Source organism: Devosia sp. (genome assembly GCF_965229025.1).
Taxonomy (GTDB): domain Bacteria; phylum Pseudomonadota; class Alphaproteobacteria; order Rhizobiales; family Devosiaceae; genus Devosia_A.
In genome coordinates this window covers 1,469,046-1,582,077 of sequence record NZ_OZ245853.1, presented here as the reverse complement: position 1 = coordinate 1,582,077, position 113,032 = coordinate 1,469,046, and the positions used below count along the sequence as shown (strand labels likewise).

The following is a 113,032-nucleotide window of genomic DNA, read 5'->3' as shown; positions in this document are numbered from 1 at the left end:
ATGACGCCGTAGTCGGGCTGATGGGTGACGCTGATCCCCGCATTGCCGTTGTCGATCAGTCGGTTACCCACGACCTGCAGCCCGGCGCTGTCGCGGACCGCGAGGCCCGACTGGACATTCTTGAGCAACAGATTGCGACCGACACTGATGCAGTCGGCTGAGGCAATGCTGACTCCTGAGCGATGGCTGCCGGAAATCAGGTTGTTGCTGATCATCAGGTCCGACGCGCCGGAGTCGGCGAAGATACCGTTCAGCCCCGCGCCGACCACGATGTTGTCGATGATCTGGACGTCGCGGGCGCCCGCTGTGACCTTGATGCCGTGCGCTGTAGGTCCTGCGAGAATGACATTGCCGCTCATGGCGAGGCTCTTGCCGCCGCTGATCAGCACGGCCGGGCCGCTCGAATTCTGGAAGACGTTGCCGTCGACTGTTGCATTCTCCGCATCAACCAGCGCCAGCGAGCCGACATCGTCGAAGATGCTGTTGCTGATGTGGGATGGGGTGCCCTTGCGATAGAACCCGCCCTCGACGAGCGTTACGCCGGTCAGGGGCGCGAAGATGCCGTAGCCGAGATCGGAAAATCGCATCCGGTCGAACTGGGCCGAGCCGGAGAGCGCGACCACGACAAAGGGGTTGAAGTCCCTGAGGCGCGGGTTCTCGGCACCCGTGGCGCGGATGGCGGCATCGGTGCCCGCCAGCGTGCCTGCCGCAACAACGAACGCGCCGGTAGACCGGTCGATGAGCAAAGTCTCACCCGGCTGCAGCGACAGTGTCGCGTCATTCCAGACGGCGAGAGGCACGTGTAGGACGTAGCCGTCGTCAGTCTTGTCGAGCACCCCCGTCAGGCCCGCTGCCGTCACTGCCTCATAGAGAGCGGCGAGGCTGGTAACGCCCGCGTCGAGCAGCAGTACTTCGGGCCGGCTCTGCGCCTGACGCAGGGCCACGTGATAGTTGGCGCCGGCCTGCAGCGCGAGTTGCGACAGCACCAGGTCGATGGCGACAAGGCTCACATGCGCCTCGGTCAGTTGGGGCAGGGCTGGCGCTTCGCGTCGGGAACTCGCAAGCGTCAGCCCCAGCGGCGCGGCGGCCGCCTGGAGGTCGTGTGCGGAACCGCCAGCCACCACCATCGCCGTTATCCCGGCGACGGTTTGCTCGTAGGCGAGGGTCCGCGCATAGTCCGCCGCCACGGCGACCGCAGGGGCCGATATTGCCAATGCCAGCAGACTGACGCGGACCCAGGCCTTACGCATGTTCACGGCTCCCGTCACCAACCGAGGCCAGCTCAACCAGCGGGGTGAGGTGGGTCAGAGGTCCGTCGATGAGGCAGGCAACTTCGATCACCTGCATCGGGCCGGTGCCGTCATTGGTGACGCTGGCGGACTGCGCGGCGCCGATTTCGAAGGTCGCCCCAGTCTTCAGCTCGCGCTTGCGGTTGCCGATCTGCAGCGTGCCCGAGCCGGAAGCCACGACCATCAGGCGGCGAAAATCCGATCCACTCTCGACGGGCAGAGTGAGGCCGGGGTTCACCGTGAGGTGCCTGAGGGTATAGCCGGAGCCCGAGGCGAGCTTGCCCTGCTTGCCCCAATCGGTGGCGCCAAACGTATGGTCGACGGCCTCGCGGCGATTCTGTGCCTTCAACTGCTCGACGATCTTCTTGACGTCCTGCGACTGGTCCTTGGTGGTGACCAGCAGCGCATCGTGGGTGTCAACAACCACCAGGTTGCTGACGCCGACGATGGCGACGAGCCGGTCACTGCCGCGGACATAAGAGTCCGTGCTGTTGATCATCATCACGTCGCCCGACACGACATTGCCGTCGGCGGTCTTTTTGCCGATGGTGTGAAACGCCGCCCAGGCGCCCACGTCGTCCCATTCGACATCGGCGGGAGCGAGCGCCACGGATTTGGACTTCTCGAACACGGCGCGCTCGGTGGGGAGGCTCTCTGCGGTGCTGAAGCTCGCGTTTTCCAGCACCAGCGCGTTGTCGATCTGCTCGGCATTGGCGAGGGACGCGCTGACGGCACCGAAGGTCACCGGATCGTAGCGGCGATATTCTTCGATGACCGTGTCGGCGCGCATCAGAGAGATACCGGACGCCCAGTAAGCGAGGCCGGTTTCGATCAGTTGCTGCGCCACCTGGGCATTGGGCTTTTCGACGAAACGCTCAGCCCGGTGCACACCACGGTAGGTGGAGTATTCCCCGCCATCCATGATGTAGCCATAGCCGGTCTCGTTGTAGCGCGGCTTGATGCCGAAGGTGACGATCAGGCCGTCGCGGGCGGCGAGTTGCGATTCACGGATGCGAGAATTCAGGTCGCCGCTGATCACGTGATCGGACGGGCAGATCAGGATAACCGCGTCGGGATCGGTGCGGGTGATGAGGAGTGCTGCCGACAGCACAGCCGGTCCGGTATTGCGGGCCACAGGCTCAGCGATGATGCGGGCGTTGCGCTGCACTTCGCGCAACTGGCGGCGGACGGTGCCGAGGTGACCCTGGGCAACCGAGACCACGGGGTCATGAAAGAGTTCCCCGCCGTGACGCTGCACGGTGGTCTGGAAGAAGGTGATCGAGCTCTCCTGGTCGATCGGCTGGAACTGCTTTGGCTGTTCGGCGCGTGAGAGCGGCCAGAGCCGCGTGCCGACGCCACCGCAGAGGATCAGTGGATGGATAGCGTTCATTTCTGTGCCCCGTTCGATTGACCCTTGAAGGAGAAGAACCGGCCCACTGCTGAAAACGGGTCGGCGGTGATCAGCACCTCAACCGGCGTCCCGACGCTGGTCGCCGGGAGCGGCGTCTGCGGCACGAGGCTGACCGGGATGGCAACGCCATCGGTGTTGCCGCGCAGCAGCCCAGGCAGGTCGGCGGTGTTGAGAGTTGCGACGGTCGTGCTGCCATCCGGCAGGTGCACGTCGGCATGGGCGCCCGAGGCGAGCATCCGGAGCCCGTTGCCGTCGACCTTGGTGGAGATCACCACCGGAGCATCGGATGGCGCCACGGTCATCACCGTGTCGCCGGCAAGGACCGTGGAACCGCTCTGGGCCGAGCCCGGAGCGACCACGCAATCGCACGGCATCGAGACCGCGAGCACTTCGCCCGAGGTGGTGCGGATCGCAAAAGCGATGTCGCCCTTCTTGGCATCGGCGTTGACGAAATCGAGCTGGCCCGGGCTGATCGCCCTCAGGTCCATGCCGTCGAGGCTGACTGTCGAAAGGCCCGTGACCGGCGAAACGAACAGCCGTTCATAGAGCTTGACTCCGACAAAGCCGGCGAGCAGCAGGCCGACGGCAGCGATGGCGCCCCAGCGCAGGCCTTGTCCGATGGTGAACCCGCCGACTGCATGGCTTGGCGCGGCAGCGGAGGCCCTAGGGGCCTCGAAGTGATCGGCGCTGCGGATCAAACCATCGACGCCAGCAAGATCTCCGCCGACATAGGCATTGAGGATGTAGCGCAACTGCGGCAGGTGCGGGCCGGTCGGCTCGAGGAAGCGCAGCGACACCGTGCCGGCTTCCGGTGAACCGGCGCCGATCGCCGCATCAACAGGCAGGCTGATCGAGTAGCCCGGGAAGTTGAACACCAGCATCACGACCTGTACGCGGCCATGGAGCTGCGGATCGATCAGCCCGGTGGCATCGGCCCCAACGATCGACAGACCGTTGCCGACAAACGACCGGCCATTGATCACCACGTTGAACGGGATCCGGATCACCGGATGCTCGCCGTGGCCGGCGAGGTCGGCCGGAGAGGGGAGAGGCGCGCTTCTGCTAGCCGTGGCTTTGGGTTTTTCGAGTTCAGCAAGCACTTCGGTCATGGCGATAGCCCTCAATTGGCTTGGATCGGGAAGGGGCTGAGCAGCCCCGTGGCGAAGACGACGCCCACCACGAGCAGGCCAAGGGCCAGCAGGTGCATGTAGGACGAGGATAGGGAGCGGACCTGGCCGGCTTTGCCGACAGGGGTTCCGGAGCCGGCGGTCGACTGCCGGGTCCAGCGCTGGCGGTCGAGGCGGAACATGACCGAGGTCTTGATCGCGGCGCCGAACAGCTGGCTGAAATAGAGCAGGAACGGGTAGCTGATCGGGAACGGTCCGCCGAAGCTGGCCAGCAGCCAGCAGTAAATGTAGCGGGTGGCCATCACCCAGGCGACGTAGGCCAGGGCGACCAGCGGATCAACGAACAGCGAGAACAGGATGATGCCGACAGGAGCCGTAAGCGTGGTCCACATCGAGACCCGCTGATCGAGGATCGACCACCAAGTGTAGAAACCAATTTTCGTGGGGCTGAGCGCAAGCGCCCGGCCATTGGTGCGCAGCATGTTGCCGAACCAGCGACGCATCAGCGTGACGGCGCTCTCGATAAAGCCCGGCTTGGGCTGGGTCTCCATCGAAACGCACGCCACATCGGGCAGGTACGTCATCTGGTAGCCGTGCTTGAGCAGCCAGAACCAGGTCGACTTGTCATCGCCGGTGAGGAACTTCACCCGGCCCAGGCGCCAGTGATCGATATAGTCTTCCTCGATCGAGGCGATGAAATCGGGGCGCGTGGCGAGATCGGCGCGGAACACCGACATGCGGCCGGTGAGCGTCAGCACACGATTGCTGACCGCCATGGCCGACATCATCATCTGCCGCTGGGTGAAGCGCAGCTTGAACCAGTCGCGGAACAACGGCTGATCGATCTCGGCAGCTTCGTTCGTGGTCAGCGCCCCCACCTTGCCACTGGCAAAGAACGGTGCAGCGCGTTCGACGATATCGACGGGGATCTGCGTGTCGCCATCGACGAGCAGCACGACGTCATCGGCGGACGGGCAGCGGCGGGCGATGGAGCGGAGGGACGTCGCGAGTGCATCGCGCTTGCCGGTGCCGGCGATGCGGTCGATCACTACTTCGACGGTGTCGATGCCGGCCAGGACCTGGGTCGCGACGGAGCGGATCAGGCGTTCATCGGAGGCGTCAACCACCGACGCCACCACCGTTGCCCCACCGGGTGAGCGGCGGGCGGCGAGAAACAGCGAGCGATAGACGCGGGCCGTAATCTCGGCGTCGATCTTGTAGCTGGTGGCAAGGAAGAACGCGTGTGCCTGGCGCTTGCCCGAATAGAGCGCCTCGGCGGCAGCGCGCCGCCGAGGGTATGCGATGCGGAGGTAGTAGTGCGCCCGCAGGAAGTTGATCAACGCCCAGCTGTAACGCCACAGGCCGATAAAGCCGAGCGTCAGGAAGATGCCCGCGCCGCCGGAAAAGGCGCTCGAGGGGACTGCGGCAGCGATGGCTGCAGCGACGAGGATGTAGAGAGCGTGCGCAAGGATTTGCATGGCGGTTACCAGCAGATGCCTTCGTAGGTGCCGTTGGAGCGGAGCGACGTGTTGATGCGCGTCAGGTCCACCAGCGAGTGGGATTCGGACACCGCGTTGAGCGGCGCGATCGCCTCTTCGTAGCGGTTGCCCACGAGGATCACGTCGGCCCCTGCGATCAGGTCCTCGATGCGGCCAACCAGTCGCGAGGCAAGATCGGGCACCACGTCATTGCCGCGGCCCATGGCGCTGACGCCACCTTCCACCGCCTGGGTGACGAAGGGGTCGTAGACCTTGAGCTCCATACCCTTGGCGATCAGCCGCGAGGCCAGCTCGGCCAGCGGGCTTTCGCGCAGGTCATCAGTGCCCGGCTTGAAGGCGATGCCGACGAGGCCCACCGACTTGCCGCCGGAATCAGCGACCATCTGTTCAGCGCGGTCGATCTGCGCGGCATTGGCCTTTAGCACGGAGTCGAGGAGCGGGGAGGGGACGCCCTTCTTGTGCGCCAGGTGCTGCAGCGCGCGGACATCCTTGGGAAGGCATGAGCCGCCAAACGCGAAGCCGGGGCGCATGAAGTAGGGGGAGATGTTCACCTTCACATCCGAGCAGATGAGCTTCATCACCTGCTGGCCATCGACGCCTGAGGCCTTGGCGATGTTGCCGATCTCGTTGGCGAAGGTGACCTTTACGGCGCGCCAGGAATTGGACGCGTACTTGACCGCCTCGGCGGTCTTCAGCGTCACCACATTGGACGGAACGGGCATCTGGGCATTGATGTCCTTGAGGATGGCGGCGGTCTTGTCTTCAAGCGCGCCGAAGACGATGAGGCCCGGATCGTAGTAGTCGGCGATCGCTGTGCTTTCGCGCAGGAACTCGGGGTAGTAGCCGACGCCGAAATCCTGGCCGGCAAGCATGTTGCTGGCTTCCTCGAGGGTGGGGATGCACACCTCGTCCATGGTGCCGGGCACGATGGTCGAGCGGATGATCACCGAGTGAAAGCTCGCCTTGCACTTCAGGGCCTGGCCGATATCGACACAGACGCTGCGTACGTATTTGAGACCGACCGCGCCGGTGTCGTCGCTGGGCGTGCCGACGCAGACGAAGCTTGCGTCGGTGTCGAGCACCGCCTGCGCACCATCGGTGGTGGCGCGGAGCCGGCCGGATTTGACGGCGCGGGCGATGATCTCGTCGAGACCGTTTTCGACGATGGGGGAGATGCCGGCGTTGACGGCGGCGACCTTCGCGGGATCGACGTCGACAGCGATGACCTCGTGTCCATCATCTGCGAGGCATGCCGCGGACACGACCCCTACATACCCAATTCCGAAGACGCTGATTTTGGCCAAGATAGTCCCTCTTTCCAGTAGAGTGAGCGGTATCGCTCTCGCCCCCAGGGGCAAGTGTTTCAGGTCGACTAAGTACAAACACAGAGCCAGAAAGCCCCAGGCTCTAAATCCTATAAGTCTGTTTCCGTGTTCCTCTCAAAGAAGAGGACGTTGAGTACTAAGACTTAGTTCCGGTATGACTGCCGGTGTTCGACGAATGATTGGTTCGTCTGATGGGTTAAGCGTGTTCGTCAGGGGGAAGACTGAGAAGAAACCGGGGGCCATAGTTGCCATGCAAATAATGCATAGCTCTCGCCCCCAGGGGCGCGGTTGCCTGGGACCGAAAATTTCACGGAAATCGCAGCGTGACAGCGGGCCTCGGCAGCCGCTCGGGATGAAGCGGTCTGCGTCGCAGCTTGGCTGGATTACGGCAAAATCGTGCCGCCAACCCCTTCGTGACCGGCGCGTGATTAAATCTTGAGCATGTTTTGCAACGACCCGAGCCGGATGACGACGAGATGACAGGCCCGTGTCAGCCCCGCGCCACGGCGCTCACCGGGGCCAGGAAGTGCTGATGCAGCAAGGGTTTGGTTAATTTGTACGAGTCTTTAACGAAAGGCACGTAGCTGCCACCGGGATTCGTTAAGCGATTTCGGGCCACGTCGCGCACGGAATGGCGAGATGAGCCGGGACCGGCCGCTGTTTTGCCGTGCTTGGTGTTGAAGATCGCTATGGGCCGAGTCGAAGGGGCACTCCCTTTGTCTCGAATTGTGCGCTGCGGTCTGTGCAGCGCTGGGTGAAATGACGGGTCTTATCTTTGACAGCAACCGGAAGCAGCCGGCCACTCGCCCTCATCGTTGAGGACGAGCCCATGGTCATGTTGAGTGCCGTGCAAATGTTCGAAGCCGTAGGCTTTGACGCACTTGTGGCCTTTACTACTGATGAAGCCATCGCCCATCTCGAGGGGCGCTCCGGCATTGCGGTGGTGTTTGCCGAGTATGATGCGCCTGGGAGCCTCGATGGGCCCGCGCTGGCCCGGCTGGTGCGGGGCAGGTGGCCAACGATAGAGATTATCGCGGTATCCGGCCGTCGCGCAGCGGTCGAGCTGGACGACCTGCCACTGGGCGCGCGGTACTTCGAAAAGCCCTACGTGCTATCCCAGATTGAGCGCGCGCTCGAAGAACTCGGTCTGATCGGTGCCGTACCCCGGGCCAGGGTCAGCGTTCCGCCTCGTGGATGATAACGTTAACTACGTAGCAGCCGCCTTAGTGGCTGGCTACGATAGGGGGCGGGCGTGGCCTTTGCCGAAAGGGTTTTCGGCAGGGGGCAAGCGACTGGATCGGTTGCAACGAGGTCAGCGTGGATTGGCTCAGCTTCGAGACTGAAGTGATTTATTGGCGCGGACCGTCGCCGTTCTTCTACGCACCGCTTCCCGCCACGGTGGCGGCAGGGGTGGCGCAGGTGGCTCGGCAGGTGAGCTATGGCTGGGGCATGATCCCGGTCGAGGTGGAACTGAACGGCGTGCGCTTCACCACCGCGCTCTTTCCCAAAGACGGCACTTACTATCTGCCACTGAAGAACGCAGTGCGTCGCGAGGCGGGGGTGACGGCGGGCGACGTGATTAAAGTTGATATGAAAGTAGTGGCGTCGAGCTCGTAAGGACCGCGGGGCGCGGTGCCGATCCGCTGGCGTCGTGGTGCGTATAAGGAGGAGGCGTGCACAGCGCCCTCACATGCACTCTATCGCGAGAACATCCCGTTGCCCAACAAGCGCGTCGCTAAAGCCGATCTACCGACGAAGATCTGCGCCGTCTGCCAGCGGTCATTCTCCTGGCGGAAGAAGTGGAGCAAGGTCTGGGACGAGGTCCTGTACTGCTCCGACGCCTGCAGGCGGCAGCGGAATGGCAGGGGCAAGGCTGGTTAGGTGAGGGAGGAGAGTGGGGGAGCGCGGCAACTGGCCCGCTGGAACGGTTCAGGCGCGATGCCACCGGCACAGGAACTGCCTACGCCGCGAAGTCGTTCGAAAAGGGAAGTTTGGCTCCGCGACTTGGACTCGAACCAAGGACCATTCGATTAACAGTCGAATGCTCTACCAACTGAGCTATCGCGGAACACGTCGCCTCTTTGCAAAGGCAGCGCCCGTTTAGCGGGTTTGATTTCCTTTGCCAAGCCCGAATTTCCCCCTGTTGCGAAGATCACCGGCGGCTGGGGTTTTGTCGTGCGGCGCGGAGTTCGAGTTCGGCCAGATCCTCAAGCGTGTTGACGTTGGCGAACGGGTCGCCATCCGCGCTCAGGGGCCAGGCGATCTCCCGGCCACTGACCTCAAAGGCCAGCCGCTTCAGGCTGTGCGGTGCCGTGCCTGCGACGATTCGATCTGTGAGGTCGGCAAAGGCCGCGACCCGCCAGATGCTGTTGGTGGGGTAGATCTGGCCGCCATAGCTGGCGATGGCGGCATCCGCCTCGCCGATCCCTTCCAGCAGCCGCGACACGTAATCGGCGGGCAGCAGCGGGGAATCGACAGCCACTGCGACGAGATGCGCGGGCGGCTTGTCCCAACGCTTCAACGCGTCGATGGCGGCCGCAACGCCAGCCAGCGGCCCGGCATAGTCTCCCTGCAAATCAGCGATTGGCTCCACGCCTGGCGGAAGCGCGAGCAACCCAGGATCGAGCCGCCCATGCGCCACCAGAATCGGGCTGCACTGGGCGAGGACCGCAAGCGCCCGATCGAGCAGGCGTTCTCCGCCGACCCGTAGTTCTGATTTGATTGCCCCACCCAGCCGTTCGCCGCGCCCGCCTGCGAGAATGACCGCCGCAACCGGCCTCATGCCGCCCTCGGCCGGAGCAAAAACCACATTGCGATGCCGCCAACCAGCGCCCAGAACGCCGCGCCGATGCCAAGAAGCGTGATACCCGACGCGGCGGTAACGAAGGTGAGGATCGCCGGCAACCGGTCCGCTTCATCGGCCAGCGCCCGCGCAAGGGCGCCCGACAGGCTGGCAAAGAGTGCTAGGCCCGCCACAGTCTGGATCAGAACGGGAGGGGATGCCGCGACGAACGCCGCCGCGTAGCCCGCGAGCCCGGCCAGCACCAGATAGGTCCAGCCGGCGGCAAACGAGGCGATCCAGCGACGGGCCGGATTGGGATGCGCTTCGGGGCCGGCGCAAATCGCCGCCGTAATGGCGGCGAGGTTCACGGTGATACCCCCCAGCAAAGCGCTGATCGCACTGGCGGCGCCCGAGAGTAGAAACTGCGGGGCAGGGCTTACCTTGTAACCATTCACCTGCATCACGGCCAAGCCCGGCAGGTTTTGGGACGCCATCGTGATAATAAAGAGGGGCAGGGCAATGCGGATCGTCGCCTCCAGCGTGAACTGGGGGAGAACGAAGGCCGGCAGCGACAGGGCCATGTCGAAACTGCCCGGTGGGATGTGTGCAGTCACCGCGAGCACCACGATGGTGACAACCACCGCAGCCGGCACAGCGTAGCGCCGCGCCAGCTTGAGCATAATGGCCCACACACCGATGATCGGCAGCGCCAGCAGCGGTTCCTGCTGCAGCGCGTGAAGCGGCGCGAGGCAAAGTGTCAGCAGGATGCCCGCCAGCATGGCGCTGGCGATGGCCGGCGGGATGGCGGCGACCGCCCGGGCAAGATGCTTCGAAAGTCCGGCCAGAACGATCAGCGCCGCGGTGGTCAGCAGCGCCCCGCACAGCACAGGGTACCCGCCCGTAGGCGCCCCGACCGTAATCAGGAACGCGGCTCCGGGCGTCGACCAGGCAAAGCTCAGCGGCCGCCGCGTACGCCATGCCACCGCCAGATTGAGCAGCGCCACCGCAACCGTCGTGACCAGCAGCCCGGTCCCCGCCTGAACCGGCGTGGCGCCCCCTGCTGCCAACGCAGCAAGAACCAGCGGAAACGAACTGGCATAGCCAACCATCGCCGCAAGCATTCCGGCCAGAACCGGCTGCGCAATGCCGTGGTCTGCAGGAGGCAATGTATCGGTGGTGCTCAAGTCGGTGTCCGGGACAGCAGAAGCTTGGCGCTAGGAAGCCCGCGATTCCCTACTCCCGTCTACAGTCGTGTTCGTCGAGCAGGCCGTTGGAAGTGCCCCGCGCAAAAGCTCTCCGCCACGGCCACGCGTTCAGCTTGCGTAAACGGCTGCCCTGTCATAAGAACCCGCGCGGTGAGGCCACGTGGCGGAGTGGTTACGCAGCGGATTGCAAATCCGTGTATTCCGGTTCGATTCCGGACGTGGCCTCCAAGCTCCCTTCAGCCAAGCTCCCTTCAGCATTGATATTTCGGCATACCGGTTTTGCCGCGCTGCGGCGTTGCACGTGCTTGAACGTGGAGGCCGGCAGGGATACCAAGCTGGCCTGAACCCAATCCAAGGATCGGACATGGCTGACTTCGAGACTGCCCGTCGACGCATGGTCGACAATCAACTGCGCACCAGCAATGTCACGGACCGCCGCGTGCTCGCTGCCATGGGCGCAGTGCCGCGCGAGACGTTCCTGTCGGCCGAGCAGCAGGATCTGGCCTATGCCGACGCGGTGCATCCTATTGCCGCTGGTCGCGCTCTGGGCGCTCCGGCGCCGTTCGCAAAGCTGCTGCAACTGGCGGCGATCGAGCACTCTGATCGCGTTCTCGACGTGGCGATTGGCACCGGATACTCCACCGCAGTACTGGCGCAACTCGCCGCTGAAGTGACCGGCATTGAGAGCGACCCGGCACTCGCCGAGGCAGCGCGCCGCAACCTCGCCGCTGTCGGCGCCACCAATGCAAAGGTAGTGACCGCCGCGCTCGACGCCAGCATCGCAGCGTTGGGCCAGTTCGACGTCATTCTTGTTGAAGGGGCGCTGGAGACCGCACCGGCGCACTATTTTGCCGCGCTGCGTGACGGCGGCCGGCTGGTGGCTCTCATCCGCAAGGGAGCAACCGCCGAGGCACATGTCTACGTCCGCTCCGGCGCTGATGTGGCGGCGCGTACGGAGTTCAACGCCAGCCTGCCGCCTTTGGCACTGGCGCCGCGGTCCGAGGCTTTCGTCTTTTAAGTGTCGTGCCGTCCGCCTACTGACCGGCGGTTAACAGTGTTGCCGGCGAATCACTCCGCCGCGAAATCGAACGTTAATATTTGGTAGGACTTGCCCAATCCGGTTGTGCCCCCCATGTGGCGGGCATACAGTTCGGGCGCTGTCGGAGGTTTTGACTATGAATTCCCTAAGGGTCGTGCGGGCGGCCACCATTGCTGTTGCCTTGAGCATGTTGCCGGTTGCGGCGCACGCAGAGACGCTGCGTGAGGCGCTTGCAAGCGCCTACAAGAACAATCCGAACATCATGTCGGCGCTGTTGAGCGTCAAAGCGACAGCCGAAGGCATCGCCATTGCCAAATCGGGCAAATTGCCCACCATCGCGCTTTCGGGTGATGTGGGCGGCAGTTTCGCTGCTGGGCCGGGCTCCGAAGCTGCCTACGGCGATGGCTTCCACACCGACTACAATTACAGCGCTGGGGCGAGCTATAGCCAGACGCTGTTCGACAACTTCAAGACCGAGTCCCAGATCGAGCAAGCGCGGGCGCTGACCGAGGTCAGCAAGTACTCGCTGCGCAATGCCGAGCAGAACGTGCTGCTCTCGGTGGTGCAGGCCTATTTCGGTGTCATTCGCGACACGCAGCTGGTGCAGTTGCGCCAGGAGAATATCTCCTTCTTCGATGCTCAGGTGAACTCTGCGTCTGACCGTCTGCGGTTGGGCGAGGGCACCAAGATTGATGTGAGCCAGGCTCAGGCGCGCCAGGCGCAGGCGGTGGCTTCTTACAAGTCGGCGATTGCATCCTTGCAGACCAGCCAGGCGAGCTACCAGCGCTGGGTCGGTCACAAGCCCAAGGGCCTGACCGGCGAATTCACCTTCGGCAAGCTGCTCCCCACCTCAATCGACAGCGCCATTGCTTCGGCCGATGACCATCATCCGGCGCTGCTTTCGGCGCGCGCCTCAATTCGCGTGGCGCAGGCCGGTTCCGATGCGGCCGAGGCGGCCTTTGGGCCCACCCTCAACCTGATTGGCTCGCTTTGTGCCATCGGCTGTTTCAACGACAATTCCGTCACCGGCATGACCGGGTCGGTCAATCTGAAGCTCTCGATCCCGATCTATTCGGGTGGGGCACTGAGCGGCAGCCTTCGCAAGGCCAACCTCGAGCAGGTCAAGAGCGAGGTCGATGCACTCTCCACCCGTGACGAAATCCGCGAGTCGGTGATCTCGTCGTGGAGCACGCTGCAGAACGCCACCTCGCAGATCGAATCCGCGCAGTCGAGCGTTGCCTCCAACCAGTTGGTGGTCGACGGCACGATCCAGGAACGCGACGTCGGCCAGAAGACGACGCTCGATGTGCTGAACGCCCAGGCGGACCTGACCTCGGCCCGCGAGACGCTGATCACCGCCCGCGCCACCAAGATGATTGCCGCTTTCGCGCTGCTCGCTGCCTCCGGCCGCCTGTCGGCCGAAGACATGAAGCTCAATGTGGAAGTGAAGTCGGCGGATGGCTACATCTCAAGCGTCGAAAAAGTCTGGGCAGAGCTGCGCGTCATCAACGACTGACGCGCGCCGTCCGTGGACGGCACCTCGCCTGACCGTTAGTTTATCCGGGCCGTCATGCATCAGCGTGGCGGCCCGATTGTTTGGCGCCGGCGGTGCTCCTGCCGCTGGCATGAGGGGGAATAAATGAAAGCACTTCCATTCTGGTTCGTCGCGTTGGCCTCGCTGTTTGCGCTGGTCGGCATGGCCTGGGGCATTCAGATGTCGATGACGCAGAACTTCGATCTGGCGCCAGCCCATGCGCACAACAACCTCATCGGCTTTGTGTCGATGACCATCTACGGTTTTTACTACAAGCTGGTACCTGCGGCAGCGGTGACCCGGCTGGACCTTGTGCACTTCTGGCTCTCTGCACTGGGCGCCGCGACCTTCGGCGTAGGAATCGCGATGGCGATCAGCGGGCAGGGTGAGGTGCTGGCCATCATCGCCTCGCTGCTGACCATACTCGGAGCACTCGTCTTTGCGGTGACGGTGTTCCGCAATCGCGCCGGATTGACGGTCTGACGGGCAGCAGCCGCCGGCGGGGCCCGCCTCGCCGGCAAAACTCCTGTTGATGACGCTAGTGGTGGTGTACCGCCGATTCACAAAGCGCCACGGGTTGGACTACATTGGTCTGAGGCGATTCGGCGGCGGACCGAGTTCGTCCCGATCCTGCAGCCGTGTATCTGGCAGGCAATGTGAGGCAGTTATGAACAAGCCGGCGCCAAAAGAACCCTCGATGGACGAAATCCTGTCGTCCATCCGGCAGATCATTGCCGATGACGATGCAGGCGCCGCGCCGCGCAAGCCTCCGATTCCCGCTGCCGCTCCAGTTGCGCGCAGCTTTGCGCCGCCGCCGCCGCGCCCCGTGATGTCGCAGCCTGCGCCGATGATGGATCCCGATCCAGAGCCGCTGGCGCTTTCGTCGGAGCAAATTTTGCGCGATACCGCCGCCGAGGATGGTGCAGGGCCGGGTCTCAGCTTTGAACAGATGCTCGGCGACTCGTCGTCGTCGGCTTCGTTGATTGATCCTGACGATATTGCTTTTGACAGTGAGCCAGAGCCCGCGCCGGTTCCTGTGGCGCCGCGCCCGATGGAGCGGCCGACGCCGCGGCCGGCAGCGCCGGTATCGATGGCGGCTCCAATGCCCGACCCGGATCTGTCTTCCGATATGGCAGAGCAACTGCTCGAGCCGACCACCCAGTCAGCTGTGGCCAGCACCTTTGCCCGGCTTTCAAATCTCTCGACAATTGGTTCCGGTGTCACCATCGAGGCCATGATCCGTGAGATGATGCGCCCCATGCTCAAGGACTGGCTGGACGAGAACCTGCCTTCAATCGTCGAGCGGATGGTCGAGAGCGAAATCGCCAGGGTCTCGCGCGGCGGGCGTTAATTTGTAAGTCTGCGGCCCGGGGCGTGTGACGTTCCCCTGCCTCGCCTGGCGGGTCGCGCGCAACACGACGCTGCGCGATTGTGTTGACTTCCCCCATCCGCCTTTGCTTAAGACCTGTGCACTAAGTTTCAGGGCCCGCCAGCACCACCCCGTGCACGGTGGGCCGCTTCTGTTGGAATCCGACAATGCTTGAGAAGACTTACGAACCGGCCGCCGTCGAACAGCGCATCTATGAGGCCTGGGTCGCCACCGAAGCCTTCAAGGCCGGGGCAGGGGCCAAGCCCGGCGCTGAGACCTTCTCCATAGTCATCCCGCCACCCAACGTGACGGGCTCGCTCCATATCGGGCACGCGCTCAACAACACCATTCAAGACATCATGATCCGCTTCGAGCGGATGCGCGGCAAGGATGTGCTGTGGCAGCCGGGCACCGACCACGCCGGCATTGCGACGCAGATGATCGTCGAACGCCAGCTGATGGAGCGCCAGCAGCCCGGCCGTCGTGAGATGGGCCGTGAGAAATTCCTCGAGCGCGTGTGGGAATGGAAGGCCGAGTCGGGTGGCACAATTCTCAACCAGCTCAAGCGCCTGGGCGCCTCGGCTGATTGGTCGCGCGAACGCTTCACCATGGATGCGGGCCTCTCCGAGGCCGTGCAGAAGGTGTTTGTGGCCCTGTTCGAAAAGGGCCTGATCTACCGGGCCAAGCGGCTGGTGAACTGGCACCCCGGCCTCGAAACTGCGATCTCCGATCTGGAAGTCGAGAACATCGAGACCAACGGCAAGATGTGGCATCTGCGCTACCCCATCGAGGGCAGCACAGAGACCATTACGGTTGCCACCACCCGGCCCGAGACCATGCTGGGCGACGTCGCCGTGGCAGTGAACCCGGAAGACGAGCGCTACAAGCACCTGGTCGGCAAGCACGTCATCCTGCCGCTGGTGGGCCGCCGCATCCCGATCATTGCGGACGAATATGCAGACCCCGAACTCGGCTCGGGCGCGGTCAAGATCACCCCGGCGCACGACTTCAACGACTTTGAAGTCGGCCAGCGGCATGGCCTGAAGCCGATCAACATCTTCACCAGCACCGCGACGCTGAACAATACCGTGCCAGTGGCCTATCGTGGGCTCGATCGGTTCGTGGCACGCGACAAGATCGTGGCCGAACTCGAAGCCTCGGGCGTGCTCGTCTGGATCGACGAGAAGAAGATCATGGTGCCCTATGACGAAAAGACCAAGCTGGTCGTCATCGAGCCGTTCCTGACCGACCAGTGGTTCGTGAATGCCGAAGTACTCGCCCAGCCGGCGCTCGCTTCGGTGCGGGAGGGGCGGACGAGGTTCGTCCCCAAGAGCTACGAGAACACCTATTACGCGTGGATGGAGAACATCAAGCCGTGGTGCATTTCGCGCCAGCTCTGGTGGGGCCATCAGATCCCGGCCTGGTATGGCCCGCGGCTCAACACCGACCCCGATTTCAACAACGGCGCGGCTGGCCCGAAATTCTTTGTTGCCGGCAGCGAGGCAGAGGCGGTCAAGCAGGCGCAGGCCTATTACGGCCGGCAGATCGAAGTGTTCACCGCTGGGCTGAACTCGGTGGACTACATCAAGGCCTACAACGGCTTCGATACCACGCAGCGCGATCGGCTGAACGCGGAGACCTGGGCGGTGCGCAAGCAGAAGGACCCGTTTGCCGAGTATTCGGATTCCAAGGTGCCGTTGCACCGCGATGAGGACGTGCTCGACACCTGGTTCTCCTCGGCGCTGTGGCCGTTCTCGACCATGGGTTGGCCGCACGAGACGCCGGAACTCGCCAAATACTACCCCACCGACGTGCTGGTCACAGGGTTCGACATCATCTTTTTCTGGGTCGCCCGGATGATGATGATGGGTCTCGAATTCACCGGCACAGAGCCCTTCCACACAGTCTACATGCACGCCCTGGTCCGCGACGAAAAGGGCCAGAAGATGAGTAAGACCAAGGGCAACGTCATCGACCCGCTCAAGCTCATCGACGAATACGGCGCCGACGCCACGCGCTTCACCCTCGCTGCAATGGCGGCCCAGGGCCGCGATATGCGGCTCGCCATTTCGCGCGTCGAAGGCTACCGCAACTTCGTCACCAAGCTCTGGAACGCCGCGCGCTTCCTCGAAATGAACGGCTGCGGCCGCGTCGAGGGGTTTGACCCCAAGCTCAACACCCTGGCGCTCAATCGCTGGATCGTCGGCGCAACGGCGCGCGCCGTCGCTTCGGTGACCAAGGCGATCGAGGACTACAAGTTCAACGAAGCCGCCAACGCCGCCTATGACTTCGTCTGGGGCACGTTCTGCGACTGGTATGTGGAACTCGCCAAACCCGTCATGACCGGCGAGAACGCGGCCGAGAAGGCCGAGACGCAGGCGACGGCAGCGTTCGTCCTCGACCAGATCCTGAAGCTGCTGCACCCGTTCATGCCCTTCGTCACCGAAGAGCTGTGGGCCGAGACCGGCAAGACCGGCCCGGCGCGCGACCGGCTGCTCGTTATCTCGGAATGGCCGGACCTGGCGGGCCTCGAAGACGCCGAGGCGGATGCAGAACTGGACTGGCTGCTGAGCCTCGTCACCGGCATCCGTTCAGTGCGCCAGGAAATGAACGTGCCGGCAGGCGCCAAGATCCGGCTTGTGGTGGTCGGGGCAGGGGCCGAGACCGGTACCCGGCTCGAGGCGCAACTGGCTGCCCTGACCCGGTTGGCCCGGCTGGAAACGGTCGATTATGTCGACGACGTGCCGCCCGATTCTGCCCAGTTGGTGCTGGGCGAAGCGACCTTCGCCCTGCCGCTGGCCGGCGTGATTGATCTCGCCGCCGAACGGGCCCGTCTTACCAAAGACATCGCCAAGATCGATGATGAGGTCGACAAGATCGACAAGAAGCTCGGCAACGAGCAGTTTGTCAGCAAGGCCAAGCCCGAGGTGATCGAAGAGCAGCGGGCGCGTCGCGCCGAGGCGCTCGATCGCCGGGCCCGTCTCGCTGAGGCACTGGCACGGCTGAGCTAGGGAAAGGCACCACGACGATGGGCGAGGCAATCCGGGCGAGCAACCAGCGTGCCCCCGTCAAGGACTGGCTCACCATCGTCGAGTTCGACGGCCGCGGCGGCGTGCGCAAGCTCACCGAAGCCGAAGAGGTGGATTTCGTCACGCCTGCCAAAGGCTTCGCCCTGGTCTCAGGCAATTCGCGAGCGCCTGAATTCAAGGTCTGGCTCAAGCACCAACTGGGCGACTTCAACGCCGACCTGATCACCGTACCCTCGACCCGCAGCCGCTGCACGGTGTTCGAGGACAAGGCACTCGCCGTGTTGCGCGTGGCGCGGCCGGGAGCTGAGCCCGAGGATGTTGGCCGCCAGCTCATGAGCCTGTGGCTCGAAAAGGGCCGCGTCATCATCGCGTCGGAGCTCAACATCGTCGAGTTCCTCGGCATCTCGCAGTGGCAGCAGACGCACCACGCGCCGATTTCACCGGCTGACCTTGTGGCGCGGCTCGGGCTGCGCGCGGCGGACCGTATGGAACCGCTGATCGAACGGATGGGCGACAGTCTCGATGACATCGAGGAATCGCTAATGCTGGCGCGCAGTGGGGACATCGCCCACAAGCTCGCCCACCTCCGCCGCACTCTGATCAACCTCCGCCGACTGATCTGGCCGCAGCGCGACGTGCTCAACACGCTGGAAATCGAAGAGCTGTCGTTTCTCACCAACCGTGATCGCGTGCGATTGCGCGAGGCGGCGACCCGAACATCCCGACTGGGCGACGAACTGCAGGCGCTATCTGAACGGGCGGTGCTGGTTCATGAACAGATTCTGGATACCCGCGCTGAGCAGATGAACCGCACCATGCTGGTGCTGACGGCGGCCACCGTCATTGCCATGCCGATGACGGTTGTGTCGGGTCTGTTGGGGATGAACGTTGCTGGGATTCCGTTCGCCCAGAACCCCGACGCCTTCTGGTTCGTGGTGCTGGGGCTCGCCGCCCTAGGCAGCAGCATGGTCTGGTTCATGCGCAAGCGGAAGTGGCTCTAGGCCGGCTGCGTCGTGGTAAACCGACGCCAATCTGAACGCCGGATGAATCGTCCGTGACGTTTTTGCAACAGCAGTATTGAATCCCGATAGCCCCATCGGCGATCAACGATTTGCTGATGACCATTGCCACATTGTGACCCTAAACGAAGCCGAGGACGAACCCACGGGCAAAGCGCAGGACGGCCGGGCAAATATTGGCTCCGACAGTACCAATCACGCGCTCTCTGCCCTTGTGGCTTGTCGGGCTGCAGATCATAAACGGCGCCTTCGAGGGGCGCCGGAGTGCTCCGGCCAGACAAGCAGGACGAGGTCATGAATAGCAACTACGTCGATAAATCGCGTCTCCCCAGCCGGCATGTGACCGAGGGCCCCGAGCGTGCACCGCACCGCTCGTACCTCTACGCCATGGGCCTGACCAGCGAGCAGATTCACCAGCCGCTGATCGGCGTGGCCACCGCGTGGAACGAAGCCGCGCCGTGCAATATATCGCTGCAGCGCCAGGCGCAGGCCGTCAAGAAAGGCGTCGCCGCTGCCCGTGGTACGCCACGCGAATTCACCACCATTACCGTCACCGACGGCATCGCCATGGGCCACCAGGGCATGAAGTCGTCGCTCGCCAGCCGCGACGTGATCGCTGACTCGGTCGAGCTCACCATGCGCGGCCACTCCTATGACGCACTGGTCGCCATGGCTGGCTGCGACAAGTCGTTGCCCGGCATGATGATGGCGATGATCCGCCTCAACGTGCCGTCGATCTTCATCTACGGCGGCTCCATCCTCCCGGGCCGCTTCCGTGGCCGCGATGTGGTGGTGCAGGACCTCTTCGAGGCCGTGGGACTCCATTCCGTCGGTAAGATGGACGACGAAACGCTCGATGAGCTCGAGCGCGTCGCCTGCCCCTCTGCCGGCTCGTGCGGCGGCCAGTATACGGCCAACACCATGGCCATGGTTGCCGAAGCCATCGGCCTCGCGCTGCCTTATTCGTGCGGCGCCCCGGCACCCTACGAAATCCGCGATGCGCTCTGTGCGCAGGCGGGTGAACAGGTGATGGAACTGCTCAAGCAGAACCTTCGCCCGCGCGATATCGTGACCCGCAGGGCGTTCGAGAACGCTGCAATGGTGGTTGCCGCGACCGGCGGCTCGACCAACGCCGCGCTGCATCTGCCGGCTATGGCACATGAGGCCGGTATCGAGTTCGATCTGTTCGACGTCGGCGAGATCTTCAAGAAGACCCCCTATATCGGCGACCTGAAGCCGGGCGGAAAATACGTCGCCAAGGACATGTTCGAAGCCGGCGGTATCCCGCAGGTGATGAAGGCGCTGCTCGTCGGCGGTTTCCTCCACGGCGATTGTATGACTGTGACCGGCAAGACCATTGCCGAGAACCTCGAAAAGGTCCGCTGGAACGACCAGCAGGACGTCGTGCGTCCGACTTCGAACCCGATCTCGCCCACCGGCGGCGTCGTGTCGCTGCGCGGCAATCTCGCGCCCGATGGCGCCATCGTTAAGGTTGCTGGCCTCAAGAACTTGCGTTTTGTCGGCCCGGCGCGTGTGTTCGATACCGAAGAGAAGTGCTTCGAAGTCGTCAACGCCAAGACCTACAAGGAAGGCGAAGTGCTCGTCATCCGCTACGAAGGCCCCAAGGGCGGCCCCGGCATGCGCGAGATGCTGTCCACCACGGCGGCGCTCTACGGCCAGGGCATGGGCGACAAGGTTGCTCTGATCACCGATGGGCGCTTCTCCGGCGCTACCCGCGGCTTCTGTGTGGGTCACGTTGGCCCCGAAGCAGCCATCGGCGGCCCGATCGCCCACATCAAGGACGGCGACATCATCACCCTCGACGCCACGACCGGCGAGATCTCGGTCAACGTGTCGGACGAAGAATTTGCCAGGCGGAAGACCGACTGGAAGCCGCGCGAGACCGAATTCGGCTCTGGCGCTATCTGGAAGTATGCCCAGCTCGTGGGTCCGGCGCGTTACGGCGCGCTGACCAACCCGGGAGCCAAGGGCGAAAAGGAGCAGTATGCGGACATCTAGGGCCAATGCCCGGGCGTCGTCCATTGTAGCCGTTGCGTTCTGGGCTGTACTCGCTGTTGCGGGTACAGCCATCCCGGCCAACGCACAGGCAAGCGGCGTCCTGCCGTCTTTGCCGGCTGAACCGCAGACCGCGGCTGATGCCGCACTGCAGATGGCCAACTCGCTTGATGGCGCCGGTGGCGGCATCTCGAGCACTGATCTCGTTACGGCGCTCGAAGACGCCGCACTGGCCGGCCAGCCCATGGCGCTTTACCAGCTCGGCCTGATGTATGAGAGCGGCGAAGGCGTCGCCAAGGATCCGGTCAAGGCTTTTGGGTATTTCAGCCAGATCGCCGACGAGCATGCCGATGCCGCCCCCAAGGGCGTTGAAGCCGATATCGTGGCGCAGTCGTTCCTCAAGGTCGGCGAGTACTACCGCACGGGCCTGCCGGAAGCCGGCATCCAGAAGAATGAAGCCTATTCCAACAAGCTGATCATGCACGCCGCTTCGTATTTCGGCGACGCGGACGCGCAGTATAAGGTCGGCGAGCTCTATCTCGACGACAAGGAACTGGGCGACAACCCGCTGCAGAGCGCCCGCTGGCTCAACCTCGCCGCCCGCAAGGGGCATGCCGGCGCGCAGGCCAAGCTCGGCAGCATGCTGTTCAACGGCGAAGGGCTCGGCCCCGACCGCGTTGAAGGCCTGATGTGGCTCACTGTCGCGTCGCGCCGCGCCGTCGGCACTGCGGACGAGGCCTGGATCGATGAACTGCTGAACAGCGCCATGTCGCTCGCCACGGCAGACGATCGCCAGAAGGCGACGGCCTTGGCAGATTCTCTCGGCACCAAGTTCGGCGGCTTGAACTAGGCTGCCCATCCGCCGGTTTTGACACCATGTGATCACGGTGGGGAACCAGCCCCTCCGTCACCTCGTTCCTGACTGAGCAATTCAGATCGGGTTCAGCCACACCGCGCTAGGCATATGACGAACCCTGTGGAGGTTGTCATGCGTTTGCCCATCCTGCTTGCCCTTGCTGTCATCGTGTTCACTCCGGCCAACATCCGTGAGATCACATTCGATGCCCTGGGCAAGGCGCAGCAGATGGTGGCGCAACTGACAGCCAAACCGTCCGAGACCACCCAGGTTGCAGATCTGAGCAGCGCCGATCTGGACAGCGCGACGGTTCTGAAGACCCGGCATGATACCGTCAAAAACAGCATCAGCAACGTTCGCTAAAGCACGACCGGGCATTCCGTTTGTCGCGACGACCTGTGTTCGTCATAGTCGGCGGACAGAAGGCAGTGGTGGCTCGAAGTGGCGTCGGAACGATCAGATTATCTCGACGGCCTGCGTGGCTTCGCCATTCTTGGCGTGGTGCTGATCCATGTCGGCCAGCTCTATTCGTCAGCCGTTCCGTCAGTGCTCGCTAACTTCACCAATTATGGTTTTCGCGGCGTACAGCTGTTTTTCATGGTCAGCGCCCTGACGCTGACGGCGTCGTTGCGGCGGCGTCCGACGGACCTCCGGCGATACGCCCTGCGGCGGTTGCTGCGCATTGCGCCGATGTTCTACCTCGCAGCCGTATTTTACCTGATCCTTGGCGGCACCGGCCCATCGCGGTTTGCGCCTGACGGGATCAGCCCGCTCGATATCTCGCTGACCTTCCTGATGCTGCACGGCTTCTCGCTGACCAGCATCAACAGCGTCGTGCCCGGCGGCTGGAGCGTTGCGTCCGAGGTCATTTTCTATGCCTTGCTGCCGTTGACCTTGATGTTCGCCACCAACCTTCACCGGTCGCTGTTCCTCCTGGTGATAGGAGTTGTGGCGGCCATCCTGTTCCCACCTGTGATCCACGCGGTCTTTTCGCAGGTGCCCCACAGAGAACTCGTCGATGATTTCGCCGAGTTTGGCTTTTTCGCCAATGCCCCGGCGTTCCTTCTCGGTATCGTCGGCTACTGGGTGCTGGAAAGCCGTGCCTCACTCAGGCTGCCAGACTATGCGGGCCCGGCGTTGATGATCTTGAGCATTGTGGGGCTGGTCGCCGTCGGCTGCGAGGATATCGCCTGGCTGCGATCGAACCTCGTAGCCGATTTCCTGCTTTTCGGATTGGTCATCGGAGGTGCTGTTTCGGCAACCTCGCTGCTGACCACCCGCGTGCTGCGCGCGCTGGGAACGGTCAGCTTCAGCCTCTATCTGTGGCATTTCGTGGTGATCGGGCTGGTCTGGGCCCTTACACGGCAGCTGGAGATCCCACCGATGCTGCAACTCGCGCTGAACTATGGAGCAACGATCGCCATCGCCTTCCTGCTCTCCACCGTCAGCTACCGCTTCATCGAAAAGCCCGGCATGCAAGTCGCCGCGTCGCTCTCCCAGCGCAAGGCAGCCTTGGCCGCCTCCGCCTAGAACGCGAACTCGCCCTCGACCGGCACGTGGTCGGAGGGCTTGTCCCAGCCGCGGACGTCCTTGTGCACGGTGACGTCGATCAGCCGGTCTGCTGCCTGCGGGGACAGCATCAGGTGGTCGATGCGGATGCCATCGTCACGGCGCCAGGCGCCCTCCTGGAAGTCCCAGAACGTATAGGACGGCTCATCGGTGACGGCCCGCAGCGCATCGGTCATGCCGAGGTTCTTCAGCGTCCGCCAGCGCGCAGCGCTTTCGGGCCGGTAGAGCGCGTCGCCAACCCATTTGTCGGGCGTCTTGGCATCGATGGCGGCGGGGATGATGTTGAAATCGCCTAGCAGGATGAAGGGCTCCTCAAGCTTCAGCCGGCCCTCGACGTAGCGATTGAGCCGATCCATCCAGCCCAGCTTGTAGGGGAACTTCTCGGTATCGACCGGATTGCCGTTGGGCAGATAAATGCAGCAGACGCGGATGGCGCCGCCTTCAACCGAGAACACGCCCTCGATCAACCGCGACTGCTCGTCTGTGTCGTCGCCCGGGAGGCCTCGATTGACCTCGTCGAAGCGGTGCTTGGAGAGGATCGCGACGCCGTTCCAGCTCTTTTGGCCGTGCGTTTCGATATTGTAGCCCAGCGCCTCGATCTCGAGACGCGGGAAGCCTTCGTCCACCGTCTTGATTTCCTGGAGGCAGACGATGTCGGGCGCGACTTCTTCAAGCCATTTGAGAAGAAGTCCCTGCCGCGCCTTGATGCCGTTGATGTTCCACGTCGCGATGCGCATGCAGAGACTCCCTTTGTAGCCGTAGCTTAGCTGAGGCCGAGCCCCGCATAAACCGCGTCGCGGACTTCGTCGCGGAACGGCCCGTTGCAGCCTTCGGGCGCCGTGTTGGAGCAGACCAGCACGGTGAGCCGGTTGGTAGGATCGATAATCCAGTTGTGTCCCCAGGCGCCGCCCCAATCGACGGTACCAACTGGGCATGGGCTCTTTGCCGCCTTCGGGTCATCAATGACGGCGCCGATCAGGCTGAAGCGCTTTCCGGCATCGTCCGCGCGTCGCGGCAGGGTACCGATCTGGTTCTTCAGAGCCTCGGCAATCGTCGTCGGCTTCAGCAGCGTGCCGCTGCCGTTATAGACCTCCAGCATCTTCATGACGTCGTCGGCCGTTCCACACGAGCCGCCGCCACCAGATTGCGTCGCATCGGCGCGGAAGATCCGGTCGACATGGAAGTTCGTGCCCTGGAGATTCTCTTCGGTGATGCGGGCGGGCGGGACCACGGGCGCAATCGGCGGATTGCCGTTGGCGTAGTTCGCGGTCACGCGCGCCGCGTCCGTCGGGGTGAAGCGCCAATCGACCATGCCCAGTGGACCACTGACATACTTGGCGACAGCAGCTTCCAGCGTCGACTTGTTGATGGCCGCGACCACGCCACCCAGCACGTCGATGCTCGTGCCATAGGTCCAGCCGGTGCCGGGCGCAAACACCAGCGGCGCTTTGGCGAGGCGCCGGAGATTCTCGTCCAGCGGAATGAACGGCCCGGACATGCCGGGGGACACGTCGGCTGGGACGGTCTCGTAGGAAAGCCCCGAAATGTGCGCGAACAGGTGCCGCAACGTGATCGGGCGAACGACGCCATCCGGGCTCGGCGGGGTGAAATAAGGCAGGTACTTGCTCACCGGGTCATCGAGCTGGAGCAGACCCTCTTCCATCATCCTGAGCGCCGCCGTGGCGACGATTGGCTTGGTCACCGAGGCGAGTCGCCAGATGGCATTGCGCTCAAGTTTTCGGTTGGCTTCGCGGTCCGCGAGCCCCGCTGTGCTGGCGTAGATCTCCTTGCCGTTCTGGTTCACCAGCACGACACAGCCCACGATTCGGTTGACGAGCGCAGCTTCAATCGCCGCGTCGACGGTTTGTTGTAGTCCCATGACTCTCTCCCTTTGGGAGAAAGTTAGGATGCTATCTGTTGAAGATCAATCAGCTTGCGACGGCAAAGCTGGTGCCGCAGCCGCAAGACGCCACCGCGTTGGGATTGCGGATCTGGAAACTCTGCCCGATCAGGTCATCGACATAGTCGATTTCTGCGCCGCCCATGAATTCAAGGCTGAGCGAATCGATCAGCACCGTCGCGTTCTCCTTGGAGAGCACGAGGTCGTCGTTGGCTGGCACTTCCTTGACGAGCTTGTATTCGTACTGGAAGCCCGAACAGCCGCCGCCCGCCACAACGATGCGCAGCACCGTGCCTTCGCCCTGCTTGGCGAGGATACGGGCGATCTTGCGCGCCGCGCGGTCTGTCAAAACGACATCATTGGATGCTACAGCAGCGTCAGTCATGAATTGCCTTTCAGGCGCCGTTCGAGCCGGTGCCGACACCCATAAACCTAATATCGTATTGTGACGATGAAAAGGGCTGGGGTGCGAAAAGGATTTTTGGACGTGAAAAGGATTTTGGCCGCCTGATGGTTGACCGCGCGCCCTATGCCTCCGATCCCGCGCTGAGCCGTGGCCGGCTCTTCGACACCGGCGCCAGTCCGACGCGCTCGGAGTTTCAGCGCGACCGTGACCGCATCATCCATTCCACGGCTTTCCGGCGTCTGCAGTACAAGACGCAAGTGTTTCTGCATCACGAGGGCCAGCACTATCGCACCCGGCTGACGCACACGCTGGAAGTGAGCCAGATGGCCCGCTCCATCGCCCGCGCGCTGCGGCTTGATGAGGACCTCGCCGAGGCGGTGGCGCTGGCGCACGACCTCGGCCACACGCCGTTCGGCCATGCCGGCGAGCGCGTGCTCCACGAAAAGATGGCCGAGTGGGGCGGGTTCGACCACAACATGCAGGCGATCCGCGTCGTCACCCGGCTTGAGAACCGCTATGCCGAGCATGATGGGCTGAACCTCAGCTGGGAGGCGCTCGAAGGCATCCTCAAGCACAATGGTCCGCTGCTCGACGCCGACGATCGGCCGGTTGGCCGCTACCTCAAGGAGGGACTGCCGGCAGGGATCGACGAGATTCCGGCCAGCGAGGACCTGCAGCTTGCGACCTTCGCCAGCCTTGAGGCGCAGTGCGCGGCGATTGCCGATGACATTGCCTATAACGCCCACGACATTGATGATGCCCTGCGCGCTGGGCTGCTCAGCATCCGTGAACTTGCCGACGTGCCGCTGGTCGGCCCCATCGTCCAGCGCGTTCTGGCACGCTGGCCCGACATCGAGCCCAATCGGCAGGCGCATGAAGTGCAGCGCGGGCTGATCACCATGATGATCGAGGATGTGATCGCCGAGAGTACGCTCGCCATCCGCGCCGCCAACCCGCAGAGCGCCGACGATGTCCGCCATGCCGGTGCAACGCTGATCCGCTTTTCGCCTCCCGTCGCAGCCGCCGAGGAGGCGCTGAAGCGCTTCATGTTCGAGCGTGTCTATCGCAGCGAGGCGGTGATGGAGCCGGTGCGGCGCAGCCAGATCGTCGTCAGCGAACTCTTCGACCACTATCTTGCCCATGCGGACATGCCAGGCCGGTGGGGCGAGTCCGCCCGTGCAGCGCCCTGGGTGGGCACCAAGGCGCGGCTCGTTGCCGATTTCATCGCCGGCATGACCGACCCCTACGCTCTCGAGCAGCACGCCCGACTGTTTGACGCCCCGGCGCAGTTGGGGTAGGGCACACGTCCCCCCAAAAACCGGCCAATTCGGGCCATCAGGGACTGATATGAACGTCTTCGCGCTTTTCCACACCCGTGTCGCCGACGCCCTCAAGGCGCTTTACCCCGATCTGTCGGGTGAAGCCCTGTCGCGCATTGTGGTGGAACCGCCGCGAGATAGCGGGCATGGCGACCTGTCGACCAACGCCGCGATGGTCGTCGCCAAACCCCTGGGCAAGAACCCGCGCGAGGTGGCAACGGCGCTGGTCGAGCACTTCAAGTCCGACGCCGATGTGGCGCTGATTGAGGTCGCCGGCCCCGGCTTCATCAATTTCCGGCTGAACGCCCCGATCTGGCATAAGGCGCTGCAGTCTGTCGCGACGCTCGGCGCCGATTTCGGCCGCACCAATGTCGGTGGCGGTGAGAAGGTCAATGTCGAGTACGTCTCGGCGAACCCGACCGGCCCGATGCATGTGGGCCATACCCGCGGTGCGGTGTTTGGCGACGCGCTGGCCTCGCTCATGGCCTATTCGGGCTACGATGTAACGCGCGAGTACTACATCAACGACGCGGGCAGCCAGATCGAGACGCTCGCCCGCTCCACCGTGCTGCGCTATCGCGAGGCGCTGGGCGAGACCATCGATATCCCGTCGGGCTTTTATCCCGGCGACTATCTGATCCCGGTCGGCCAGGCGTTGGCGGCCGAATTCGGCCCGAGCCTCATTGGGAAGCCCGACAGCGAAGTCATTCCGATCGTCAAGGATCGGGTGCTGAAGGCCATGCTGGAACTGATCAAGGCCGATCTCGCCAAGCTCAACATCCATCATGACGTGTTCTTTTCGGAAAAGACGCTGCACGGGCAGGGGGGCGATATCGACCTCACGCTGCAGTGGCTGCGCGACGAGGGCATGATCTACGAAGGCCGGCTCGAGCCCCCCAAGGGCAAGACGCCCGAGGACTGGGAAGACCGCGAGCAGACCCTGTTCCGCGCCACCAATTACGGCGATGACGTCGATCGGCCGCTGGTCAAATCCGACGGCAGCTATACCTATTTCGCCGCTGATATCGCGTACCACCGGAACAAGTACCTGCGCGGCTTCAAGCACATGGTCAACGTGCTCGGCGCCGACCATTCGGGCTATGTGAAGCGGCTTGAGGCGGCGGTGAAGGCGGTTTCGCTGGGCGAAGCCGAGATCGACGTGCGCATTTGTCAGCTCGTCCGGCTGATGAAAAATGGCGAGCCGTTCAAGATGAGCAAACGCTCCGGCGACCTCGTTACGCTCGCCGATGTGGTTGAGGAAGTCGGCCCCGATGCCGTCCGCTTCATGCTGCTCTACCGGAGGAACGACGCGTCGATGGACTTCGATTTCGCGCAGGTCAAAGAGCAGACCCGCGACAATCCTGTGTTCTATGTGCAGTACGCCCACGCCCGGACCTGGTCGATTTTCCGCAATGTTGCCAAGGAGATGCCTGGGCTGGACGTGTCTGTGGCAGCGCTCGCTGGCGCCGATGTGGGGCGTCTAGATTCTGCTGCAGACCTGGAACTCATCCGCGCTGTTGCGCAGTGGCCGCGTATCGTCGCTGCCGCTGCATTGGCCCACGAGCCGCACCGGATTGCCTTCTACCTCTATGAGTTGGCGGGCGCCTTCCATGGCTTCTGGGCCAAGGGCAGTCATGACGTTGCCTTACGATTTGTTAACGCCGATGATTCAAAGCTGACATTGGCCCGACTCGCCCTCGTCGGCGCCGTTCGTCAGGTCCTCCTCAATGGCTTGGCGTTGCTTGGAGTATCGGCACCAGATGAGCTTTCATAATTCCGGCGCATTGGTGTGACGATAACCCAGCAACGCTCGGCGGGGGTCGAGGCGAGCATTGGGGACCCGGAGGGCGCTGCTTTCCATGACAGCGAGACCGCAGCAGATGCCTGATGGCCAGGATAAATCCGACGACCTGATCGCAGAACTGGCCAAGTTGATGGCCAGTGGTGCCGGTGGGGCCGAGCCCGATGCGAAGCCAGCACCGCGGCTGGTTACGCTCGATGAGGGCACTGCGCCGCCTGCCGGGATCCGTATTCCCGGCATGGATGCGCCGGTCGCTCCGGCTGCACAACAGCCGGCAGCCGCTCGACCGATGACACCGCCTCCGGCATTGCGTATTCCGGGCATGGACCGGCCCGTGCCTGCATCGCCCGCGCCGGCAATGCCGTCCGCTGCTGCGTCCGTCGCGCCGCCTGCCGAGGCTGCGCCTGCCAAACCCGCCGCATTCGACTTTGGTGTCTTGCCGGCGGCAAGTGCGATGAAGCCCGAGCCGCTGGTCAACTGGCAGGATCGCGAAGTTCCGCGTCCCGCAGCACGACCGGCTGCCATCGAGTCCGTCTCGGCTCCGCCGGCGCCGTCCTTTGCGCCACCCGCTGCCACAGTGACGCAAGCTGCGCCGCAGCCTGCTCCCGTATCGGAGCCGCGCTACGAGCCAGAGGCACCTGAACCCGTTCGCGTCGCTCCTGTGATTGCGAGTGCCCCGCCGGTCGCGGCCGAGCCTGTCGTCGCTTCGCCAAAAAAGCAGCCTGAAGGCGACGCGTTCAATTTCGATTTTGGCTTTGGGTCTGCACCGCCCGTCGAGCAGCACGCCGCCGAACACAGCGATGACCCTATCGCCGATTTGATCTCCGCCGATCTGGATGCCGGGTTCGATGAGCCGGTGGCGCCTGCGCAGCAGCAGGTCGCGCTACGTCCGTCCATTCCGCCGCAGCCCGCGCCGCGCCCGCTTCCGCAACCCGCAGCGCAACGTCCCCTCGGCCAGGCGCCGGTTCCGGCACGCCCGATGCCCGCCCCGCCGCCGCGTCTGCCCGAACGGGCCCCGATGCAGCAGGCTGTCGCCACCGCGCCGCATACGCCGGTCGAGCGTGACCCGATGGAAGAGATCGAGAGCCTGATTGGTGAGGCGGTTCGGGTCGAGCTGTCCTCCCCAGAGCGCGCCGCTCCTCAGATGCCTGCGCCAGTCGCGGCTTCTGCCGCGCCTGTCGTGCCTCCCCTGACCACCGGCTTTGCCCCGCGTAGGGCTTCGCTGAAGGACGCTGAGCCGCGCAACTCCAGCAGCGAGTCGGCCATCCTTGCCGCCGCCGCCGCTTCCGGTTCAGATACACTGCGCTCCGACAGCCGCATTGCAGCTGAGCCGAGCCCCTATAAGCGCCCGCGCGCCAAAGCGGAAAAGCGCTCGTTCATGGCTGGCGGCATGCGCCAGTATGTCGGCATGGCCGTTGCCGGTACTTTGCTGCTCGCCGCTGGTTTTGGCCTTTACTGGGTCATCGGCATGGGCCGCGGCAACGATGGCGAAGCGCCCGTGCTGAAGGCAGACGCTACGCCGGTGAAGGAAACGCCGCCCGCCACCGCGACCACTGATACGCAGGGCTCCGTCGTCTTCAACGAGATGGACGGGGTCAAGGCTGACCCGAACGAACAACTCGTCTCGCGCGACAGCACCACCGATACCCCGGTCGCCGACGTGGCGCGCACGGTGGGCACTGATGGCGACACATCCAGCGAGAGCGAACTGGCGAACCGCAAGGTGCGCACGGTTACCGTTCGTCCCGACGGTACAATCGTGAACGGCGACGAGGCGGTTGCCGGCAACGAAGAACTGCCGGTCGATCGGCCGAACGTACCCGATCTGCCGGGTGGCGATGTCCAGCCGTCCGAACTGCTGGCCTCGGTTCCGACCAACGACACCCCGGCAGCTGCCACGCAAGCGACTACCGATGCTTCGGCTAACGGGTTGTCGGCGTCCTATACGCCCAACCCCAACGCCGTGATCAATCCCAATATCGTCGCGCCGGTTCCCATGGCGCGTCCTGCGGACCGCTCGACGCTCGGCGGCGGTTCCAACGCCAAGGTTGCGGCAGTGGCGACGCCTGCTGCACCAGTGGATCTGATGCCTGCTACCGACGCGGCACCAGCGGCGGCTGCGCCCGTATCGAGTGGCGGCGGCTCTTATGTGCAGCTGTCTTCGCAGCCGACGGAAGCCGATGCGCAGGCGTCGCTGCGGGCCACCCAGAAGCGCCTGGGCAATGTGGTCAACGACGCCGGTCTCGAAATCCGGCAAGTCAATCTCGGCGCCAAGGGCACGTGGTACCGCGTTGTGCTGCCGACGGCGTCGTTCCAGACGGCCACGCAGACCTGTGCGTCAATGAAGGCCCAGGGCGTCGATTGCGTGGCTATCAAGGGGTGATGGTGCCGTTTAGGCGCCATCGGCTTGCTTGACGCGTTCAGTGTCACGGGCCAAGGTTCGCCCAACTGGGCGGGCTGAGCAGCAATGAACGATCCTTCGGCCGATTGGCTCGCGACACCGGAAAAGCCGCGTGACGACGAGATCATGTATGTCGACGTCGCCGGCTACGAAGGCCCGCTCGACCTGCTGCTCGATCTGGCACGCCGCCAGAAGGTCGACTTGACCCGCATCTCGGTACTGGCGCTGGCCGAGCAATATCTGAGCTTCATCGAGACCGTGCGCGAGAAGCGCCTCGAGATCGCGGCCGACTACCTCGTCATGGCCGCTTGGCTCGCCTACCTCAAAAGTCGCCTGATGGTCCCCAGCGCCCCCTCCGACGAGGAGCCGAGCGGGGAGATGATGGCCATGCTGCTGCAGTTCCGGCTGAAGCGGCTCGAAGCCATGCGCAAGGCGGCGATGCAACTGGTCAACCTGCCGCGCCTGAAGCGCGAGGTGCATGCGCGCGGCCAGCCGGAGCCCGTGATGGTGCACCGGCGCAACCTGTGGGAAGCAACGCTCTACGACTTGCTCAAGGCCTATGCGACGCAGCGCGAGGCCAATGTTCCGGCTGATTACCAGCTGTTCGTCCGCTCGGTCTGGTCGCTGCAGGAAGCGCGAGAGATCCTGACCCGGCTGATCGGCGAGAGCGCCGATTGGGTGCCGCTTGCCACCTATCTGGATCAGTATCTGAACACGCCCGAAGAGCGCCGCACCGCCACGGCATCCAGTTTTGCCTCCAGCCTTGAACTGGCCCGGCAGGGTCAGATAGAGCTGCGCCAGACCCTGACTTTCGGCCCGCTGTTCATGCGGCGGCGCCGCACTGATGGGCCGCAGGGCGGGGACAGCAAGCCATGATTGACGAGCCGTTCGGGGATGGCTTGGCCGAAGTGGCGGAGCGCAATCTGCGCGTGCTGGAGGCCCTGCTGTTTGCCTCCACCGAGCCCCTGACGCCCGAAGACATCGCGCCTTACCTGGGGGAGGGTGCCGATGTGCCGCTGCTGCTCGAACGTCTCGTCGAGCGCTACCGCGGGCGAGGCGTCAATCTCGTGCGCCGGGGCGACAAGTGGGCGTTCCGCACCGCCTCCGACCTGGCTCTGATGCTCCGCCGCGAAGAAACCGAGAGCCGCCAGCTTTCGCGCGCCGCGCTCGAAGTGCTGGCGATCATCGCCTACCACCAGCCCGCGACGCGCGCCGAGGTTGAGGAAGTGCGCGGTGTGCAAAGCGGCGGCGCTACCTTTGATATCCTGATGCAGACCGGCTGGATCCGCATGCGCGGGCGCCGCCGGACGCCGGGCCGCCCGGTCACCTATGGCACCACCGATACGTTTCTCGATCACTTCGGGCTGGAGAGCCTGTCGGACCTGCCGGGGCTTGAGGAACTCAAGGGGGCAGGGCTCCTCTCCAGCCAGTTGCCGCCGGGCTTTCAGGTGCCATTGCCCTTCGACGGGCCTCTGCGCGAGGACGAAGATCCGCTCGAGCCGGACGATCAGGGTGAGCCCGAGCCGGTGGAAGACGAATGACCGCCAAGCGTCTGCGACGATTTCCACGGGCGTGAACGCGAACACGTCCTTGTGTTTGCCAAGGATTGAACCTATTTCTCCCCCTTAGTGTAAAGCGTTAGGCCAACTTCGGAGACCGTCCATGCACGCACCAGGCATTTGGGGCATTATCGTCGTCGCGATCGTCGTGATCCTGCTCTTCGGGCGTGGCAAGATTGCCGGGCTCATGGGTGAAGTCGCCTCCGGCATCAAGTCCTTCCAGAAGGGCATGCGCGATGAGGACACCAAGCCCTCCCCGCAGCTTGACGCCAACGCCCAGGCGACCGCCGCGGACCCCCAGAAGTCCAAAGACGTCTGATCGTTTGATCCGTCTGCTGCTCTGAGGAGCCAAAGTCATGCTCGGCGTCGGCTGGACCGAAATGCTTGTCATCGGCGTGGTGGCGCTGATCGTCATTGGTCCCAAAGATTTGCCGGTGGTGATGGGCCGGATCGGCAAGTTTGCCGCCACCATCCGCCGTATGGGTTCGGAGTTTCAGCGTGAGCTGAACAAGACCACCGGCCTCAACGAGATCACCAACCTGCGCAACTCCGTAACGGCGCCGCTGAAGGCGACTGCCGATGCGATCCGCAAGGAATTCAACACCACGACCTCGACCGGCGCAGTGCAGCCCTCCGGCGCGCTGAAACCGGCTGATCCGAAGGTCGAGAGCGTAGTGTACGAGATCAAGGCTGCGGCCGGCATGTCGCCTGCCGCCCCTGCAATGACGCCCCTGACAACGCCTGCGCCCGAACTCTCAATCACTGCCGTGCCCGCCAAGCCAAAGCGTACGCCGCGCGTGAAAGTGCCGCCCGTTACTCCGGTGGCAGTCGCTGATATTCCGCCTGCAGCGAAGCCGGCAAAGGCCTCGAAAAAGCCGATCGAGTCTCCCGCTCCGGTCGAAGCGATCGCGCCCGCGAAGGTCGCCAAGCCAGCCGCGAAAGCTGCTGCCAAGCCAGCCGCAGCAAAGCCCGCCGCAACCAAGGCCGCGCCTCCGAAGCCGAAAGCGCCTGCGAAGGTCGCGACGGTAACCGAGGCGCCCGCTGCCAAAGTCGCAACGAAGGCTGCGCCAGCAGCCAAAGCCAAGCCAAAGGCGGCCGCGCCTGCCGCTGAACCGGCAGCGCCACTCGCCGCCAAAAAGCCCGCCACCAGGAAGAAAACCTAACCGATGGCCGAGCAACTCAAGATCGAGGGCCCCAAGGTCGAGGACGAGCTGGCTGGCAGCGAAGCGCCACTGCTCGACCACCTGATCGAACTGCGCACGCGGCTGATCCGCGCCATGCTGGTCATCGTCGGCCTGCTGATCGTCTGCTTCTTTTTTGCCGGCAGCATCTTCAACATTCTGCTCGAGCCCTACCGCTCGGTAGTGCCGGCCGACCAGCTCGCCGATTTCCACCTGATCTACACGGCCCCGCAGGAATATTTCTTCACCCAGTTGAGCCTCGCCTTGTTCGGCGCGGTGTTCCTCGGCTTCCCCTACCTTGCGGTCGAGATCTACGGCTTCGTCGCTCCGGGCCTCTACAAGAAGGAACGCCGGGCGTTCATTCCGTACCTGATCGCGACGCCGGTGTTTTTCGTAATGGGCGCATGCATGGTCTATTTCGCCGTGCTGCCGATGGCGATGCGCTTCTTCCAGTCGATGCAGACCCCCGATATCCAGATGCTGGTCAAGGTGTCCGAATATCTCGGGCTCGCCATGACGCTGATTCTGGCGTTCGGCATCTGCTTCCAGCTACCGGTGATCTTGACGCTTCTGGCCCAGATCGACCTCGTCAACACAAAGGCGCTGAAGGCTGGCCGGAAGTATGCCATCGTCGGCATCCTGATTTTCGCTGCCTTCATCACACCGCCCGATCCGATCTCGCAGATCGGCCTCGCGGTGCCGATGTACCTGCTCTACGAGCTCTCGATTCTCTCGGTTGGCTACGTGCAGCGTCGTCGCGAAGCGGCAATCGCCGCCGCCGATGCCGCCGCGGCAGCGGAAGTCGGCTCGGATGTGGCCAAGGCCGAATAGTCTCGCAACCAAAACGGCTTGATTGATCTCCCCAAACCGGTAAAGCAAAGCGCTTCCGGAACAGGTTTGCCATGCTCGACATCAACTGGATCAAAGCCAACCCCAATGCCTACGATCGGGCCCGCAGCACGCGCAAGAACGTGCCGTTCACGTCCGCCGATCTGATCGCCATGGACGATGCGCGGCGCGCCGTGATCCTTTCCGTCGAGGAAGCGCAGGCCAGGCGCAATGCGTTGTCCAAGCAGATCGGGCAAGCCAAGGCGCAAAGAGATGAGGCCAAGGCCGAAGCGCTGATGACCGAGGTCGCCGCGCTGAAGGACGCCATCCAGTCGGGCGAAGCCGCCCGCAAGGAGGCTGAGGAGAAGCTCCGCAACGCGCTGTCTGTTCTCCCGAACATCCCGCTCGACGAGGTGCCCGCCGGCGCCGACGAGCACGACAATGTCGAGTATTTCGGCCCGAACGGCAGCCCCGCCACCGCAGCGGCCGCGCGACCAAAAAAGCCGGTCTTTTCCTACAAGCCCAAGGAGCACTTCGAAACCGGCGAGGCGATGGGCCAGATGGATTTCGAAGTTGCCGCCAAGCTTTCCGGCAGCCGCTTCGTGGTGCTGAAAAGCCACCTTGCACGACTGGAGCGCTCGATCGGCCAGTTCATGCTCGATCTGCATGTCGACGAACACGGCTACACCGAAGTGCTGCCGCCGCTGCTGGTGAAGGATGACGCCCTCTATGGCACCAACCAGCTGCCGAAATTCGAGGAAGACTTGTTCTTCGTTCCGCATGGTGACGGTCGCCTGGCATTGATCCCCACTGCCGAAGTGCCGTTGACCAACATAGTGCGCGAGTCTGTTCTCGCCGAAGAGCAGCTCCCGCTCCGCTTCACTGCGCTCACCCCGTGCTTCCGTTCGGAAGCCGGCTCGGCTGGGCGCGATACGCGCGGCATGCTGCGCCAGCATCAGTTCAACAAGGTCGAGATGGTGTCGATCACCACGCCTGAGGCGTCGGGCGACGAGCACGAGAAGATGACGGCCGACGCTGAGGACGTGCTGAAAAAGCTCGGCATCCACTATCGCGTCATGCTGCTCTCGACCGGCGACATGGGCTTTGGCGCCCAGAAGACCTACGACCTCGAAGCCTGGCTGCCGGGGCAGGATACCTATCGCGAAATCTCCTCGGTCTCGGTCTGCGGCGATTTCCAGGCCCGCCGCATGGATGCGCGCTTCAAGTCCAAGGACGGCAAGATCCGCCATGTGCACACGCTCAACGGCTCCGGCGTCGCCGTCGGCCGCGCGTTGATCGCGGTGATGGAAAACTACCAGCAGGAAGATGGCTCGGTCGCCATCCCCGACGTGCTGCAGCCCTACATGAAGGGCCTCAAGTCCATCGGCGGCCGCTCGTGACCAAAAAGCCCCGCATCCTCATCACCAATGACGATGGCGTCGATGCGCCGGGCTTGCAGGTGATGCGAGAGATCGCGGCGGCGATCAGTGACGACGTCTGGGTGGTGGCGCCCGCCGGCAACCAGTCGGGCGCCTCGCACCGCTTCACCTTCGGCATCGAGCTTGAGCTGGATGAGCGCGATCCGCGCACCTTCGCCGTGGTCGGCGGCTCGCCCGCCGATTGCGTCGTCGCCGCCTTCACCCATGTCTGCAAGGACCATCGGCCCGATCTGGTGCTCTCGGGCGTCAACAATGGCCAGAACCTCGGCGATATCATCAACTGCTCCGGCACCGCCGCCGGGGCGCGGGAAGGGGCGCTGCACGGCGCGCTCGCCATCGGCATGAGCCAGGCCGCCGATTACGAGACCCGCCGCGAGATCAACTGGGACAACGCCCGCCGCTACGGCGCCGAGGTGGTGCGCAGCCTCCTCGCCCACGCCACCGGCCGCGACCACTACTACAACGTCAACTTCCCGTTCTGCGCCCCCGAGGATGTGAGCGGCATCCGCGTCGCCGGCGCCCAGCGCTTCTCGCGCTCGCCGATGGCCTATTACCCGAGCGACAACGCCGGAAGATTCTTCATCGCCATCCCGGAAACCCCGACCCCGCTCGACCCCGAGATGGATTTTCACCTGCTCCATCACAGCAACGCGGTGACGGTCACGCCGCTCAGGCTGCAACAGTCGGATATGGACGTGGTCGCGAGCCTTGAGGGCAAGCTGATCTTAGGTTGAACTTCCCCGCACCCGCCCTTCGGGCAACCTCTCCCTCAAGGGGAGAGGGGAGTTGTGGCACAATCTCGCCCCCTCTTTCCCTCTCCCCTTGAGGGAGAGGGTGGCGCGCAGCGCCGGGTGAGGGGAAGGTTTTAGCCCCCGCCTCTTAACCCTACCAAGCCCTGAATCCTCATTTGCATTTCGCGCGCAAATCGCTCCGCATTTAAATCACTCTTTACCTTAACGGCCTAATCTCACGGTCATTGAGTACCTGCGTACGAGTGAACTGATGAGTAGTAAGGCGCTTAAGACCGCTGCAATTGTGACCCTGTTCGCAGGGGCATCGGCACTGTCGGGGTGTAGTTCCCTTGGCGGGTTTGATCGAACCGCGACTGGTTCTGTCAATCCAAACGCTCAGGTCAGCAACACCCAGTCGATGCCGAAGACGCTCACGGCTCCGACCCAGGTCGCGTTCATCCCACCCAACGATATCGGCGGCAGCGGTGCCGGCGTGACGGTCATCGGATCGGCACCGCCGGGACTCAAGCAGCCACAAGGCGCCGTATCGACCCAAGACCTGCCAGTCCTCACCTCATCAGCCAGTGGAACCAACCAGATGATGCCCGCAGTCCAGCCCCTTAGCCCGGTCCCGGCCACCGCAAAGGTTGCGACCCAGGCAAACACTCTCGTCTCCGTCCCGTCGGACGCTTACGTCCACGTGATCGAGAGCGGCGAGAGCCTCTACACCGTTGCCCGGCGCTACAACGTCACGGCTCAGGCGATTATCCAGGCCAACGGCTTCTCTTCGCCCGACAAGATCTATGTCGGCCAGAAGATCGTCATCCCCGGCCGCGCCGATCTCCTCGCCAAGATGGGCCCGGCCAAGGTTGCTGATACCGCCGCTCCCGCAGTCACGCCTCTGGCCGCTCCGGAAGCTGTCGTCCCCGCCACCAAGGTCGCCTCGCTCCAGCCTGAACCCAAGCTGGCTGCTGCCCCCGCGCCGCTCGCTGCGCCGGCCAAGCCCGCACCCGCAGAAGTTGCCGAAGCCAAGCCGCTTGAGCAGCCCAAGGTTGAGCCGGTTCTGTCCGGCGCCGACAAGTTCCGCTGGCCGATCTCGGGCCGCGTCATCACCGACTTTGCCAATTCCAAGGGCACGGGCATCAATATCGAGGCGCCGGAAGGTGCTGTGGTCCGCGCCGCCGAAAACGGTCAGGTGATCTATGCTGGCTCGGGCGTCGAAGGCTACGGCAACCTGATCCTGATCCGCCACCCAAACGGTTACGTCTCGGCCTATGCCCACCTCAAGGATATGAATGTCGCCAAGGGCACCGTAGTCAACCGCGGTGACTCGATCGGTACCGCCGGCAAGACCGGATCAGTCGCCAAGGCGCAACTCCACTTCGAACTCCGCAAGGGCGCGACCCCGGTCGATCCGATCCCGCTGCTTGCCAGCTGAGCTTCCTGAGAGCCTACTGCAAACGCCCCGGAACACGAGCCGGGGCGTTTTTCTTTGCGTCTGCTAGACCGCGAATGTACGGATCGAGTGCCGGACGACGAGCGGCTGCGCCGGATCGAGATCGATCGAGGTCCTCACCCCGCGTGCATTGATCGGGTTGGGGCCGCTCGACACATCGGTGTGGAAATCGAATGCCGAGGCCAGCGGTTCGAGCCCTATTCCGCGGAACTGGTTGTTCCAGGGCTCGCCACCAATGCCGCCATCGGTGTGCCAGATCATCAGGCTGGGGAGCAACGCATGGTCCCAGTCGAGCTCGAACCCGGCGCCCTCATCGAGATAGGTGCCGATCACTGGCCCCGTGACGCCGCAAAGCTGCACGTTCTTGTCGGTGCGCGGCGACAGCGGCAGGTGCGACATATCCACCCGCGCGCCATCCTTGGGCACCGACGCAAGGCTCGAAAACTCCTGCGGATCGCCCGCAGCGGTCTGGCCGGGGTGGGTGAGCCCGAACTGGAACGGAAACTTCAGCTCCAGCCGGCCCGGCTGCTCGGGCATCCGGAAGTTGGGGTGGAGGCCAAGCGAGGCCGACCCCTTGTGCCGGGCAAAGATGCGCAGCGTGAAATCGAGGGCAGGGGCGCCGTCGCGCACCGAAATCGTGCGCTCGAGCCGCCGCACCAGCGAGTGCGGCTCATAGTCCAGCGCCAGCGTCACGCTCTTGTCGTCGCCGGAAATGATGGTCCACTCCTCATGCGCCGACGGGCCATGGATGGTGCCGTTGGCAGGCTGGGTGAGGAGGTCGCCCCACTGCGACAAGGTCGGTGCCTCCCGACCGCCAGTGCCGAACGGCAGCCCGACAAAATCCCCCGACAGCACCCTGAGGTGCCCGGTGATTGACGGATCGTCGACTTTGCCGACCCACGGCGCCCGCGCGAATGGCTTGAACGGCCCGTTCGGCAGCATGAAGGTGGCGTCGGTGACCGTCGCTGCAGTGGTGACCACAGTTGCCTCGCCGTCCGACCAGCGCAGTGTATGTGATTTCATCGTCATCTAGATCGCCTTCCCCTGTTCCCCCGCCAGTGCCCTGACGAACTGTATCGCGACGCGCCCCGACCGCGCGCCGCGCGTCATCGACCACTCCACCGCCCGGGCGCGCAAGTCCTCATCGTCGATCGCAATGCCATACTGGTCGCAATAGCCGCGGATCATCGCAAGGAACGTCGGTTGGTCGCAATTGTGGAAGCCTAGCCACAGCCCGAACCGGTCCGACAGCGATACCTTCTCGTCCACCGCTTCGCCCGGCGAAATCGCCGTCGCGCGCTCGTTCTCCACCATTTCGCGCGCCATCAGGTGGCGGCGGTTCGAGGTGGCGTAGAACAACACATTCTCCGGCCGCCCTTCGAGCCCGCCATCAAGGATGGTCTTCAGCGATTTGTAGCTCGTCTCGTCCTTGTCGAAGCTCAGGTCGTCGCAGAACACGATAAACCGCGCATCCTCATTGGCGATCATCCGCATCAGCTTGGGGAGGCTCTCAATGTCTTCGCGCGCGATCTCGATCAGGATCAGTCGCTTGAGGCTCGCGTCCCCCATCGCGTTGATATGCGCCTGCACCGCCTTGACCAGCGAGCTTTTGCCCATGCCACGCGCGCCCCACAGCAGCGCATTGTTGGCCGCATAGCCCCGCGCAAACTGCAACGTGTTGGCGAGCAGGATGCCGCGCACGTCGTCGATGCCCTTCAAAAGCTCGAACGGTACCCGCGACACCTTCCTCACCGGCGCCAGCACGCCGCCAGCGGCGTCCCAGTGGTAGGCGTCGGCAGTACCCAGCACTGGCAGTGCGGCTGCAGGGGCAGGGCGCAGGGCGTCCAGCGTGTCGGCAATGCGCGCCAGGGCTGCCACGATGGCAGCCGAATGTTCGTCGCTGATCAAAGGCTTATCCTCCACTCTTCGCCCACGTTTTGCGCCAGCCCGATTGGCTTTGCAATCCTGTGGCTGCGCCTCTATATTCCGCGCGATTTTTGCCGGGTGGGACTGCCCATCGCCGGACAAGAGCCCCATATGGGTAAACCAGCGGCCGATCCGACGTGCCGACAGCCATTTCGCAAGGAGCCTACATACAATGTTCGTCACTCCCGCCTTCGCCCAGGCCGCCGGCGCTGCCACCGGAACCGGTGGCATCAGCGATATCCTGATCCAGTTTGCCCCGATCCTGCTGCTCGTGGTGATCTTCTGGTTCCTGATTTTCCGCCCGCAGCAGAAGCGCATGAAGGCGCACCAGGCGATGCTGTCCTCGGTCAATCGTGGCGACACCGTCGTCACCACCGGCGGCCTCATCGGCAAGGTGACCAAGGCGGTTGACGGCGAAGACCTCGAAGTCGAAATCGCTCAGGGCACCCGCGTCAAGCTCGCCCGCTCCGGCATTGCCGATGTGCGGTCGAAGTCGACCCCGGTCAACGACAACAAGGCCTGACCGCAACACCTTGAGTTCTGGCCGGCCGCGAGGCCGGCCTCAGCTTTTCTGCCAGAGGCAAAGCCGCAAGGGCCGCGCCCACCACGGGACTACGATCCAGCATGCAATTCTCGCCCCTGCGCACCGCCATCATCACCATTGTCGCCTTGTTCGGCATCTTCATGTCGATCCCGAACTTCATGTCCAAGGACATGCTGGCCGCCTGGCCAAGCTGGCTCCCCAAGCAGACGATGGTCCTGGGTCTCGATCTCCAGGGCGGCTCGCACCTCTTGCTGCAGGTCAACCGTGATTCGATCATCGCCGAGCGCATCAAGGATTTGCGCCGCGACGTTCGCTCCACCCTCGCCAATGACAATGGCATCGGCAATATCATCACCGTGGGCGCCAACTCGATCACCGTCGAGCTGACCGATCCCACCCAGAAAGACGCCGCCATGGCGGCCGTCGAAAAGCTCCAGACCAATGTTTCCGCCGCAGCGCTAGGCGTCGGCGGCGTACCGGAACTGGCCTTCTCCGAAACCCCCGATGGCAAGATCGTCGTGGCTCTTACCGACGATGGCGTGAAAGAGCGCATGTCGTCGCTGGTGGCGCAGTCCATCGAAGTCATCCGCAACCGTATCGATCAGGTCGGCACCACCGAGCCGACCATCCAGCGTCAGGGCACCGACCGCATCCTCGTCCAGGTACCGGGCTTTGAGGATTCGACACGGCTGAAGGACCTGATCTCGCAGACCGCCCGCCTGACTTTCCATCTCGTCCACCCCACCATGTCGGCGGCTACCGCCGAAGCGCAGGGCATACCCTCGGGCTACTACATTCTCCCCAGCTCCGATGGCGGCAAGGAACTGCTGAACGAGAATATCGAGCTCGGTGGCGAATCGCTGACCAACGCCCAGCCGGGCTTTGACTCACAGACCTCGCGTGCGGTCGTGTCGTTCTCGTTTGATACGCGCGGCGCCCTGACCTTTGGCGAAATCACCTCCAAGAACGTCGGCAAGCGTTTTGCGATCGTCCTCGACGACAAGGTGATCACCGCGCCGGTCATCAATGGTCCGATCACCGGCGGTAGCGGTCAGATTTCCGGCAATTTCACCACCGCCAGCGCCAACGACCTCGCCGTCCTGCTCCGCGCCGGTGCGCTGCCCGCCTCGCTCGACGTCGTCGAGTCGCGTCAGGTTGACGCCAGCCTCGGTGCAGACTCGATCAAGTCCGGCGTCACCGCCGGTATCATCGCCGGCGTGCTCGTCGTCACCTTCATGGTGGTCGCCTACGGCCTCTTCGGCCTCTTCGCCAACATCTCGCTGGTCCTCAACGTCATCCTGATCATCGGCGCGCTGTCGACCCTGGGTGCGACGCTGACGCTGCCGGGCATCGCCGGTATCGTTCTGACCATCGGTATGGCCGTGGACGCCAACGTGCTGATCTATGAACGCATCCGAGAGGAGCAGAACTCCGGCAAGTCGGTCCTCGCCTCGATCAATGCGGGCTTCCAGCGCGCCTGGGGCACCATTGTCGACTCCCACCTGACCCAGCTGATCGCCGCCGTGGTGCTCTACTTCCTCGGCTCCGGCCCCGTGCAGGGCTTCGCCGTGACCCTCGCGCTCGGCATTCTGACCTCGCTGTTTACGGCCTACACCGTGACGCTGTTCTTCGTCGGCATCTGGTTCCGCGCCCGTCGTCCCAAGACGCTGCGCATCCAGCACTTCCGGTTCATCCCGGATGGCACCAAGATCAACTTCATGAAGATCTCGAAGACCGTCATCATCCTGTCGATCGTGCTGACCTTCATCTCGATCGGCTCGGCGGTGTTCAAGGGCTTCAACTTCGGCATCGACTTCAAGGGCGGCTCCGCTATCGAAGTGCAGCACACCGCGGACGGTCCAGCCGACCCGGCGCTGCTGCGCGAACTGCTCGACAAGCTCAACCTCGGCGAAATCCAGGTGCAGGGCTTCGGCACGCCGCAGGACGTGCTGGTTCGCGTGGAAATGCAACCCGGTGGGGACGCCGCTCAGGGTGTCGCGGTGGAAAAGGTTCGTACCGCCCTGGCGGGTGAGAACTACACCATCCGACGTACCGAAACGGTGGGCCCGTCGGTCTCCGGTGAATTGACCCTCCACGGTACTATCGCCGTGCTGGTCGCTCTCGGCGCTATCCTTTGCTACGTCTGGTTCCGGTTCGAGTGGCAGTTCGCGCTCGCAGCAATCACCACCACCACCCACGACGTGATCATGACGATTGGCCTGTTCTCGATTACCGGGATTGAGTTCAACCTCTCGTCCATTGCGGCCGTGCTGACTCTGGTGGGCCTGTCACTCAATGAGACGGTGGTTATTTCCGACCGAATTCGAGAGAATTTGCGCAAGTACAAGAAGATGCCGCTGCCCGAGTTGATCAACCTCTCGATCAACCAGACGATTGTGCGTACCTCGCTTACAGCCTTCACCATCTTCCTCGCGCTGTTCCCGCTGGTGTTCTTCGGTGGTGAGGCCATCCGTGGCTTCGTGATCGCCATGACCTTCGGCGTGTTCGTGGGCACTTACTCGTCCATCATCGTGGGTGGCCCGATCCTGATCTTCTTCGGGCTCAAGTCGCGCGCCGATGTGCCGGCCGACAAGGTGGTCGTCAAGCGCGCCGACGGCGCTGCGGTCTAGCGCATGGCGGAGCCGGGGCAGGGGTTCTATCCCTATCAGGCCCTGATCGATGCCTATGGCAATGGCGGCTTCCGCTTCGCGGGCATGTCGCACAAGGGCTCCGTCCTCTGCCTCCCAAGCGGCATGCACGCCTGGGAGGCGACGACCCCTGTCGAGATCACGATGGACAACCTCGCGCCGATCTTCGCCGTGGCTGATCAGCTTGATGTGCTGATGGTGGGCCTCGGCAACGATGTGACCGGGTTTGATCCGGCCATCCGCGCCGCGCTGCGCGAGCGGGGCATCATCGTTGAGGCCATCGGAACCGGCGGCGCGGTTCGTACCTACAACATCCTGATGGGCGAAAGCCGCGCGGTGGGCGCCGCCCTGATCGCGGTCGAGCGCGCCCGATGACCGAGACACCGGACTATGTGCCGAGCTTTCTGCGCGAAGCCGACCGGGACCGTTACTTCGCCGCGCTGCTGATCAGGGATGACGCGCGCGCTGCCGTTCAGGCGCTTTACGCCTTCAGCGCCGACGTTGCGGCCATCCGCGACCGCGCCCGGGAGCCCGCCGCCGGTGAAATCCGCCTGCAATGGTGGGTAGATGGCCTGAAGGGCGAGGGCTACGGCAATGTACGCCAGAACCCGCTGGCAGCGGCATTGCTCGACACCATGGCGCGCTACAACCTGCCTGCCGTGCCGCTTCTGCGCCTGCTCGCGGCGCGCCGCTTCGATCTCTACCAAGACCCGATGCCGGACACGGCAAGTTTCGAGGGCTATGCCGGCGAAACCGTCTCCGTGCTCTACCAGCTCGCAGCGATGATCCTCAACGGCGGCGAAGAGATTGAGACCGGCGACGCAGCCGGTCACCTCGGTGTCGCCCATGCCCTGATCGGCCACCTCCGTGCGTTTGGCTACAATGCCAGTCAGGGCAGGCTCTTTCTCCCCTGGAACATCTTTGCTGCCAATGGCGTGGCCGAAGGAGAACTCTTCACCGGAGCCGAGAGCGAAGCGCTGTTTGCGGCCCTCGGTCAGATCGCCGACTTGGCCAACGACCACCTCGGCAAGGCCCGCGCCGCCATCCGCGCCCTGCCTAAGCCACTGAGGCCTGCATTCGCACCCATCGCAGTGCTGGACCTGCAACTCGCCCAGGCGCAGCGCAACCGCCACCCCTTCGCCTCAGCCACCGACCTCGCCGACTGGCGAAAGATCGCGGCGATGGGCTGGTGGATGTTCCGTCAGGACTAGGCTACCTTGTCGTACAGTCCTAAGGTGAACCCTGATATACCGCTACTATATGGCGACGAGGGCTCTTGGATTGTCCTCAAGCGCAAGCTGTTCGGGAAGTTGGGCGACATACTCGTCAAACATTTTGCGGATATACGCAACGTATTCAGCTGAATGAGCGAACGCGTGGGCGTATCCCTTGATTAGCAGGGTGTCGAGCAACTCGGTCGCCATTGGCCGTGTCATGATGACTTTTCCGTTCTCTTCCACAAGCCGGCCACCAATCGACCTCGGAGCGTAGAGCAGCCACTCTGGCACCTCATGCTCCCGAGCGCTGGCCAGTTGCTCAATGTGGAGTATTGGCTGCCGGTATCTGATTGGAAGGCGAAAAACCCTGACTACGGGCCGATTGTGCCGTCGACTGAGTTCTTCTGCAGCGTTGCTAAACAATAGCATTTTGGCTTTCGCCGTCATGATGTCTGTGGGTGCGGACTCCACTTCCGTGACCACGTGCTCCCACGGAACGCCGGTCGCATCTGCGGCCTTCACCAGGGCCTCTATCAACATGAGCGATCCCCGTTGCTGTAGCGTGTACTGTGGGACGGCAGTGTGATCAACTAGGAGATACCATAGGAATATTACTTGCGAGTGCTGGAAATACTCAGCCGTAAGATAACCAACGACGATCCCTCGATATTTGAGAGCCAGGGCAATGAAAAAAGGTCGGCTGTCCTCCTTATCAGCGGGACCTTGTCTAGAGCCGCTGACATAGCGTCGTATCTCTCCCATCTCATCGGCTACATCGGAAGAGAAGAAGCGAGATTGAAGTAGGTCGATCCCGACGAGATCTGGGTCTGCTCGCGACAAAATTTGTCTGACGTGAAATCGATTGCCGGGTCGCGCCAAAATATCCATAAGTCCTGGAATTATTGCAACTATTCCCCAGATAGTAGTGACCACGCCAAGCGTCGTCGCTATCACGCCCCAATGCGAAATAATGAAGTCCACATCAACCTCCCCCTAGGCCATGTGGTGTCAGGTTATACTGCAAGAAGATGTCTGGATATGACGTAGTCGTCCCTACGCCCAGCTCCCGATGTCCTCAAGCGCCCGGCTGGTGATTGCTTCTTTCTTCGCCATCGTCTTGTCGGTCGATTTCCAGCGTCCTACCAAGCCGTCAGGCTTCGTGATCGATACCGCTGGAAACAGCCCAAAATTGACGTTCATCGGCTGGAAGCTCCGCGCGCCCGAATAGGCCTCGGCCTCGAGGTGCCCGCCGGTGATGTGGTTGATCAACGCGCCCATCGCGGTTGTCGACGGCGGCGCGCCGATGCGTTCGCCGCGCGACTCGGCGGCTGCCATCCGGCCCGCCATCAGCCCGACCGCAGCGCTTTCCACATAGCCCTCGACGCCCGTGACCTGCCCTGCAAAGCGCAGCCGCGGCGCGGCCTTGAGCTTCAGCTCGGGTGTCAGCACCTTGGGCGAGTTGAGGAACGTGTTGCGGTGCAGCCCGCCCAGCCGAGCGAACTGCGCGTTCTGCAGCCCTGGGATCATCCGGAAGATGTCCGCTTGGATGCCGTAGCGCATTTTGGTCTGGAACCCGACCATGTTCCAGAGCGTCCCGAGGGCGTTGTCCTGCCTCAACTGCACGATGGCGTAGGGCTTGACCAGCGGGTCGCGCGGGTTGGTGAGGCCCACCGGCTTCATCGGCCCATGCCGCAGCGTCTCGCGTCCGCGCTCCGCCATCACCTCAATGGGCAGGCAGCCGTCGAAATACGGCACCTTCTCCCACTCCTTGAAGGCGTGCAGGGGCGCTGTGATCAGCGCATCGACAAAGGCATAGTATTCCGCTTGGGTCATCGGGCAATTGAGATAGTCCGCGCCGTTTCCGGATGGCCCGACCTTGTCATAGCGCGACTGCGCCCAGACGATGTCGCGGTCGATGCTTTCGGCGTGAACGATGGGCGCAATGGCGTCGAAAAACGCCAGCGAATCCTCGCCCGTCAGCGCCTGGATCGCCGTTGCAAGCGCGGGGGAGGTCAGCGGCCCGGTCGCCACCACCACGTTCTCCCACTCCTCGGGCGGCAGCCCGGCGATCTCTTCGCGCTCGATCGTGATGTTTGGATGTGTGTGGATTGCCTGCGTTACTGAAGCAGAAAATCCGTCTCGATCCACCGCCAGCGCACCACCGGCCGGAAGCGCATGCTGGTCAGCCGCGCGCATGATCAGCGAACCGCAACGCCGCATCTCTTCGTGCAACAGTCCGACGGCGTTGTGCTGGTGATCATCGGAGCGAAAGCTGTTCGAGCACACCAGCTCGGCAAAGCCGTCCGTCTGGTGCGCGTCGGTGGTCTGCACCGGCCGCATTTCGTGCAGCACGACCTTCGCGCCGCTCTCGGCTGCCTGCCAGGCCGCCTCGGATCCGGCGAGCCCGCCGCCAATGATGTGTATGGGTTGAGAGTGTTGTTTTGCCATGGTGCGGGAGATAACAGGAGCACCACCAGCACGCAACTTGAGGAGCGCCGCATGTCGATCACACTCTGGGGCCGCCGCAGTTCAGGCAACGTGCAAAAGGTCGTCTGGGCGCTCGATGAGCTGGAACTCGCCTATGAGCACATCGAACTCGGCGGCAAGTTCAAAGGCAATGACCAGGCCGACTATCTGGCCATGAACCCCAATGGCCTGGTGCCGACGCTTCGCGATGGTGACCTTACCGTTTGGGAGAGTCACGCCATCGTGCGCTATCTCAGCGCCGAATACGGCAGCGGGCTACTGTTCCCCGTCACCCCGCGCGAGCGCGCCGTGGTCGACCAATGGACCGATTGGGTCGCGACGACGTTCCAGCTCGCCTGGCTGCCGGTGTTCTGGCTCAAGGTGCGCACGCCGCTGGCCCAGCAGGATCAGGCCGCAATCGACAAGGCCGTCGCCGCCAGCTTCAAGTGCTTCGCCATCATGGATGCACGGCTGGGCGTAGCGCCATTTCTCGGCGGCGATCAGCTGACCTATGCCGATATCGTCGCCGGAGTCGCCATGTATCGCTGGACGACCATGGGCATCGCCGGTCCCACGCTGCCTAACCTCACGGCCTGGCACGCCCGGCTCAATGAGCGCGCGGCGTTCCGCAAGGCGGTCAACGTGTCATACGAGGAGTTGGTGGGCCGGCTGGCGTTTTGAGCGCCCATCCTGGCAGTGGTGGACGACAACGGGGGCTGACCTGTAACCTTCCGCGATGCGCAGCGAATTGGCTCACATGCCACTCAAACTGGAACGTCGCTGATGTACACTCTGCTGCCCGCCCACAACATGACCGCAGAGCAGGTCGATGCGCTTGAAGATCGGCTCTATGTTCACAACTCGCAGGCAACCGGGCAGGACGACGCGCAGGGGATCGGCTTCGTCGTCGAATCTGGAACAGAAGGGCTGATCGGGGCGGCGGCCGGCTACTCGTGGGCCGGCTCCGCGGAGTTGCAGCAACTGTGGGTAAGTGAGGCTCACCGGGGCCAGGGGCTGGGCCGTCAACTGCTAGCGGCGTTCGTCGCCACCGCGGCCGGGCGTGGAGCGCGGCGGGTTTTCACCGCAAGCTACGACTTCCAGGCTCCGGAGTTTTATGAACGAGCGGGGTTCATTCGCGTCGCCGAGCTGGAAGGCTGGCCGGACGGGCATCGCAATATCATTCTGCGCCTCGACCTTTAGGCTGCCCGAAAAAGCTGAACGCCCGCTTCCTGGTGAAAGCGAGCGTTCAAGACTTCAGTATTCCGCAAGAACCAGAACGCGAACCGTTAGATGGTGCGCGCATGGTCGCGGGCGATACGCTGGATGTCGGTGCGGCTGATGCCCAGATCGTTCAGCTGACGGTTGTCGAGAGCAGCAAGCTCACGGACGGTCTGCTGGTAGGCGGCCCACTTCTTGATCGTCGTACGAATACCCATTGGGTGTCTCCTTCGTTTCTTACAACTAGGAAGATAGGCGTGGTCGGCGCCGATGAGCAGGGGCTGATGTCTCAGAACCGTTATGCGATGAACGCATGGCTTGTCCAGATACCGTTCATTCTCGCTTAATATTTCAGCGTGGCCCCGGAATGGTAAATGGCCGCCGGTGGGCGCCGGCGGCCATCTCGATTTCGATTTTACGCGCTTGCAACGGTCAGCGGTCGAACAGTCCGCGGGTCATCTTCTGGAAGTCCTGCCCCGAAAGCCCTAAGGCGTCTCGGGTTGTAGGCACGTCCATTTCCCGCAGTGTCTGCTTGATGTCGACCAGTCGCTTGAGGCGCCAGACGGCACGCACGAACATCTGCGTATTCCCTTTCCGGATCACTACCCGCTGAACATGGGGTGATTTGCGTAGAAGGGTAACCGTTGCCGTCGCAGTTAAGACATGCGGCAGACGCATGGCAGTTTCACACGGAAGTCACAATCCAGCCGCAGCGCCCTGGTCAGCCGATTGTGCGCTCCAGCAGTGACAACCAGTTGCCATGCGCAATGCGTGTCAGCAGCGCATCATCATATCCATGCTGGCGCATGGCCTCGAACAGCACCGGCAGCCCCGATGCATCGCCGATCGCTGCCGGAATCAGCGCCCCGTCGAAGTCGGAGCCAATCCCGACGCGCGTCTCGCCCACCGCCTCGATCATGGCGTCGAGATGCCGGATCATCACCTCGATCTCGGTATCCGCCCGCATCAGCCCATCGGGTCGCAGGAAGCCGGTCGCAAAGTTCAGCCCCACCATGCCGTCGCTGTCGCGGATCGCCTTGAGTTGCTCCGCCGTCAGGTTGCGTGGCGACGCCGTGAGCGCGTGCACATTGGAGTGGGTGGCCACCAGCGGCGCTGTCGAAAGTTCCGCGACATCCCAGAAGCCGCGCTCTGTAATGTGGGAGAGATCGATCATGATCCGCTTGGCGTTGCACGCCGCAACAAGGCGCTTGCCGGCCTCCGTCAGCCCCGGCCCAATATCGGGCGAATGCGGGAATCGGAATGGCACGCCATGCCCGAAGATGTTCGTGCGGCTCCACACCGGCCCGATCGAGCGCAGACCCGCGGCGTAGAGTACGTCGAGGAAATAGAGATCCTCATCCAGCGCCTCGGCGCCTTCGATATGCAGCACTGCCGCAATCGACCCCTTCGCCATCGCGGCCCGGATGTCAGCGACACTTCTGCACACGGTGAAAGCACCGTCGGAGGCAGCTTCGACGCGGAGGAGCATCGCAATCTGGTGCGCCGTCAGCCGCCGCGCCAAGTCCATAGGCAGTTCCGGCGGCAGCGGCGTGTTCGACATGTCGCGCGGCGCTGTAAAGTTCGTGGCCTCGTTCGGCGACGGGCAGAACACCGCAAACAACCCGCCCGCAAACCCGCCGGCTCGCGCCTTGGGCATATCAATATGCCCCGGCCCGCCACCCTTCAGGAAACCCGCCACCGGATCCGCCGATGCGTCATTGGCAAGCCGCAGCAGTACGTCGTTGTGGCCGTCGAAAACAGGAGGCAGGCTGGTCATACTCTTACTCCGCCGCCTGCGTCCGCTGCGGGCGTCGCTCCATGACTTCCTTGAGGAACTTGCCGGTATAGGACCGCTTGTTGGCAGCGATGTCCTCGGGCGTGCCGATGCCCACCACTTCGCCACCACCATCGCCGCCTTCAGGACCCATGTCGATGATCCAGTCCGCGGTCTTGATGACTTCGAGGTTGTGCTCGATCACCACTACAGAGTTCCCGGTGTCCACCAGCTCGTGCAGCACTTCCAGCAGCTTGGCGATGTCGTGGAAATGCAGCCCGGTCGTCGGCTCATCGAGCATATAAAGCGTCCGGCCCGTCGCACGCTTGCTCAGTTCCTTCGATAGCTTGACGCGCTGTGCCTCGCCGCCTGAAAGCGTCGTCGCCGGCTGGCCAACCTTGACGTAGCCGAGGCCCACCCGCTGCAGCGTCGCGAACTTCTCGCGGATCGACGGCACCGCGGCGAAGAACTCCACTGCCTCGTCGATCGTCATGTCGAGCACGTCGGCGATCGACTTGCCTTTGAACTGCACTTCCAGCGTCTCGCGGTTGTAGCGGTGCCCCTTGCAGACTTCGCAGGTCACGTAAACATCTGGCAGGAAGTGCATCTCGATCTTGATGACGCCATCACCCTCGCACTTCTCGCAGCGCCCGCCCTTGACGTTGAACGAAAACCGCCCCGGCCCGTAGCCGCGCGCCTTGGCCTCGGGCAGCCCGGCAAACCACTCGCGCATCGGTGTGAACGCGCCGGTATAGGTCGCAGGGTTCGAGCGCGGCGTGCGCCCGATCGGTGACTGGTCGATATCGATGACCTTGTCGAGGAATTCGAGCCCGGTGAGGTGATTGTGCGGGGCGGGGGTGACCCGCGCGCCGTTCAGCCGCCGCGCCACGGCCTGGTACATCGTGTCGATCATCAGCGTCGACTTGCCGCCGCCCGACACACCCGTGATCGCCACGAACAGCCCAAGAGGCACATCGACTGAGACGTTCTTGAGGTTGTTGCCAGTCGCCCCATCGATATGGAGCTTCCGCGTTTTAGAGGGCGTGCGCCGCTCAACCGGCATCGGGATCTGCATGACGCCGGAGAGATATTTCCCGGTTATGCTGTTGGGATTGTTGAGAATATCGGCGGGTGAGCCTTCAGCCACGATATGCCCACCATGGACACCCGCACCCGGCCCGATATCGACCACGTAGTCGGCCGTGAGGATGGCATCCTCATCGTGCTCGACCACGATCACCGTATTGCCGATATCGCGCAGCCGCCGCAGCGTTTCCAGCAGCCGCGCATTGTCGCGCTGATGCAGCCCGATCGAGGGCTCGTCGAGCACATACAGCACGCCCGTCAGCCCGGAGCCGATCTGGCTGGCGAGCCGGATGCGCTGGCTCTCCCCCCCGGACAGCGACCCAGAATTGCGCGCCAGCGTCAGGTAGTCGAGCCCCACATCGTTGAGGAACCCCAGCCGCTCGCGGATCTCCTTGAAGATACGCTCGCCGATCTGGTTCTGCTGCACGCTGAGCTTTGCCGGCAGGTCCTTGAACCATTCGGCAGCCGCGCGGATCGACTTCTCTGAAACCTGCCCGATATGCAGGCCGTCGATCTTGACTGCGAGGCTCTCGGGCTTCAACCGGAAGCCGCTACACGCTAGGCAAGGCGCCTGCGACATGTACCGCTCGATCTCCTCGCGCATGCCGGCGCTCTCGGTTTCCTTGTAGCGCCGCTCAAGGTTGCCGATCACCCCTTCGAAGGGCTTGGTGCTCTTGTAAGTGCGGAGACCGTCGTCATAGACGAAGTTGATCGCCGTCTTGCCGGTGCCATAGAGCACCGCATGCTGCACATCGAACGGCAGCTCTTCCCAGGCAGTCCCCAGCGACGCACCGAAATGCTTCACCACCGCCTGCAGCGTCTGCTGGTAGTAGGGCGCCGAGGTCTTGCTCCACGGCAGGATGGCGCCGTCACGCAGCGACAGCGACGCATCAGGGACGATCAGGTTCGGGTCGATCTTCTGCTCGGTCCCGAGGCCATCGCAGACCGGGCAGGCGCCATAGGGGTTGTTGAACGAGAACAGCCGCGGCTCGATTTCGGGAATGGTGAAGCCCGAAATCGGATCGGCGAACTTTTCCGAAAAGATGATGCGCTTTGGCGCCCCGTCCGCCTCCTGCTCATCGGCATATTCCGCAAACGCGATGCCATCGGCGAGCTTGAGCGCGGTCTCGAGGCTTTCCGCCAGGCGACCGGCAATGTCCGGACCGGTTACGATTCGATCTACAACGACTTCCACGTCATGCTTGATCTTCTTGTCGAGGTTCGGCGCATCCTCGATATCGTGGAATTCCCCGTCGATCTTGACGCGCTGAAAGCCCTTGCGCATCAGGTCGTTCAGCTCGCGCTTATACTCACCCTTCCGCCCCCGCGCGATCGGCGCCAGCAGGTAGAGCCGCACGCCTTCGGGCAGCGCCATGATGATGTCCACCATCTGCGACACCGTCTGCGCCTGGATCGGCAGGCCGGTGACCGGCGAATAGGGAATGCCGACGCGCGCAAACAGCAGGCGCAGATAGTCATAGATTTCGGTGACCGTTCCCACGGTCGAGCGCGGATTGCGGCTGGTGGTCTTCTGCTCGATGGAGATGGCCGGCGACAGCCCGTCGATCTGCTCGACATCGGGCTTCTGCATCATCTCGAGAAACTGCCGGGCGTAAGCCGAAAGGCTCTCGACATAGCGCCGCTGCCCTTCGGCATAGATCGTGTCGAACGCCAGCGATGACTTGCCCGAGCCCGAAAGCCCGGTCATCACGATCAGGCTGTCGCGGGGTAACCTCAGGTCGATGTTCTTGAGGTTGTGCTCCTTGGCGCCACGGATGACGAGGTCGCGGTTCGGGTTCGGTCGGTTGGCCATCAAAAAACTTCCACCTGCAGGGCGCGCGACCATACAGCCGCAATGTGCCAGATCGTGTCAGGGTTCAAAAAAAGTGGGGTGCCGGGCCGCTCATCTGGGTATTCGTCACCGGACTTACAATCTAACCACGACCGATACGCATTTGTCATCGCGACGGATTGGACCGCAGTGACGTTTACAACAGAACATAAGCAGAACAAACGAGATTCGGTCAAGGGCGCTGGCTGTCCGGCCCAAGGAGCTTTCGATTGCCGCCGTCCTAGCCAGGCAATAGGATCATCCTCGGGGGGCAGTATCATGGTATTTCAGGCGTCACGCCGCCGCTTGCTGGCGGGACTGGCATTTTTCGGCGCAACCGGGCTCCTCCCTTCGGCAACTCGTGCCGAGGAGACGACCACCGACGTGGTGCCCTGCAGCACCGGTTCCAACTCCGGCACGTTCAGCAATCCCGCCAATAATTACACCGTCACCGCGACCGGCGCTCAGTTTGCTTTTGTCGCGCAGATCAAAGCGAGCGGCGAAAATATCGTGTTGTTTGCGGACGACGCGCATGGCGGCCTGCAGACTCAGGGGCTCGCATTGGCGAAAGGCAGCCTGGTTCGCGATGTCACCACCAATGCCTTGACGGCATCCAGCATAGCCTTCGAAACGCCGCTGACCGCCTACGGCAAGGACGGGCAGTACTATGGCATCGTGCAACTCTCGCACGATCAAGGCGTCCCCATCGGGCTGGCGATGTATCTCGACGGTACGGAGTTTGGTGAGTGGGAGCTGAAAAAGGGCGAGTTCGATCCGACCAGCCGTGACGTCAGCTTCACTGGCGACGCCGCCCAGAAGATCTACGAGAACCTGATGCGTGACGGTGCTTTTCGTGCCGATCTCGTCGCCGGAGGGACCGTCTACAGCCAGTTGACGGTCGAGACGGGCGCCTTTGCCGAGTTCGTCAATTCAACCCTGCTCCCCTCGATGCAGAGCATGGCTGAGGCCGACCTCGCATCGCCATGCCACTATGACCCCAACGCCATAAACTACGACGGCGGGTGCTTCCTCACCACCGCCTGCTGTGCGGTTGTCGGCCTCAATGACGATTGCTTCGAACTGCGCAGCCTGCGGCAATTTCGCGATGGCTGGATGAGCCAGTTCGCCGAAGGGCGTGCCCAGATTGCCCGCTACTATGACGAGGCGCCCGCCGTTGCTGAAGCCCTCGCCGCAACGCACGAGGGCAGGGCGCGCCTGCTGCAGCTCTACTGGAAGGTGATAGTGCCTGCCGTGCTTCTATCGAGGCTAGGCGCCAACCGCGCGGCCTATGTCCTCTATCGGCGCATGATGGTGGACCTCCTTGGTGTGCCAAACGCGCGGGTGGCAGCAGGATCGAAGTAAGTGCCGCGCGTCACGGGTCTGTGAGCAGGTCCACTTCGGCCGGCCGCCAGCCTGTGTTCTTCGCCGACTCAAATCCGCGCCTAAGCTGCCGGGTTGCGTAAAAAGCATATCCGGTGCCAGATTGCCCAGACGGCGCCCGCTTCCCAGGGAGTGCAGATGTCTGAGACCTTGCCAGAAGCGACCGCAACGCCCGCCGTTGAAGGGCGCCAGCAGAGTTGGACCAAGGGATGGATCGATCTCTGGATCGAGTCGCCACCGTTTCGCCTGCTGCTGATTGCCGTTGAACTCAGCTCGTTCATCGTTGGCGCCGTGAGTGTCTATTACGCAGCGCAAGCGCTGGACGTCGCTAACGAGACGCGCCGGGACCAGCAGGTCTCGGAGGCGCGTCAAATGCTGCTCAATCCGCCACCGGGCCTCTTCGACATCGGCGAGGCCGCGCGGACCATTCTGTCGAGTGGGCGCAATCTTACCGGCCTGCAGCTCAATTGCGGCACAGGTCTGGTGGCCAGGACAGCACCGGGGCCGCGGTGCCAGCCGACGATGTATATTGGCGAAATCGAGCTTTTGGAGTCGCCTTCCAAGGCCGTCTCGGTCGCCGATCTCCCGCCTCGGCAAACCATGCGCTATGTCATCGAGCGCTCTCAATTCGATGGGGTCAACTTCTACGACAGCACGTTTGACGGAGTAGGGCTGTTCGACGCGCGCTTCTACTCCAGCAACTTCTCACGGGTGGCGTTCAATCACTGCCGCATTGAGTCGTCCGTCTTCAACGACGCCTACATCGAGGATACGTCATTCGAAAACTGTGAGATCTCATCATCGAGCTTCGCTGGCGCCGACCTGAGGCGCACCAGTTTTGAGGGCACCTCTATGTTCGAGGTGAATATCAGCGGAGCAACGCTGTGTAGTGAACTGAATTGCGTATCCGGCCTCACGACTGAAAATCTTGCAGGCATGTACTATTTTGACGATGACCCACCGATCCTGACTGGCCTGCTGGTGCCTGCTGACCCCAAAGTGTGCCCGGCGGCCAGTCGCGCGAACATGGTACCGGGCGGCGTCGCCAATTGCGGCGCCCCAGTGCGGAGCGTTCCGAATATTCCGGCTCCCGGGCAGGATTTCCCCTCTAGTGAGACGGGCGGGACGTGAAATAGTGCCCTTCGCCAAGATCGGCCAACAGGTCTGACTCGACCGGCTGCCACCCAAGCGAAGCACGCGTTGCTGCGCTTGAGGAGGGCAGGTCCATCCCGGCGAAACCTGCGAGGAAGCCGAAATGCGCAGCGGCCTCATCCGGCGTGAGGCTCACCACGGGAACGCCGAGCTGCCGCCCGATCACCCCCGCGATATCCTTGAACGCCACACCCTCGTCAGCGACCCCGTGATACCAGGCCTCGGGCTCCGCCTTCTCCAGTGCCAGCCGAAACAGCCGCGCGGCGTCCAGCCGATGCACCGACGGCCAGCGGTTCTGCCCGTCCCCAAGATAAGCGGAAATGCCCTTTTCGCGGGCCGACCTGATGATCATTGGAATGAACCCATGGTCACCCTCGCCATGCACCGAGGGCGGCAGCCGCATAACCGAGACGTTGACCCCGGTGCCTGCGACAGCCGCAGCGGCACCTTCCGACGTAAGACGCGGATGCGCGGCATAGTCGGGGACTCGGACTCCATCGGCGGAGAAGCCCGTCCCTGCCGTGACAATCAGCGGACGCCCTGATCCAGCCAGCGGCGCCCCAAGCGCCTTGATGATCTCAAGGTCGGCGGCGCAGTTAGCGAGATAGGTCGAGAAATTGTGGTTGAAGGCCGTGTGGATCACGCCATCGACGCCAGTCGCGCCTACCCTCAGACTTTCGAGATCATCTATATTGCCGCGATGGACCTCTGCGCCAGCAGCGAACAGTGCCTCGGCACCTGCCTCCGACCGCGTCAGGCCCAGCACCTGATGCCCAGTCGACAACAACTCCTTGACGACGGCCGAGCCGACAAACCCGGTCGCGCCGGTCACGAAAACACGCATGGGACACTTCTCCATTTAAGTTGTCCCCTTGTGATGCCTCCTCTTATCCGGGTAAAGTAGTGACATTATCCAGGTATAAGAACCAACAGGCCTCCATGTCTGCCATCAGCGAAAACCTTCTCGGCACCTTTCTCAAGGACCGCAGGACCAGGCTTGACCCCACGGCGTTCGGGCTGCCGATGACGCGGCGGCGCACGCCCGGTCTGCGTCGCGAGGAGGTGGCGCAGCGCGCCAATGTCAGCCCCACCTGGTACACCTGGCTGGAGCAGGGACGCGGCGGCGCGGCCTCGGCCGACGTTCTCGACCGCATCTCCCGCGCTCTGCTGCTGACTGAAGTAGAGCGCGAGCACCTGTTCCTCCTCGGCCTCGGCCGCCCGCCACAGGTGCTCTACCGCACGCCCGACCCCGTGACCCCGCGCCTGCAACGCGTTCTGGATGCATTCGTCGCCACGCCGGCGACCATCCGCACCTCGACCTGGGACATAATCGCCTGGAACCAGGCCGCAAGGGCGGTGCTGATCGACTACAGCCAGGTTGAACCGGAGCGGCGCAACGTCCTGCGCATGATGTTCTGCGATCCGCGCATGCGTGAGGCGCAAGCGGATTGGCTGGCTTCAGCCCGCTACGTCGTTGCTGCCTTTCGGGCCGACGTCGCCCGAGCCGGCGCTGCCGACAAGGTGCAGGCGCTGGTTGATGAACTCCACCGCATCAGCCCCGAATTTGCAGCGATCTGGGCCGAAAACGAGGTGCGCAGCACATATGGCGAGATCATCAAGACGCTGCGTCACCCGCGCGCGGGCTTGCTCAACCTCGAATACTCGTCCTTTGCCGTCGATGGCCGGCCTGATCTCGAGATGGTGGTCTACACCCCCGCCACTCCTGTGGACGCGGCACGTGTTGCGGCCCTGATGGGCGGCTCGCAGCCAAGCGCGTGAAATCACGCGGTCGAGCTATTGACTCTGTAGCAGCAAAAGAGAACATATAAGGAACAAACAGCGGTTCCTGTGGGTGCTAACGCTTTGTTGGGGCGCTGCTCCGGTGAACCCGATAACATACGCCCTTCAGTGCGGTAGGACGTGCGCCAAAGCTGGCGCGCTCCGGGAAAGAAAGGAAATGCCATGGCTGGTAGTGTGAACAAGGTCATTCTGGTGGGCAATCTCGGCAACGAGCCCGAGGTGCGGAACCTGCCCAATGGCGGCAAGGTGGTGAACCTGTCGGTCGCGACCTCCGAGCAGTGGCGTGACAAGAACTCCGGCGAGCGCAAGGAACGCACCGAGTGGCACCGCGTGGTGATCTTCTCGGAAGGCCTGGTCCGCGTCGCCGAGCAATATTTGCACAAGGGCTCCAAGGTCTACATCGAAGGCCAGCTGCAGACCCGCAAATGGCAGGATCAATCCGGCGCCGACAAGTACTCGACCGAAATCGTGCTGCAGGGCTTCAATTCGACCCTCACCATGCTCGATGGCCGTGGTGATGGCGAAGGCCAGTCGACCGGCTTCTCTGCGCCGCGCGAGTCGACCGGCGGCAGCCGCCCCGAAGGCCGCCGTCCAGCCCCATCCGCCCCCGCCTTCCAGTCCGGCAGCATGGATGACGACATCCCGTTCTGAGAGTTCGTCTCAGCGAATTGTCAAACAAAAAGGGCGGCCCTTGGGACCGCCCTTATATTTTCCGCTTATAGGCGCACTTACTTCGTGAACGGTACCGAGGCCTTCAGCGTGCTGCCGTTGGCGTTGAACAGAACGTCGAAATCGACATTGATCTTTGCCGGCTTCAGCGTGATCGCCGCGCTGATCGTCAGATCGTTGCCTTCCTCGTCCTTGTCGCGTTCCTTGAGGTTGAACACCAGCCCATCGCCCTGGCGCTTGCCGACGGCGAGTCCGTTGAACGTCACGTTCGAGGTCATCGCCGCTTCGAAGCGGTTGGCGCTGTCGTTGTAGGCGAGCGTGCCATTGACCGACAGAGTGGTGCCCGCCAGCGTGCAGCGGCCCGAATAGTTGACCTTGTCGTCATTGCCCGGCGACAGCGTCATGCGGCAGACCACGGCTTCCTTTTCGGCGCCGATCATTTCGCCGCGGCCCTTCCAGGTACCGATATAGGACTTCAGCAACTCCACATCCGCTTTGGCAGCGAAGACGGGGCTTGCCGCCAACGGGGTAAGAGCCACGAGACCAGCGAGCGCGACAGCACGCGGCAGGGGTCCGAACAATTTCATTTCCTAACGCCTCCAAGCGGATGAAAGTATCGCCCCCCGGCGACAAGCAGAGCCGGCAGAATGAACACATCGCCGATCAATGCAAGGGCGAGCGTTATCACAAACAAGGTCCCGAACAAGGCGACCTGCGGCAGTTCCGAAAACATCACGATCGCCGTGCCGGAGCAAAGGATCAGCGTTGCAGCAACGATGGCACCGCCGATCCGTTCCATCGTGTGATGAACCGCATCCATGTGGCTGTAGCCCTCTTCGCGCCGCGCATGCAGATAGTGCGACAGGAAGTGCGTGGTGTCGTCCACCGCAATACCGAACGCGATCGTCAGCGACAGCACAGTCGTCAACTGCAGTCCCGAGCCTGAGAAATAGAGATAGGCCTCGGTGCCAAGGATCGGGAAGAGGTTTGGAATGGCGGTGGCAGTTGCCACCCTGAGCGAGCGGAACGCAAAGCCGATCAGGAACAGGTTGACGATCACCGAGATGGTGAGATCGAGTTGCAGGCCGCGCACGATATTGTCGGTCGCGTACGTGGTCATCACCCGGAACCCTCCCACCTCAGCGCCCTCGATACCGGCCGCCTTGATGTCGTTCTGAATGCCTTCCTTGAGCTTGATCAGTTCCTCGGAACTGATGATTGTCGGCATGAAGCCGGTCACCAGCGCCTTGTCGCCAGCGTCCGTCACGAAGCGCCGCTTCAGGTCGCCCACCGCGTTGAAAATCTGCTCGCGGGTGAACCCGGATTCGGCGTAGTGCGTGAATGCTGCCGCCGAGATCACCTTGTTCTTGCCGAGATACTTCTCGGCAATCTCATGCACGACCTTGACCTTTTCGAAGTCCTTGTCGCCCACATTGGCGATGCCTTCGTCGAGCGGCACGCTGATATAGAGCGGCGCCACACCGCCCACGCCCTGGTCGATGTTTTCGGCCGCCGTCAAAGCGGTCGAATCCTTGGCCATGAAGTCTTCGAAAGAGAAGTGCGGCTGGATCAGGAAGTAGGGGATCAGCAGTAGCCCGGTGCCGACGATCGCCAGCGCCGCCACGGCACGCCCGAACTTCCGCGCCACAAACCAGGCCACCGGGATCGGTGCGCTGATCGCAAAGCTCGGCTTGGGCGCCTTGAACCCCATCCGCACCGCCAGCTTCAGCAGCAGCGGCAGGAAGGTCATCAGGCAGACGAAATTGGTCAGCGACGCGATCGTGCCGGCCATCGAGAATTCCTGGATGCCCTGGCCTGCGGTCAGCGACAGAGAGGCGAATGACACCAGCGTCGTCAGCATGGTCAGCGAGCTCGCCGGACCCACCACCCGCACGGTCTCGTCCACAGCCTTGTATGGATCCATGCCATCGCGCCAGTAGGCGAGCCAGTTGAAGATGAAGAACAGGCTTTCGGCGAAGGCGATCACCAAGACGATCGTCGTCACGATGATGGTGAGGAACGAGAATGAGCCGAAGGCGAAAATCACGACGCCCATCACCCACATCACGGCAACAAACGGCGTCGCCGCCACCAGCAGCGCGCCGACCAGCGAGCGCAGCGACAGCAGCGCAATCAGCGCGCCCAGCACGAAGCCGTAAACCGTGAACTTTACCTGGTCGCCCACAGCGGCCGTCAGCATTTCCGAGGTCCAGATCGGCGGGCCGGTGAGCTGGATGTCGACGCCATCCATCTGGTAGGCCGAAACCAGTTCGCGAAGATCCTTGATCATCGCCTTGGTGCCGTTGCCCTTTGTAGCTTCCGGCTTGGGGAACACGATCACCACCACACCGGAGAGGTCCGGGTTGATGAGGTTGCGCATCATCGGGTCGTTCTGCTGCAGGTCGGTCAGCGCCTGCCGGATCTCCTCCGGGCTCGTCATCCCCTCGGGCACAGCAGGCAGGGTGGTCCCATCCGCCGCCGGTTTTCTCAGCGTGAACGCCGACATTGTTCCCGAAATATAGTCCGAGTTGGCAAGGTCGAGCGCCATGGTGCGGATGTTCTCCAGCACCTCCGGGTCGGTCAGCCGGTCGGTCTTGACCAGGATATAGATGTCGTTCTCAAACGTACCGAACGTCTGCGACAGATGATCGTAGGCGTCATATTCCGGGCCTGAATGTGCGTAGACGCGCAGCAAGTCGCCATCAACGCTGATGCGCGGCAGTTGGACCGCGCAGAATATCGAGACCAGCAGCACAAACAGTGCCACCGCGCGTGGGCGTTTCAGGGTGAGATGGCCGAGCTGCTCAAGGCCGAAACCGATGGTGCGATCATGCCCGAAGGCCCAATTCCATAGGCGGGATCCCAACGAATCCTTGGACAATAGAATCAACTCCCTAAACTGTCGCCGCCCCGAATTTGGCGCGGATTACTAAGGCCTCAATCCGCCCGCGTCCAGCCGCTCACCCCCGATTGCTTGCCCCGCGAGACCCGATTTCCACCCGCCGTTGCCGCAAACCCACTCCATTTGGTGCAAGGGCCTCGAATTCGGCATCATTGCAGCCGATATACGTTTGCAGTGGAAGACCATGTGTTAAAGCACCCATCCCCGATGCGGCCATTGGTTTTGCCGCGAGGAATCGCATAGACCCTCACAATCTTCGACAACCTGAATACGGCCAGTGACAGACAAGACCGAAGACCCGACCGGCTCAATGCCGCCGTCCGACATCGCCCCGATCTCCATCTCCGACGAGATGCGCAAGTCGTATCTCGATTACGCCATGAGCGTGATCGTCAGCCGCGCGCTCCCCGATGTGCGCGACGGGCTGAAGCCGGTGCATCGGCGCATTCTCTATTCCATGCACGATCAGGGCCACGTCTGGAACAAGAGCTACGTGAAGTCGGCGCGCGTCGTCGGCGACGTGATCGGTAAGTATCACCCGCACGGCAATGACGCGGTGTACTTCTCGCTCGTCCGCATGGCGCAGGATTTCTCGCTGCGCGTCATGCTTATCGACGGCCAGGGCAATTTCGGCTCGGTTGATGGCGATATGCCGGCCGCCATGCGCTACACCGAAGTCCGCATGGCCAAGGTTGCGGATTCTCTGCTCGATGACATCGACAAGGACACCGTCAACTTCAAGGACAACTACGACGGTTCCGAGCGCGAGCCGGTGGTTCTTCCGGCGCGCTTCCCCAATCTCCTGGTCAACGGCGGCAGCGGCATCGCCGTCGGCATGGCAACAAACGTTCCCACCCACAACCTGGGCGAGGTGATCGACGCCGTTCTCGCCATGATGGAGAACGAGTTCGTCACCGTCGAAGAGCTGATGCAGGTGCTGCCCGGTCCGGATTTCCCGACTGCGGGCATCATCCTCGGCCGTTCCGGCATCCGCCAGGCCTACGAGACGGGCAGGGGCTCCATCCTCATTCGCGGCAAGGTCGCGTCCGAGGAGATCCGCAAGGACAAGGAAGCCCTGATCATCACCGAGATTCCGTATCAGGTGAACAAGGCAACGATGATCGAAAAGATCGCCGAGTTGGTGCGCGAAAAGCGCATCGAAGGCATCTCCGACATCCGCGACGAATCCGACCGTAACGGCATGCGCGTCGTCATCGAGCTGAAGCGCGACGCGGTTCCTGACGTCGTCCTCAACCAGATCTTCCGCTTCACCCCGCTCCAGTCATCCTTCGGCTGCAACTTCGTTGCGCTGAACGGCGGCAAGCCCGAGCTGATGAACCTCCGCGGCATGCTGACGGCCTTCATCAACTTCCGCGAGGAAGTGGTGACCCGCCGCACGCGGTTCCTCCTCAACAAGGCGCGCGATCGCGCCCACATCCTCGTCGGTCTCGCAGTTGCGGTGGCCAATGTCGATGAAGTCATCGCGCTGATCCGCTCCTCGCCCAATCCCAATGCCGCGCGCGAAAGCCTGATGCTGCGGGACTGGCCGGCCCGCGAAGTGGCGCCACTCATCGCGCTGATCGACGATCCGCGTCACAAGATCGGCGAAGATGGCACCTTCCGGCTTTCCGACGAGCAGGCCCGCGCCATCCTCGCCCTCACCCTCAGCCGCCTGACCGCGCTGGGCCGTGACGAAATCGGCAACGAACTGAACGGGCTTGGCGCCGACATCGAGGATTGTCTCGCGATCCTCCGCTCCCGCGAACGCGTCCGTACTATCATCCGCGACGAGCTGGTCGAAATCCGCGACCAGTTCTCGACCCCGCGCAAGACCACCATCGACGATAGCGCTGGCGACTTCGAGGACGAAGATCTCATCGCCCGCGAGGATATGGTCGTCACCGTTACCCACGGCGGCTATATCAAGCGCGTGCCGCTCTCGACCTACCGGTCGCAGCGCCGTGGCGGCAAGGGCCGCTCCGGCATGGCGACCCGCGACGAGGATTTCGTCTCGCGCCTCTTCGTCGCCAACACCCATACGCCCGTACTGTTCTTCTCGTCCGCCGGGCAGGTCTACAAGCTCAAGGTCTGGCGCCTGCCCATGGGCGAGCCCCAGGCGCGCGGCAAGGCACTGATCAACATCCTGCCGCTCGATCAGGGCGAACGCATCACCTCGATCATGCCGCTGCCCGAGGATGAGGCTGATTGGCAGAAGCTCGACATCATGTTCTCGACCACGCGCGGCACCGTACGCCGCAACTCGCTGGCCGATTTCGTCGAGATCAACCGCAACGGCAAGATTGCCATGAAGCTTGAAGAGGGCGACGGCATCGTCGATGTCGCCACCTGTTCGGCCAATGACGACGTGCTGCTCACCACCTCCGGCGGCCGCGCCATCCGCTTTGAAGTCGGCGATGTTCGCGTCTTCAAGGGCCGCGATTCAACCGGCGTGCGTGGCATCACTCTCGGCGATGGCGAAAAGGTCATCTCCATGTCGATCCTCCGCCACTTCGAGGCGACACCGGCCGAGCGCAACACCTTCCTCAAGCAATATGGCGCGACACGTCGTGCCCAGAGCGGGGAGGGCGCTGAAACCGAAGCCACGGCACCTGTCGAGGAGTCCGAAGAGGAGTCCGGCGAGGTCGCGCTGTCGGTCGAGCGTTACGCTGAAATGGGCGGCTCGCAGCAGTTCGTCCTCACCCTCACCGAGTTCGGCTTCGGCAAGATCTCCTCGTCCTTCGACTTCCGCATGACCAACCGCGGCGGCAAAGGCATCCAGGCGACCGACCTCAGCAAGTTCGATGAGATCGGCCAGCTTGTGGCGGCCTTCCCGGTCGACGAGACCGACCAGCTCATGCTGGTCTCCGACGGCGGCCAGTTGATCCGCGTCCCGGTCGATGGCATCCGATTTGCCAGCCGCGCCACCAAGGGTGTCCGCGTCTTCAAGACAGCGGCCGGCGAAAAGGTCGTCTCGGTCGAGCGCATCAGCGAGCCTGAAGAGCAGCCCGACGATGGCGAGGCCCCCACCGCCTCAGGCGAGGGCAGCGAGGGCTGATGCGGGTACTTGCCGGCGAGGGCGTTGCCCTCGAACCGCAGGTTGCCGCACACGCCTCCGAGCTGTTCGCGCTCCTCACCGACGCGCGGCTGTACACCTATCTCGATGATCAACCACCCCTTGACGAGGCGAGCCTGCGGGCTCGCTTCGTTCGTCTGGAGGCAAGGCAATCGCCAGATGGAACAGAACGCTGGCTGAACTGGGTCGTCCGTGCCCGTGTACCTCTCGTCGGCTACGTCCAGGCCACGATCTTCCCAGACTACACCGCGTCCATCGGTTATGTGATCGGCGCCAATCATTGGCGCCGGGGATATGGGCGAGCGGCAGTGTCGGCAATGCTCACTGAGCTTGCGGAGGTCTATGCGGTGCGCCACGCCAGTGCGACCATAGATCGCCAAAACGAGGGCTCGCGACAACTGCTCCTCAGTCTAGGCTTCGCTTGGGAACTGGAACTCGAGTCAGGCGAACAGCGGTATGGACGAGAATTGACGTAAAAAGAGCGGCTTGTTAACATCATGTCCGCGCCAGCAGCGATTTTGATCATTTTTGTCACAACTATTTCCGGACCAAGCCATGTTCTCCCTCTCCACCCTCATCCCTTATCTCGGCGCCTGTTTCATCCTCGCGATGGTCCCGGGCCCCACCGTCACCGTCATCATCGCCAATGCGCTGGCCCGCGGCACGCTGGCCGGCCTCTCGATCATCGCCGGCACGCAGCTTGGCCTCGTCACTATGATCCTCGTCGTCGCCAGCGGCATGCAGGCGCTTGTGGCGTTCATGGGCTTTGCCTTTGACTGGATCAAACTGCTTGGCGCTGCCTATCTCATCTGGCTGGGCTTCAAGATGCTGCGCTCAAGCGGCGATCTTGGTGCTGCCGAAGTGCAGAAGACCAGGCGCTACCGCGACCTGATCCTCGAAGGCTTCCTCGTCATCTGGGCCAACCCGAAAGCGCTGATCTTCTTCGGCGCCTTCCTGCCGCAGTTCGTCAGCCTCGAGCAGCCGACCTTCCCGCAGATCGTCGTCCTCGGCCTGTTCTTCATGGCCATCGCCGGCGCCACCGACTCGCTCTACGCCATCGTCGCTGGGCGCGCCCGTGGCCTCCTGACGCGCACCCGCGTGCAACTGGTCAGCCGCATCTCCGGTGTTATCCTGATGTGCGGTGGGCTCTGGCTTGCGCTGCTCAAGAAGGCCTGAGGGCAGGGCACTGGCGTGATCCAGGTGCGGGTGCTACCCCAGCGCGCCGCCGAGACCTCGCCATGCCCGATCTACCCGTCCTGCTCTCTTTCATCGTGGCCGCCTTCGTGGTGGTAATCGTCCCCGGTGTCACCGTCTCAGCCGTCGTCGGCACCTCGCTGGCGCGCGGCATGGCGGCGGGGTTCTGGATGGAAGCCGGTGTCCAGGTTGCGCGCTTCACCATGGTGCTCGTTGTGGCGCTGGCGCTTGAAGCGGTCACGGGTGTCGTCACCGCCGCCTACGACATCATCAAATATGTTGGCGCGGCGTATCTGGTCTGGATCGGCTGGGGATACCTCACCAGCCGCCACGGCCTCGCCGCCGGTCGCGCCATCGCCACGCGGTCGCCGCTCCAGCAGGCCGTCGCCGGCTTCGTCGTGCTCTGGAGCAATCCCAAGGCGCTGATCTTTTTCGGCGCCTTCCTCCCCCAGTTCGTCGATCCCCGCTACCCCGCCTGGCCGCAGGTCATCGTCCTCGGTCTCATCGAAATGGCCGCTGGCCTGCTCGCCGACGGCGCCTACATCATCCTCTCCGCCAAAGCCGCCAGCACCCTCGCCGGCAACCGCCTCCTCCTCGTCAACCGCATCGCCGGCGTCATCCTCATCGCCGCCGCTGTCTGGCTGGTTGCGCAGCACCGCACATAGGTTCCGCCAAGAGTCGCCCCTCCCACCAGCCGTCATCCCAGCGAAAGCTGGGACCCAAGCATCAGCCCGCGCAGGTGGTGAGTTGGGTCCCTGCGTGCGCAGGGATGACACCGAGTTTGTGTTTTAGGTCAGTGACTTGGCACCACTTATCCCCACACCTTCCAGCAGTGCTACATTCCTCCCCGTTCCCCACACGGACGCGGTCGCGACGAACGAACGGTGGGGGATATCGGGAGCCAGGGAAGTCGTTCCCTGGCGGGCCGATGGCATTGGCAACCGACCGACAAGTCAGGATTCGTCTTGGTAACAAGTCGCGATGAGTGCTTGCCAGTACGCTCCCCGATGTCAGACGCTTAACTCAGACCCCGATGATCCGGCGTGGCGACGGCCATCCAAAAATGCGGTCTACCCGCGTCGGCAATCGCCACGCCGGATCCGTCCACTTCAAAACCCAGAAGCCGAACGGCTGTCGGGCGCTTCGGCTTGCCATCGGTTTTCAGCCGTGACACAACCCCGGCGCAGAAAACCGAGGGGAGGGCGCTCCGAAATGGCGAGACTGGTAGGCTTTTACCCCGGTTCCTTCGATCCGCTGACCAACGGGCATCTCGATGTGATCGAGCGCGCCTGCAAGCTGGTCGATACGCTGGTGGTCGCCATCGGCACACACCACGCCAAAAAGCCGCTGTTTTCGCACGAGGATCGCCTCGCCCTCCTGAAGGCCGTGCTGGAGCCGATCGGCAAGCGAACGGAGACCGAATTCCAGTTCGTCGATTTCTCCGGCCTCATGGTCACCGCAGCTCGCCAGGCTGGCGCCAGGCTGATCATTCGCGGCCTCCGCGATACCACCGACTACAATTTCGAAATGCAGATGGTCGGCATGAACGCCCAGATGGCGCCTGACCTGCAAACTGTCTTCCTGCCCTCCAGCCCGCATGTCCGCCACATCTCGGCCACGCTCGTACGGCAAATCGCCGAGCTCGGTGGCGACATCAGCGCCTTCGTTCCAGCCATTGTCCTAAAGGCTCTCAACAAAGCATGACCAATCCCCTGACTCGCGCCGGCCTCATCGTCGGCCTCATCGTGGCGGCCATTGCTGCCTATTTCGCTCTCCAGATCGTCACGCCCCGCGCCGCCATGGCAGCCGAAGGCAAGCCGCACTGGATCCTCGAGCTCAAGGACGGCACGGTCGATATCGAACTGCTGCCCGAGCTCGCCCCCAACCACGTCCAGCGCGTCATCGAGCTGACCGAAAAGGGCTTTTACAACGGCATCGTCTTTCACCGCGTAATCGATGGCTTCATGGCCCAGGGCGGTGATCCGACCGGCACCGGCATGGGCGGCTCCGACCTCCCCGACCTAAAGGCCGAGTTCAACACCACCGAGCACTTCACCCGCGGCGTCGTCGCGGCGGCGCGCTCCAGTGACCCCGACAGCGCCAACTCCCAGTTCTTCATCATGTTCGCCGACGCCCCCTGGCTCGATGGTCAGTATACCATCTGGGGCAAGGTCGTTGCCGGCATGGATATCGTCGACAAGATCAAGAAGGGTGACGGCGACCAGCCGGTGGTCAGCCCCGACAAGATCATCTCCGCCACCATCAAATACGAGTAAGGAGCCCATAATGGCCTACGCCGATCCCGAGAACACCCTCGTCATCGAAACCACCAAGGGCAAGGTGGTCATCGCCATGCGCCCTGACCTCGCGCCCAACCACGTCGCCCACATCAAGAAGCTGGCACGTGAAGGCTTCTACGACGGCATCGTCTTCCACCGCGTCATCGACGGCTTCATGGCCCAGACCGGCGACCCGACCGGCACCGGCACGGGCTCGTCCAAGTACCCGAACCTGAAGCAGGAATTCAGCGCCGAGCCGCACGTCCGCGGCATTGCCTCGATGGCCCGTGCCCAGAACCCGGACAGCGCCAATTCCCAGTTCTTCATCGTCTTCAACGACGCCCGCTTCCTCGACCGTCAGTACACGGTCTGGGGCAAGGTCATCGAAGGCATGGAAAACGTCGACAAGATCAAGCGCGGCGAGCCTGTGCGTGACCCCGACAGCATGGTGACCGTCAAGGTCGCTGCCGACATCGCCGAATGATCCGGCTGGCCGCAATCGCCCTCGGCCTTTGCGGCCTCGCCACCCCCTCGGTCGCTACCGAGTGGGTCAACTGCGCTGATCCCCAGGGGCTGGCCACCTTCGACTTCCTCGTCGGCAGCGTCGATGTCCTCGCCATCGCCGGCCTCAACATCTCGGTCGGCGAAAAGGTCTGGGCCAGTTCTGCTGCCTATGGTCCTGGTGAGCCGGTCATCGTCGGCCAGGCCTACGAAAACGACCAGATGATCCTCATCGATGCTGTCGATGAGGCAATGAGCACCCATATAGCGGAGCTCCGCCTGTTCAAGGCCGCCGAAGGCGATGCCGACGCCGTATACGGCGGCACGCTCCGTATCCCCGGCCACGGCGCCTGGGCAGTGAGCTGCACGGGCACCTGATGCGCGTCGACGATTTCGATTTCGAACTTCCCAACGAGTCCATCGCGCTCTACCCCGTCGAGCCGCGAGATTCTGCTCGCCTCCTGGTGGTCCGCCCCGGCGAGCCGCTGGAAGATCGCCAGGTCACCGATCTTCTGAGCCTGCTGCATGCAGGTGACGTCCTCGTCGTTAACGACACCCGCGTGCTGCCGGCCGAACTGGTCGGCACCCGCATTCGCGGCGACAACCGCGCCAGCGTCTCGTTCAACCTCCACAAGCGCGTCGATGCCCACACCTGGCGCGCCTTCGCCCGTCCGGCCAAGCGCCTGCACGTCCTTGATCGCCTCGAACTGGGTGATGACGGCAGTCTCCTCGCCACGGTCGCCGGCAAAGGCGACACCGGCGAGGTGACGCTCGAGTTTGACCTCGGTAGTGCGGAACTCGACGAGGCCATCAAGGCCCACGGCGCCATGCCGCTACCGCCCTATATCGGCGCCAAGCGCCACGCCGAAGAACGCGACAACACCGACTACCAGACCGTCTACGCCGCCCGCGACGGCGCAGTAGCAGCCCCCACGGCCGGCCTCCATTTCACCGAGACCCTTCTGCAACGCCTTGCAGACCTCGGCGTCACCATCGAACGCGTCACCCTCCATGTCGGGGCCGGCACGTTTCTCCCCATGAAGGTCGACGATACCGACGACCACGTCATGCACGCCGAATGGGGTGATATCCCCGCTTCCGTAGTCGAGCGTATACTCGCCGCCAAGGCCAAGGGGGGCAGGGTGGTCGCGGTGGGAACGACAAGTCTACGGCTATTGGAAACGGCAGCACGTGCCACCGGCACGCTGCAGCCGTTCATCGGCGATACCGATATCTTCATCACGCCCGGCTTTCAGTTCCGGTCCGTCGATATGCTGATGACCAACTTCCACCTGCCGCGCTCAACCCTTTTCATGCTGGTCAGTGCCTTCTCCGGCCTCGACACCATGCGCGCCGCCTATGCGCATGCCATTGAAACCGGCTACCGGTTCTACTCCTACGGCGACGCCAGCCTGCTGTTCCGCACAGGGCAGTAAGGCCGCAGTATGTTACATGCTATTTCAATCAAAGGCTTGGCCCTGTGGGCCGATCGGTCGTCGTCTGTTAGTGTATCGGTGTCCGAGAACGGACAAGTTCACAACGGAGGAGCCAGATCGTGCCGAAATACATCTCTCTCATCCATCGTACGGACCAAGGTCGCAAGACGATCAAGGATGGCCCAGCGCGACTCGACGCATCTACTGCGCTTGCAGCAAAATTCGGATGCGTCCTCAGCCAGTTTTACTTCACCACGGGACACTACGATCAGATCGCCATCATTGACGCGCCCGACGAGATCGCAATGGCGAAATACAAGACCGCAGTTGAAGCGGTTGGCGCGATTCACATGTCGAACATGCGCCTGTTCGAGACGAGCGAGTATCGAGAGATCGTTGCCGCCATTTAGCCTGCCCTTCACATTCCATCATGTGGCGGGTAAGACCGCCGCATGATCCCGTTCTCCTTTTCCCTCCTCGCCACCGATGGCATGGGCCGCCGCGGCCGCATCGACACCTCCCGTGGCGAAATCAATACCCCTGCCTTCATGCCAGTGGGCACGGTCGGCACCGTCAAGGGTATGTACCCAGAGCAGGTGCGCGACACCGGCGCTGATATTCTCCTCGGCAATACCTACCACCTGATGCTCCGCCCCGGCGCCGAGCGCGTGGCCGCTCTGGGTGGCCTTCACGATTTCATGGACTGGCAGCGCCCGATCCTCACCGACTCTGGCGGCTTTCAGGTGATGTCGCTGGCCAAACTCCGAAAGCTCAACGAGCACGGCGTCACCTTCCGCTCGCACATCGATGGCTCGGCGCACGAGCTGACACCCGAGCGCTCTATCGAAATTCAGACGCTCCTCGACAGCGACATCATCATGCAGCTCGACGAGTGCATCCCGCTGCCCTCGACCAAGGTGGAAATGCAGCGCGCGATGGAACTGTCGCTGCGCTGGGCCGAGCGCTCCAAGACCGCGTTTGGCAACCAGCCGCACCGCGCCCTGTTCGGCATCGTTCAGGGCGGCGATGACCCGGACCTCCGCGCTCGTTCCGCGGCCGGGCTCAAGTCGATCGGCTTTTCGGGCTATTCCATCGGCGGCCTCGCCGTCGGCGAACCGCAGGAGGTGATGTTCCGCGTCCTCTCCGAAATCACTCCCGATCTGCCGACGGAAAAGCCGCGCTACCTGATGGGCGTCGGCAAGCCGGACGATATCCTCGGCGGCATCGAGCGCGGCGTCGATATGTTCGACTGCGTCCATCCCACCCGCGCCGGTCGTCACGGCCATGCCTATTCCCGCTTCGGCGTCATCAACCTGAAGAACGCTCGTCATAAAGACGATCCACGTCCGCTGGATGCCGAGTCGCCCAATCCGAACTGCCGGCGGTTCAGCCGCGCCTACCTGCACCACCTGATCCGCACTGAGGAAATGCTGGGAGCCATGATCCTCAGCCAGATCAACCTTAGCTACTACCAGCAGCTGTGCATCGGTGCCCGCGCCGCCATCGAGGCTGGTGCGCTCGCCGATTATGCGGCACAAACCCGGGCAGCATGGGTGGCGGGCGATCTGCCCGCGCTCTGAACGCTCTATCGGAGATCAACGACATGGCCGGCAACAAGTCCCTGCTCAATCCGCTGATGAAGTCGGTCAAGCGGCTCTCCGAAACGCCAATGCGGCAGCTGTTTGCCGAGGACCCGACGCGCTTCAAGACCTTCTCGGTCAAGGCCGGCGACCTGCTGCTCGACTATTCCAAGAACCGCATCGACGCCAAGGCGATGGAAGCTCTGTTCGAGCTCGCGCGTGCCGCCAAGGTTGAAGAGCGCCGCGACAGCATGTGGGCAGGCGACCATATCAATTCGACCGAAGACCGCGCCGTCGAGCACATGGCGCTACGCTACATGGGCACCAAGCCGGTTATGATCGATGGCGCCGACGTCATGCCGCAAGTCCGCGCCGTTCTCGCAGCAATGAAGACCTTCTCCGATCAGATCCGCGACGGCTCGATCAAGGGCGCTACCGGCGAGACCTTCACCGACGTCGTCAACATCGGCATCGGCGGCTCCGACCTCGGCCCCGCCATGGTGACGCTGGCGCTCGAGCCCTATACCCGCCCCGACCTCCGCGCCCACTACGTCTCGAACGTCGACGGCGCCCACATGCACGACACGCTGAAGCGGCTCGACCCCAAGCGCACGCTGTTCATCGTCGCATCCAAAACCTTCACCACCGACGAGACCATGACCAATGCGGCCACGGCCCGCGCCTGGGTAGCCAACGCGTTGGGCGAAGCGGCTGTGACCGATCACTTCGCCGCTCTCTCGACCAATCTCGAGGCCTGCGCCAAGTTCGGCATCAAGTCCGATCGCATCTTCGGCTTCTGGGATTGGGTCGGCGGCCGCTACTCGGTCTGGTCGGCCATCGGCCTCTCGGTCGCCATCGTCGTCGGTTACGAGAATTTCGAGGCGTTCCTCAGGGGCGCCTACGAGATGGACCAGCACTTTTTGAAGACCAAGCTGGAAAAGAACCTGCCGGTCATCATGGGCCTCCTTGGCGTTTGGTACCGCAACGCCTGGGGCTTCCCCACCCATGCCGTCCTGCCGTACGACCAGCGCCTCTCGCGCTTTGCCGCCTACCTGCAGCAGCAGGATATGGAATCGAACGGCAAGTCGGTAACCCTCGCCGGCAAGCCGGTCGACTACCCGACCGGTCCTATCATCTGGGGCGAGCCCGGCACCAACGGCCAGCACGCCTTCTACCAGTTGATCCACCAGGGCACCGAGGTGATCCCCGTCGATTTCCTCGTTGCCGCCCAGCCCCATGAAGCGCTGCCGCCGCACCACGATAAGCTCGTCGCCAACGTGCTGGCGCAGTCCGAAGCTCTGATGCTCGGCAAGACCAAGGACGAAGTGGTTGCCGAACTGACCGCTCAGGGCCTCGACAAGGCCAAGATCAAAGCGCTCACCCCGCACAAGATGTTCCCGGGCAACCGCCCGTCCAACACGTTGCTCTATCCCAAGCTCACACCTGAACGGCTCGGCAGCCTTGTCGCCCTCTACGAGCACAAGGTCTTTGTCCAGGGCACAATCTGGGGCGTTAATTCCTACGACCAGTGGGGCGTCGAATTGGGAAAGCAACTCGCCAAGGCGCTGCTCCCCAAGGTCGAGGGCAAGGCCAAGGCCGATGGCCATGACAGCTCCACCAAGGGGCTGGTGGATGCCTATCTGAAGATGAAGGGCTGACCCGCAGCGTGACCATCACGACCGAAGCCGAGCTCGAACGCCTTAAAGCCATCGGCCGTATTTGCGCCATCGCCCGCGACGCGATGGCGGCTGCGCTGAAGCCGGGGATCACCACCATCGAGCTCGACAATCTTGGCCGGTCCATCCTTGATGCCCACGGCGCGCGCTCGGCGCCGGAAATCACCTACAACTTCCCCGGTGCCACCTGCATTTCGGTGAACGAGGAGATCGCCCACGGCATCCCCGGCGACCGCGTCATCCGCGCTGGAGACCTGGTCAATATCGACGTTTCGGCTGAACTGGATGGCGTCTTCGCCGACACCGGCGCCTCGTTCGTCGTCCCTGACGCCGACGCCCGGCTCGTTGCGCTCTGCCGCGACGGCAAGCGCGCCATGTGGGAGGGTATCCGGGCAGTGCGCACCGGCGCCGGGCTCGCCGAAATCGGCAACGCCATCGGCGCCTTCGCCAAGCGGAACCGCTACACGCTGATCGAAAACCTCGCTAGCCACGGCGTCGGCGACAGCCTCCATGATGAGCCCGGCGAGATCTCCACCTGGCCCGATCGCCGTGAACGCCGGCGGATCACCGAGGGCCTCGTTTTCACGGTCGAGCCGTTCCTGTCGCTCGGCGGCCGCATGGCCGATGAGAAGTCCGAAGATGACCCCTGGACACTCATAAGCAAGCCCGCAGCACCCTGCGTCCAGTATGAACACACCATCGTCGCGACACGCCGCGGCGCGATTGTAGTCACGACTGCCGAGCAATAATCGATCGCCGTCAGGGGCTTGTGGTTAGCGGTTTCCGTACAAGTCTCAGCATCGCGGTTCTGCCCCATTCTGGTCCAGCCACCGACACACTGCCTCTCTAGCTTTCCGTGATTCCAGCGGCAATCGGGGGGCTACCGATGCAGTCCAGACGACCCAAGCGCGGCACTCCCGTGCCTGAATGGACAAACGAAATCGAAGAGGCGCTCGATAGAGAAAAGAGCCGCTTCGTCGCCAGAAATCTCGATCGCTGCGGCTATCTTCGGGTCCAACTGGAGTCCTCGGATTCCGCAGGTCGTCGGTTGATCTCGGCGAGTTTTACTCTCGATTCCACCCGACGCTGGTTCCGCGTTGAGGCGGTTCTGGAGCGCGAGGCGGTTACCGACGCCGAAATCGCCGAACTCTTTGCACGCCTCGAAGACGACATGGGCGCCATGCGCATCGCCCAGCTCTTTGCGCCGATGACCGAGGCACAGCGCCTCGCCACCGGTCGGCTCTGAGGTCGCGCCGTGAAGACCTGCTGGTTCATCGTCATCGAAAGCATGGGCGCATGGTGGGTGGATTGCGAAGGCAAAGCCTATGGCCCGTTCGATACCTCGGCTGAAGCCGCAGTCGCAGCCAAGCGGATCGCGCTGACCTACGGTGATGATACGCGCCGATCCGATGTCTACGCCGGGACTACCGGCGAGCAGCGCCTGATCTGGAGCGGACCGGCGCCTGTCCAATGAAGAAAGGCGGACCCGAGGCCCGCCTTTCAGGTCTTCACCGGTGGATGAAGAACACGATGATGATGATCAGCCAGATGGGCACGCCCAGGAGCCAAAGTCCGAGTCCTCTTAGCATTTCACGATCTCCCTTGGTTCAAAGACGGCGGAACACGGAGACAAAGGCCGTGCCCTTGTCGCGATGGTTGCCACCCTGCTGGGCAGCCCAGAACGCACCTGCTGCGCTGACGAGCAGCGAGGCGGCAACGAGAAACGCCGCGATGACGCCTGTACGACGTGCAGCTTCGGCAACACGGGCAGCTTCGGCACGAGCGGTGTCGATCGCCGTCATCACGTCATTGACGCGTGCCGTGGCTTCATCAGCGCTGAGGCCGGTATTGCTCGCAACCAGTTGCCCCAGATAGGCCTTGTCGGCGTCGGACACGGTGCCGCTCACAGCGCCAGTTGCGATGATCCGGCCAGCTTCGGCACGGACTGCCGTACTATCTGCGACCGGAGCTGCCGTTGCAGTCGCCGGTGTGCGGAAGAGTGTGTCGACGAAGTAGGCGTCCGGCTCGGCGTTCGACACTGCAGTGGTGACGGCAGCAGTTGCGGAGCCCACGGCGGAGGCAGCCGCGCCGATCCCGCCGGTGGCAATGATAGCACCGACGACCAAGGCGCCGCCCCAGACGAGCAGGCCATGTGCGCCATCACGGACATCGACTTCGTGCTCAGTCGCCCCTTCGTGACGCTTGCGCAGCCGGCCCGTTAGGTAGGCACCTGCCATGAAGCTCGAGACCTGAACCCACAGCAGCCACAACGCCGCCGCCAAGGCGACCCAGAAGGGCAGCACATCCGCACCGGCGCGGAAATTCACAAACCCAAGGCCGATAGCGGAGCCGAAGCTCAGGAGGACAATTGAGATAGCTGATGCAAGGACAATACCGGCTATGATGGCCGCCCAGTCGACAAACGTTCCGGAGGTGTCCTGCTCTGCGGTTACGACAACTTCGTTCATTGCGGGAATGCTCATGGCGCCCTCAACGCAGGCCGAAGAAAGACAGAACCGCGAGGACGACCACCACGAGGCCGACCAGATAGATAATCCCGTTCATTGCGCGCTCCTTGTTGACGCAGTTTCGTCACAACAAAGACCGGCCCCGGATTTGGTTGCCTCAGGGAAACAAAAATGGCCCAAGAAGAACGGCGAGACTGCTTCAGAGAGAAGCGTCCGCCTCTCCCGATGAGAGCAATGATGTAAGGAGAGGAGTGGTACGCCCGGATGGATTCGAACCATCGACCATCCGATTAAAAGTCGGATGCTCTACCACTGAGCTACGGGCGCGAAAGGGCGCAGGACGCGTCGGCGCGGAACATAGACGTAGAACGTCGGGTGTCAACCGCAATTGCGGTCCGCACCGAATGCTAGTTCAGCAAAGGCACCGGCGTTCCCGCGTAAGGTACAGGTTCACAGGGTATACCAACCGCATCGAGCTTGCTGCAGAGGTCGATAGCGGCGGCCTTGTCGGTGAGGGGACCTGCGACCAAGCGCAAACCACTGCTGCCTTCGTTGTGGCTCAGCACAGGCGTAAGCCCGACCAGCAAAGTGCCCACCTGCGACAACGTCTCCTGCCAAGCAGCTTCGGCTTCGTCGTTGCCGACTGGAAATCCGATGGCAATGCCCATCGCCGCATCGCCAGTGGTTACCATCGGAGGAATCTCAGCCTGCTGCACTGGACGGAATGTCACCTCACCCGAACCACCAAAGAGCGGGCGTTGCTGCACAGAAACGCTGCCACCATCGACGTCGAACGTCAGCGTCTTGCCATCATCGATCGACCCAGTCGTCGTCGTGTCAACTGGCTGGCTCATCGCGGACTGGGCTTCGACAATTCGGGGCAGGCTGACCTCGAGTGCACCGACACGCTTGGTCACAGCTCCCGAGGCTTCCTCGCTCATGGCGAACCGCTGCTGCATCAGGTTGCTGGCCTGCTGCATTTTGGCGGCTTGCTCCTCAAGCGCTGCGACCTGCGTCCGCAACTGGTTCAGCGTGCTGCCTTCGAGCCGCGAGGCATGCATGGCCGCATACACCCCTGCCGGTACCAGCGCAGACACGTTGGCGCCAAGCACCGCGACCGCCCAGATGCTCAACGCCACGATTCCCCACACCGTGACATCGGATGCCCGGAACTGGTCTGCTGCCTTCGCCAAGTGTCGTCCTCACAAAGCCTTACGAATCAGGCTGTTTGAACCAGTTTACCACTCCGTAACCGCGTTATCGGATTCCCAACAACTTACTGCCATAAACACGGGGGAAACCTCGCCCGAACTGAGGGGGGCTCATGACTGAACTACTGTCGATCATACTGGCTGCGGGCGAAGGCACCCGCATGCGGTCTGCACTACCCAAGGTGCTGCATCCGGTGGGTGGTTTGCCGCTCGCCGCCCACGTGCTGCATGCTGCCACTAGAGCCGGATCGACCGCAGTCACCGTAGTGATAGGACCCAATCACGAGGCGATTGCGGACGATCTGCAGTCGAGGATGCCGTCGGTTCAGTTTGTCAGCCAGACGTCTAGGTTGGGGACTGGTCACGCAGTGCGCGAAGCGCGTGCTGCTTTCGAGTCGGCGACGGGTAACGTGGTGGTGCTCCTCGGTGACGCGCCCCTGATTGGTGCCAAGACCATTTCCGCTGTGACAGAGTTGCTCGACGCAGGCGCCGACATAGCAGTGGTTGGCTTCGACGCTGCCGATCCGACAGGCTATGGCCGCATGCTCACGTCCGGCGATCAACTGCTGGCCATCCGCGAGCATAAGGATGCCAGCGAAGAAGAGCGCGCGGTCACGCTGTGCAACTCCGGCATTATTGGCTTCAAGGCCGAGACCCTGCGCCAGGTGATCGATCGCATCGAAAATAAGAACGCCAAGGGCGAGTTCTACCTCACGGACGTCATCGAGATTGCCAATGCCGATGGTCGCCGCGTCGCATACACGCGGGCGGACGAAAGCGAAGTTCTGGGCGTCAACGACCGCGCCCAACTCGCCAAGGCCGAGGCGCAGTTCCAGGACCTGCGCCGCGACGACTTCATGAAGGCCGGGGTGACGCTCAAGGACCCCAGGACCGTCTACTTCAGCTACGACACCGAGATCGCTCAAGACGTCGTCATCGAGCCCAACGTGGTATTCGGCCCCGGCGTGAAGATCAGTGAGGGCGCGGTCATCCATGCCTTCTCGCATATCGAGGGCGCCACCATCGGTGCTGGCGTCTCGGTCGGTCCATTCGCCCGCCTGCGGCCCGGTGCTGATCTGGCCGAAGGTGCCAAAGTCGGCAACTTCGTCGAGGTCAAGAACGCCAAGATCGGCAAGGGCGCCAAGCTTCCCCATCTGAGCTATGTTGGTGATGCCGAGGTGGGCGCCAAGGCAAACCTCGGAGCGGGCACCATCACCTGCAACTACGATGGCGTGAACAAGTCCAAGACGGTGATCGGGGCAGGGGCCTTTATCGGCTCCAACTCGTCACTCGTCGCGCCGGTGACTATCGGCGATGGCGCCTACGTTGCCTCGGGTAGCGTCATCACTCGCGACGTTGCGGCCGACGATCTCGCGATTGCGCGAGCTAAACAGGAAAACAAGCCGGGCTACGCTTCAAAGCTGCGCGCCCGCGCTGAAGCCATCAAGAAGTCCAAGACCAAGGGGTAACGCCATGTGCGGCATCGTCGGGATTATCGGGACTGCACCAGTTGCTCCACGCCTCGTGGATGCGCTGAAGCGCCTTGAGTACCGCGGCTACGACAGCGCAGGCGTCGCAACGCTTGAGAGTGGCCAGATCAGCCGCCGCCGCGCCGAGGGCAAACTCGGGAACCTCGCCCAGAAGCTGAGTTTCGAACCTCTCGCCGGCAACATCGGCATCGGCCATACCCGCTGGGCCACCCACGGCGCCCCGACCGAGGGCAATGCCCACCCGCACGCGACCGACAAGGTCGCCGTCGTCCACAACGGCATCATCGAGAACTTCCGCGAACTGCTCGAAGACCTCGCCAAGGACGGCTACCTGCCCAAGACGCAGACCGACACCGAGTCGGTGGCGCTCTGGGTGACCCGCGAACTGGATCGTGGCCTCGACCCTGAGATGGCCGTAGCACGCACTCTGAAGATCCTTCGCGGCGCGTTTGCCTTGGCCTTCATGTTCAAGGGCGAGGACGCCCTGCTGATCGCCGCCCGCAGTGGCGCCCCCTTGGCCATCGGCTACGGCGCGACCGAAATGTACCTGGGTTCGGACGCCATGGCGCTCGCGCCGTTTACGTCCCGACTCTCCTACCTGCTCGATGGCGACTGGGCAGTGCTGACCAAGAACGGCGTCACCATCCGCGACGGCTCGGACGTAGTCGTGCAGCGCGAGACTCTCGTGTCGGCCGCCTCTGCGATGCTGGTCGACAAGGGCAATCATCGCCACTTCATGGCCAAGGAAATCTACGAGCAGCCGGAGACCATCTCCCACACCCTGAGCCATTTCGTCGACATGGGCAGCGAGCGCGTGGCGCTGCGCGAGACTTTGCCGTTCGATTTCGCCAAGCTTAGCCGGCTGACCATTTCCGCCTGCGGTACGGCATACTTCGCCGGGCTGGTCGCAAAATACTGGTTCGAGCGCTACGCCCGTCTACCCGTCGATGTCGATGTGGCATCCGAGTTCCGCTACCGAGAGCCGCCGCTGGAGCCGAACGGCCTGAGCCTCTTTATCTCTCAGTCCGGCGAGACCGCCGACACTCTGGCTGCGCTGCGCTACTGCGCCGGGCAGGGCCAGTACGTTGCGTCGTTGCTGAACTCACCGGAATCCACCATGGCCCGCGAAAGCCAGGTGGTGTTCCCGACGCTCTGCGGCCCCGAAATCGGCGTCGCCTCGACCAAGGCCTTCACTGCACAGCTCACCGCGCTGGCCAGCCTCGCTGTCGCTGCCGGCGTCGCTCGCGGCACCATCAACCGCGAGCAGGAAGCCGAACTGGTGCGCAGCCTGGTAGCGCTGCCAAGCGCCATCTCCGCGGCCTTGGGCACCGAAAGTGAGATCGAGCGCATCTCCAAGGGCCTTTCGAAAGCCAAGGACGTCCTGTACCTGGGCCGCGGCCAGATGTTCCCCATCGCCATGGAAGGTGCTCTGAAGCTCAAGGAAATCAGTTACATCCATGCCGAAGGCTATGCAGCCGGTGAACTCAAGCATGGCCCGATCGCGCTGGTCGACGAACTCATGCCCGTGATCGTGGTCGCGCCGTCGGACGAGCTGATGGAAAAAACGCTTTCCAACATGCAGGAAGTCGCCGCGCGCGGCGGCAAGATCATCCTGATCACCGACGCGACTGGTGCAGCGGCCGTGGGTCACGGCGTCGCCGACATCATCATCCTGCCCAAGGTGTCGAGCTTCGTGGCCCCGATCCTTGCCACCATCCCGGTACAGCTGCTGGCCTACCACACGGCAGTTTTCATGGGCACAGACGTGGACCAGCCGCGTAACCTGGCGAAGAGTGTGACGGTTGAATAAGCCCTTTTACGAGCAGGAGCCGGAGCTCAACGTCTTCGGCCAACCCTTGCAGCCCTGCTCGACTAGCCCCGTGACGGGGTTCTTTCGAAACGGCAATTGCTCGACCGGTCCCGCAGACGAAGGCCGCCACACTGTGTGTGCCGAGATGACGGACGCCTTTCTGGCGTTCTCGAAATCGCGCGGCAACGACCTCTCGACCCCAATGCCCGAATACGCCTTCCCGGGCCTCAAGGCAGGTGACCGCTGGTGCCTCGTCGCGTTGCGCTGGATGGAGGCGCTGCAGGCGGGTATGGCCCCACGCATCGTTTTGGGCGCAACTCATCAGTCGGTGTTGCGCCACATCGAAATCGAAGTTCTGAAGAAGTATGCGCTCGACCTGAGCTAGCCGGCTCGGAGCAGCGGGATCGCAAGGTCCTTGCGGAAGAGGTAGAGGAGCGTCCGCAAGGCTTCGCCATCCTCACCGGTCAATCCCGGGTTACCGGTCAGCGCCGCCTTGGCGTCGTCATGCGCCCATTCCAGCAGATGCCGATGCACATCTGGCACCGCCAGATGATAGCCCGGCATGCCCGACTGCCGCGTTCCGAGCACGTCGCCTTGCCCGCGCAGCTCAAGGTCCTTTTCGGCGATCACAAAGCCATCCTCGGTGCTCTTGATCGTCTCCAGCCGCTCGGTGGCGGTGAGACTGAGGGGCTCCTTATAGACCAGCAGACAGGCAGACCGCTGCGAGCCGCGGCCGACGCGTCCACGCAACTGGTGCAACTGGGCGAGGCCGAAGCGCTCGGCGTGCTCAATGATCATGATCGAGGCGTTCGGCACATCGACGCCGACCTCGATCACCGTGGTAGCGACGAGAATCTTGGCTTCGTTGCGCTGGAACCGATCCATCGCCTCCTGTTTGGCGGCGGCACTCATTCGGCCATGCACCAGCGCGAGATCGTCGCCGAAAACCTGCTTCAGTTCGGCGAACCTATCCTCTGCCGACACCACATCCAGCGTCTCACTCTCCTCGACCAGCGGACAGACCCAGAACGCCTGCGCACCTTCGGAGATGCGCGCCTGCAGCCGTCCAACGATCCGGGCGTACTCGCCGATGGATAGCACCGCCGTATCGATCGGCTGGCGGCCTCGTGGCTTCTCGCGGAGGATGCTGACCGCCATGTCGCCGAAATGGGTGAGCACCAGGGTGCGCGGAATGGGTGTCGCCGTCATCACCAGAAGATCGGCATGCGCACCCTTTTCGCTCAGCGCCAGCCGCTGGTGCACGCCGAACCGGTGCTGCTCATCGACGACGGTGAGGCCCAGATTGTGGAACTCGACGCCGGACTGGAACAGCGCATGTGTCCCAATCACGATGCTGGTCGTCCCGCTGGCAATGGGTGCAAGTACCGCACGGCGCTCCGCAGCGCTCATCTTGCCAGTCAGCAGCACGATGCCGATACCGACAGCATCGCAGATGGGCTTGAGCGTGCGGAAGTGCTGCGCTGCCAGCAACTCCGTCGGCGTCATCAGCGCCGATTGCGCCCCGCTCTCGGCCATGGCCGCCATTGCCATCAAAGCGACGACGGTCTTGCCAGCGCCCACATCCCCCTGCAGCAGTCGCGACATGCGCTCCGGCGCTGCCAGATCGCGCCGGATGTCCTCAACCGCGAGCTTCTGGCCCTCGGTGAGTTGGTACGGCAGGGCCGCTTCGACTTGTGCAGAAATCGATCCGTCAAACTGCCGCGCAATGCCACGCGGCGCAACAAGCTGAGAACGGACGATCAGTAGCGCGAGTTGCCCCGCGAGGTATTCGTCATAGGCAAGCCGCATACGGCCGGGCGACCAGAGCTCGGCCTCCTCGGGCGTTTCGGGCGCATGGGCGGATGACATTGCGGCGCGAAAGCTCGGCCATTTGAACTGCTCCAGCCGTTCTTCCGGGACCCACTCCGGCAGATCGGTCAGGCTTTCGAGCACCTGCCGCGTCAGCTTGATCAACACGCGCGAACTGAGCCCATGGGTGAGGGGGTAGACCGGCTCGACCAGCGGCATGTCCTCGAACTTGCCGACTTCCACCACGAAGTCCGGATGCGTGATCTGCTTCTCGCCCTGGAAGAACCCGATCGTCCCCGAGACGTAGCGTTCCTCCCCGACTGGCAGGAGCTTTTCCACCCAGCCGCCCTGGGCGCGGAAATAGACCAACTGGATCTCACCGGTCTCGTCATGCGTAAACACCCGGTGCGGGAGATGCGCCTTGCCACGGGGTGGCGACTGGTGCCGGTCGATGTGGAGTTTCAGCGTCGCAACATTGTTGTGCACCGCCCGCGCCACGCCATCCATGCGCCGCCGATCTATGACGCCCGACGGCATGTGCATGAGCAGATCAAGCGCGATCGATTCTTGCCCCTCGGGCGCGCCAAAGAAGCGTGTCAGCAGAGCCGATAGCTGCGGGCCCACACCCTTGATCGAGTGCAGCGAACGGAACATTGGATCGAGTGAGGTCGGGCGCGGCATGTGGGCTGGTTGGTTATGTCTCAACCAGCCTAGCAGGCCATCAACGCCCGGAGTAGCAGTGGAAGCCGCTCAGTCCGGCATTTCCGCAATCAGAGCGCTGATGCGCTGGATGATCGTGCCCCAACCGCTGCTCATGGCGTTGAACCCGGCATCGTTTTGAGGCGACTTGAAGCCGTCATGCACCAGCTTGAGGAGGGTGCCCCCATTCACCGGGGTGAGCGACAGCGTGAGCACCGAATCGAGTGCCGAGCCGTATGTCGGGTTGGTCAGCGAGCCGCCGACCCAGGTGTAGACGAGGCGCCGGGGTGGGTCGCATTCCAATACCTCGCAGTGAACGATGCCATCCCAGTCACCCATCGGCTGCGCCTTGAAGGTGAACTTGTGGCCGACGACCGGCTGGAAGTCGTTTTGCATCAGCCATCGGCTGAGATAGGCACGGTGCGTGAGGGCCTTCCAGACCTTCTCCGGAGCGTGGGGAAGCACGTCCTCAACCACGATGGCACGCGTCGAGAATGAGTCAGAAGCGGGAGTGGCGGTGTTCATTTTGGGTCGATCTCCGAGAGCAGGGTTCTAAGAGCGGTCATGCGGTCGCGCCAGAAAGCGCCGTAGTGGCCGACCCAGTCGACAAGCGGGGCCAGACCGTCGGGGGTGGCACTATAGAAGTTGTTGCGGCCTTCGCGCCGCTCGTTGACCAGTCGAGCGGCTCGCAGAGCCTTGAGGTGCTGAGAGACTGCCGGTTGGGAGACATCGGTGCCTCTCGTCAGGTCAATAACCGAGGTCTCACCCCGCGTGACGATCGCCTCATAGAGCGAGCGTCGCGTCGGATCGGCGAGGGTGCGCATGACGTCGCTCGGGTCGGAGGGGGCGGTGTACGGTTGCATGTCGTTCCATAAGTATTGGCTTATAGAAAATACATAAGTGCAGGCTTATTGGATGTCAAGACGGGTGGGATGACAAGCTCGTTCGAACAGCCTAAGAACGGCCTCCACATCATTGAGACGACCCGCTCATGGCCCCCCTAGATAACGCCGGTGAACTTTTGGCTATTCGGATTCGCCGCGTGCGTTATCGCGCCTGGCATCGGGGGACCAAGGAAATGGACTTGATGCTCGGGCCCTTTGCCGACGCAAAGCTCGAAAGCCTTTCACCGCCCGATCTCGATCGTTTCGAGCAGCTCCTCGAAGAGGCTGACACCGACTTGCTCAAGTGGCTGATGGGCCAGGAACCGACCCCCGCCGACGCCGACCGGGACTTTCTTGACCGCCTCCTCGCCTTCCGCAGAGAAACCCATGGCTGAACAGCGCGCCGACCGCACCATCTCCAATGTGCCCGATGGCATGCAGCCGGTCGTCCTTGCGCGGCTGGTCGAAGAACGGCTCAAGGTGTCGCCGGATGCCCCTGTCAGCGCGGTCTTTGTCGCCCGCGACGGCCGCCGGCTGCAGCGCATGTCGGAAATCCTGGAACAACTACTGCCTGGGCACCCGGTGCTGACACTCCCCGCCTGGGACTGCCTGCCATACGACCGCGTCTCGCCCAATGGCGTCACCATCGCGGCGCGCATGACAACGCTTTCGACCATCGCCAGTGGCGCCGCACGGGGTGCCATCGTGCTCACCACGGTCAATGCACTGGTTCAAAAGCTTCCGCCGCGCGAAATCGTGGCGCGTATGAGTTTTTCGGCCACGCCGGGGCAGGTGGTCGACAGCGAAAAGCTGATCAAGTGGGCCTCATGCAATGGCTACCTGCGCGTGCCAACGGTGCGCGAGACCGGCGAATATGCGGTGCGAGGCGGCTTGATCGATCTCTATCCCGCCGGCGTGGACTTCCCGCTCCGCTTCGACTTCTTCGGTCGCCAGCTCGAGTCGATCCGCACCTTCGATCCTGATACGCAGCGCACTACTGGCAACCTCAAGGGCGTCGCCCTGGCGCCGATGAGCGAGGTGCTGCTCAACGACGAATGCGTGAAGCGCTTCCGCAACCGCTACACCACCATGTTCGGTGGCAATACGGTCGACGACCCGCTCTACGCCGCTGTAAGCGCCGCGCAGCGCTTCCCTGGGATCGAGCACTGGCTGCCGTTCTTCTACGACCATCTCGACCATCTCGTCGCCTATTCGGCTGATGCCCCATACGTCTTCGACGATCAGGCCCGTGAAGCGTTCGCCGATCGCCAGAAGCAGATCGCGGACTACTATGAAGCGCGTGAGCAGGCGCGCCACGAAAAGCAGTCGCCCACTGCCGTTGCCCCCTACAAGCCTGTTCCGCCAGAGCAGCTCTACGAAATGACTGCCGCGCCCTACGCCCTGGCTCCGGCCAAAGGCGTGCTGCAGTTGTCGCCGTTCCTCGCGCCGGATGCGAAGCGTGCCGATGACGCCGGCGGGCGCATGGCACCAAGTTTCGCCGCTGAACGGCAGTCGCAGGAGGTCAATCTCTTCGAGGCGGTGGTCAAGCTCTTCAAAACTGAGCGGAAGGCGGGCCGCCGCACCATCATCGCCTGCTGGTCCGAGGGCTCACGCGATCGCATGGCGCAGGTGCTGGCCGACCATGGCCTCGCGCACCCGAGGCTGGCCGAAAACTGGCGCGACGCTGAGACCACCTCGTCTGAAACCACGGCGCTGGTTGTTCTGGGTCTCGAAACCGGTTTCCAGACCGAGACCATGCTGGTGCTCTCTGAGCAAGATATTCTTGGCGAACGTCTACTGCGACCACAGAGGCGCAAGCGCGCCTCTGACGCTCTGACCGAGGCTACCGGGCTCGCAGCTGGTGACCTGGTGGTCCACGTCGATCACGGCATCGGCCGCTTCCTCGGCCTCAAGACCATCGAGGTGGCAGGCGCGCCGCACGACTGCGTCGAGATCGAGTATGCGGGCAACACCAAGCTCTACCTGCCCGTGGAGAATATCGAGCTGTTGTCGCGCTACGGCGCCGACGCAGTCATAGAGCTCGACAAGTTGGGCGGCGTCGCCTGGCAGGCTAAAAAGAGCAAGCTCAAGAAGCGCATCCGCGAGATGGCGGAGCAACTCATCAAGATCGCCGCCCTGCGCCAGATCAGCACCGTGCCACCCATGGACGTACAGCCGGGTCTATATGAGGAGTTTGCAGCTCGCTTCCCCTATGAGGAAACAGAGGATCAGCTCACCGCCATCAGCGCCGTGTTCGAGGATCTCGCGTCCGGTCGTGTGATGGACCGCCTGGTGTGCGGCGACGTCGGCTTTGGCAAGACCGAAGTCGCCCTGCGCGCTGCCTTCGCCGTCGCCATGTCCGGTCGGCAGGTGGCCGTCGTCGTTCCGACCACTCTGCTGTCCCGGCAGCACTTCAAGACCTTCCGTGAGCGCTTTTCTGGTTTGCCGCTGCGCGTCGCTCAAGCCTCGCGCCTTGTGTCCTCGGCGGAGCTCAAGGCCACCAAGGAGGGCGTTGCAAACGGCAAGATCGATATCGTCGTCGGTACCCACGCGCTGCTCAGCAAGTCGGTGTCCTTCAAGGACCTTGGCCTGCTGATCATCGACGAAGAGCAACACTTCGGCGTCGGCCACAAGGAACGGCTGAAGGAGATGAAGGGCAACGTCCACGTCCTCACGCTCACCGCCACACCGATCCCGCGCACATTGCAGCTGGCGCTGACGGGCGTTCGCGATCTGAGCCTGCTTGCCACAGCCCCAGTCGATCGCCTCGCCATCCGGACGTTCATCTCACCCTTCGACACGCTCAGTGTGCGCGAAGCGCTATTGCGCGAAAAATACCGCGGTGGCCAAGCGTTCTATGTGGTGCCCAAGATCAAGGATCAGCCAGACATCGCTGAGTTCCTGCGTACCCACGTCCCGGAAGTCTCGTTCGTCGTTGCCAATGGACAGATGCCGCCGGGCGAACTCGATGACATCATGAACAACTTCTATGACGGCAAGTTCGACGTATTAGTGGCCACCACAATCGTCGAATCGGGTCTCGATATCCCAAACGCGAACACCCTGATCGTGCATCGCGCCGACAATTTCGGTCTCGCGCAGCTCTACCAGATCCGTGGACGTATCGGACGCGCCAAGCAGCGCGCCTATGCGCTCTTCACGGTTCCTGCCGACCGTAAACTTAACGATACGGCGGAACGGCGGCTCAGCGTTCTGCAGTCGCTGGAAACGCTCGGGGCAGGCTTCCAGCTGGCGAGCCATGACCTCGATATCCGCGGTGCAGGCAACCTGCTCGGCGACGAGCAGTCGGGTCACATCCGCGAGGTCGGCTTCGAGCTCTACCAGGCGATGCTGGAGGAGGCGGTTGCTGCGCTTCGCAATGGCGATGCGGACTATGAAGACCGCAACGAGTGGAGCCCGACGATCTCGCTCGGCATGCCGGTAATGATCCCGGAGCACTACGTGCCAGATCTCCAAGTTCGCATGCAGCTCTATCGCCGCCTTGGCGACCTGTCTGACGCCCGCGAAATCGACGGAGCAGGCGCCGAACTGATCGATCGGTTTGGACCATTGCCTGAGGAAGTCGAAGCCCTGCTCAAGGTGATCCTCGTCAAGGCGCTGTGCCGCACCGCGAACGTCGAGAAGGTGGATGCTGGCCCCAAAGGTGCGGTCATCACGCTGCGCAACCGCGAGTTCCCAAATCCAGCTGGCCTGGTGCGCATGGTTTCCGATCCGCAGATGCAGGTGCGGATAAAGCCGGACCAGAAACTGGTTTTTGCCCGCGACTGGCCAACGCTGGAGGCGCGGCTCAAGGGAACTGCGGCAATTCTGTCGAAGATGGCGCGTTTGGCAACGGAAGTAGGCGTCGCGGCAACACTCGCGGGATAAAGCTTCCGGAATGTCATTCAGTCATGTTATTGCCCGATTTCGTGCCTTGAAGAGCGCGGGAATTCAGGGTGGCCACAAGAGTCGCCGCTGGTTAGGAAACCACAAGGAATGTCGATGTCCCTCAAGAAGCTCGTAGTCGCCGGTTTTGCGGTCGCCGCGCTGATGCTGCCGTCATTCGGCGCACTTGCGCAGGATGCTGCCGCTCCGGCCGCGCCGGCAGATGCTGCTGCCGCCCCCGCGGCCGCTCCTGCGGCTCCTGTAGATCCGACCAAGAACTGGCTGAAGGTTTGTGATCCGCTGGCTGATGGCAAGAAAGCTTGCATCATGCGCCAGGTCGTCGTCGCCAATAACCAGTTCCTTGGCTCGTTCCTCCTGCGCGACGATCCCGGCCAGGAGAGCCGCCTGCTGGCCGTTGCGGCCGTTCCCCTTGGGGTTCTGCTACCGTTCGGCCTGACTTGGCAGATCGATGGCGGCAAGCCGATTCGCGTGCCCTTCATGCTGTGCGATCCGACCTCCTGCGCCACACAGCTTGTGATCAACGAAGCCTATGTGGCCAGCCTAAAGAAGGGCGGCGTGCTCAAGCTCGTTGCCAAGAACCGTCAGAACAAGGACCTCGTCATCGAGATCAATCTGGCAGGGTTCACCACCGTCTATGATGGTGATGCGGCCATGACCTTTGACGAATTCAACAAGCAGAGCGCCACGGGCCCAACCGCCCTCGAAAAGCAGCTCCAGGACCGCGCCGAGGAACTGCGCAAGCAGCTCGACGCTGGCACGCCGGCTGATGGCGCCACCTCGGCGCCCGCTGCCCCGCAATAAGCGGAAGATATTGATTGGAAACGTGAAGGGCGCCGGTTGGCGCCCTTTTTCTTACCTACTGCCCATTCCCAGCCCGAAAGCCTGCTTGCGCAGCGGCGGCAGGAGCTTGAGGGCCCAAAGCCCGCCCGCCCGTGCCGCCTGCGCCGGCAGCAGGTCGCTCAGCAGCGAGCGGAACAGCGTATCGACCACCCCACCGGTTCGCACGAGATCAGCGGCGCGCCGCTGCGAATATCTCTCGCTGGCCTTCCTCGCCCAATCGGCCTCGGAACGGTTCGTCTCCTTGAGGGCCGCCGCGAGGTCCGCCACATCGCGTAGCCCAAGGTTGAGACCCTGCGCTCCGATCGGCGGGAACGCATGTGCAGCCTCTCCGGCCAGCACTACGCCGTCGTGGCCAGCCTCTGGAACGCTGAGCGTCGAGAGCAGGAACATGTGCGCTGGTGTCAGGAGCCTGATGTCCCCGAACAGGTGCTGGGACTTGCTGAGAACAGCGGCCCTGAGCGCGTCAGACCCCTCCGCCTGCAGCGCTCTCAGCGCCTCACGATCATCGATCCAGACGAGATTAGCCCGCGTTCCTCCTGCAGGAACGAGGGTGAACGGGCCCTGAGGATAATGGAACTCCACCGAGGCGCCGACGAGTGGGCGGGCAAGCTCCAGATCCGCGACCAGCGCAGCCTGGGTGAACCCGGATTCGCGGGACCGAAACCCGGCAGCCGAGCGGATGAACGACTTCTTGCCGTCTGACCCAACCAGGAATGGAGCGGTGCAGGTGTCGCCATTCCCAAGGCTGAGGCGCCAACCGTCCGCGACCCGCTCGATATCGACAACCGTCGAATCCACCGTTTCGATGTTCCCAAGCTTCGCCTTCGCCGCCTCGAACTCCGCGAGCAGGCGCACATTTGCGAAGTTCCAGCCAAAGGCGGGCAGACCGGCTTCACTGCTGTCGAACAGGGTTTCAGGTGAGCGGATCAGTCGACCAGTCGCGTCGATGATTCTGATCTGGGTCAGCGCCGTCCCGAGGTCTGCCGGATCGCCGATGAGCCCAGCCGCCTCGAGGTATGCCACGCTGGGCAGCATCAGTGCCGAAGTGCGCCGGTCGGGCGCACCCTTCGGGGCAACGTGTAGAGTCTGGAGGCCCGCCTGTGCCACCGCCACCGCAGCTGCGATCCCAGCCAGCCCACCGCCAACGACGATTGCTTCCGTCATGCCGATCACCGCGCCAGGGCCAGCCGACGGGAATGGCTGCTGTTGGTAAACAGACCGCCCGCGTAAGAGCCGACAAACAGGGCGAGGAGAAACACTAAGATATTGCTCGGCCAGAAGGCAATCAGCGCGATCGCCGGTCCGGGACAAATGCCAGACATGCCCCAGCCGACGCCAAACAGCGCCGAGCCGATCACCAGCGGCGCATCGATCTTCTTGTAGGCCGGCTCATGAAACCGAACCTCGAACGCTGGAGCAGCACGCCGGCGTCCCAGGCGGACCGCCGCAAACATCACCGCGATCGCGGGCACAATTACAAACGCCAGGCTCGGATCCCACCCACCAGTCGGGATCGCGCCGAAATCGAGGAAACGCAGGACCTTGAGCGGATCGACCATCTGCGAAATGTAGAGCCCGGCGCCGAACAGGAGCCCAGAAGCGGCCGAAACGGCAAGATAGGGTAGGCGGCTTGAAGTGCTCATCTCAGACAATTCCCGTGACTGCGACGGTCAGAATGGCAACACCGAAAAAGATGCCCACTGCCACGAAGGATCGCGGCGATAGCCGTGCGATACCGCACACCCCATGGCCCGACGTACAGCCATTGCCAATCCGCGTTCCGAGCCCCGTCAGGACACCCGCAACAGCGATCCACAAGATCGGATTGATCCCCCACGCGCTGGGTGGGCCCGCCAACTCAGCCGGCTTGCCGCTTGCCCCACCAACGCCGAGCGCCGGAAACAGCCACGACGCGCCCAAGGCGCCAACAACCAGGGAAGCCAGAAAGACCAACCTCCAGATTGCGTCACGAGATGACGGGAGCAACTGGCCGAAGATACCAGAGATACCGGCGATCCGGCCGTTGCCCAACCACAGCAATGCCGAGGCCAGGCCAATAAGCAGGCCACCTGCCAGCGCGGGAACGGGAGAAAAGGAGTCCATGGGAAGCAATCCACTTTGCAAGTGCCGATTCTAGCAGGTGCGGGGCAGTGCGGCCAGCCGACGGACGACTGGTTCATGCCAACGAGGCGGGGGTGCGGTAAAAAACCTCACTCGTATCAAGCCTCTTTCTTGCCCTTCCATGCCGGGCCGCTGCACCCTAAATATACCCCTCCCTTTGTGACGAGGACGATGCCGATGCTCAGCTTACTCTCCGATCCCAGTGTCTGGGTTGCGTTTGCCACCCTGACCGTCATGGAGGTTGTGCTCGGCATCGACAATATTGTCTTCATCTCCGTCCTGGTCTCAAAACTCCCCGCTGAGCAGGCCGACCGCGCGCGTCGCCTTGGTCTGGCGCTGGCGCTGATCTTCCGGATTGCACTGCTACTGGTACTGAGCTGGATTATTGCGCTCGACACCACCGTCATCACGCTGTTTGAGCATGGCTTTTCGTGGAAAGACATCATCCTGATCGCGGGCGGCTTGTTCCTCATCTACAAGGCCACCCACGAGATGCATGCCGAGATCGAGGAGCCGCACGAGCCGTCTCTGAGCAAGACGGCAGGCGCCGCGTTTTCTGCGATCATCGTTCAGATCATCATTATCGACATGGTGTTCTCTGTGGATTCGATCATCACCGCCGTCGGCATGGCACAGCACGTCGAGGTGATGATTGCGGCAGTGATCGTCGCGGTCGGGCTGATGTTCATCGCCTCTGGCCCCATCGCCAGCTTTGTTGCCAAGCACCCGACGACCAAGATGCTTGCGCTGGCGTTCCTGCTGATGATCGGCGTGTCGCTCGCCGCCGACGGCCTCGGATTCCATATCGAAAAGGGCTACATCTACGCAGCGATGGGCTTCTCAGTCCTGGTTGAGGCCATCAACATTATCTCCAAGCAGCGCCGTGCCGCTCGGCAGGGCTCCTCCCCGCAGGCCCTGCACGAAGCCGCAGCAGCGACCGTTCCAGCCAACATGGCCGCCGAGGCGATCTCGCCATCGAAGGCGAAGCCCAAGTCGACCTCGGCAGCACGTGCTCACGCGCGGCCAAAGTCCGCACCCAGAAGGAAGACGTGATCGGGCACGAGACTAGCTGAGGTTAGGCGCTCCGGGGACGGAGCATGGGGCAGGGGCCGATGTCGCCCTTGCTCTCCTCCGTCCTAGCAGCTAAATGCGGGCAGTCGGGCAGGTGGCAGAGCGGTTGATTGCTCCGGTCTTGAAAACCGGCGAACGTGAAAGCGTTCCGGGGGTTCGAATCCCTCCCTGCCCGCCATTGCCTGTTGCTACAGGTACTTCTGAAGTTCCGGATCGATGGTGGTCCCTACCGCGTCTGTGAAGACGTTTGTCGCCACCATCTGGCCCGCGAAGGCGATCAGATCGACCAGGGTCTTGGCAGGGTAGAGTGCCCGGAGTGCGCGCCAGTTGTCCTCGCCGATAGAGCGTGGATCATTCGCCAGAGCGGTCGCCACTGCGACCAGCAAGGTCTCTGTCGGATTGAGTTTCAGCACATCCGGGTTATCCCCGCCTTCGATCAGGGCGCGGCGCATGAAGCCGGTCCCGACGGGACTGCCGGATGCAACACAGATCGCATGGCAGAAGAGCCAGATCGCGCGATCGCCAAGGACCGGACGCAGTTCGTCGCGCAACGTGAACCACTCGCCATAGACGCGGAGTGCCGCTGGCGAGTGCAGCAGGGTGCGCTTCATGTTGGTCATGCGGCCGCGCAGACGCAGTTCTTCGTCATAGGCAGCCTGTTGCTCTGAAGTAGCTGCGGCGTAGTCGAGCTGCTCGATATTGGGCATCAGTGGTCCGCTCCCGGCGTGACATCACGCACTGTGGCGCCTTGCTCGAAGGTATTGCCGACCGTGCAGATGCGGTGCGCCTCGGCGATCAACTCAGCGCGTTCCTCAGCGGAAAAATCACCCGCAATCTGGAAGCTGCAGTCGAACGCCGCCACACGCGAGGGCAAGTCGTGCGCCTTTTCGTGATAGACTTCGACTTCGACCGTGTCCAGCCGGTCTACCCAGCCGAACTTGCGGGCGGCGATGCGAACGCTTAGCACGAGGCAACCGGAAAGCGCCGCATCCATAAATTCGAGCGGCGTAAATCCTGCATCGCTGGCAAGGTTGGCGAGTTGTGCGCCCGCCCCGGATTTAGCCAATACAGAGCCTTGCTCCGCTTTTGGCAGAGTGGCCTTAACCGCGGTGGGACGGGTTACTAGAGTGACCATCAGGATGCTTTCATATTCGGTTTCGAGGGGTAAAGCCGAGGGCGGAAATGGGTCGTTATGTGGCCGGCCGCAAGCCGAGAAGAGTTGAAAACGAGTAGCCAGAACGGGTTTATCAAAAGCGGCTAGGATTGAAGCTATCGGTTTCGCGTTTCCTCCCCAATTTGGAATGTGCGCGCCCGCTTGTGAGTGGGCTTTGCCCTGCACGCCGGATATCTGTTGTGCCGCTTCGCAGGGGTGGTGTAGGGCTCGATGCCCGGTAGAGCGCCCAGGAAGCTCATGTACCAGGAGCTATAAATGACGAAATTCAATTTGATCGGCGGACTTACTCGCCGCCAGTTCGGCACTCGCGCGCTTGTTGCTTCCGCAGCGATGGTGGCCATGCTGGCGGTGAGCCCGGCCGTGCTGGCGCAGGCGACCGCCGTCATCGAAATCGGATCGCTCTACGAGCCGCAGAACCTCGACAATACGGCGGGCGCCGGGCAGGGCATCAACGAAGCCTTCAACGGCAACGTCTACGAGGCGTTGTTCACGCTGACCGACAAAGGCACGGTTGAGAAGGGTCTCGCCGCTGACTACACGGTAAGCGACGACGGCCTGGTCTACACTTTCAAGCTGCAGCCCGGCGTCACCTTCCATTCCGGCGACCCGTTGACCGCCGCCGACGTCAAGTACAGCATTGAACGCGTCACGGCCGAGACGTCCAAGAGCTCGCGCAAGAAGAGCCTCTCCACGATCACCAAGATCGAAACGCCGGATGACCAGACCGTTGTGATTACGCTGTCCGAGCGCTCGATCTCGCTTCCCTACAACTTGAGCTACGTCTGGATCGTCAACGACGCAGCCAAGAGCCTGACTGACGCAGAAGACGGTACCGGCCCCTACAAGCTGGGCGAATGGCGCCGCGGCTCGTCGCTGGCGCTCGACCTCGCCCCCAAGTACTGGGGCGCCGCCCCGACCAATGGCAGTGTGGTGTTCAACTATTTCACCGACGCTACCGCGCTCAACAACGCGCTCCTCACAGGTGCTGTCGATATCATCACTTCGGTCCAGAGCCCTGATGCCCTGAGCCAGTTCAAGGACAATGCCGGCTTCACTGTCACCAACGGCCAGTCGACGACCAAGGAAGTACTGGCCTTCAACGACCGCGTGGCGCCGTTCGACAACCTCAAGGTGCGCAAGGCGATCGCGCGCTCCGTGGACAAGAAGAAGCTGCTGCAGTCGATCTGGGGTGACTATGGCACGCTGATCGGCTCGTTCGTGCCGCCGACCGATCCCTGGTACGTCGACCTGACGAGCGTAGACCCATATGACCCCGAGAGCGCTAAGGCGCTGTTGGCCGAGGCTGGCTTCGCCAATGGCTTCACCTTCACGCTCGACACGCCCGACTACGATCCGCATCCGGTCGTCGCGGAATTCCTGAAGAGCGAGTTGGCCAAGGTTGGTGTGACGGTCGACATCAAGATCATCACTGCCAATGAATGGTACACAAAAGTCTATCAGGCCAAGGATTTCCAGGCGACGCTGCAGGAACACGTGAACCACCGCGATATCGTGTTCTACGGTAACCCGGACTTCTACTGGGGCTACAACAACCCGCAGGTGGTGAACCTGATCAAGCAGTCTGAATCGGCTGCAACGATTGATGACCAGAACGCCAAGCTGACGGAAGCCAACAAGCTGATCGCTGAAGACGCAGCGAGCGGCTGGCTGTATCTCTATCCGCAGATCGTGGTCTCGGCCTCAAATGTCTCGGGCTATCCGGTCAATGGCCTGAACTCGCAGTTCTATGCGGCCAACATCGTAAAAGCTGCAAAGTAAGCTCTGGCGAGCCGACGAAAGGATCCGCATATTCTTCGCTACATCCTTCGTCGGCTCGTCATCCTCCTGATATCGCTGCTGTTTGCGGCCGTGGTGCTCTTCGTCCTGCTCCGTCTCTTGCCCGGGGACCCTGCCAATGCGCTGGTTGGGGTAGGGGCCACTCCAGAGCAGATCGCGGCTGCGCGACAGCAGGTCGGGTCAGACCTGCCGCTGGCCAGCCAGTTCATAAGTTTCGTCAGCAGCATGGCTCGATTCGAGCTCGGCAACTCGTTCGTCAGCAAGGCGCCGGTGGCTGGTGAAATCCTCGATCGGCTGACTGTGACAGTGCCGCTGACCCTGCTGGCCTTTACCCTCGCCCTTGTTCTTGCCGTGCCGTTGGGCATCGTGGCAGCGGTGCGCGCCGACCGCTGGTATGGAGTGGTGATCTCCACGGTCTCTCAGCTTGGGATCGCCATCCCTGTATTCTGGGTAGGCATCCTTCTCGTCACGGTCTTCGCCATCAACCTCAAGCTCTTTCCCTCGGGCGGCTTTCCGCGGCAGGGCTGGGCCGATCCAATGGATGCGCTGCGAGATCTGGCGCTCCCGGTGCTCACGGTGGGCATCGTCATGGCATCGTCGGTGTTGCGTTATGTCCGTTCCGCAACCCAGGACGTGCTTGACAGCGACTACCTCCGGACGGCGCGCGCACTGGGCTCTGGACACCTTGAGGCCCTAGTGCGCCACGGTATTCGCAACGGCGCCGTTCCGGTGATTTCCATTCTCGGGATCGAGTTGGCATCTACCTTTCTCGGCGCCGTGGTCGTCGAGAAGGTGTTCGCGTTGCCCGGGCTTGGGTCGATGCTGTTGCTCGCCATCTCGCAACGCGACTATCCCAATGTACAGGGGGTGCTGTTCACCTCGACGCTGTTGGTGCTGCTGATCGGTTTTGCGGCCGACGTCATCCAACGACTGATTGATCCACGCCTCCGCGACCGCAGCACCGGAGGCGCTTCATGACCGCGCCTGGCACGGATTTGGCAAAGCGCGTCGCTGCGTGGCCTAAGCGCTCCTGGACGTTCTGGATCGGACTCATCCTGGTCGGCATCAATGTGATCGCGGCGTTGCTGACCCTGGTGTGGACACCATATGACCCATCTAGCACCGTCGGCGGTCGCCTCGAGGCCCCGTCCTGGGTGCACTTGGTGGGGACGGACAGGCTGGGGCGGGATCTCTTCACCCAGATCATGATCGGCTCGCGCATCGCGCTGATGGTCGGTGCCGGGGCAGTCGCAATCGGCGCAGCCATTGGAGTGACGCTGGGCGTTCTGGCGGCGTTTGCGACCAAATGGCTGGATGACGCGCTTGCCGCCGCGCTCGACATCCTGATCGCCTTCCCGACGCTGCTTCTTGCCATGCTGGTGGTTGCAGCGAGCGACACGGCGACTCTGTGGTCAGCAATCCTGGCGCTCGGGCTGGCCCTGTCTGCCATCGTCGGGCGGCTGACGCGTATTCTCGCAAAACGCGTGCTGAGGATGGATTACATAACTGCCGCTAGGACGTCCGGCACGTCGTGGCCGATGATCGTCTTCATCCACGTGCTGCCCAATATCTGGCCGACGCTTTTGGTGAGCTTCGCCCTGCAATTCGGGCTCGCGGCCATTGCCGAGGCCTCGTTATCCTACCTCGGCCTGGGCGCCCCGCCGCCCAACGCCTCCTGGGGGCGTCTGCTGCAGGAGGCGCAGAGCACTATGTATACGGCGCCATTTGGGGCGATTGCACCCGGCCTGGCGCTGCTGCTGCTGGTGATCGGCATCAATTTGACCGCGGATGGGTTGCGCGACATCGTCGATCCGACCCGCAGGGGGCGGCGATGACACTGCTCTCGGTCGAAGGGCTGACCATCAGCGCTGGCGCGTCGCCGCTCGTCTCGAACCTCTCGTTCAGTGTCGCACCGGGCGGGCGCATGGGACTCATCGGAGAATCAGGGTCGGGTAAGTCCCTGACTGCGCTGGCCATTACGGGGCTCCTGCCACGCACCATGCGAGTCAGTGGTTCGATTGTGTTGGGCGGACATCAGGTTGTTGGTGCTGGTGAAAAGACCCTCGCGCGGCAGCGTGGGGTGAGCAGTGCCGTGATCTTCCAGGAGCCGATGACGGCGCTGGACCCGCTGATGCGGCTGGGCCGTCAGGTCGAGGAGCCGTTGCGGCGGCGATATCGTCGGCAGGGGCTCGAGCTGCAGACAGTCGAGCGCGATTTGCTCGAACTGCTGGAGCGCGTGGCGCTGCCGAATCCGGAACGGATCGCGCGGGCCTATCCGCATGAGGTTTCCGGCGGACAGCGGCAGCGCGTGGCGATTGCCATGGCGCTGGCTTGCCGCCCTCAACTGCTGATTGCGGACGAGCCGACGACAGCGCTTGATGTCACGACGCAGGCCGAAGTGCTTCTGCTGCTGGACGAGTTGGTGCGTGATTTAGGCATGGCTTTGCTGTTCATAAGTCACGACTTAGCTGTGGTTGGCAGCGTGGTCGACGAGGTGACAGTGCTGCGCCAGGGCGTGGCTGTCGAGCAGGGGCCGGTCAGCCAGATTTTGCATCATCCGGCGCACCCTTACACCCAGACCCTCGTTCATGCGGCGCGGGCGTTCGACGATGCATTGCGGGGGGCGCGGTGAACCTGTTCGAGCTCGACCATGTGAGCTTCGGCTATGCGCGTAATCGGCTGGTGCTGAATGATGTGTCGCTGAGCATCGCGCGCGGCCGAAATCTTGGCATCGTCGGAGAATCCGGGTCAGGCAAGACCACGCTGCTGCGCCTGCTGCTGGGGCTGGAACGTCCTACCGCCGGCACCATCCGTTTTGGCGACGCGATCCTCGATTCCACGGATCGTCGGTTCATGCGTGGATACCGCCGATCGGTGCAGGCGGTGTTCCAGGATCCCTATTCATCGCTCGACCCGCGACAGAAGGTGAGGGACATCGTCGCTGAGCCGCTGCGGTCGCTCCGTATCAATCGGCCGCACCTGGAGGCTGTGCGCGAAGCCTTTTTGTCGGTGGGCCTGACCGAGGATGCGATGGAGCGCTATCCGCACGAGTTTTCCGGTGGACAGCGTCAGCGTATTGCCATCGCGCGCGCGATCGTCGCCCGGCCGGAGCTTGTGCTGGCGGACGAGGCCGTGAGTGCGCTCGATCTTTCCACCCGCGTCACGATCGTCGAACTACTGCGGGCATTGGCCCAGGACATGACCCTGTTGCTGGTCTCCCACGATTTGGGGGTGGTCGCCGCGCTTTGCGAGGATATCGTCATTCTCGAACGTGGGCGAATTGTCGAAAGCGGTCGGACACTAGATGTCCTCGATGCGCCGCAGCACCGGTATACCAAAGCGCTGATTGCCAGCGTTCCCCGCATGCCCGCCTGAGCGGCGGTCCTATTGGCAGGTCGAGATGAGCACTGACTACGAGACGAGCATCACCGAGTGGCATGGCAAGCGCTTCGCGCACCTGACGGCAGGGGACGGCTGGCTGAACGTGATCGGCCGGTTCTGGCTTGACGACGGGTCGGTGACTATCGGCTCGGCCGCCGACAATGACCTGATCTTGCCTGCCGGGCCCGCTCATCTCGGCACCGTGACGCAGGAGCCCGCACTGGTGCTTTTCGAACCGGCCGACCCAGCCCAGGCGTCGGTATCGTTGGTTCCGAATCCTGCGAGCCCTCCGAAGTTCTCGTTCGGCAGCCTGCGCTTCGAGGTCACCACCATGGACGGTCGCAATGCCCTGCGTATCCGCGATATCGATGCACCCGAACGCCTGAACTTTCCGGGGCTCGACTATTTTGCGACTGACCCCAACTGGCGCATCACGGCCGAATGGAGCCGGCTCGCGGCGCCAGAGGAACTGGGGATCGATACCGTTGCGGGCGTCGCGACCACCGTGCAGGTCACTCATTTGGCGGCATTCACCCATGACGGCGTGCGCTACGAATTGCTGCCGACGCACGGTACGGCCGAGAAGCCGCAATTCGTCATCCGTGACCTGACATCGAGAGCCGAAACCTATGGTGCGGCGCGGTTTGTCTATGGCGAGGACCTGACTGAGAACTCGATCGTGCTCGACTTCAACAAGGCGTTCAACCCGCCCTGTGCGTTCACTGACCATGCGGTCTGCCCCTTGCCGCCACCGCAGAACGTGCTGCCGTTCCGGATCGAGGCCGGGGAGAAGCGGCCGAACTAGCCCCTACGGGGGCTGGGGCCGGATCCACTGCGTCTGGACGACGCCGCGGTCAATGGTCTCCATGTCCCGCGCCACGAGGCCTTGGCCCGGCAACACGAAACGGGGATGTCCCTTGGTAAAGCAGGGGATGCCATCAGGCAGCGACAGGCCGCGGACTTCCGACAGCACGAAGCGATCATAGAGCGGCAGGAAGTGGTCGAAAGTTCCGGTTCCGCCCGTCACTGCCACCGTCCCCTGGTCGATCCCTAGATGCGCGAGCACATGGTCGATTTGCATGCCCGCAGGGTTCCAGAAGGTGGCAAGAGGATCATTGGGATCAGCAACCAAGTCGGGTACCGAGCGGGTTAGCACCAGCCGGCGGCGGCCAGGATTGGGGTGGCGGGCATGGCCGATGCGCCCGAGAACGACCAGCGCGGATCGAGCCAGCGCTGCCTGGAAGAGCGTCCAGTCGGCCTCGCTGCTTAGAGCCGAAGGCATCGAGCCGTCGGCTTCGGCGATCATGCCGTCCACCGAGACGATCGCGTGGCCTTCATAGCTGATGAGAGTTTGGCGCGGCATGCTTGGGGCGAACTCCGGGTGGATGTCTCGTACCGATCCGGAAGGCTTCGGCCAACACAAAATCCGCTGTTCAGCGCATCAAGCGATGCTAGATGATGGCGTCACTCTGTGAGGCCGGATGTCCGCAACCGAGATCATACCGCTGATTGTGCCGCTGGGGGATCGCGGACTACTCGTGCGCTTTGGTGACAGCCTGTCGAAGGCGGCCAACGACGCGGCGGTCAGCTTTGCCCGGACTGCCGAAGCTGCGGCGCTGCAAGGGGTTACTGAGGTAGTTGCAAATCTGGTGTCCGTGTTGCTCAACTACGCGCCGGAGAACGTGAGCTTTGACCGCCTTGCAGGAGAGGTGCGCTTGCTGGTCTCGGGGCCGGTAACGTTGGCGGGCGAGACGGCTCAACATCGGGTTCCGGCGCAGTTCGATGGTGAGGATATCGCAGAGGTCGCACTAAGCCTGGGGCTCACTGCTGCGGCGTTCATCGAAGCGCACAACTCGGCGCCGCTGAAGGTACTGGCGACCGGGTTTGCGCCCGGCTTCCTCTATTGCGGGTTCCACCCCAAGCCTCTGCATGTGCCGCGCCGCGCCGAAGTCCGCCGGCAGGTCCCGCCGGGGACCGTACTGTTCGCTGCGGGACAGACTGCGATCACATCGACACCCATTCCCACCGGTTGGCATGTGATCGGGCACACCGCCTTTCGCAACTTCACCCCAGGTGACCTGCCGCCCACAACCGTACGAGCCGGCGACGCGATCCAGTTCGAGGTGGCGTGGTGACTCCCACAATTCGGATAGAGCGGGCGGGACCGCTGGTGACGCTGCAGGATGCCGGGCGCCCGGGGATGCTTGCTCATGGAGTGAGTGCATCAGGGCCAATGGATAACGGTGCGTTCCGGCGGGCCGGCGACTGGCTCGGTGGGGCAGGGTCCACAGGCCTCGAGTTCACGCAGGCGGGGCTGGCGTTCAGGGTAGAACAGGGGCCGCTGGCGATTGCCGGTGACGGCGGTGACTTCTCAATCAGGATCAATGGTACAACCAAGCGCTGGCCGCTGCGGGTGGTGCTGAAGACGAGCGATATCGTCGACATCACACCGGGTCCGGCTGGCAACTACGGATATCTCCGCTTCGACCGGGAGGTCGACGTGCCCATGGTGATGGGGAGCCGGGCGACTAACTCCATTGCCGGACTTGGCGGCCTCGAAGGCAGGCCGCTGGCAGCGAACGGCCGGCTTAGCTTCGGCCCGCAGGTGCCTCGGACGCTGTCTGCCCACCCGAGCGCCAAGGCCCATGTGCAAGATGAGCCGCTACGGGTGATCTGGGGGCTGCATGCGGACCGGTTTCCGCAATCGGTTCGCGAGAGCTTTATTTCAGGCACCTTGAAAGTCTCGGCCAATCTCGACCGGATGGGCATTCGGCTCGAAGATCCGACTGCGATATTTGCCGCCTCGAGAGCGCTGTCGCTGGTCTCGGATGCGATCGTTCCGGGCGATATCCAGATCCTTGGGGAAGGTACGCCCATCATCCTGATGCGCGACCACCAGCCTACGGGCGGCTACCCCCGCATTGCCACTGTGATCACCGCCGATCTCGATCGGCTCGCCCAGATGCGCCCGGGCAGCGTGCTGAGGTTCGTGCCGGTGACGGTGGCCCATGCGCAGACCTTGTCCGGAGGCAAAGGATGACGACTCTCGACCTCAACGCAGACCTAGGTGAAGGCATCGGCGCGGATGACGCGCTGCTGCAGATCGTATCTTCCGCCTCGATCGCCTGCGGGGGGCATGCGGGCGACGAGACGACCATGCGGGTGGCTCTGCGCGGCGCCAAGGCGCGCGGCGTCGCGGTTGGTGCCCATCCCGGCTTTGCCGATCCTGAACACTTTGGCCGCCGGCGCCTGCTGCTGGAGCCCGAGGAACTCGATGCGCAGGTCCGGGGGCAAGTCAGCCGGTTCTGCGAACTGGCGCTGGAGGAGGGGGTGCCGGTTCGCTACGTCAAGCTTCACGGCGCGCTGGCGAACATGGCGGCCGAAGAGCCGGCAGTAGCCGCGGTTGCATTCACCGCGATTGCGGGCCTCGTACGCGATCTCTCAGTGCTTGCCATCGACCACAGCGCACAGGTCGAAGTCGCGTCCGCCTTCGGCTATCCCGTCATTCGTGAGGCTTATGCCGATCGGGCGTACCTGCCGAACGGGTTGCTGGTGCCGCGCGCGGAGCCGGGGGCGGTCCTGCACGACCCGGAAGCCATTGCCGAGCGGGCAGTCCGGCTGGCGCTGAAGAGCGAAATCGTCGCCATCGATGGCACTGTCATCGCGACCGAGGCGCAGTCGCTGTGCATCCACGGGGACACGGCGGAGGCGGTGGAGATTGCGCGCCGCGTCCGCACGGCTCTGGAAACCCGCGGCATCGTGGTGCGGGCACCCTACTGATGGTTGCGACTTGAGCCGATCTGTTCCATATCGGCGACGCCAAACCGAGGAGCCGACATGACCGCCAAGATCATCGACGGAAAAGCCTACGCTGAGGGCCTGCGCGCTAGAATCGCCGGCCACGTCGCACGCCTCAAGGCCGAGCATGGCATCACGCCCGGCCTCGCCGTAGTAATCGTCGGCCACGATCCGGCAAGCCAGGTTTACGTGACCAACAAGGCCAAGCAGACGGTCGAAGTAGGCATGCACTCGGAAAAATACGAACTGCCCGCCGATGCACCCGAGGCCGAGGTGCTGGCACTGATCGAAAAGCTCAACGCGGACCCCGCCATCCACGGCATCCTGGTGCAACTGCCGGTTCCCGATCATATCGGTCCCAACAAGATCATCGCGACCATCTCCTCGGACAAGGACGTCGACTGCTTCACCCCTGCAAGTGTCGGCAAGCTACAGATCGGCCTGCCGGGGCCGGTGTCGTGCACCCCGCTCGGCTGCCTGATGCTGTTGCGCGACACGCTGGGATCCCTTGCTGGGCTCAACGCGGTCATCGTGGGACGGTCAAATCTGGTCGGTAAGCCCATGGCGCAACTGCTGCTACGTGAAAACTGTACCGTGACCGTCGCGCACTCACGCACCCGAGACCTAGCGAGCGTTGTGCGTCAGGCTGACATTGTGGTTGCCGCCGTAGGCCGGGCGCAGATGATCAAGGGCGACTGGATCAAGCCTGGAGCAACGGTCATAGACGTGGGTATCAACCGCGTGCCAGCCCCCGAAAAGGGTGAGGGCAAAACCAGGTTGGTCGGCGATGTCGACTATGCTGGCGCCGCCGAGTTCGCCGCTGCGATCACGCCGGTACCCGGAGGAGTGGGGCCGATGACGATCGCCTGCCTGCTGGCCAACACGGTGACAACCGCATCTTTGATTAATGGGCTGGTTCCCCCCAGTGATCTGACCCCCTGATAGGACCTGGTGCGGTAACGCAAAAACGTTCTTCGGAACGCCGCTACGTCTGGCGCTTCGGACATCGATTGGCTACACCAGCCTACAACCCGAAGCGCCAGTCTGAGGGGTCTCCATGACCGAAGAATCCAGCATTGCAGACGGCGGCGACGCCCGGCTCGATCCAAACGCGTTTCGTGACGCCGACGATCACCTGAATCCGCTATGGATCGAACGCCTGCGCGAGCATCTGCTTGCCGGCGAAGAGCCCGACGTCGCCGACATGATGGAGCCCCTGCACGCCGCCGACGCGGGCGACGTGCTTGAGGCATTGGAAGCCGACGAACGCCTGAAGCTCGTCCAGATGCTGGGCGACAAGTTCGACTACGAGGCGCTGACCGAGGTCGACGAGAACGTCCGTTCCGACCTGATGGACGAACTGCCGACCGACGAGATCGCGCGCGGCGTGTCGACCCTCGATAGCGACGACGCCGTCTATATTCTCGAGGATTTCGATGTCGGAGACCGCGAGGAGATCCTTGCGCAATTGCCGGCCTTCGAGCGGCTGAGCCTGAAGCGTAGCCTCGATTTTCCTGAAGAATCCGCCGGGCGGCGGATGCAGACGGACTTCATCGCCATTCCGCCGTTCTGGACTGTCGGCCAGACCATCGACTATCTGCGGGGCGAAAAGGAACTGCCCGACGAGTTCTTCCAGCTCTATGTGGTTGACCCGAGCTACCGGGTTCTGGGGACCATCCCCCTCGACAAGTTTCTGCGCGCCAAGCGCCAGATGCACATCGAAGACCTGATGAACCGCGACCTTATGACGGTCGAAGCGACAGAGGACCAGGAAGAGGCGGCGCGCCATTTTGAGCGCTATGACTTGGTGGAAGTCGGCGTCATCGATGAAAACAAGCGCCTCGTCGGCGTGCTGACGGTCGACGACATCGTTGACGTCATTCACGAGGAGGCGACGGAAGACATCAAGCGCCTCGGCGGCGTGGGTGACGAAGAGCTGTCCGACAAGGTGCTGAGCACGGTGCGGAGCCGCGCGCCGTGGCTGTTCGTCAATCTCCTGACGGCTATTCTCGCCTCCTCGGTGATCGCCCTGTTTGATGCCACGATCGAGCAGATGGTGGCGCTCGCGGCTTTGATGCCGATGGTTGCCTCAATGGGGGGAAATGCCGGCACCCAGACCATGACGATCACGGTGCGCGCCCTCGCTACCCGCGATCTTGACCGTGGGCGCGTGCGCCGGCTGATCGCCAGAGAGATGACGGTCGGGCTGCTGAATGGCGGGATCTTTGCGGTAATGATCGGCGCGGTGACGGCCGCCCGCTATCTGAACCCCGGCCTGGGCGTCGTCATCGGCCTCGCCATGATCATCAACATGATTGCGGCGGGTACTGCTGGAATATTGATCCCATTGGCGCTCAACCGCTTCAAGATCGACCCTGCCATCGCCTCCTCGGTGTTTGTCACCACAGTAACCGATGTCGTTGGCTTCTTTGCCTTTTTAGGCATCGCCGCGATCTGGTTCCGCATGTTCTGAGCCGTCGTTAACCACACTCTTTCCACAACCCGACTGTGGCATCTGCGCCGCTTTACAAGACCGGGTTGGTCGGGTTAACGATTGGTTACCGTCGCATTTTCGTCATAGTTGACGATGTCGGCGGAAGAGGACGGACCGGAAGGAGCATCAATGCGCAGCCATTCCAAGGTTGAGTGGTGGCGTTCCGCAGTGCCGACGGTGACATGGACACTCGTCTGCCTGCTGGCAATGGCCCTCGTGTTTTCTGTCGTTACGGGCTAAGCCTCCCGGAGCGCACTTCGGACCGAATGTCCGATGAGATTTTTGGATTTCAAAGGGCGCCGCAGCCACTCGGCGCCCTTTGCTTTTGAGGTCTTCCCATGAAACTGATCATCGCCAACCGCAACTATTCGAGCTGGTCGCTCCGCCCGTGGCTCGTCCTCAAGCACTTCGGCATTCCGTTCGATGAAGAGCAGGTGCTGCTGAACGGCGAGGGGTGGAAAGAGATCATCCGCAAGAAATCGCCCAGCGGCAAGGTTCCCGTGCTGATAGATGGCGACGCGGTCGTTCACGAGAGCCTCGCCATCATCGAGTACCTGCATGACAAATACCCCGCGAAAGGCATCTGGCCGTCCAACCGCATCGAACGTGCCGCGGCGCGTTCGGCTGCTGCCGAAATGCACGGAGGATTTGGCGCCCTTCGCGACACCGCGCCGATGAATCTGCGTGCCTCCCACCCAGGCCGGGTCGACTTTGAAGTCGTTGCGGCCGATCTGCGCCGGATCGAGCAGATCTGGGGAGACCTGACGCAGCGCTCCGGCGGACCGTTCCTGTTCGGGAACTTCTCGGGTGTCGATGCTATGTATGCCCCCGTGGCCAGCCGCATTCGCACCTATGCCTTGCCGGTCTCGGATGCGGCGCAGGATTATGTCGACGCGATCTACGACCTGCCGGCCTTCAAGGAGTGGCTGGCGGCCGCAAAGCAGGAACCTTGGGTCGTCGATCATGATGAGATCGACGTCATCCAGGGTAAGAGCGGGACTGCTGTCGGCGCATGATGCATATGATCAAGCTCTGCGTGGGCGTTGCGACGCTCGAGGAGCTCGAATCCTACCGTGATGAACGCGCGCACTGGTGGGGCGCCAACTATGGCGAGCACGCGCATGTGCACCGCACGCGGACGATGCCCAAGCGCCGGGACGAGATCGAGGGGCAGGGCTCGATCTACTGGGTGATTTCCGGGGTCGTGCGGTGCCGCCAGCCTATCCTGCGGCTGGCGGAGGCCGTGGACGAGCAGGGCCTGAAGTGCTGCGACATCATCATGGCGCCCGATCTGGTGCGCACGGTGCCGCGGCCCAAGTCACCCTTTCAGGGGTGGCGCTATCTTGAGCCGAAGGACGCGCCACAGGACATCGGCGGTAGCGGCTTTGACGAAGCGGGTTCACTCGAACTCGCCGAGGAACTGGCCAAGCTCGGCCTGCTATAGCGCGGCTCTGGGGACACAGTCGCACGCTTGTCACCCGTTGGCTCAATTCTGCCACTTGAACCGGGGGGGCGATCCCATCATGCTCCTTTTTGAACAGGTCGTATCCGAATCCCGCGAGACATCAGCGTGGGAAGGGGTGGTGGAGTAACAATGGCAAGCACGGGGACGCATGTCATTGTCGTGGGCAATGAGAAGGGCGGTTCGGGCAAGTCGACGACCGCTTTCCATCTGTCCGTCTATCTTATGTATCAAGGCTTTAGGGTCGCCTCTATCGACGTCGACAGCCGCCAGCAGACGCTGACCCAATACGTCCGGAACCGCCGCAACTGGGCTCAGGCCCACGATCTGGCAGTACCTCATGCCTCTCATTACCACCTGCCGCTGTCGCGATCGGATTCGATCAAGGAAAACCAGAAGCTTGAGTTCGACCTGTTTCGGCAAGCCATCATCGAGGTGGAGGGCGAGGCGGATTTCCTGATCGTCGATACACCGGGCTTCGATACGCACCTGACGCGGCTGGCGCACTCGCTCGCCGATACGCTGGTGACGCCGCTCAACGATTCGATCATCGATCTCGACGTCATGGCGCACCTCGATCCGGTGACCGGAGATCCGCGCGAGATGAGCCACTATGCCCGGCTGGTACAGCGGGCCCGCACCGAGCGACTGTCGATCGATGGGCGCACCATTGACTGGGTGATTGTCCGAAACCGCATTTCGATGCTGCCGTCCCGCTCGACCAAGCTTGTGCAGGGGGCGATCGAAAAGATTGCCGTGCGGCTTGGCTGCCGTGTGGCTGAGGGGATCGCGGAACGCGTGATCTTCCGCTCGCTGTTCCCGACTGGGATGACCGTTTTCGATCCGCTCGACGAGGAAATGCTCGGCGGCCTGCCCTCGATGTCGCACCTCAGTGCTCGGCAGGAGTATCGCGCGCTGGTGGAGGCACTGCGGCTGCCGATTAACGACCGTACGGCGGCGCGTATTGCTGCGAACAAAGTGTTGGCTCAGACCGCTGCAGAACCAACGCGATTTGAGCATATGGCGCCCTGATCAGAGCGTCTCAGAGTTCCCGTGCAGGAAGCCTGACCCGCACGGCGCGGCCGCCAGCCGGGCTGAACACGTCGAGTTCGATCGCGACAGGCGGCAGGATCATGCGCCGGGTACGGGCCGATAACGCCAGCACAGTGGCCAGCAATTCGCTCACGCCCCGGCGTTGTGAGCTTGGCTGAATGCGTGAGGTGATGGCATTGACAGCACGACGCCGGACGCCGGCGTCTTCTGATGATAGTGCGGACTGGCCGATAAATCGGGCCAGTTCCGATAGGCTAGACGTATCGCTCATTTGGGCTACTCCAACACAGGCCACAAATTTGCTTCCCCGATTCTAGTCGGCTGCTCGTCGTGTCACGACTGCATCGCGAGGCAGCTCATCTTCACTTTCTTGAGGGCACTACACATGCTGGCCGCGTCGTCACGGCCACCAAAACCGCCGAAGCGGGCCCGGAAGAACACTTGCCCGTTCTTCTCGAAACGCTCGACGTATGGCTTGAAGGTCCCGAGATCGCCAACCCTCGAGGAGGCGTCCGAGATCAGGGAATTCGCGCCGTTCTCAGTGGGAGAGGCGCCGATCTGAACGATCCATGACCCGCTGATGACCTGCTCCTGAACGGCCGCTACGGCGAGCGGGGCAGGCTGGGGTTGGTTCGGCACGGCAACCGGCGCGTTGTCGCCAATAGCACCCGAGGTCATCAGGTCAATCGGTTCACCCGTATCGCCGATGCCAACCGGCGGCAGCAGGGGCGCCGAGGGGGCAGTCTGGCCAAGTGGAGCTGGGGCCGCGCCGAGTGAGAAGGTATCGCTCAGCCAGGCGCCGATGACGTCGAGCGGACGCTTCTTGCCTTTGGGTGTCTGAACGTCTGGTTCAGCAAGGAGATTTGCCGCGGCCATTGCACCACCGGGATTGAGATCGGCAGGCCGAGCGGCCGGAAGCGGGGCGTTTGCGTCGATGCTGGCGACGATAATGTCGTCCGGGCGCTGGGCCGCGGCAACCGGGAGCACCTCGGCAGCGGGGATCGCCGCTACCGCCGCGCCCGAGCTGCGGAAGGCGGGGTATGGCATGGGGATGACTTCGACCGGATCAGCTGACGCGACCATGACCGTTGCGCCCTTGCGGCCCGGCTGGGGGATGAGCGCGGCTTCGAGATAAGAACCCGACCGGCCCTTGGGCAGGTAAGTCTTGACGAGGTCACGCACCTTGGAGTCGCGCGAGCCACCGGAGTCGAATCCGAAGCCTGCAACGACGATGTGGCGCCCGTCGGTGCGGGCGGCGGTCAGCAGATTGAAGCCCGAAGCATTGGTGTAGCCGGTCTTGATGCCGTCGATGCCGTTGCTACCGAGAAGCCGGTTATGATTGCCGTAGTTGCGCTTGCCATACGAGAAGCTGCGAGTCTGGAAATAGTCGTAGTACTGCGGAAAGTGCTCGTAGATCGCGATGCCAAGCTTGGCCTGGTCGCGCACCGTCGTGACCTGGCCCTTGTCGGGAAGGCCCGAGGCGTTCCGGTAGGTCGTGCGGCTCATGCCGAGGGCCTTGGCGGTGGCCGTCATGCGTTTGGCGAACGCGCTCTCACTGCCCGAGATATTCTCGGCAATGGTGCGCGCCATGTCGTTTGCGGAAATCGTCACGATCGCCTTGATGCAGTTTTCGACCGTGATCGTGGAGCCGGCCTTGAGGCCGAGCTTGGTCGGGGAGGCTGCCGCGGCGTACTTCGACACCGTGAACTTGGTCTTCAAAGTAATGTTACCCGCCGCCAATTCCTGGAACAGGATGTAGAGCGTCATGACCTTGGTGACGGAGGCAGGGTAGCGGGCTGCGTCGGCGGCGCTTTCGTAGAGCACTTTGCCGGACTTCGCGTCGACGACAATGCCCGCATATTTTCGCGGAGCGGCGGCAGCGTTGGCTTCGCCAGCCATGGGTGCCAGCAGAGCCACGACCGTGATCGCAGCAGCAAAGCAACGTGCCAAAAGGCGGCGGAACTGGGAAAATGGCTTTTGGGAAAGCACCCGATACTCCAACTCACATCGGGCAGTACAACGCCCGTACGCAACACACCGCAGGAGAGTGGACGAGGCTTCCCCAAAAAGCGGGACCGCTCATTTCCTGCGCACTGAGACCTTAGGGCGGCGGCGTTACCATTCCGTAAAATGCGATCAGTTTCGGCAGCGGGGTCAAAGGGTCGCAGGCCCGGCGACCTGCGCTAAAGAATAGGTGCATGGCTACTTAACAGTGGGCGCGTTTTGCCTACATAATGACGTCACCATGCTGCTTCGACCCAATCCACTCGAGACCCGAACCATGCGTGTCGCCATTGCGTATCCGCTCCAGATGTCCGCCACACGAGGCGTACCTCTGCGCGGGGCAGACGATGGCGACGCAGGTGGCAAGGGCGGCTCTGGTGGCAAGCTCGACACAGCAACCATCACCAAGCCCAAGACCAAGAGCAAACGCCCCAGCCTTTATCGGGTGCTGCTGCTGAATGACGACTACACTCCAATGGAATTCGTCGTGCTGATCCTGCAGGACGTGTTCAACAAGACCCGTGAAGAAGCCATGCAGATCATGCTGCACGTCCATAATCAGGGCGTCGGGGAGTGTGGAGTGTTTCCGTTTGAGGTGGCCGAGACCAAGGTCACCCGCGTCATGGATGCCGCACGCAAGAACCAGCACCCGCTGCAATGCGTGATGGAAAAGCAATAGGAACCCGATATGCCATCGTTCTCGCGCGGACTTGAAAAGGCCCTCCATCAGGCAATGAACCTGGCCCGGGAACGGGCGCATGAGTTCGCCACTCTGGAGCATTTGTTGCTGGCGCTGACCGACGATCGCGACACTATCGCGGTCCTGAATGGCTGCGACGTCGACATCGAGGCGCTAAAGTCAGACCTCGAAGATTTCATCAACGAGGAACTCGACAGTCTCGTCGTGCCGAATGGCCAGGACGCGCGACCGACCGCTGCGTTCCAGCGCGTGATCCAGCGTGCGGTGATCCACGTGCAGTCTTCCGGTAAGGAAGAGGTTACGGGAGCGAATGTGCTTGTCGCGATCTTTGCAGAGCGCGAGAGCCACGCGGCCTATTTCCTCGAGCAGCAGGACATGACGCGGCTCGACGCGGTCAATTTCATTTCACATGGCATCACCAAGTCGGGCCCCAATGAGGAGCGTCGGGTGCGCGGCGCGGAGAACGCCAGCGCAAGCGGTCACAACGAAGAGGGCGAGCGCGCTCCGGGCAATGGGCAGAGTTCGGCGCTTGCCGATTTCTGTGTCAACCTCAACGAGAAGGCCAAGGCCGGCAAGATCGACCCGCTGATCGGCCGCGACAGCGAGCTGCGCCGGACCATCCAGATTCTCTGCCGGCGCTCGAAGAACAACCCGCTCTATGTCGGCGACGCTGGCGTGGGCAAGACTGCTATTGCCGAAGGTCTGGCGCGGAAGATCACCGAAGGCGACGTGCCCGAAGTGCTGCGCGAGTCGATCATCTACTCGCTCGATATGGGCTCGCTTCTGGCCGGCACCCGCTATCGCGGCGACTTCGAAGAGCGGCTCAAGGCGGTGATGAAGGAGCTCGAAAAGCACCCCGACGCAATCCTGTTCATCGACGAAATCCATACGGTGATCGGCGCCGGCGCAACCTCGGGCGGCGCACTCGATGCTTCGAACCTCTTGAAGCCGGCGCTGGCTTCGGGGGCTATCCGCTGCATCGGCTCGACCACGTTCAAGGAATACCGCCAGTTCTTCGAGAAGGACCGGGCCCTGGTGCGTCGCTTCCAGAAGATCGACGTTAACGAGCCGTCGATCACCGATGCGATCGAGATCGTGAAGGGGCTGCGGCCGTATTACGAGGACTACCACAAGATCAAGTACACCGATGAGGCGCTGAAGGCGGCTGTCGAGCTGAGCGCGCGCTACATCAACGATCGGAAGCTCCCGGACAAGGCGATCGATGTGATCGACGAGACCGGCGCCAGCCAGATGCTGCTGACGCCGGAGAACCGCAAGGCGGTGATCGACGTCGAAGACATTGAGCAGACCATCGCGACCATGGCGCGCATTCCGCCCAAGTCGGTGTCGAAGTCCGATACCGAAATGCTGGCCAGCCTTGAGAGCAATCTCAAGACGGTGGTGTTTGGTCAGGACGCGGCCATTACTGCGCTGGCGTCGGCGATCAAGCTGGCGCGAGCAGGCCTCCGCGAACCGGAAAAGCCGATTGGCTCGTACCTGTTCACCGGCCCCACCGGCGTCGGCAAGACTGAAGTGGCCAAGCAACTGGCTGATACGCTGGGCGTGGAACTGCTGCGCTTTGACATGTCCGAGTACATGGAGCGGCACACGGTTTCGCGGCTGATTGGTGCCCCTCCCGGCTATGTCGGTTTCGACCAGGGTGGCCTGTTGACCGATGGCGTGGATCAGCATCCGCACTGCGTAGTGCTGCTCGACGAAATTGAGAAGGCACATCCGGACCTGTTCAACATCCTGTTGCAGGTTATGGACCACGGCAAGCTGACCGACCACAACGGCAAGTCGGTGGATTTCCGCAATGTCATCCTGATCATGACGTCAAACGTCGGCGCCATGGAACTGTCGAAGTCGCCGATTGGCTTTGGGCGGAAGCGCGAAGCGGGTGACGACGAGGAAGCCATCAACCGCATGTTCACGCCCGAGTTCCGCAACCGGCTCGACGCGATCATCTCGTTCGGCCCGCTGCCCCCCTCTGTGGTGCGTCGCGTGGTGGAAAAGTTCGTGCTGCAGCTCGAAGGCCAGCTGGCAGAGCGTGGCGTGACAATCGAGCTCACGCCGGAAGCCGCCGAGTGGCTGGCTGTGCGTGGCTATGACGAAAAGATGGGTGCCCGCCCGCTAGGTCGCGTCATCCAGGAGTTCGTCAAGAAGCCACTGGCGGAGCAGGTGCTGTTTGGCGAACTCGTGAACGGTGGCTCGGTGACGGTGGCGGTCGTTGGCGTTGGTCCGGATGCCAAGCTCGAACTGATCGCAATTCCACCGCGCCCGGCACGTCCCAAGGCAATCCCGGCGCCGAAGGTCAAGAAGGCCAAGGCCGCCGACAAGACGACGGACAAGGCAGCTGAAGAAAAGAGCTGATCGCTGAGCGATTTCAACGAACAAGGCCGGGAGCGATCCCGGCCTTTTCTACTTGTGGCGTGCCTGAACGACCAGCATTGCGACGTAGATGAGACCTGGCAGCAGGATCGCCCAGATGGCAAAGACGCCATAGAGCAGGGCGCCAATCAGCGCCCCAACCAGCAGCGACGCCCAGACCATCAGGTGTTGCGTCCAGCGCCAGGGTGGAGCCTGACCGCGCACTGCGCGCGCCAGATCCTGCCCGGCCGCGAACAGGGTGCCCGAAACAAAGGTGGTACCGAGCCGGGCGGCGCCGTTGGGTGTCAATACCGCGTTCTGTGCCCCGGCGCCTGCAGCGAGCGCCAGCATCGCCTGGGCGGCCGAAAAACCGGCCATCCGCAAGGCGAGCGAGACGACGAGGCTGAGGAGGATCAGTACGAGCACACCCACCGCGCCGCCACGAGTGCGCGACTGAGCGATGAGGCTGCCCAGAAAGCTACCAAGGAAGAACATCGTAATCAGTGCGGCGGGGAGCAACAGTTGCGGGCCGAGCCGGGCGATACCCGCGCCAAGCTGCGTGGTGTTGCCGCTCATGAACGAGGTGTAGAAGCCGCCAAGTTCGATGAAGCCGACGACGTCGATCATCCCGGCGGCGGCAGTCAGCAACAAGCCAAAACTGAGCTGCCGGAACGGCGTCATGGTGAACTAGTCCAGTTGTGCCGCAATGGCCTTGGCGTCGGCCGCAAGTTCAGCATCGTCTGCTTTCAGGCCCGCATGCCGCCCCAGTTCCACATTCGCGTAGATCGGGATGACATGGAAGTGCAGGTGAAAGACAGTCTGGCCGGCCGGGGCCTCATTGAACTGCTGAACCCGGATGCCATCCGCCGAAAACGCTGCCTCGGCGGCGCGCGCGACGCGCTGCACAGTCGTAAGAACGTTCGCTAGCGTTGCCGGCGCTGCGTCGAGCAGGTTGCGTGATGCGGCCTTGGGGATGACCAGCACATGGCCGCGCGACTGCGAAAAGATATCCATCATCACGAGGACATCGCCATCCTCGTAGACCTTGTGGGCAGAGATCTCGCCCCGAATGATGCGGGCAAAGATATTGGACTGGTCGTAGGACGTCACGAGGCGGCTCCCATCAGCTGCTCGTCATTGTGAAAATTGCCGGGGTAGTCGGAGATGGTGTCTTCGACGATATCGGCGGCGAGACCTGTGCCGTCCTCAAGCTGCAGCCGCTCCGCAAGCTCGCTTGCGGCAAGCTCGAACGAGGTGTCGGTGGCAAGCTCTTCAAGCGCGGAGGCGAGGATGGTCGGGGTGAGCTTGCGGATGCGCACCGGGGCAGGGCCGCAGCCGAGTTCGTAGACGCGGCGGCCCCAGTAGGGCTGGTCAAAGAACTGCGGCACGACGAAGGTCGGCTTGCCGGCATAGAGCCCGGCGTAGGTCGTGCCCGCGCCGCCGTGATGGACGACGGCCTTGACGTGCTGGAACAGCTTGGTGTGGGGCGCCTTGTCGATGGAATAGACGGTATCGGGCAGGTCCTCGGCCTTGATGCCGCCCCAGCCCTTACCGACCACAGCGCGCCCGCCCCATTGGCGGAGGGCCTTGGTGATGATCTCGCTATTGCGCTGCGCGCCCCAGGGCATCGACCCAAAACCCAGGTAGATAGGGGCTTCGCCGGCATCAAGGAAGGCGCGGAAGGTCGCATCTGGCTCCCAGCCGGTGTTGTCGTCCAGCCGCCAGAAGCCGGTGACAATGGTCGATTCCGGCCAGTCGCCTGGCGGCGGGGAGATGACGCGGGAATAGGCGTGGAGCGCCGGGATCGGTTCGCCGCGCGAGTTTTTCGAAAAGCCCGAGCGCTTACGGCTGCGCAAACCCAGAAGCTTGGCGCGCATGCGATCGCGCGGGAAGTCGTAGTAGGTCTGGTGCGCCGCCTGGACGACGTAGCTCAGACGGTTGAACAGGGGGTCGAGGCTGATGCGGTTGAAGAGGGGTTCGGGCGCAGTGCCCTCATAGCCGAAATAGGGGAACTCGCCGGTCGGATTGATCGGCTGGAAGGCCGTCAT

At 63.0% G+C, this 113,032-nt stretch carries 109 protein-coding genes and 4 tRNA genes (2 of these 113 only partly in view); 74 read left to right on the top strand and 39 right to left on the bottom strand.

From position 1 onward, the window contains the following. The 5 genes in view from ACO06J_RS07890 to ACO06J_RS07870 are tightly spaced (at most 11 nt apart) and all read right to left on the bottom strand, a layout consistent with a single transcriptional unit that may run on beyond the window. A protein-coding gene (locus tag ACO06J_RS07890; protein WP_421760155.1) for a right-handed parallel beta-helix repeat-containing protein crosses the window boundary here: on the bottom strand, positions 1–1,250 show its 5' portion. The gene continues 268 nt to the left of window position 1, outside the view; only the first 1,250 of its 1,518 coding nucleotides appear in the window; the start codon lies at positions 1,248–1,250; its stop codon lies off the left edge, out of view. Continuing rightward, positions 1,243–2,679 (bottom strand): mannose-1-phosphate guanylyltransferase/mannose-6-phosphate isomerase, encoded by a 1,437-nt coding sequence (locus ACO06J_RS07885; protein ID WP_421760154.1) that lies wholly within the window; start codon positions 2,677–2,679, stop codon positions 1,243–1,245. The genes ACO06J_RS07890 and ACO06J_RS07885 overlap by 8 nt, the downstream gene beginning before the upstream one ends. Continuing rightward, a complete protein-coding gene (locus tag ACO06J_RS07880; protein WP_421760153.1) occupies positions 2,676–3,809 on the bottom strand; it encodes a hypothetical protein in 1,134 nt (377 codons plus the stop codon). The genes ACO06J_RS07885 and ACO06J_RS07880 overlap by 4 nt, the downstream gene beginning before the upstream one ends. An 11-nt stretch (positions 3,810–3,820) precedes the next feature. Beyond that, positions 3,821–5,305, bottom strand: coding sequence for a glycosyltransferase (locus tag ACO06J_RS07875; protein WP_421760152.1), 1,485 nt, complete (start codon positions 5,303–5,305; stop codon positions 3,821–3,823). A 5-nt stretch (positions 5,306–5,310) separates the two neighbouring features. Continuing rightward, on the bottom strand, positions 5,311–6,630 hold the full coding sequence (locus tag ACO06J_RS07870; RefSeq protein WP_421760151.1) for a nucleotide sugar dehydrogenase: 1,320 nt from the start codon (positions 6,628–6,630) through the stop codon (positions 5,311–5,313). Between the two features lie 796 nt (positions 6,631–7,426). Between ACO06J_RS07870 and ACO06J_RS07865 the strand changes: the two genes are divergently transcribed. The 3 genes from ACO06J_RS07865 (at position 7,427) to ACO06J_RS07855 (ending at position 8,532) form a co-directional block, all read left to right on the top strand. Further along, positions 7,427–7,849, top strand: coding sequence for a response regulator (locus ACO06J_RS07865; RefSeq protein WP_421760150.1), 423 nt, complete (start codon positions 7,427–7,429; stop codon positions 7,847–7,849). 119 nt (positions 7,850–7,968) lie between these two features. Next, positions 7,969–8,268: a DUF1905 domain-containing protein gene (locus ACO06J_RS07860; protein WP_421760149.1), complete on the top strand. Its 300-nt coding sequence runs from the start codon at positions 7,969–7,971 to the stop codon at positions 8,266–8,268. A gap of 15 nt (positions 8,269–8,283) precedes the next feature. After that, a complete protein-coding gene (locus ACO06J_RS07855) occupies positions 8,284–8,532 on the top strand; it encodes a DUF2256 domain-containing protein (RefSeq protein ID WP_421760148.1) in 249 nt (82 codons plus the stop codon). 111 nt (positions 8,533–8,643) lie between these two features. Here ACO06J_RS07855 and ACO06J_RS07850 read toward each other — a convergent pair. The 3 genes from ACO06J_RS07850 to ACO06J_RS07840 form a co-directional block, all read right to left on the bottom strand. Then, positions 8,644–8,719 (bottom strand) — tRNA-Asn (locus ACO06J_RS07850). An 84-nt stretch (positions 8,720–8,803) separates the two neighbouring features. Beyond that, positions 8,804–9,433, bottom strand: a complete 630-nt coding sequence (gene mobA, locus ACO06J_RS07845; RefSeq protein WP_421760147.1) for a molybdenum cofactor guanylyltransferase — start codon at positions 9,431–9,433, stop codon at positions 8,804–8,806. After that, positions 9,430–10,617 carry a benzoate/H(+) symporter BenE family transporter gene (locus tag ACO06J_RS07840; protein ID WP_421760146.1) on the bottom strand — a complete coding sequence of 396 codons (1,188 nt, stop codon included), beginning with the start codon at positions 10,615–10,617 and terminating at the stop codon, positions 9,430–9,432. Before ACO06J_RS07840 ends, mobA begins: the two co-directional genes overlap by 4 nt. 175 nt (positions 10,618–10,792) lie before the next feature. Here ACO06J_RS07840 and ACO06J_RS07835 point away from each other — a divergent pair. The 11 genes from ACO06J_RS07835 to ACO06J_RS07785 all read left to right on the top strand — a co-directional run bounded on the left by ACO06J_RS07835 (position 10,793) and on the right by ACO06J_RS07785 (position 23,030). Beyond that, positions 10,793–10,866 (top strand) — tRNA-Cys (locus tag ACO06J_RS07835). 136 nt (positions 10,867–11,002) lie between these two features. Next, positions 11,003–11,656 (top strand): protein-L-isoaspartate O-methyltransferase family protein, encoded by a 654-nt coding sequence (locus ACO06J_RS07830; RefSeq protein WP_421760145.1) that lies wholly within the window; start codon positions 11,003–11,005, stop codon positions 11,654–11,656. Positions 11,657–11,813: 157 nt separating this feature from the next. Then, a complete protein-coding gene (locus ACO06J_RS07825; RefSeq protein WP_421760144.1) occupies positions 11,814–13,193 on the top strand; it encodes a TolC family outer membrane protein in 1,380 nt (459 codons plus the stop codon). 123 nt (positions 13,194–13,316) lie between these two features. After that, positions 13,317–13,694, top strand: a complete 378-nt coding sequence (locus ACO06J_RS07820; RefSeq protein WP_421760143.1) for a hypothetical protein — start codon at positions 13,317–13,319, stop codon at positions 13,692–13,694. A gap of 214 nt (positions 13,695–13,908) precedes the next feature. Next, positions 13,909–14,562, top strand: coding sequence for a PopZ family protein (locus ACO06J_RS07815; RefSeq protein WP_421760142.1), 654 nt, complete (start codon positions 13,909–13,911; stop codon positions 14,560–14,562). A gap of 185 nt (positions 14,563–14,747) precedes the next feature. Then, complete coding sequence (locus ACO06J_RS07810; protein WP_421760141.1) at positions 14,748–17,591, top strand: valine--tRNA ligase; 2,844 nt, start codon at positions 14,748–14,750, stop codon at positions 17,589–17,591. A 17-nt stretch (positions 17,592–17,608) separates the two neighbouring features. Next, a complete protein-coding gene (locus tag ACO06J_RS07805) occupies positions 17,609–18,610 on the top strand; it encodes a CorA family divalent cation transporter (RefSeq protein ID WP_421760140.1) in 1,002 nt (333 codons plus the stop codon). Between the two features lie 312 nt (positions 18,611–18,922). Continuing rightward, the gene (gene ilvD, locus ACO06J_RS07800; protein ID WP_421760139.1) at positions 18,923–20,647 is read left to right on the top strand and encodes a dihydroxy-acid dehydratase; all 1,725 of its coding nucleotides are present in this window, start codon (positions 18,923–18,925) and stop codon (positions 20,645–20,647) included. Beyond that, complete coding sequence (locus tag ACO06J_RS07795; protein WP_421760138.1) at positions 20,634–21,494, top strand: tetratricopeptide repeat protein; 861 nt, start codon at positions 20,634–20,636, stop codon at positions 21,492–21,494. The genes ilvD and ACO06J_RS07795 overlap by 14 nt, the downstream gene beginning before the upstream one ends. Before the next feature lie 138 nt (positions 21,495–21,632). Continuing rightward, complete coding sequence (locus tag ACO06J_RS07790) at positions 21,633–21,863, top strand: hypothetical protein (protein ID WP_421760137.1); 231 nt, start codon at positions 21,633–21,635, stop codon at positions 21,861–21,863. A 78-nt stretch (positions 21,864–21,941) separates the two neighbouring features. Next, entirely contained in the window at positions 21,942–23,030 is a 1,089-nt protein-coding gene (locus ACO06J_RS07785; protein ID WP_421760136.1) for an acyltransferase family protein, read from the top strand. Here ACO06J_RS07785 and xth read toward each other — a convergent pair. From xth to erpA, 3 genes are read right to left on the bottom strand one after another with little or no spacing between them, the layout of a single operon-like run. Further along, positions 23,027–23,806 carry an exodeoxyribonuclease III gene (gene xth / locus ACO06J_RS07780; RefSeq protein ID WP_421760135.1) on the bottom strand — a complete coding sequence of 260 codons (780 nt, stop codon included), beginning with the start codon at positions 23,804–23,806 and terminating at the stop codon, positions 23,027–23,029. The two genes, ACO06J_RS07785 and xth, sit on opposite strands and share 4 nt — an antisense overlap. Before the next feature lie 26 nt (positions 23,807–23,832). After that, positions 23,833–24,948 (bottom strand): serine hydrolase domain-containing protein, encoded by a 1,116-nt coding sequence (locus ACO06J_RS07775; RefSeq protein ID WP_421760134.1) that lies wholly within the window; start codon positions 24,946–24,948, stop codon positions 23,833–23,835. Positions 24,949–24,997: 49 nt separating this feature from the next. Beyond that, the gene (gene erpA, locus ACO06J_RS07770; protein ID WP_421760133.1) at positions 24,998–25,354 is read right to left on the bottom strand and encodes an iron-sulfur cluster insertion protein ErpA; all 357 of its coding nucleotides are present in this window, start codon (positions 25,352–25,354) and stop codon (positions 24,998–25,000) included. Between the two features lie 125 nt (positions 25,355–25,479). On the opposite strand from erpA, the gene ACO06J_RS07765 reads away from it, so the two are divergent. The 11 genes from ACO06J_RS07765 to ACO06J_RS07715 all read left to right on the top strand — a co-directional run bounded on the left by ACO06J_RS07765 (position 25,480) and on the right by ACO06J_RS07715 (position 38,072). Beyond that, entirely contained in the window at positions 25,480–26,673 is a 1,194-nt protein-coding gene (locus tag ACO06J_RS07765) for a deoxyguanosinetriphosphate triphosphohydrolase (protein WP_421760132.1), read from the top strand. Positions 26,674–26,722: 49 nt separating this feature from the next. Continuing rightward, positions 26,723–28,468, top strand: coding sequence for an arginine--tRNA ligase (gene argS / locus ACO06J_RS07760; protein ID WP_421760131.1), 1,746 nt, complete (start codon positions 26,723–26,725; stop codon positions 28,466–28,468). A gap of 85 nt (positions 28,469–28,553) precedes the next feature. Continuing rightward, a complete protein-coding gene (locus tag ACO06J_RS07755; RefSeq protein ID WP_421760130.1) occupies positions 28,554–30,878 on the top strand; it encodes an SPOR domain-containing protein in 2,325 nt (774 codons plus the stop codon). Positions 30,879–30,962: 84 nt separating this feature from the next. Beyond that, positions 30,963–31,772 (top strand): segregation and condensation protein A, encoded by an 810-nt coding sequence (locus ACO06J_RS07750; protein ID WP_421760128.1) that lies wholly within the window; start codon positions 30,963–30,965, stop codon positions 31,770–31,772. Further along, complete coding sequence (gene scpB / locus ACO06J_RS07745) at positions 31,769–32,437, top strand: SMC-Scp complex subunit ScpB (RefSeq protein WP_421760127.1); 669 nt, start codon at positions 31,769–31,771, stop codon at positions 32,435–32,437. The genes ACO06J_RS07750 and scpB overlap by 4 nt, the downstream gene beginning before the upstream one ends. A gap of 121 nt (positions 32,438–32,558) precedes the next feature. Continuing rightward, positions 32,559–32,774, top strand: coding sequence for a twin-arginine translocase TatA/TatE family subunit (gene tatA, locus ACO06J_RS07740; protein ID WP_421760126.1), 216 nt, complete (start codon positions 32,559–32,561; stop codon positions 32,772–32,774). A gap of 37 nt (positions 32,775–32,811) precedes the next feature. After that, the gene (gene tatB / locus ACO06J_RS07735) at positions 32,812–33,618 is read left to right on the top strand and encodes a Sec-independent protein translocase protein TatB (RefSeq protein ID WP_421760125.1); all 807 of its coding nucleotides are present in this window, start codon (positions 32,812–32,814) and stop codon (positions 33,616–33,618) included. A gap of 3 nt (positions 33,619–33,621) precedes the next feature. Continuing rightward, complete coding sequence (tatC, locus tag ACO06J_RS07730; protein ID WP_421760124.1) at positions 33,622–34,467, top strand: twin-arginine translocase subunit TatC; 846 nt, start codon at positions 33,622–33,624, stop codon at positions 34,465–34,467. Between the two features lie 71 nt (positions 34,468–34,538). Next, positions 34,539–35,864: a serine--tRNA ligase gene (gene serS / locus ACO06J_RS07725; protein WP_421760123.1), complete on the top strand. Its 1,326-nt coding sequence runs from the start codon at positions 34,539–34,541 to the stop codon at positions 35,862–35,864. Beyond that, positions 35,861–36,637, top strand: coding sequence for a 5'/3'-nucleotidase SurE (surE, locus tag ACO06J_RS07720; protein WP_421760122.1), 777 nt, complete (start codon positions 35,861–35,863; stop codon positions 36,635–36,637). The genes serS and surE overlap by 4 nt, the downstream gene beginning before the upstream one ends. Positions 36,638–37,052: 415 nt before the next feature. Next, positions 37,053–38,072, top strand: coding sequence for a peptidoglycan DD-metalloendopeptidase family protein (locus tag ACO06J_RS07715; RefSeq protein ID WP_421760121.1), 1,020 nt, complete (start codon positions 37,053–37,055; stop codon positions 38,070–38,072). A 63-nt stretch (positions 38,073–38,135) separates the two neighbouring features. Here ACO06J_RS07715 and ACO06J_RS07710 read toward each other — a convergent pair whose 3' ends face one another. Both ACO06J_RS07710 and ACO06J_RS07705 read right to left on the bottom strand, forming a co-directional pair. Beyond that, on the bottom strand, positions 38,136–39,119 hold the full coding sequence (locus ACO06J_RS07710) for a hypothetical protein (protein WP_421760120.1): 984 nt from the start codon (positions 39,117–39,119) through the stop codon (positions 38,136–38,138). Further along, positions 39,120–40,127, bottom strand: a complete 1,008-nt coding sequence (locus ACO06J_RS07705) for an ATP-binding protein (RefSeq protein WP_421762467.1) — start codon at positions 40,125–40,127, stop codon at positions 39,120–39,122. A gap of 61 nt (positions 40,128–40,188) precedes the next feature. Between ACO06J_RS07705 and yajC the strand changes: the two genes are divergently transcribed. The 4 genes from yajC (at position 40,189) to ACO06J_RS07685 (ending at position 44,419) form a co-directional block, all read left to right on the top strand. Beyond that, on the top strand, positions 40,189–40,539 hold the full coding sequence (yajC, locus tag ACO06J_RS07700) for a preprotein translocase subunit YajC (protein ID WP_421760119.1): 351 nt from the start codon (positions 40,189–40,191) through the stop codon (positions 40,537–40,539). A 101-nt stretch (positions 40,540–40,640) separates the two neighbouring features. Then, positions 40,641–43,190: a protein translocase subunit SecD gene (secD, locus tag ACO06J_RS07695; protein WP_421760118.1), complete on the top strand. Its 2,550-nt coding sequence runs from the start codon at positions 40,641–40,643 to the stop codon at positions 43,188–43,190. 3 nt (positions 43,191–43,193) lie between these two features. Beyond that, entirely contained in the window at positions 43,194–43,583 is a 390-nt protein-coding gene (locus tag ACO06J_RS07690) for an Mth938-like domain-containing protein (protein WP_421760117.1), read from the top strand. Beyond that, positions 43,580–44,419, top strand: a complete 840-nt coding sequence (locus ACO06J_RS07685) for a phytoene/squalene synthase family protein (RefSeq protein WP_421760116.1) — start codon at positions 43,580–43,582, stop codon at positions 44,417–44,419. The genes ACO06J_RS07690 and ACO06J_RS07685 overlap by 4 nt, the downstream gene beginning before the upstream one ends. 45 nt (positions 44,420–44,464) lie before the next feature. Here the strand turns inward: ACO06J_RS07685 and ACO06J_RS07680 are convergent, their stop codons facing one another. Together ACO06J_RS07680 and trmFO are read right to left on the bottom strand one after the other, a co-directional pair. Beyond that, positions 44,465–45,406: a hypothetical protein gene (locus tag ACO06J_RS07680; protein ID WP_421760115.1), complete on the bottom strand. Its 942-nt coding sequence runs from the start codon at positions 45,404–45,406 to the stop codon at positions 44,465–44,467. A 72-nt stretch (positions 45,407–45,478) separates the two neighbouring features. Further along, positions 45,479–46,873, bottom strand: a complete 1,395-nt coding sequence (trmFO, locus tag ACO06J_RS07675) for a methylenetetrahydrofolate--tRNA-(uracil(54)-C(5))-methyltransferase (FADH(2)-oxidizing) TrmFO (RefSeq protein ID WP_421760114.1) — start codon at positions 46,871–46,873, stop codon at positions 45,479–45,481. A 51-nt stretch (positions 46,874–46,924) separates the two neighbouring features. On the opposite strand from trmFO, the gene ACO06J_RS07670 reads away from it, so the two are divergent. Both ACO06J_RS07670 and ACO06J_RS07665 read left to right on the top strand, forming a co-directional pair. Next, positions 46,925–47,572: a glutathione S-transferase family protein gene (locus ACO06J_RS07670; RefSeq protein ID WP_421760113.1), complete on the top strand. Its 648-nt coding sequence runs from the start codon at positions 46,925–46,927 to the stop codon at positions 47,570–47,572. A gap of 102 nt (positions 47,573–47,674) precedes the next feature. Beyond that, the gene (locus ACO06J_RS07665; protein ID WP_421760112.1) at positions 47,675–48,091 is read left to right on the top strand and encodes a GNAT family N-acetyltransferase; all 417 of its coding nucleotides are present in this window, start codon (positions 47,675–47,677) and stop codon (positions 48,089–48,091) included. An 86-nt stretch (positions 48,092–48,177) separates the two neighbouring features. On the opposite strand, the gene ACO06J_RS07660 is transcribed toward ACO06J_RS07665, so the two are convergent. The 4 genes from ACO06J_RS07660 to uvrA form a co-directional block, all read right to left on the bottom strand. After that, a complete protein-coding gene (locus ACO06J_RS07660; protein WP_421760111.1) occupies positions 48,178–48,327 on the bottom strand; it encodes a DUF1127 domain-containing protein in 150 nt (49 codons plus the stop codon). A 214-nt stretch (positions 48,328–48,541) separates the two neighbouring features. Next, on the bottom strand, positions 48,542–48,688 hold the full coding sequence (locus ACO06J_RS07655) for a hypothetical protein (RefSeq protein ID WP_421760110.1): 147 nt from the start codon (positions 48,686–48,688) through the stop codon (positions 48,542–48,544). Between the two features lie 142 nt (positions 48,689–48,830). Next, entirely contained in the window at positions 48,831–49,886 is a 1,056-nt protein-coding gene (locus ACO06J_RS07650; protein ID WP_421760109.1) for a dipeptidase, read from the bottom strand. A 4-nt stretch (positions 49,887–49,890) separates the two neighbouring features. Further along, positions 49,891–52,782, bottom strand: coding sequence for an excinuclease ABC subunit UvrA (uvrA, locus tag ACO06J_RS07645; RefSeq protein ID WP_421760108.1), 2,892 nt, complete (start codon positions 52,780–52,782; stop codon positions 49,891–49,893). A gap of 297 nt (positions 52,783–53,079) precedes the next feature. Between uvrA and ACO06J_RS07640 the strand changes: the two genes are divergently transcribed. Then, positions 53,080–54,162: a hypothetical protein gene (locus ACO06J_RS07640; protein ID WP_421760107.1), complete on the top strand. Its 1,083-nt coding sequence runs from the start codon at positions 53,080–53,082 to the stop codon at positions 54,160–54,162. A 168-nt stretch (positions 54,163–54,330) separates the two neighbouring features. Continuing rightward, on the top strand, positions 54,331–55,311 hold the full coding sequence (locus ACO06J_RS07635) for a pentapeptide repeat-containing protein (protein WP_421760106.1): 981 nt from the start codon (positions 54,331–54,333) through the stop codon (positions 55,309–55,311). Here ACO06J_RS07635 and ACO06J_RS07630 read toward each other — a convergent pair. Continuing rightward, complete coding sequence (locus ACO06J_RS07630; protein WP_421760105.1) at positions 55,289–56,176, bottom strand: SDR family oxidoreductase; 888 nt, start codon at positions 56,174–56,176, stop codon at positions 55,289–55,291. The genes ACO06J_RS07635 and ACO06J_RS07630 overlap by 23 nt on opposite strands. A 95-nt stretch (positions 56,177–56,271) precedes the next feature. Between ACO06J_RS07630 and ACO06J_RS07625 the strand changes: the two genes are divergently transcribed. After that, positions 56,272–57,111, top strand: a complete 840-nt coding sequence (locus ACO06J_RS07625; RefSeq protein ID WP_421760104.1) for a helix-turn-helix transcriptional regulator — start codon at positions 56,272–56,274, stop codon at positions 57,109–57,111. A 183-nt stretch (positions 57,112–57,294) separates the two neighbouring features. After that, a complete protein-coding gene (gene ssb / locus ACO06J_RS07620) occupies positions 57,295–57,783 on the top strand; it encodes a single-stranded DNA-binding protein (RefSeq protein WP_421760103.1) in 489 nt (162 codons plus the stop codon). 77 nt (positions 57,784–57,860) lie between these two features. Here the strand turns inward: ssb and ACO06J_RS07615 are convergent, their stop codons facing one another. Next, on the bottom strand, positions 57,861–58,388 hold the full coding sequence (locus tag ACO06J_RS07615) for a hypothetical protein (protein ID WP_421760102.1): 528 nt from the start codon (positions 58,386–58,388) through the stop codon (positions 57,861–57,863). Further along, on the bottom strand, positions 58,385–60,682 hold the full coding sequence (locus tag ACO06J_RS07610) for an efflux RND transporter permease subunit (protein ID WP_421760101.1): 2,298 nt from the start codon (positions 60,680–60,682) through the stop codon (positions 58,385–58,387). Before ACO06J_RS07610 ends, ACO06J_RS07615 begins: the two co-directional genes overlap by 4 nt. Before the next feature lie 331 nt (positions 60,683–61,013). On the opposite strand from ACO06J_RS07610, the gene gyrA reads away from it, so the two are divergent. The 15 genes from gyrA (at position 61,014) to ACO06J_RS07535 (ending at position 73,916) form a co-directional block, all read left to right on the top strand. Beyond that, a complete protein-coding gene (gene gyrA / locus ACO06J_RS07605) occupies positions 61,014–63,758 on the top strand; it encodes a DNA gyrase subunit A (protein WP_421762466.1) in 2,745 nt (914 codons plus the stop codon). Then, positions 63,758–64,252 carry a GNAT family N-acetyltransferase gene (locus ACO06J_RS07600; RefSeq protein WP_421760100.1) on the top strand — a complete coding sequence of 165 codons (495 nt, stop codon included), beginning with the start codon at positions 63,758–63,760 and terminating at the stop codon, positions 64,250–64,252. Before gyrA ends, ACO06J_RS07600 begins: the two co-directional genes overlap by 1 nt. 79 nt (positions 64,253–64,331) lie before the next feature. Next, on the top strand, positions 64,332–64,952 hold the full coding sequence (locus ACO06J_RS07595; RefSeq protein WP_421760099.1) for a LysE family translocator: 621 nt from the start codon (positions 64,332–64,334) through the stop codon (positions 64,950–64,952). A gap of 62 nt (positions 64,953–65,014) precedes the next feature. Beyond that, entirely contained in the window at positions 65,015–65,635 is a 621-nt protein-coding gene (locus ACO06J_RS07590; RefSeq protein ID WP_421760098.1) for a LysE family translocator, read from the top strand. A gap of 547 nt (positions 65,636–66,182) precedes the next feature. Beyond that, a complete protein-coding gene (gene coaD / locus ACO06J_RS07585) occupies positions 66,183–66,674 on the top strand; it encodes a pantetheine-phosphate adenylyltransferase (protein WP_421760097.1) in 492 nt (163 codons plus the stop codon). After that, positions 66,671–67,246 (top strand): peptidylprolyl isomerase, encoded by a 576-nt coding sequence (locus ACO06J_RS07580; RefSeq protein ID WP_421760096.1) that lies wholly within the window; start codon positions 66,671–66,673, stop codon positions 67,244–67,246. Before coaD ends, ACO06J_RS07580 begins: the two co-directional genes overlap by 4 nt. A gap of 10 nt (positions 67,247–67,256) precedes the next feature. Further along, the gene (locus ACO06J_RS07575) at positions 67,257–67,733 is read left to right on the top strand and encodes a peptidylprolyl isomerase (RefSeq protein WP_421760095.1); all 477 of its coding nucleotides are present in this window, start codon (positions 67,257–67,259) and stop codon (positions 67,731–67,733) included. After that, positions 67,730–68,128, top strand: coding sequence for a hypothetical protein (locus ACO06J_RS07570; protein ID WP_421760094.1), 399 nt, complete (start codon positions 67,730–67,732; stop codon positions 68,126–68,128). The genes ACO06J_RS07575 and ACO06J_RS07570 overlap by 4 nt, the downstream gene beginning before the upstream one ends. Then, a complete protein-coding gene (queA, locus tag ACO06J_RS07565; protein WP_421760093.1) occupies positions 68,128–69,186 on the top strand; it encodes a tRNA preQ1(34) S-adenosylmethionine ribosyltransferase-isomerase QueA in 1,059 nt (352 codons plus the stop codon). Before ACO06J_RS07570 ends, queA begins: the two co-directional genes overlap by 1 nt. 119 nt (positions 69,187–69,305) lie before the next feature. After that, entirely contained in the window at positions 69,306–69,596 is a 291-nt protein-coding gene (locus tag ACO06J_RS07560) for a GYD domain-containing protein (protein WP_421760092.1), read from the top strand. 42 nt (positions 69,597–69,638) lie between these two features. Continuing rightward, positions 69,639–70,766 (top strand): tRNA guanosine(34) transglycosylase Tgt, encoded by a 1,128-nt coding sequence (gene tgt, locus ACO06J_RS07555; RefSeq protein WP_421760091.1) that lies wholly within the window; start codon positions 69,639–69,641, stop codon positions 70,764–70,766. A gap of 23 nt (positions 70,767–70,789) precedes the next feature. Continuing rightward, positions 70,790–72,424, top strand: coding sequence for a glucose-6-phosphate isomerase (pgi, locus tag ACO06J_RS07550; protein WP_421760090.1), 1,635 nt, complete (start codon positions 70,790–70,792; stop codon positions 72,422–72,424). A gap of 8 nt (positions 72,425–72,432) precedes the next feature. Next, the gene (map, locus tag ACO06J_RS07545; RefSeq protein WP_421760089.1) at positions 72,433–73,191 is read left to right on the top strand and encodes a type I methionyl aminopeptidase; all 759 of its coding nucleotides are present in this window, start codon (positions 72,433–72,435) and stop codon (positions 73,189–73,191) included. A gap of 137 nt (positions 73,192–73,328) precedes the next feature. After that, complete coding sequence (locus tag ACO06J_RS07540) at positions 73,329–73,688, top strand: hypothetical protein (protein WP_421760088.1); 360 nt, start codon at positions 73,329–73,331, stop codon at positions 73,686–73,688. Between the two features lie 9 nt (positions 73,689–73,697). Next, a complete protein-coding gene (locus tag ACO06J_RS07535) occupies positions 73,698–73,916 on the top strand; it encodes a hypothetical protein (protein ID WP_421760087.1) in 219 nt (72 codons plus the stop codon). A 133-nt stretch (positions 73,917–74,049) separates the two neighbouring features. Here ACO06J_RS07535 and ACO06J_RS07530 read toward each other — a convergent pair whose 3' ends face one another. From ACO06J_RS07530 to ACO06J_RS07520, 3 genes are all read right to left on the bottom strand, one after another. Next, a complete protein-coding gene (locus ACO06J_RS07530; RefSeq protein ID WP_421760086.1) occupies positions 74,050–74,925 on the bottom strand; it encodes a hypothetical protein in 876 nt (291 codons plus the stop codon). A 237-nt stretch (positions 74,926–75,162) separates the two neighbouring features. Then, a tRNA-Lys gene (locus ACO06J_RS07525) sits at positions 75,163–75,237 on the bottom strand. 80 nt (positions 75,238–75,317) lie between these two features. After that, positions 75,318–76,103: a hypothetical protein gene (locus ACO06J_RS07520; protein WP_421760085.1), complete on the bottom strand. Its 786-nt coding sequence runs from the start codon at positions 76,101–76,103 to the stop codon at positions 75,318–75,320. Between the two features lie 131 nt (positions 76,104–76,234). Between ACO06J_RS07520 and glmU the strand changes: the two genes are divergently transcribed. Genes glmU through ACO06J_RS07505 form a run of 3 tightly spaced genes read left to right on the top strand, consistent with a single transcriptional unit; the run spans position 76,235 to position 79,806 of the window. After that, positions 76,235–77,590: a bifunctional UDP-N-acetylglucosamine diphosphorylase/glucosamine-1-phosphate N-acetyltransferase GlmU gene (gene glmU / locus ACO06J_RS07515; protein WP_421760084.1), complete on the top strand. Its 1,356-nt coding sequence runs from the start codon at positions 76,235–76,237 to the stop codon at positions 77,588–77,590. A gap of 4 nt (positions 77,591–77,594) precedes the next feature. Continuing rightward, positions 77,595–79,421: a glutamine--fructose-6-phosphate transaminase (isomerizing) gene (gene glmS, locus ACO06J_RS07510; protein WP_421760083.1), complete on the top strand. Its 1,827-nt coding sequence runs from the start codon at positions 77,595–77,597 to the stop codon at positions 79,419–79,421. Further along, positions 79,414–79,806 carry a DUF2237 family protein gene (locus tag ACO06J_RS07505; RefSeq protein WP_421760082.1) on the top strand — a complete coding sequence of 131 codons (393 nt, stop codon included), beginning with the start codon at positions 79,414–79,416 and terminating at the stop codon, positions 79,804–79,806. Before glmS ends, ACO06J_RS07505 begins: the two co-directional genes overlap by 8 nt. Here the strand turns inward: ACO06J_RS07505 and recG are convergent. From recG to ACO06J_RS07490, 3 genes are all read right to left on the bottom strand, one after another. Further along, complete coding sequence (gene recG / locus ACO06J_RS07500) at positions 79,803–81,911, bottom strand: ATP-dependent DNA helicase RecG (protein ID WP_421760081.1); 2,109 nt, start codon at positions 81,909–81,911, stop codon at positions 79,803–79,805. The genes ACO06J_RS07505 and recG overlap by 4 nt on opposite strands. 69 nt (positions 81,912–81,980) lie before the next feature. Continuing rightward, positions 81,981–82,454 carry an SRPBCC family protein gene (locus ACO06J_RS07495; protein ID WP_421760080.1) on the bottom strand — a complete coding sequence of 158 codons (474 nt, stop codon included), beginning with the start codon at positions 82,452–82,454 and terminating at the stop codon, positions 81,981–81,983. Continuing rightward, the gene (locus tag ACO06J_RS07490; RefSeq protein WP_421760079.1) at positions 82,451–82,792 is read right to left on the bottom strand and encodes an ArsR/SmtB family transcription factor; all 342 of its coding nucleotides are present in this window, start codon (positions 82,790–82,792) and stop codon (positions 82,451–82,453) included. Before ACO06J_RS07490 ends, ACO06J_RS07495 begins: the two co-directional genes overlap by 4 nt. A gap of 215 nt (positions 82,793–83,007) precedes the next feature. Between ACO06J_RS07490 and ACO06J_RS07485 the strand changes: the two genes are divergently transcribed. The 3 genes from ACO06J_RS07485 to ACO06J_RS07475 all read left to right on the top strand — a co-directional run bounded on the left by ACO06J_RS07485 (position 83,008) and on the right by ACO06J_RS07475 (position 87,520). Further along, positions 83,008–83,208, top strand: a complete 201-nt coding sequence (locus tag ACO06J_RS07485) for a succinate dehydrogenase assembly factor 2 (protein ID WP_421760078.1) — start codon at positions 83,008–83,010, stop codon at positions 83,206–83,208. After that, complete coding sequence (gene mfd / locus ACO06J_RS07480) at positions 83,201–86,701, top strand: transcription-repair coupling factor (RefSeq protein ID WP_421760077.1); 3,501 nt, start codon at positions 83,201–83,203, stop codon at positions 86,699–86,701. The genes ACO06J_RS07485 and mfd overlap by 8 nt, the downstream gene beginning before the upstream one ends. 114 nt (positions 86,702–86,815) lie before the next feature. Next, on the top strand, positions 86,816–87,520 hold the full coding sequence (locus tag ACO06J_RS07475; protein WP_421760076.1) for an invasion associated locus B family protein: 705 nt from the start codon (positions 86,816–86,818) through the stop codon (positions 87,518–87,520). Positions 87,521–87,571: 51 nt separating this feature from the next. On the opposite strand, the gene ACO06J_RS07470 is transcribed toward ACO06J_RS07475, so the two are convergent. From ACO06J_RS07470 to ACO06J_RS07460, 3 genes are read right to left on the bottom strand one after another with little or no spacing between them, the layout of a single operon-like run. Beyond that, positions 87,572–88,723: an FAD-dependent monooxygenase gene (locus ACO06J_RS07470; protein ID WP_421760075.1), complete on the bottom strand. Its 1,152-nt coding sequence runs from the start codon at positions 88,721–88,723 to the stop codon at positions 87,572–87,574. A 5-nt stretch (positions 88,724–88,728) separates the two neighbouring features. Next, the gene (locus ACO06J_RS07465; protein ID WP_421760074.1) at positions 88,729–89,202 is read right to left on the bottom strand and encodes a DUF6691 family protein; all 474 of its coding nucleotides are present in this window, start codon (positions 89,200–89,202) and stop codon (positions 88,729–88,731) included. Between the two features lies 1 nt (position 89,203). Beyond that, complete coding sequence (locus ACO06J_RS07460; RefSeq protein ID WP_421760073.1) at positions 89,204–89,662, bottom strand: YeeE/YedE family protein; 459 nt, start codon at positions 89,660–89,662, stop codon at positions 89,204–89,206. 195 nt (positions 89,663–89,857) lie between these two features. Between ACO06J_RS07460 and ACO06J_RS07455 the strand changes: the two genes are divergently transcribed. Together ACO06J_RS07455 and ACO06J_RS07450 are read left to right on the top strand one after the other, a co-directional pair. Further along, the gene (locus ACO06J_RS07455; protein ID WP_421760072.1) at positions 89,858–90,733 is read left to right on the top strand and encodes a TerC family protein; all 876 of its coding nucleotides are present in this window, start codon (positions 89,858–89,860) and stop codon (positions 90,731–90,733) included. Between the two features lie 106 nt (positions 90,734–90,839). Continuing rightward, positions 90,840–90,929 (top strand) — tRNA-Ser (locus ACO06J_RS07450). 10 nt (positions 90,930–90,939) lie between these two features. Here ACO06J_RS07450 and ACO06J_RS07445 read toward each other — a convergent pair. Both ACO06J_RS07445 and ACO06J_RS07440 read right to left on the bottom strand, forming a co-directional pair. Beyond that, on the bottom strand, positions 90,940–91,458 hold the full coding sequence (locus tag ACO06J_RS07445) for a hypothetical protein (protein WP_421760071.1): 519 nt from the start codon (positions 91,456–91,458) through the stop codon (positions 90,940–90,942). After that, positions 91,458–92,090, bottom strand: coding sequence for an OsmC family protein (locus ACO06J_RS07440; protein WP_421760070.1), 633 nt, complete (start codon positions 92,088–92,090; stop codon positions 91,458–91,460). The genes ACO06J_RS07445 and ACO06J_RS07440 overlap by 1 nt, the downstream gene beginning before the upstream one ends. A 90-nt stretch (positions 92,091–92,180) precedes the next feature. Between ACO06J_RS07440 and ACO06J_RS07435 the strand changes: the two genes are divergently transcribed. From ACO06J_RS07435 to ACO06J_RS07410, 6 genes are read left to right on the top strand one after another with little or no spacing between them, the layout of a single operon-like run. After that, positions 92,181–93,704 carry an ABC transporter substrate-binding protein gene (locus tag ACO06J_RS07435; RefSeq protein WP_421760069.1) on the top strand — a complete coding sequence of 508 codons (1,524 nt, stop codon included), beginning with the start codon at positions 92,181–92,183 and terminating at the stop codon, positions 93,702–93,704. A 42-nt stretch (positions 93,705–93,746) separates the two neighbouring features. After that, positions 93,747–94,700: an ABC transporter permease gene (locus ACO06J_RS07430; protein WP_421762465.1), complete on the top strand. Its 954-nt coding sequence runs from the start codon at positions 93,747–93,749 to the stop codon at positions 94,698–94,700. Further along, a complete protein-coding gene (locus ACO06J_RS07425; protein ID WP_421760068.1) occupies positions 94,697–95,557 on the top strand; it encodes an ABC transporter permease in 861 nt (286 codons plus the stop codon). Before ACO06J_RS07430 ends, ACO06J_RS07425 begins: the two co-directional genes overlap by 4 nt. Continuing rightward, positions 95,554–96,354: an ATP-binding cassette domain-containing protein gene (locus ACO06J_RS07420; protein ID WP_421760067.1), complete on the top strand. Its 801-nt coding sequence runs from the start codon at positions 95,554–95,556 to the stop codon at positions 96,352–96,354. Before ACO06J_RS07425 ends, ACO06J_RS07420 begins: the two co-directional genes overlap by 4 nt. Further along, entirely contained in the window at positions 96,351–97,097 is a 747-nt protein-coding gene (locus ACO06J_RS07415; protein WP_421760066.1) for an ABC transporter ATP-binding protein, read from the top strand. The genes ACO06J_RS07420 and ACO06J_RS07415 overlap by 4 nt, the downstream gene beginning before the upstream one ends. Before the next feature lie 25 nt (positions 97,098–97,122). Next, positions 97,123–97,908, top strand: coding sequence for a DUF1684 domain-containing protein (locus ACO06J_RS07410; protein WP_421760065.1), 786 nt, complete (start codon positions 97,123–97,125; stop codon positions 97,906–97,908). Positions 97,909–97,911: 3 nt separating this feature from the next. Here ACO06J_RS07410 and ACO06J_RS07405 read toward each other — a convergent pair whose 3' ends face one another. Beyond that, positions 97,912–98,466: a dihydrofolate reductase gene (locus ACO06J_RS07405; protein ID WP_421760064.1), complete on the bottom strand. Its 555-nt coding sequence runs from the start codon at positions 98,464–98,466 to the stop codon at positions 97,912–97,914. Positions 98,467–98,584: 118 nt separating this feature from the next. On the opposite strand from ACO06J_RS07405, the gene ACO06J_RS07400 reads away from it, so the two are divergent. The 8 genes from ACO06J_RS07400 (at position 98,585) to ACO06J_RS07365 (ending at position 105,889) form a co-directional block, all read left to right on the top strand. Next, the gene (locus ACO06J_RS07400) at positions 98,585–99,238 is read left to right on the top strand and encodes a 5-oxoprolinase subunit B family protein (protein WP_421760062.1); all 654 of its coding nucleotides are present in this window, start codon (positions 98,585–98,587) and stop codon (positions 99,236–99,238) included. A gap of 65 nt (positions 99,239–99,303) precedes the next feature. After that, positions 99,304–100,143 (top strand): biotin-dependent carboxyltransferase family protein, encoded by an 840-nt coding sequence (locus ACO06J_RS07395; protein WP_421762464.1) that lies wholly within the window; start codon positions 99,304–99,306, stop codon positions 100,141–100,143. Next, positions 100,140–100,883, top strand: a complete 744-nt coding sequence (locus tag ACO06J_RS07390) for a 5-oxoprolinase subunit PxpA (RefSeq protein WP_421760061.1) — start codon at positions 100,140–100,142, stop codon at positions 100,881–100,883. The genes ACO06J_RS07395 and ACO06J_RS07390 overlap by 4 nt, the downstream gene beginning before the upstream one ends. A gap of 57 nt (positions 100,884–100,940) precedes the next feature. Then, entirely contained in the window at positions 100,941–101,843 is a 903-nt protein-coding gene (locus ACO06J_RS07385; RefSeq protein WP_421760060.1) for a bifunctional methylenetetrahydrofolate dehydrogenase/methenyltetrahydrofolate cyclohydrolase, read from the top strand. A 115-nt stretch (positions 101,844–101,958) separates the two neighbouring features. Beyond that, positions 101,959–103,374 carry a magnesium transporter gene (gene mgtE / locus ACO06J_RS07380; protein WP_421760059.1) on the top strand — a complete coding sequence of 472 codons (1,416 nt, stop codon included), beginning with the start codon at positions 101,959–101,961 and terminating at the stop codon, positions 103,372–103,374. Positions 103,375–103,733: 359 nt separating this feature from the next. After that, complete coding sequence (locus ACO06J_RS07375; protein ID WP_421760058.1) at positions 103,734–104,411, top strand: glutathione S-transferase N-terminal domain-containing protein; 678 nt, start codon at positions 103,734–103,736, stop codon at positions 104,409–104,411. Beyond that, entirely contained in the window at positions 104,408–104,839 is a 432-nt protein-coding gene (locus ACO06J_RS07370; protein ID WP_421760057.1) for a DUF1489 family protein, read from the top strand. The genes ACO06J_RS07375 and ACO06J_RS07370 overlap by 4 nt, the downstream gene beginning before the upstream one ends. 150 nt (positions 104,840–104,989) lie before the next feature. Further along, complete coding sequence (locus ACO06J_RS07365) at positions 104,990–105,889, top strand: division plane positioning ATPase MipZ (protein ID WP_421760056.1); 900 nt, start codon at positions 104,990–104,992, stop codon at positions 105,887–105,889. A gap of 10 nt (positions 105,890–105,899) precedes the next feature. Here ACO06J_RS07365 and ACO06J_RS07360 read toward each other — a convergent pair whose 3' ends face one another. Both ACO06J_RS07360 and ACO06J_RS07355 read right to left on the bottom strand, forming a co-directional pair. Continuing rightward, positions 105,900–106,181, bottom strand: coding sequence for a hypothetical protein (locus ACO06J_RS07360; protein WP_421760055.1), 282 nt, complete (start codon positions 106,179–106,181; stop codon positions 105,900–105,902). A gap of 62 nt (positions 106,182–106,243) precedes the next feature. Further along, complete coding sequence (locus ACO06J_RS07355) at positions 106,244–107,899, bottom strand: serine hydrolase (RefSeq protein ID WP_421760054.1); 1,656 nt, start codon at positions 107,897–107,899, stop codon at positions 106,244–106,246. Positions 107,900–108,191: 292 nt separating this feature from the next. Between ACO06J_RS07355 and clpS the strand changes: the two genes are divergently transcribed. Further along, complete coding sequence (clpS, locus tag ACO06J_RS07350; protein WP_421760053.1) at positions 108,192–108,593, top strand: ATP-dependent Clp protease adapter ClpS; 402 nt, start codon at positions 108,192–108,194, stop codon at positions 108,591–108,593. A gap of 9 nt (positions 108,594–108,602) precedes the next feature. After that, positions 108,603–110,987 (top strand): ATP-dependent Clp protease ATP-binding subunit ClpA, encoded by a 2,385-nt coding sequence (clpA, locus tag ACO06J_RS07345; RefSeq protein ID WP_421760052.1) that lies wholly within the window; start codon positions 108,603–108,605, stop codon positions 110,985–110,987. A 48-nt stretch (positions 110,988–111,035) separates the two neighbouring features. On the opposite strand, the gene ACO06J_RS07340 is transcribed toward clpA, so the two are convergent. The 3 genes in view from ACO06J_RS07340 to ACO06J_RS07330 are tightly spaced (at most 6 nt apart) and all read right to left on the bottom strand, a layout consistent with a single transcriptional unit that may run on beyond the window. Further along, positions 111,036–111,665 carry a YoaK family protein gene (locus tag ACO06J_RS07340; RefSeq protein WP_421760051.1) on the bottom strand — a complete coding sequence of 210 codons (630 nt, stop codon included), beginning with the start codon at positions 111,663–111,665 and terminating at the stop codon, positions 111,036–111,038. Positions 111,666–111,671: 6 nt separating this feature from the next. After that, positions 111,672–112,094, bottom strand: a complete 423-nt coding sequence (locus tag ACO06J_RS07335; RefSeq protein WP_421760050.1) for an HIT domain-containing protein — start codon at positions 112,092–112,094, stop codon at positions 111,672–111,674. Continuing rightward, positions 112,091–113,032: the 3' portion of a glycosyltransferase gene (locus ACO06J_RS07330; RefSeq protein ID WP_421760049.1), read on the bottom strand. 387 nt of this gene lie beyond the right edge of the window; only the last 942 of its 1,329 coding nucleotides appear in the window; the start codon falls outside the window, past its right edge; its stop codon occupies positions 112,091–112,093. Before ACO06J_RS07330 ends, ACO06J_RS07335 begins: the two co-directional genes overlap by 4 nt.

Coding starts and splice junctions, on each gene's coding strand:
- ACO06J_RS07665 (WP_421760112.1), top strand. CDS start 47,675: ATGTACACTCTGCTGCCCGCCCACAACATGACCGCAGAGCAGGTCGAT.
- ACO06J_RS07795 (WP_421760138.1), top strand. CDS start 20,634: ATGCGGACATCTAGGGCCAATGCCCGGGCGTCGTCCATTGTAGCCGTT.
- ACO06J_RS07705 (WP_421762467.1), bottom strand. CDS start 40,127: ATGGGGCTCTTGTCCGGCGATGGGCAGTCCCACCCGGCAAAAATCGCG.
- ACO06J_RS07805 (WP_421760140.1), top strand. CDS start 17,609: ATGGGCGAGGCAATCCGGGCGAGCAACCAGCGTGCCCCCGTCAAGGAC.
- ACO06J_RS07625 (WP_421760104.1), top strand. CDS start 56,272: ATGTCTGCCATCAGCGAAAACCTTCTCGGCACCTTTCTCAAGGACCGC.
- ACO06J_RS07590 (WP_421760098.1), top strand. CDS start 65,015: ATGCCCGATCTACCCGTCCTGCTCTCTTTCATCGTGGCCGCCTTCGTG.
- scpB (WP_421760127.1), top strand. CDS start 31,769: ATGATTGACGAGCCGTTCGGGGATGGCTTGGCCGAAGTGGCGGAGCGC.
- ACO06J_RS07575 (WP_421760095.1), top strand. CDS start 67,257: ATGGCCTACGCCGATCCCGAGAACACCCTCGTCATCGAAACCACCAAG.
- ACO06J_RS07395 (WP_421762464.1), top strand. CDS start 99,304: ATGCTTGCTCATGGAGTGAGTGCATCAGGGCCAATGGATAACGGTGCG.
- ACO06J_RS07375 (WP_421760058.1), top strand. CDS start 103,734: ATGAAACTGATCATCGCCAACCGCAACTATTCGAGCTGGTCGCTCCGC.
- ACO06J_RS07580 (WP_421760096.1), top strand. CDS start 66,671: ATGACCAATCCCCTGACTCGCGCCGGCCTCATCGTCGGCCTCATCGTG.
- ACO06J_RS07765 (WP_421760132.1), top strand. CDS start 25,480: ATGGTTGACCGCGCGCCCTATGCCTCCGATCCCGCGCTGAGCCGTGGC.
- ACO06J_RS07755 (WP_421760130.1), top strand. CDS start 28,554: ATGACAGCGAGACCGCAGCAGATGCCTGATGGCCAGGATAAATCCGAC.
- ACO06J_RS07790 (WP_421760137.1), top strand. CDS start 21,633: ATGCGTTTGCCCATCCTGCTTGCCCTTGCTGTCATCGTGTTCACTCCG.
- ACO06J_RS07690 (WP_421760117.1), top strand. CDS start 43,194: ATGGCGGAGCCGGGGCAGGGGTTCTATCCCTATCAGGCCCTGATCGAT.
- ACO06J_RS07885 (WP_421760154.1), bottom strand. CDS start 2,679: ATGAACGCTATCCATCCACTGATCCTCTGCGGTGGCGTCGGCACGCGG.
- ACO06J_RS07595 (WP_421760099.1), top strand. CDS start 64,332: ATGTTCTCCCTCTCCACCCTCATCCCTTATCTCGGCGCCTGTTTCATC.
- ssb (WP_421760103.1), top strand. CDS start 57,295: ATGGCTGGTAGTGTGAACAAGGTCATTCTGGTGGGCAATCTCGGCAAC.
- glmU (WP_421760084.1), top strand. CDS start 76,235: ATGACTGAACTACTGTCGATCATACTGGCTGCGGGCGAAGGCACCCGC.
- trmFO (WP_421760114.1), bottom strand. CDS start 46,873: ATGGCAAAACAACACTCTCAACCCATACACATCATTGGCGGCGGGCTC.
- secD (WP_421760118.1), top strand. CDS start 40,641: ATGCAATTCTCGCCCCTGCGCACCGCCATCATCACCATTGTCGCCTTG.
- glmS (WP_421760083.1), top strand. CDS start 77,595: ATGTGCGGCATCGTCGGGATTATCGGGACTGCACCAGTTGCTCCACGC.
- xth (WP_421760135.1), bottom strand. CDS start 23,806: ATGCGCATCGCGACGTGGAACATCAACGGCATCAAGGCGCGGCAGGGA.
- ACO06J_RS07485 (WP_421760078.1), top strand. CDS start 83,008: ATGGACTTGATGCTCGGGCCCTTTGCCGACGCAAAGCTCGAAAGCCTT.
- ACO06J_RS07820 (WP_421760143.1), top strand. CDS start 13,317: ATGAAAGCACTTCCATTCTGGTTCGTCGCGTTGGCCTCGCTGTTTGCG.
- ACO06J_RS07830 (WP_421760145.1), top strand. CDS start 11,003: ATGGCTGACTTCGAGACTGCCCGTCGACGCATGGTCGACAATCAACTG.
- ACO06J_RS07385 (WP_421760060.1), top strand. CDS start 100,941: ATGACCGCCAAGATCATCGACGGAAAAGCCTACGCTGAGGGCCTGCGC.
- ACO06J_RS07570 (WP_421760094.1), top strand. CDS start 67,730: ATGATCCGGCTGGCCGCAATCGCCCTCGGCCTTTGCGGCCTCGCCACC.
- coaD (WP_421760097.1), top strand. CDS start 66,183: ATGGCGAGACTGGTAGGCTTTTACCCCGGTTCCTTCGATCCGCTGACC.
- ACO06J_RS07490 (WP_421760079.1), bottom strand. CDS start 82,792: ATGCAACCGTACACCGCCCCCTCCGACCCGAGCGACGTCATGCGCACC.
- tatC (WP_421760124.1), top strand. CDS start 33,622: ATGGCCGAGCAACTCAAGATCGAGGGCCCCAAGGTCGAGGACGAGCTG.
- mobA (WP_421760147.1), bottom strand. CDS start 9,433: ATGAGGCCGGTTGCGGCGGTCATTCTCGCAGGCGGGCGCGGCGAACGG.
- ACO06J_RS07650 (WP_421760109.1), bottom strand. CDS start 49,886: ATGACCAGCCTGCCTCCTGTTTTCGACGGCCACAACGACGTACTGCTG.
- ACO06J_RS07410 (WP_421760065.1), top strand. CDS start 97,123: ATGAGCACTGACTACGAGACGAGCATCACCGAGTGGCATGGCAAGCGC.
- ACO06J_RS07630 (WP_421760105.1), bottom strand. CDS start 56,176: ATGCGTGTTTTCGTGACCGGCGCGACCGGGTTTGTCGGCTCGGCCGTC.
- ACO06J_RS07660 (WP_421760111.1), bottom strand. CDS start 48,327: ATGGGTATTCGTACGACGATCAAGAAGTGGGCCGCCTACCAGCAGACC.
- tgt (WP_421760091.1), top strand. CDS start 69,639: ATGATCCCGTTCTCCTTTTCCCTCCTCGCCACCGATGGCATGGGCCGC.
- ACO06J_RS07445 (WP_421760071.1), bottom strand. CDS start 91,458: ATGCCCAATATCGAGCAGCTCGACTACGCCGCAGCTACTTCAGAGCAA.
- ACO06J_RS07810 (WP_421760141.1), top strand. CDS start 14,748: ATGCTTGAGAAGACTTACGAACCGGCCGCCGTCGAACAGCGCATCTAT.
- gyrA (WP_421762466.1), top strand. CDS start 61,014: ATGCCGCCGTCCGACATCGCCCCGATCTCCATCTCCGACGAGATGCGC.
- ACO06J_RS07655 (WP_421760110.1), bottom strand. CDS start 48,688: ATGTTCGTGCGTGCCGTCTGGCGCCTCAAGCGACTGGTCGACATCAAG.
- ACO06J_RS07390 (WP_421760061.1), top strand. CDS start 100,140: ATGACGACTCTCGACCTCAACGCAGACCTAGGTGAAGGCATCGGCGCG.
- ACO06J_RS07435 (WP_421760069.1), top strand. CDS start 92,181: ATGACGAAATTCAATTTGATCGGCGGACTTACTCGCCGCCAGTTCGGC.
- ACO06J_RS07715 (WP_421760121.1), top strand. CDS start 37,053: ATGCCGAAGACGCTCACGGCTCCGACCCAGGTCGCGTTCATCCCACCC.
- ACO06J_RS07420 (WP_421760067.1), top strand. CDS start 95,554: ATGACACTGCTCTCGGTCGAAGGGCTGACCATCAGCGCTGGCGCGTCG.
- ACO06J_RS07670 (WP_421760113.1), top strand. CDS start 46,925: ATGTCGATCACACTCTGGGGCCGCCGCAGTTCAGGCAACGTGCAAAAG.
- ACO06J_RS07685 (WP_421760116.1), top strand. CDS start 43,580: ATGACCGAGACACCGGACTATGTGCCGAGCTTTCTGCGCGAAGCCGAC.
- ACO06J_RS07640 (WP_421760107.1), top strand. CDS start 53,080: ATGGTATTTCAGGCGTCACGCCGCCGCTTGCTGGCGGGACTGGCATTT.
- ACO06J_RS07405 (WP_421760064.1), bottom strand. CDS start 98,466: ATGCCGCGCCAAACTCTCATCAGCTATGAAGGCCACGCGATCGTCTCG.
- ACO06J_RS07340 (WP_421760051.1), bottom strand. CDS start 111,665: ATGACGCCGTTCCGGCAGCTCAGTTTTGGCTTGTTGCTGACTGCCGCC.
- ACO06J_RS07615 (WP_421760102.1), bottom strand. CDS start 58,388: ATGAAATTGTTCGGACCCCTGCCGCGTGCTGTCGCGCTCGCTGGTCTC.
- ACO06J_RS07875 (WP_421760152.1), bottom strand. CDS start 5,305: ATGCAAATCCTTGCGCACGCTCTCTACATCCTCGTCGCTGCAGCCATC.
- clpS (WP_421760053.1), top strand. CDS start 108,192: ATGCGTGTCGCCATTGCGTATCCGCTCCAGATGTCCGCCACACGAGGC.
- ACO06J_RS07530 (WP_421760086.1), bottom strand. CDS start 74,925: ATGAGCATTCCCGCAATGAACGAAGTTGTCGTAACCGCAGAGCAGGAC.
- serS (WP_421760123.1), top strand. CDS start 34,539: ATGCTCGACATCAACTGGATCAAAGCCAACCCCAATGCCTACGATCGG.
- ACO06J_RS07400 (WP_421760062.1), top strand. CDS start 98,585: ATGTCCGCAACCGAGATCATACCGCTGATTGTGCCGCTGGGGGATCGC.
- ACO06J_RS07540 (WP_421760088.1), top strand. CDS start 73,329: ATGCAGTCCAGACGACCCAAGCGCGGCACTCCCGTGCCTGAATGGACA.
- ACO06J_RS07710 (WP_421760120.1), bottom strand. CDS start 39,119: ATGACGATGAAATCACATACACTGCGCTGGTCGGACGGCGAGGCAACT.
- uvrA (WP_421760108.1), bottom strand. CDS start 52,782: ATGGCCAACCGACCGAACCCGAACCGCGACCTCGTCATCCGTGGCGCC.
- mfd (WP_421760077.1), top strand. CDS start 83,201: ATGGCTGAACAGCGCGCCGACCGCACCATCTCCAATGTGCCCGATGGC.
- ilvD (WP_421760139.1), top strand. CDS start 18,923: ATGAATAGCAACTACGTCGATAAATCGCGTCTCCCCAGCCGGCATGTG.
- ACO06J_RS07600 (WP_421760100.1), top strand. CDS start 63,758: ATGCGGGTACTTGCCGGCGAGGGCGTTGCCCTCGAACCGCAGGTTGCC.
- ACO06J_RS07475 (WP_421760076.1), top strand. CDS start 86,816: ATGTCCCTCAAGAAGCTCGTAGTCGCCGGTTTTGCGGTCGCCGCGCTG.
- recG (WP_421760081.1), bottom strand. CDS start 81,911: ATGCCGCGCCCGACCTCACTCGATCCAATGTTCCGTTCGCTGCACTCG.
- yajC (WP_421760119.1), top strand. CDS start 40,189: ATGTTCGTCACTCCCGCCTTCGCCCAGGCCGCCGGCGCTGCCACCGGA.
- tatA (WP_421760126.1), top strand. CDS start 32,559: ATGCACGCACCAGGCATTTGGGGCATTATCGTCGTCGCGATCGTCGTG.
- tatB (WP_421760125.1), top strand. CDS start 32,812: ATGCTCGGCGTCGGCTGGACCGAAATGCTTGTCATCGGCGTGGTGGCG.
- ACO06J_RS07360 (WP_421760055.1), bottom strand. CDS start 106,181: ATGAGCGATACGTCTAGCCTATCGGAACTGGCCCGATTTATCGGCCAG.
- ACO06J_RS07465 (WP_421760074.1), bottom strand. CDS start 89,202: ATGAGCACTTCAAGCCGCCTACCCTATCTTGCCGTTTCGGCCGCTTCT.
- argS (WP_421760131.1), top strand. CDS start 26,723: ATGAACGTCTTCGCGCTTTTCCACACCCGTGTCGCCGACGCCCTCAAG.
- ACO06J_RS07825 (WP_421760144.1), top strand. CDS start 11,814: ATGAATTCCCTAAGGGTCGTGCGGGCGGCCACCATTGCTGTTGCCTTG.
- ACO06J_RS07365 (WP_421760056.1), top strand. CDS start 104,990: ATGGCAAGCACGGGGACGCATGTCATTGTCGTGGGCAATGAGAAGGGC.
- ACO06J_RS07880 (WP_421760153.1), bottom strand. CDS start 3,809: ATGACCGAAGTGCTTGCTGAACTCGAAAAACCCAAAGCCACGGCTAGC.
- ACO06J_RS07775 (WP_421760134.1), bottom strand. CDS start 24,948: ATGGGACTACAACAAACCGTCGACGCGGCGATTGAAGCTGCGCTCGTC.
- mgtE (WP_421760059.1), top strand. CDS start 101,959: ATGACCGAAGAATCCAGCATTGCAGACGGCGGCGACGCCCGGCTCGAT.
- ACO06J_RS07370 (WP_421760057.1), top strand. CDS start 104,408: ATGATGCATATGATCAAGCTCTGCGTGGGCGTTGCGACGCTCGAGGAG.
- ACO06J_RS07460 (WP_421760073.1), bottom strand. CDS start 89,662: ATGGACTCCTTTTCTCCCGTTCCCGCGCTGGCAGGTGGCCTGCTTATT.
- pgi (WP_421760090.1), top strand. CDS start 70,790: ATGGCCGGCAACAAGTCCCTGCTCAATCCGCTGATGAAGTCGGTCAAG.
- ACO06J_RS07815 (WP_421760142.1), top strand. CDS start 13,909: ATGGACGAAATCCTGTCGTCCATCCGGCAGATCATTGCCGATGACGAT.
- ACO06J_RS07495 (WP_421760080.1), bottom strand. CDS start 82,454: ATGAACACCGCCACTCCCGCTTCTGACTCATTCTCGACGCGTGCCATC.
- clpA (WP_421760052.1), top strand. CDS start 108,603: ATGCCATCGTTCTCGCGCGGACTTGAAAAGGCCCTCCATCAGGCAATG.
- ACO06J_RS07750 (WP_421760128.1), top strand. CDS start 30,963: ATGAACGATCCTTCGGCCGATTGGCTCGCGACACCGGAAAAGCCGCGT.
- queA (WP_421760093.1), top strand. CDS start 68,128: ATGCGCGTCGACGATTTCGATTTCGAACTTCCCAACGAGTCCATCGCG.
- ACO06J_RS07425 (WP_421760068.1), top strand. CDS start 94,697: ATGACCGCGCCTGGCACGGATTTGGCAAAGCGCGTCGCTGCGTGGCCT.
- ACO06J_RS07470 (WP_421760075.1), bottom strand. CDS start 88,723: ATGACGGAAGCAATCGTCGTTGGCGGTGGGCTGGCTGGGATCGCAGCT.
- ACO06J_RS07455 (WP_421760072.1), top strand. CDS start 89,858: ATGCTCAGCTTACTCTCCGATCCCAGTGTCTGGGTTGCGTTTGCCACC.
- erpA (WP_421760133.1), bottom strand. CDS start 25,354: ATGACTGACGCTGCTGTAGCATCCAATGATGTCGTTTTGACAGACCGC.